The 115,343-nt window shown below is 67.9% G+C and carries 101 protein-coding genes, 1 tRNA gene and 2 pseudogenes (2 of these 104 cut by a window edge); 57 read left to right on the top strand and 47 right to left on the bottom strand.

All coding sequences use genetic code 11. The features are described from left to right. Positions 1-38, top strand: the 3' portion of a protein-coding gene (locus GNX95_RS42370; RefSeq protein ID WP_222853328.1) for a class I SAM-dependent methyltransferase. The gene continues 463 nt to the left of window position 1, outside the view; 38 of the gene's 501 nt are visible here — the last part of the coding sequence; its start codon lies off the left edge, out of view; it ends in the stop codon at positions 36-38. Between the two features lie 79 nt (positions 39-117). Further along, positions 118-924, top strand: coding sequence for a maleylpyruvate isomerase family mycothiol-dependent enzyme (locus tag GNX95_RS01590; protein ID WP_222853327.1), 807 nt, complete (start codon positions 118-120; stop codon positions 922-924). Positions 925-949: 25 nt separating this feature from the next. On the opposite strand, the gene GNX95_RS01585 is transcribed toward GNX95_RS01590, so the two are convergent. After that, positions 950-1,249 (bottom strand): SH3 domain-containing protein, encoded by a 300-nt coding sequence (locus tag GNX95_RS01585; protein ID WP_222853326.1) that lies wholly within the window; start codon positions 1,247-1,249, stop codon positions 950-952. A 626-nt stretch (positions 1,250-1,875) separates the two neighbouring features. Between GNX95_RS01585 and GNX95_RS01580 the strand changes: the two genes are divergently transcribed. Beyond that, a complete protein-coding gene (locus GNX95_RS01580) occupies positions 1,876-2,790 on the top strand; it encodes a bacteriocin fulvocin C-related protein (protein WP_163505214.1) in 915 nt (304 codons plus the stop codon). A 135-nt stretch (positions 2,791-2,925) separates the two neighbouring features. Here GNX95_RS01580 and GNX95_RS01575 read toward each other — a convergent pair whose 3' ends face one another. Together GNX95_RS01575 and GNX95_RS44140 are read right to left on the bottom strand one after the other, a co-directional pair. Then, positions 2,926-3,135, bottom strand: coding sequence for a hypothetical protein (locus tag GNX95_RS01575; protein WP_163505212.1), 210 nt, complete (start codon positions 3,133-3,135; stop codon positions 2,926-2,928). 43 nt (positions 3,136-3,178) lie between these two features. Next, positions 3,179-3,322 (bottom strand): ALQxL family class IV lanthipeptide, encoded by a 144-nt coding sequence (locus GNX95_RS44140; protein ID WP_222853325.1) that lies wholly within the window; start codon positions 3,320-3,322, stop codon positions 3,179-3,181. A 343-nt stretch (positions 3,323-3,665) separates the two neighbouring features. On the opposite strand from GNX95_RS44140, the gene GNX95_RS01570 reads away from it, so the two are divergent. From GNX95_RS01570 to GNX95_RS01535, 8 genes are read left to right on the top strand one after another with little or no spacing between them, the layout of a single operon-like run. Continuing rightward, positions 3,666-4,832, top strand: a complete 1,167-nt coding sequence (locus GNX95_RS01570; RefSeq protein ID WP_163505210.1) for a BtaA family protein — start codon at positions 3,666-3,668, stop codon at positions 4,830-4,832. Between the two features lie 21 nt (positions 4,833-4,853). After that, positions 4,854-5,567, top strand: coding sequence for a class I SAM-dependent methyltransferase (locus GNX95_RS01565; RefSeq protein WP_163505208.1), 714 nt, complete (start codon positions 4,854-4,856; stop codon positions 5,565-5,567). A 5-nt stretch (positions 5,568-5,572) separates the two neighbouring features. Further along, the gene (locus GNX95_RS01560; protein ID WP_246281610.1) at positions 5,573-6,862 is read left to right on the top strand and encodes an AMP-binding protein; all 1,290 of its coding nucleotides are present in this window, start codon (positions 5,573-5,575) and stop codon (positions 6,860-6,862) included. Next, complete coding sequence (locus GNX95_RS01555; protein ID WP_163505204.1) at positions 6,859-8,130, top strand: cytochrome P450 family protein; 1,272 nt, start codon at positions 6,859-6,861, stop codon at positions 8,128-8,130. The genes GNX95_RS01560 and GNX95_RS01555 overlap by 4 nt, the downstream gene beginning before the upstream one ends. A gap of 9 nt (positions 8,131-8,139) precedes the next feature. Beyond that, complete coding sequence (locus GNX95_RS01550) at positions 8,140-9,615, top strand: AMP-binding protein (protein WP_163505201.1); 1,476 nt, start codon at positions 8,140-8,142, stop codon at positions 9,613-9,615. Then, on the top strand, positions 9,612-10,658 hold the full coding sequence (locus tag GNX95_RS01545) for a MupA/Atu3671 family FMN-dependent luciferase-like monooxygenase (protein ID WP_163505199.1): 1,047 nt from the start codon (positions 9,612-9,614) through the stop codon (positions 10,656-10,658). The genes GNX95_RS01550 and GNX95_RS01545 overlap by 4 nt, the downstream gene beginning before the upstream one ends. Then, positions 10,655-11,683 carry an ABC transporter ATP-binding protein gene (locus GNX95_RS01540; RefSeq protein WP_163505197.1) on the top strand — a complete coding sequence of 343 codons (1,029 nt, stop codon included), beginning with the start codon at positions 10,655-10,657 and terminating at the stop codon, positions 11,681-11,683. Before GNX95_RS01545 ends, GNX95_RS01540 begins: the two co-directional genes overlap by 4 nt. Continuing rightward, complete coding sequence (locus GNX95_RS01535; RefSeq protein WP_163505194.1) at positions 11,680-12,498, top strand: ABC transporter permease; 819 nt, start codon at positions 11,680-11,682, stop codon at positions 12,496-12,498. Before GNX95_RS01540 ends, GNX95_RS01535 begins: the two co-directional genes overlap by 4 nt. On the opposite strand, the gene GNX95_RS01530 is transcribed toward GNX95_RS01535, so the two are convergent. Next, positions 12,495-13,631: an alpha-hydroxy acid oxidase gene (locus tag GNX95_RS01530; protein ID WP_163505193.1), complete on the bottom strand. Its 1,137-nt coding sequence runs from the start codon at positions 13,629-13,631 to the stop codon at positions 12,495-12,497. The two genes, GNX95_RS01535 and GNX95_RS01530, sit on opposite strands and share 4 nt — an antisense overlap. Before the next feature lie 85 nt (positions 13,632-13,716). On the opposite strand from GNX95_RS01530, the gene GNX95_RS01525 reads away from it, so the two are divergent. From GNX95_RS01525 to GNX95_RS01475, 11 genes are all read left to right on the top strand, one after another. Beyond that, positions 13,717-14,589 (top strand): mycofactocin-coupled SDR family oxidoreductase, encoded by an 873-nt coding sequence (locus tag GNX95_RS01525; RefSeq protein ID WP_425483886.1) that lies wholly within the window; start codon positions 13,717-13,719, stop codon positions 14,587-14,589. Further along, positions 14,586-15,746 (top strand): cytochrome P450, encoded by a 1,161-nt coding sequence (locus GNX95_RS01520; RefSeq protein ID WP_163505190.1) that lies wholly within the window; start codon positions 14,586-14,588, stop codon positions 15,744-15,746. Before GNX95_RS01525 ends, GNX95_RS01520 begins: the two co-directional genes overlap by 4 nt. 142 nt (positions 15,747-15,888) lie before the next feature. Continuing rightward, a complete protein-coding gene (locus tag GNX95_RS01515; RefSeq protein ID WP_163505188.1) occupies positions 15,889-17,196 on the top strand; it encodes a YcaO-like family protein in 1,308 nt (435 codons plus the stop codon). Between the two features lie 20 nt (positions 17,197-17,216). Continuing rightward, a complete protein-coding gene (locus GNX95_RS01510) occupies positions 17,217-17,849 on the top strand; it encodes a TOMM precursor leader peptide-binding protein (protein WP_163505186.1) in 633 nt (210 codons plus the stop codon). Continuing rightward, positions 17,846-19,912 (top strand): hypothetical protein, encoded by a 2,067-nt coding sequence (locus GNX95_RS01505; protein ID WP_163505184.1) that lies wholly within the window; start codon positions 17,846-17,848, stop codon positions 19,910-19,912. The genes GNX95_RS01510 and GNX95_RS01505 overlap by 4 nt, the downstream gene beginning before the upstream one ends. Further along, positions 19,909-21,363, top strand: a complete 1,455-nt coding sequence (locus GNX95_RS01500; RefSeq protein WP_163505182.1) for a SagB family peptide dehydrogenase — start codon at positions 19,909-19,911, stop codon at positions 21,361-21,363. Before GNX95_RS01505 ends, GNX95_RS01500 begins: the two co-directional genes overlap by 4 nt. Further along, complete coding sequence (locus GNX95_RS01495) at positions 21,350-22,816, top strand: AMP-binding protein (protein WP_163505181.1); 1,467 nt, start codon at positions 21,350-21,352, stop codon at positions 22,814-22,816. The genes GNX95_RS01500 and GNX95_RS01495 overlap by 14 nt, the downstream gene beginning before the upstream one ends. Then, positions 22,813-23,916: a serine hydrolase domain-containing protein gene (locus tag GNX95_RS01490; RefSeq protein ID WP_163505178.1), complete on the top strand. Its 1,104-nt coding sequence runs from the start codon at positions 22,813-22,815 to the stop codon at positions 23,914-23,916. The genes GNX95_RS01495 and GNX95_RS01490 overlap by 4 nt, the downstream gene beginning before the upstream one ends. Beyond that, on the top strand, positions 23,913-25,097 hold the full coding sequence (locus GNX95_RS01485) for a coproporphyrinogen-III oxidase family protein (RefSeq protein WP_163505176.1): 1,185 nt from the start codon (positions 23,913-23,915) through the stop codon (positions 25,095-25,097). The genes GNX95_RS01490 and GNX95_RS01485 overlap by 4 nt, the downstream gene beginning before the upstream one ends. Before the next feature lie 2 nt (positions 25,098-25,099). Next, entirely contained in the window at positions 25,100-27,565 is a 2,466-nt protein-coding gene (locus GNX95_RS01480) for a lantibiotic dehydratase (RefSeq protein WP_163505175.1), read from the top strand. Continuing rightward, a complete protein-coding gene (locus tag GNX95_RS01475) occupies positions 27,558-28,334 on the top strand; it encodes a thiopeptide-type bacteriocin biosynthesis protein (RefSeq protein WP_163505173.1) in 777 nt (258 codons plus the stop codon). The genes GNX95_RS01480 and GNX95_RS01475 overlap by 8 nt, the downstream gene beginning before the upstream one ends. A 52-nt stretch (positions 28,335-28,386) precedes the next feature. Here GNX95_RS01475 and GNX95_RS01470 read toward each other — a convergent pair whose 3' ends face one another. Next, positions 28,387-28,665, bottom strand: a complete 279-nt coding sequence (locus tag GNX95_RS01470; RefSeq protein WP_163505171.1) for a hypothetical protein — start codon at positions 28,663-28,665, stop codon at positions 28,387-28,389. A gap of 150 nt (positions 28,666-28,815) precedes the next feature. On the opposite strand from GNX95_RS01470, the gene GNX95_RS01465 reads away from it, so the two are divergent. Then, positions 28,816-30,195, top strand: a complete 1,380-nt coding sequence (locus GNX95_RS01465; protein ID WP_163505169.1) for a serine hydrolase domain-containing protein — start codon at positions 28,816-28,818, stop codon at positions 30,193-30,195. A gap of 134 nt (positions 30,196-30,329) precedes the next feature. Continuing rightward, complete coding sequence (locus GNX95_RS01460) at positions 30,330-33,263, top strand: AfsR/SARP family transcriptional regulator (protein ID WP_163505167.1); 2,934 nt, start codon at positions 30,330-30,332, stop codon at positions 33,261-33,263. A gap of 22 nt (positions 33,264-33,285) precedes the next feature. Here the strand turns inward: GNX95_RS01460 and GNX95_RS01455 are convergent, their stop codons facing one another. Both GNX95_RS01455 and GNX95_RS01450 read right to left on the bottom strand, forming a co-directional pair. Continuing rightward, a complete protein-coding gene (locus GNX95_RS01455) occupies positions 33,286-33,828 on the bottom strand; it encodes a phosphopantetheine-binding protein (protein WP_163505165.1) in 543 nt (180 codons plus the stop codon). Further along, positions 33,825-34,619 carry an AfsR/SARP family transcriptional regulator gene (locus GNX95_RS01450; RefSeq protein WP_163505163.1) on the bottom strand — a complete coding sequence of 265 codons (795 nt, stop codon included), beginning with the start codon at positions 34,617-34,619 and terminating at the stop codon, positions 33,825-33,827. Before GNX95_RS01450 ends, GNX95_RS01455 begins: the two co-directional genes overlap by 4 nt. A gap of 312 nt (positions 34,620-34,931) precedes the next feature. Between GNX95_RS01450 and lanL the strand changes: the two genes are divergently transcribed. The 5 genes from lanL to GNX95_RS42355 all read left to right on the top strand — a co-directional run bounded on the left by lanL (position 34,932) and on the right by GNX95_RS42355 (position 40,624). Continuing rightward, positions 34,932-37,679: a class IV lanthionine synthetase LanL gene (gene lanL / locus GNX95_RS01445; protein ID WP_163505161.1), complete on the top strand. Its 2,748-nt coding sequence runs from the start codon at positions 34,932-34,934 to the stop codon at positions 37,677-37,679. Between the two features lie 90 nt (positions 37,680-37,769). Next, a complete protein-coding gene (locus tag GNX95_RS01440; protein WP_222853324.1) occupies positions 37,770-39,224 on the top strand; it encodes an IS701 family transposase in 1,455 nt (484 codons plus the stop codon). A 236-nt stretch (positions 39,225-39,460) separates the two neighbouring features. Then, on the top strand, positions 39,461-39,862 hold the full coding sequence (locus GNX95_RS01435) for a hypothetical protein (RefSeq protein ID WP_163505159.1): 402 nt from the start codon (positions 39,461-39,463) through the stop codon (positions 39,860-39,862). 292 nt (positions 39,863-40,154) lie between these two features. Beyond that, positions 40,155-40,277, top strand: a complete 123-nt coding sequence (locus GNX95_RS42360; RefSeq protein WP_222853677.1) for a peptide deformylase — start codon at positions 40,155-40,157, stop codon at positions 40,275-40,277. Continuing rightward, positions 40,241-40,624 (top strand): peptide deformylase, encoded by a 384-nt coding sequence (locus GNX95_RS42355; protein WP_222853323.1) that lies wholly within the window; start codon positions 40,241-40,243, stop codon positions 40,622-40,624. The genes GNX95_RS42360 and GNX95_RS42355 overlap by 37 nt, the downstream gene beginning before the upstream one ends. Before the next feature lie 106 nt (positions 40,625-40,730). On the opposite strand, the gene GNX95_RS01425 is transcribed toward GNX95_RS42355, so the two are convergent. Continuing rightward, positions 40,731-41,174 (bottom strand): BMP family ABC transporter substrate-binding protein, encoded by a 444-nt coding sequence (locus GNX95_RS01425; protein WP_163505157.1) that lies wholly within the window; start codon positions 41,172-41,174, stop codon positions 40,731-40,733. 496 nt (positions 41,175-41,670) lie between these two features. Between GNX95_RS01425 and GNX95_RS43715 the strand changes: the two genes are divergently transcribed. The 6 genes and pseudogenes from GNX95_RS43715 to GNX95_RS42930 form a co-directional block, all read left to right on the top strand. Continuing rightward, positions 41,671-51,993, top strand: a complete 10,323-nt coding sequence (locus GNX95_RS43715; RefSeq protein ID WP_163505155.1) for a LamG-like jellyroll fold domain-containing protein — start codon at positions 41,671-41,673, stop codon at positions 51,991-51,993. A 16-nt stretch (positions 51,994-52,009) separates the two neighbouring features. Further along, a complete protein-coding gene (locus GNX95_RS01415) occupies positions 52,010-52,351 on the top strand; it encodes a hypothetical protein (RefSeq protein WP_163505154.1) in 342 nt (113 codons plus the stop codon). Between the two features lie 242 nt (positions 52,352-52,593). Beyond that, positions 52,594-53,175, top strand: a complete 582-nt coding sequence (locus GNX95_RS01410; protein WP_163505153.1) for an SMI1/KNR4 family protein — start codon at positions 52,594-52,596, stop codon at positions 53,173-53,175. A gap of 65 nt (positions 53,176-53,240) precedes the next feature. Next, complete coding sequence (locus tag GNX95_RS44135) at positions 53,241-53,630, top strand: scabin-related ADP-ribosyltransferase (RefSeq protein ID WP_163505152.1); 390 nt, start codon at positions 53,241-53,243, stop codon at positions 53,628-53,630. Further along, positions 53,600-54,022 carry a hypothetical protein gene (locus tag GNX95_RS01400; protein ID WP_163504679.1) on the top strand — a complete coding sequence of 141 codons (423 nt, stop codon included), beginning with the start codon at positions 53,600-53,602 and terminating at the stop codon, positions 54,020-54,022. The genes GNX95_RS44135 and GNX95_RS01400 overlap by 31 nt, the downstream gene beginning before the upstream one ends. A 339-nt stretch (positions 54,023-54,361) precedes the next feature. Continuing rightward, positions 54,362-55,418 (top strand): annotated as a pseudogene (locus GNX95_RS42930) (IS3 family transposase); the annotation flags it as partial. Positions 55,419-55,616: 198 nt separating this feature from the next. Here the strand turns inward: GNX95_RS42930 and GNX95_RS01385 are convergent. From GNX95_RS01385 to GNX95_RS01335, 11 genes are all read right to left on the bottom strand, one after another. Continuing rightward, a complete protein-coding gene (locus GNX95_RS01385) occupies positions 55,617-56,483 on the bottom strand; it encodes an alpha/beta fold hydrolase (RefSeq protein WP_163505149.1) in 867 nt (288 codons plus the stop codon). Positions 56,484-56,643: 160 nt separating this feature from the next. Beyond that, positions 56,644-56,811 carry a hypothetical protein gene (locus GNX95_RS01380; protein ID WP_163505148.1) on the bottom strand — a complete coding sequence of 56 codons (168 nt, stop codon included), beginning with the start codon at positions 56,809-56,811 and terminating at the stop codon, positions 56,644-56,646. A gap of 1,102 nt (positions 56,812-57,913) precedes the next feature. After that, entirely contained in the window at positions 57,914-58,882 is a 969-nt protein-coding gene (locus GNX95_RS01375) for a tyrosine-type recombinase/integrase (protein ID WP_163505147.1), read from the bottom strand. Between the two features lie 116 nt (positions 58,883-58,998). After that, positions 58,999-59,072: transfer RNA gene (locus GNX95_RS01370), tRNA-Pro, on the bottom strand. A 96-nt stretch (positions 59,073-59,168) separates the two neighbouring features. Further along, entirely contained in the window at positions 59,169-60,557 is a 1,389-nt protein-coding gene (gene der, locus GNX95_RS01365; protein WP_163505145.1) for a ribosome biogenesis GTPase Der, read from the bottom strand. After that, positions 60,554-61,228 (bottom strand): lysophospholipid acyltransferase family protein, encoded by a 675-nt coding sequence (locus GNX95_RS01360; RefSeq protein WP_163505143.1) that lies wholly within the window; start codon positions 61,226-61,228, stop codon positions 60,554-60,556. Before GNX95_RS01360 ends, der begins: the two co-directional genes overlap by 4 nt. Continuing rightward, positions 61,225-61,920, bottom strand: a complete 696-nt coding sequence (gene cmk / locus GNX95_RS01355) for a (d)CMP kinase (protein ID WP_246281480.1) — start codon at positions 61,918-61,920, stop codon at positions 61,225-61,227. The genes GNX95_RS01360 and cmk overlap by 4 nt, the downstream gene beginning before the upstream one ends. A gap of 50 nt (positions 61,921-61,970) precedes the next feature. After that, complete coding sequence (gene aroH / locus GNX95_RS01350; RefSeq protein WP_163505139.1) at positions 61,971-62,333, bottom strand: chorismate mutase; 363 nt, start codon at positions 62,331-62,333, stop codon at positions 61,971-61,973. 32 nt (positions 62,334-62,365) lie between these two features. Beyond that, the gene (locus GNX95_RS01345) at positions 62,366-63,127 is read right to left on the bottom strand and encodes a pseudouridine synthase (protein ID WP_246281479.1); all 762 of its coding nucleotides are present in this window, start codon (positions 63,125-63,127) and stop codon (positions 62,366-62,368) included. Beyond that, positions 63,105-63,791, bottom strand: a complete 687-nt coding sequence (gene scpB, locus GNX95_RS01340) for an SMC-Scp complex subunit ScpB (RefSeq protein ID WP_246281478.1) — start codon at positions 63,789-63,791, stop codon at positions 63,105-63,107. The genes GNX95_RS01345 and scpB overlap by 23 nt, the downstream gene beginning before the upstream one ends. After that, positions 63,788-64,675: a segregation and condensation protein A gene (locus GNX95_RS01335; RefSeq protein ID WP_163505137.1), complete on the bottom strand. Its 888-nt coding sequence runs from the start codon at positions 64,673-64,675 to the stop codon at positions 63,788-63,790. Before GNX95_RS01335 ends, scpB begins: the two co-directional genes overlap by 4 nt. A 185-nt stretch (positions 64,676-64,860) precedes the next feature. Here GNX95_RS01335 and GNX95_RS01330 point away from each other — a divergent pair, with 185 nt between their 5' ends. Beyond that, complete coding sequence (locus GNX95_RS01330) at positions 64,861-65,505, top strand: lysophospholipid acyltransferase family protein (protein ID WP_163507764.1); 645 nt, start codon at positions 64,861-64,863, stop codon at positions 65,503-65,505. Between the two features lie 4 nt (positions 65,506-65,509). Here GNX95_RS01330 and GNX95_RS01325 read toward each other — a convergent pair whose 3' ends face one another. The 3 genes from GNX95_RS01325 to GNX95_RS01315 form a co-directional block, all read right to left on the bottom strand. Beyond that, positions 65,510-65,872, bottom strand: a complete 363-nt coding sequence (locus GNX95_RS01325; protein ID WP_163505135.1) for a hypothetical protein — start codon at positions 65,870-65,872, stop codon at positions 65,510-65,512. Further along, positions 65,869-66,801 (bottom strand): ParA family protein, encoded by a 933-nt coding sequence (locus GNX95_RS01320; RefSeq protein WP_163505133.1) that lies wholly within the window; start codon positions 66,799-66,801, stop codon positions 65,869-65,871. The genes GNX95_RS01325 and GNX95_RS01320 overlap by 4 nt, the downstream gene beginning before the upstream one ends. Positions 66,802-66,988: 187 nt before the next feature. Further along, positions 66,989-67,942 carry a site-specific tyrosine recombinase XerD gene (locus tag GNX95_RS01315; RefSeq protein WP_246281477.1) on the bottom strand — a complete coding sequence of 318 codons (954 nt, stop codon included), beginning with the start codon at positions 67,940-67,942 and terminating at the stop codon, positions 66,989-66,991. Positions 67,943-68,063: 121 nt separating this feature from the next. Between GNX95_RS01315 and GNX95_RS01310 the strand changes: the two genes are divergently transcribed. Then, positions 68,064-69,692, top strand: coding sequence for a tannase/feruloyl esterase family alpha/beta hydrolase (locus tag GNX95_RS01310; RefSeq protein WP_163505131.1), 1,629 nt, complete (start codon positions 68,064-68,066; stop codon positions 69,690-69,692). A 432-nt stretch (positions 69,693-70,124) separates the two neighbouring features. Here the strand turns inward: GNX95_RS01310 and GNX95_RS01305 are convergent, their stop codons facing one another. After that, complete coding sequence (locus tag GNX95_RS01305; protein ID WP_163505129.1) at positions 70,125-73,178, bottom strand: AfsR/SARP family transcriptional regulator; 3,054 nt, start codon at positions 73,176-73,178, stop codon at positions 70,125-70,127. Between the two features lie 363 nt (positions 73,179-73,541). Between GNX95_RS01305 and GNX95_RS01300 the strand changes: the two genes are divergently transcribed. From GNX95_RS01300 to GNX95_RS01285, 4 genes are all read left to right on the top strand, one after another. After that, on the top strand, positions 73,542-74,006 hold the full coding sequence (locus GNX95_RS01300; protein ID WP_163505127.1) for an RICIN domain-containing protein: 465 nt from the start codon (positions 73,542-73,544) through the stop codon (positions 74,004-74,006). 137 nt (positions 74,007-74,143) lie between these two features. Then, positions 74,144-74,608 (top strand): RICIN domain-containing protein, encoded by a 465-nt coding sequence (locus GNX95_RS01295; RefSeq protein WP_163505125.1) that lies wholly within the window; start codon positions 74,144-74,146, stop codon positions 74,606-74,608. Positions 74,609-74,680: 72 nt separating this feature from the next. Beyond that, the gene (locus GNX95_RS01290) at positions 74,681-75,208 is read left to right on the top strand and encodes an RICIN domain-containing protein (protein WP_163505123.1); all 528 of its coding nucleotides are present in this window, start codon (positions 74,681-74,683) and stop codon (positions 75,206-75,208) included. Positions 75,209-75,237: 29 nt separating this feature from the next. After that, on the top strand, positions 75,238-76,224 hold the full coding sequence (locus GNX95_RS01285; protein ID WP_163505121.1) for a hypothetical protein: 987 nt from the start codon (positions 75,238-75,240) through the stop codon (positions 76,222-76,224). On the opposite strand, the gene GNX95_RS01280 is transcribed toward GNX95_RS01285, so the two are convergent. Beyond that, positions 76,221-77,048, bottom strand: coding sequence for an MBL fold metallo-hydrolase (locus GNX95_RS01280; protein WP_163505119.1), 828 nt, complete (start codon positions 77,046-77,048; stop codon positions 76,221-76,223). The two genes, GNX95_RS01285 and GNX95_RS01280, sit on opposite strands and share 4 nt — an antisense overlap. Before the next feature lie 64 nt (positions 77,049-77,112). Continuing rightward, on the bottom strand, positions 77,113-77,982 hold the full coding sequence (locus GNX95_RS01275; RefSeq protein ID WP_343034746.1) for a LysR family transcriptional regulator: 870 nt from the start codon (positions 77,980-77,982) through the stop codon (positions 77,113-77,115). A 94-nt stretch (positions 77,983-78,076) separates the two neighbouring features. On the opposite strand from GNX95_RS01275, the gene GNX95_RS44130 reads away from it, so the two are divergent. Continuing rightward, positions 78,077-78,319, top strand: coding sequence for a type II toxin-antitoxin system HicA family toxin (locus tag GNX95_RS44130; RefSeq protein WP_222853603.1), 243 nt, complete (start codon positions 78,077-78,079; stop codon positions 78,317-78,319). 2 nt (positions 78,320-78,321) lie between these two features. Then, positions 78,322-78,630 carry a type II toxin-antitoxin system HicB family antitoxin gene (locus GNX95_RS01265; RefSeq protein WP_163505117.1) on the top strand — a complete coding sequence of 103 codons (309 nt, stop codon included), beginning with the start codon at positions 78,322-78,324 and terminating at the stop codon, positions 78,628-78,630. Here GNX95_RS01265 and GNX95_RS01260 read toward each other — a convergent pair. From GNX95_RS01260 to GNX95_RS01235, 6 genes are all read right to left on the bottom strand, one after another. Further along, on the bottom strand, positions 78,578-79,180 hold the full coding sequence (locus tag GNX95_RS01260) for an NUDIX domain-containing protein (RefSeq protein WP_246281476.1): 603 nt from the start codon (positions 79,178-79,180) through the stop codon (positions 78,578-78,580). The two genes, GNX95_RS01265 and GNX95_RS01260, sit on opposite strands and share 53 nt — an antisense overlap. A gap of 1 nt (position 79,181) precedes the next feature. Further along, complete coding sequence (gene pyrG / locus GNX95_RS01255; protein ID WP_222853322.1) at positions 79,182-80,948, bottom strand: CTP synthase; 1,767 nt, start codon at positions 80,946-80,948, stop codon at positions 79,182-79,184. A 134-nt stretch (positions 80,949-81,082) separates the two neighbouring features. Further along, entirely contained in the window at positions 81,083-81,994 is a 912-nt protein-coding gene (locus GNX95_RS01250) for a copper transporter (protein ID WP_163505098.1), read from the bottom strand. Next, positions 81,991-83,169, bottom strand: coding sequence for a putative cytokinetic ring protein SteA (gene steA, locus GNX95_RS01245; protein WP_163505097.1), 1,179 nt, complete (start codon positions 83,167-83,169; stop codon positions 81,991-81,993). Before steA ends, GNX95_RS01250 begins: the two co-directional genes overlap by 4 nt. 669 nt (positions 83,170-83,838) lie before the next feature. Then, on the bottom strand, positions 83,839-85,641 hold the full coding sequence (gene recN, locus GNX95_RS01240; RefSeq protein WP_163505095.1) for a DNA repair protein RecN: 1,803 nt from the start codon (positions 85,639-85,641) through the stop codon (positions 83,839-83,841). Positions 85,642-85,727: 86 nt separating this feature from the next. Then, positions 85,728-86,369: a TetR/AcrR family transcriptional regulator gene (locus tag GNX95_RS01235; protein ID WP_163505092.1), complete on the bottom strand. Its 642-nt coding sequence runs from the start codon at positions 86,367-86,369 to the stop codon at positions 85,728-85,730. Between the two features lie 70 nt (positions 86,370-86,439). Between GNX95_RS01235 and GNX95_RS01230 the strand changes: the two genes are divergently transcribed. Next, positions 86,440-87,873, top strand: a complete 1,434-nt coding sequence (locus GNX95_RS01230) for an FAD-dependent monooxygenase (RefSeq protein ID WP_163505090.1) — start codon at positions 86,440-86,442, stop codon at positions 87,871-87,873. A gap of 156 nt (positions 87,874-88,029) precedes the next feature. On the opposite strand, the gene GNX95_RS01225 is transcribed toward GNX95_RS01230, so the two are convergent. Continuing rightward, entirely contained in the window at positions 88,030-88,803 is a 774-nt protein-coding gene (locus GNX95_RS01225) for an isocitrate lyase/PEP mutase family protein (protein ID WP_163505089.1), read from the bottom strand. A 108-nt stretch (positions 88,804-88,911) separates the two neighbouring features. Between GNX95_RS01225 and GNX95_RS01220 the strand changes: the two genes are divergently transcribed. Further along, entirely contained in the window at positions 88,912-90,366 is a 1,455-nt protein-coding gene (locus GNX95_RS01220; RefSeq protein ID WP_163507750.1) for a DNA-3-methyladenine glycosylase 2 family protein, read from the top strand. A 9-nt stretch (positions 90,367-90,375) separates the two neighbouring features. Next, positions 90,376-90,867, top strand: a complete 492-nt coding sequence (locus tag GNX95_RS01215; protein WP_163505087.1) for a methylated-DNA--[protein]-cysteine S-methyltransferase — start codon at positions 90,376-90,378, stop codon at positions 90,865-90,867. 15 nt (positions 90,868-90,882) lie between these two features. On the opposite strand, the gene GNX95_RS01210 is transcribed toward GNX95_RS01215, so the two are convergent. The 4 genes from GNX95_RS01210 to GNX95_RS01195 all read right to left on the bottom strand — a co-directional run bounded on the left by GNX95_RS01210 (position 90,883) and on the right by GNX95_RS01195 (position 93,762). Beyond that, entirely contained in the window at positions 90,883-91,767 is an 885-nt protein-coding gene (locus GNX95_RS01210; RefSeq protein WP_163505085.1) for an NAD kinase, read from the bottom strand. Beyond that, positions 91,764-92,543, bottom strand: coding sequence for a TlyA family RNA methyltransferase (locus GNX95_RS01205; protein WP_246281475.1), 780 nt, complete (start codon positions 92,541-92,543; stop codon positions 91,764-91,766). The genes GNX95_RS01210 and GNX95_RS01205 overlap by 4 nt, the downstream gene beginning before the upstream one ends. Next, complete coding sequence (locus GNX95_RS42925) at positions 92,543-92,761, bottom strand: hypothetical protein (protein ID WP_246281648.1); 219 nt, start codon at positions 92,759-92,761, stop codon at positions 92,543-92,545. Before GNX95_RS42925 ends, GNX95_RS01205 begins: the two co-directional genes overlap by 1 nt. A 413-nt stretch (positions 92,762-93,174) precedes the next feature. Continuing rightward, the gene (locus GNX95_RS01195; protein WP_163505079.1) at positions 93,175-93,762 is read right to left on the bottom strand and encodes a hypothetical protein; all 588 of its coding nucleotides are present in this window, start codon (positions 93,760-93,762) and stop codon (positions 93,175-93,177) included. A 132-nt stretch (positions 93,763-93,894) separates the two neighbouring features. On the opposite strand from GNX95_RS01195, the gene GNX95_RS01190 reads away from it, so the two are divergent. The 3 genes from GNX95_RS01190 to GNX95_RS01180 are packed head-to-tail and all read left to right on the top strand — an operon-like array spanning position 93,895 to position 94,871. Further along, a complete protein-coding gene (locus tag GNX95_RS01190) occupies positions 93,895-94,233 on the top strand; it encodes an SCP2 sterol-binding domain-containing protein (protein ID WP_163505077.1) in 339 nt (112 codons plus the stop codon). A 55-nt stretch (positions 94,234-94,288) separates the two neighbouring features. Next, positions 94,289-94,516 (top strand): hypothetical protein, encoded by a 228-nt coding sequence (locus GNX95_RS01185; RefSeq protein ID WP_163505075.1) that lies wholly within the window; start codon positions 94,289-94,291, stop codon positions 94,514-94,516. Between the two features lie 7 nt (positions 94,517-94,523). Continuing rightward, the gene (locus GNX95_RS01180) at positions 94,524-94,871 is read left to right on the top strand and encodes a type II toxin-antitoxin system PemK/MazF family toxin (protein ID WP_163505073.1); all 348 of its coding nucleotides are present in this window, start codon (positions 94,524-94,526) and stop codon (positions 94,869-94,871) included. Between the two features lie 210 nt (positions 94,872-95,081). On the opposite strand, the gene rpe is transcribed toward GNX95_RS01180, so the two are convergent. Next, complete coding sequence (gene rpe, locus GNX95_RS01175; protein WP_163505071.1) at positions 95,082-95,744, bottom strand: ribulose-phosphate 3-epimerase; 663 nt, start codon at positions 95,742-95,744, stop codon at positions 95,082-95,084. A 99-nt stretch (positions 95,745-95,843) separates the two neighbouring features. Here rpe and GNX95_RS01170 point away from each other — a divergent pair, with 99 nt between their 5' ends. Then, on the top strand, positions 95,844-97,262 hold the full coding sequence (locus GNX95_RS01170) for an APC family permease (protein WP_163505069.1): 1,419 nt from the start codon (positions 95,844-95,846) through the stop codon (positions 97,260-97,262). Further along, on the top strand, positions 97,259-98,860 hold the full coding sequence (locus GNX95_RS01165; RefSeq protein ID WP_163505067.1) for an amidohydrolase: 1,602 nt from the start codon (positions 97,259-97,261) through the stop codon (positions 98,858-98,860). The genes GNX95_RS01170 and GNX95_RS01165 overlap by 4 nt, the downstream gene beginning before the upstream one ends. Before the next feature lie 7 nt (positions 98,861-98,867). Here the strand turns inward: GNX95_RS01165 and GNX95_RS01160 are convergent, their stop codons facing one another. From GNX95_RS01160 to GNX95_RS01140, 5 genes are all read right to left on the bottom strand, one after another. Then, complete coding sequence (locus tag GNX95_RS01160; protein ID WP_163505065.1) at positions 98,868-101,252, bottom strand: ATP-binding cassette domain-containing protein; 2,385 nt, start codon at positions 101,250-101,252, stop codon at positions 98,868-98,870. Between the two features lie 70 nt (positions 101,253-101,322). Continuing rightward, positions 101,323-101,736 carry a VOC family protein gene (locus GNX95_RS01155; protein WP_163505063.1) on the bottom strand — a complete coding sequence of 138 codons (414 nt, stop codon included), beginning with the start codon at positions 101,734-101,736 and terminating at the stop codon, positions 101,323-101,325. 5 nt (positions 101,737-101,741) lie between these two features. Beyond that, entirely contained in the window at positions 101,742-102,191 is a 450-nt protein-coding gene (locus GNX95_RS01150) for a helix-turn-helix transcriptional regulator (RefSeq protein WP_163505061.1), read from the bottom strand. Positions 102,192-102,449: 258 nt separating this feature from the next. Further along, complete coding sequence (locus GNX95_RS01145; RefSeq protein ID WP_163505059.1) at positions 102,450-103,034, bottom strand: hypothetical protein; 585 nt, start codon at positions 103,032-103,034, stop codon at positions 102,450-102,452. Positions 103,035-103,216: 182 nt separating this feature from the next. Beyond that, positions 103,217-103,633 carry a hypothetical protein gene (locus GNX95_RS01140; protein ID WP_163505057.1) on the bottom strand — a complete coding sequence of 139 codons (417 nt, stop codon included), beginning with the start codon at positions 103,631-103,633 and terminating at the stop codon, positions 103,217-103,219. 136 nt (positions 103,634-103,769) lie between these two features. Between GNX95_RS01140 and GNX95_RS01135 the strand changes: the two genes are divergently transcribed. The 3 genes from GNX95_RS01135 (at position 103,770) to GNX95_RS01125 (ending at position 106,418) form a co-directional block, all read left to right on the top strand. Beyond that, positions 103,770-104,597: a TIGR03560 family F420-dependent LLM class oxidoreductase gene (locus GNX95_RS01135; RefSeq protein ID WP_163505055.1), complete on the top strand. Its 828-nt coding sequence runs from the start codon at positions 103,770-103,772 to the stop codon at positions 104,595-104,597. Continuing rightward, positions 104,597-105,541 (top strand): zinc-dependent alcohol dehydrogenase, encoded by a 945-nt coding sequence (locus GNX95_RS01130; protein ID WP_163505053.1) that lies wholly within the window; start codon positions 104,597-104,599, stop codon positions 105,539-105,541. The genes GNX95_RS01135 and GNX95_RS01130 overlap by 1 nt, the downstream gene beginning before the upstream one ends. Positions 105,542-105,737: 196 nt before the next feature. Next, positions 105,738-106,418: a YceI family protein gene (locus tag GNX95_RS01125; protein ID WP_163505051.1), complete on the top strand. Its 681-nt coding sequence runs from the start codon at positions 105,738-105,740 to the stop codon at positions 106,416-106,418. Here GNX95_RS01125 and GNX95_RS01120 read toward each other — a convergent pair. The 3 genes from GNX95_RS01120 to def all read right to left on the bottom strand — a co-directional run bounded on the left by GNX95_RS01120 (position 106,408) and on the right by def (position 109,398). Further along, positions 106,408-107,823 carry an RsmB/NOP family class I SAM-dependent RNA methyltransferase gene (locus GNX95_RS01120; RefSeq protein WP_163505049.1) on the bottom strand — a complete coding sequence of 472 codons (1,416 nt, stop codon included), beginning with the start codon at positions 107,821-107,823 and terminating at the stop codon, positions 106,408-106,410. The two genes, GNX95_RS01125 and GNX95_RS01120, sit on opposite strands and share 11 nt — an antisense overlap. Beyond that, on the bottom strand, positions 107,820-108,746 hold the full coding sequence (fmt, locus tag GNX95_RS01115; RefSeq protein ID WP_163505046.1) for a methionyl-tRNA formyltransferase: 927 nt from the start codon (positions 108,744-108,746) through the stop codon (positions 107,820-107,822). The genes GNX95_RS01120 and fmt overlap by 4 nt, the downstream gene beginning before the upstream one ends. Before the next feature lie 97 nt (positions 108,747-108,843). Continuing rightward, on the bottom strand, positions 108,844-109,398 hold the full coding sequence (def, locus tag GNX95_RS01110; RefSeq protein WP_163505044.1) for a peptide deformylase: 555 nt from the start codon (positions 109,396-109,398) through the stop codon (positions 108,844-108,846). A gap of 309 nt (positions 109,399-109,707) precedes the next feature. Here def and GNX95_RS01105 point away from each other — a divergent pair, with 309 nt between their 5' ends. Continuing rightward, positions 109,708-110,661, top strand: coding sequence for an acyltransferase domain-containing protein (locus GNX95_RS01105; RefSeq protein ID WP_163505042.1), 954 nt, complete (start codon positions 109,708-109,710; stop codon positions 110,659-110,661). A gap of 13 nt (positions 110,662-110,674) precedes the next feature. Here the strand turns inward: GNX95_RS01105 and GNX95_RS42920 are convergent. Beyond that, positions 110,675-111,106, bottom strand: a pseudogene (locus GNX95_RS42920) (integrase core domain-containing protein); the annotation flags it as partial. A 94-nt stretch (positions 111,107-111,200) separates the two neighbouring features. On the opposite strand from GNX95_RS42920, the gene GNX95_RS01095 reads away from it, so the two are divergent. Next, positions 111,201-111,368 carry a hypothetical protein gene (locus tag GNX95_RS01095; RefSeq protein WP_163505040.1) on the top strand — a complete coding sequence of 56 codons (168 nt, stop codon included), beginning with the start codon at positions 111,201-111,203 and terminating at the stop codon, positions 111,366-111,368. Between the two features lie 588 nt (positions 111,369-111,956). On the opposite strand, the gene GNX95_RS01090 is transcribed toward GNX95_RS01095, so the two are convergent. Then, positions 111,957-113,879 (bottom strand): primosomal protein N', encoded by a 1,923-nt coding sequence (locus GNX95_RS01090; RefSeq protein WP_281356912.1) that lies wholly within the window; start codon positions 113,877-113,879, stop codon positions 111,957-111,959. A gap of 376 nt (positions 113,880-114,255) precedes the next feature. On the opposite strand from GNX95_RS01090, the gene GNX95_RS01085 reads away from it, so the two are divergent. Further along, on the top strand, positions 114,256-115,343 hold the beginning of the coding sequence (locus GNX95_RS01085; protein WP_163505038.1) for an AfsR/SARP family transcriptional regulator. Its footprint extends 1,678 nt past the window's final position; only the first 1,088 of its 2,766 coding nucleotides appear in the window; it begins with the start codon at positions 114,256-114,258; its stop codon lies off the right edge, out of view.

The following is a 115,343-nucleotide window of genomic DNA, read 5'->3' as shown; positions in this document are numbered from 1 at the left end:
GCACGTCAACGAATCCGACGGCCCGTTCGCGCGCATGATGCGTCTGGTCGGCGCGGACCGACCGCAGAGCGCGAGGCCTGGGAAGACGAGGTCGGCGGATTCGATCTTTCCTTCGAAATGACGCACCCGGACGCCGCGACTTTCTTCGACGCGTACGTCCGGTGGGTCCGCTGCGCGCGCTGGCGCGGGACAAGGGTGAAGCCTATGTGGAGCGGCTGCGCGCCGACTTTCTCCGCGACGCACCTGCCGGCTCCTGGAGCCACCGGCCGCGCGCCCGGCTCGTCACCGCCGGAACCGACCGTGTCTGACCTGGCGGCCGAGCGCCGCAGCCTGGGTGCGTTTCTGCGCGACCTGTCCGCCGACGAATGGGAGGCTCACTCGCTGTGTGAGGGATGGACCGTACGCGATGTCGTCGCCCACCTCACCACGACGACACGCACCGGAACCCTCGCCATGGTCGCCGGCATGCTTCGCGCGCGTGGCGACTTCCACCGGATGACGCGCGACCGCGCGCGGCGTGTGGCCCGCGCGTACGACCCGACGACACTGATCGACCGACTGGAAGAGACGGCCGACTCGGATCGCCGGATGCCAGGCAGCGCGGCGATGGACCCACTGCTCGACATCCTCGTCCACGGCCAGGACATCGCGCGTCCGCTCGGCCGGCACCGGCCCATGCCAGCCGCTCCGGCGCGCGCCGCGCTCGCCTTCGCCGCCGACAACCCGTTCTATGACGCACCAGCGCGCTTCGCCGGGTTGACGCTCGTCGCCACCGACGGCGACTGGACCCGCCCGGACGGACCGGACGAGGTGCGCGGCAACACGGCAGACCTGCTCCTGGTGGCAACCGGACGCACGGCCGGCCTCCAAGCACTCAGCGGCCCCGGCGTCGCCGCACTCACCCGACGGCTCACCCGACCTTGACGCTGTCCCACCGCCGGCCCAGTGGTCAGCAGTCCAGGTATTGGGTGTAGATCCACACGTCGGACCGGCCACCCCACAGGTTGCCCAAGCTCCAGCCGCCGGCCGCCTCAAGCCGCCCGTCGAAACCCTGGCCACGGTTGACCTGGCCGTACGACGGATACTGCGTGCCGGGGCCGGAGCGATAGTTGACGTTGTTGGTGTTGACAAAACAGGTGAACGCGGCCGCCTTCGCCGGCGCCGGGGCGGCGGAGACACCCGTCGCCGCGGTGCCGACGGCGGCCGCCGCGACGCCTACGACGGTGGCCGTACGAATCAGCGTGCTCATGAACATGAATGTCGTCCTTTCGACTCAGCTGCTGCAGTAGGGCGCGTAAATCCAGACACCCTTGCGGCCGCCCCACAGGTCGCCGTAAAGCCAGTTGTCCGAATACCGAAGGTGTAGAAACCCTGGCCCCGGTTGACCTGACCGTAGGATGGATATTGCGTGCCCGGGCCGGACCGGTAATTGACATTGTTGGTATTGATGAAGCAGTTTGTGCCGATGTCATCGACCGACCGGTGTGTTCCAGCGGCGGGCTGCGTCGCGGCCCCGGCCGGCGCGGTCCACAGACCGAAGCTGACCAACCCGGCGACGGCCGTCGTGGCGGCGGCGCGCAGCATCGTACGTACAACGGGACGCATCTCGCCCCTTTCCCAGAGTCGCATTGTTCTTGGCGGACATCCCACCGAAAGCGACGCTACCGACCGGCCCTGTCATCTTGCTGTCAACGCGCTTTCGGGCCGGCGCGGTGTGGCAGTGGGGTGAGCGCGCCTTATTCCGGTGGCTCAGAACTGAGTGACGACACCAGCGCGGCCAACAATCTCGGCAGACAGTCGGGTGACAGCCGGGTGACAGCCTGACGTGTTTCGATAAGGCGGTTTCAGCGGCAAAACCGACGAAAGGATGCGGTCATGACGGAGTGGATTCTCGCGTACGACGACGACTGCGGGATGTGCACCGAGGTCTCCATACGGGTACGCGAGGCAGCTGGCTCCCGGCTGACGTTGGCCGGCCTCACCGACCGTCGCATCGGCGAACTGCGGCAACGCGCGCTGGGTGACTCGGCCGTCTGGGCTCCGACCCTGCTCGCGGTCGACGGCGAGCACGTTCGCGCCTGGACCGGTCGCGCGCTGGCGCGCCGGCTGGCCCTTCGACTCGGGCCGGTGCGCTCGGCCCGAGTGCTACGCAGCCTGGCCGGCGCCGCCGCCGTACGTGTGCCGGATCGTCGCCGGTTCCTCCGGCTGGCACCGCTTGCCGCGGTCGGAGCCTTCGCCCTCAGCGGTGGCCTGGCGACTCCCGCGGCAGCCGCACAGCAGTCGGCGCGGGCCAAGGCGCGGGCGTGGGTCGCGGCCAACCGCGCCAACCTGCCGACCAGCTACGACGAGGTGACCGCCTATCCGATGGCCCATCGGCAGGCGATTTTCTCAGCGCTGGCACCACAAACGCGGCGGCAGCTGTGGGCGGAGCAGCTCGCTCGCTACGAGGCCGCGCACCGCGAGCTGGACGCGGCACAACGCGCCGTACTCGCCGAGGCTAAACGCGCGTTGTCGATCGCCTTCGACGACCGGCTCAGCCAACGCGACCACGCCACCTTGGACCGGTTGCGCACCAACGCCATCGCCGCGTACGGCGACGACGGCGCGCACGCGCTCGTGGGCAGGCTCGGCGCGCCCGAGCAGGCGACGATCCTCGACGACTGCACCTGCTCGACCGCCTCGAACTGGTGTGGCGGGACGCTCTATTGCGACCAGTACTGCCCACCCACCGGGATCGGCTGCGGCACGATGATGACCTATCCGTGCGACGGGAAATGCATCCAGTTCTAACCGATTCTCCTTGACAGCACGACTACGCCGTACGTTCGGCGGGCTCGGCCGTCGCCGTCCGCGGCCTGGGTCGTCATCTCGATCAGCGCCATTTCGCCGAGTGATACTGAGAATCGCGACGATTTCTCAGTATGTTCACGGGCTGTCGCTCCCCCGCGGCCTGGACGGGAGTTTTCGTTTCAGCCATTCGCGATACTGCTTGTCGAACTCGGCACGAGGTGTGAGGACGATCTGGTCGTGGCGCCGGCCGAGCATGTCGGTGAGATGGCTCTCGCCGACCTTCCACACACCGCGCGAAACTGTGATCGAGGACAGTGAGCCACCGGATGACCCGGGCGTCCGCATGTGCGGCAACACAGGTGACCGCGGCGGACGCACGGCCCGAGGTTCAGGTGGAAATCATCGACGTGTTACAGCCCGGGACGGTAAAAGTCATACAGCACAGCGAATTCTCCCACAGGCCATCGCTCTCGGTTGCCGGAAGCTCCTGGAGTGCGTCCACAGCAGTCTGTACGGGCGTTTCGGTGTCCATAACGTCGCCTTCCTTCCACGGTAACCGCGCTGATTCGGCAGGAGCGGGCAAACGGCAAGGTCGAATCAACACCATGAACTCGACCAAGTCAACAACTACTTTGGCGCTCTATGAGATTGGTGGATGTACGGCCGTGCCGGCTCCAGGCCCCCGCTCGACCGTTTCTCGAACGGGGACGCTAGCAGCTCGGGCGGACAGCGATTTTGGAAGCGATTTGAAAGCGATCAGTGCTATCCATGCGGGTGAAGGTCGGCGATCACACGTGCGGTGAAGCGTCGAGGTGCGATTCCACTCCCCTACCGGACGGCGATCGAGGCAGCAACGAATGCTAATGCCCGCGGGCGTGCTTGACCGGCTCGGCAGACGCGGGCTGGTTTACAACACGTGCTGGGAGGACCCGGCACTGGATCGCGTCGCGCTGGAGTTCACCTCCGACGACCACGCCCTCGTCATCACCAGCGCTGGCTGCAACAGCCTGGACTATCTGCTTGCCGGAGCCGGCCGGGTCACCGCCGTGGACGTCAACCCGGCCCAGAACGCGTTGCTGCAACTCAAAGTCGCCGGCATCCACCAGCTGGACTACGAGTCGTTCTTCGAGATGTTCGGCTGTGGCCGGTCACCGAACGCCGTCGCCCTGTACCACGATCTTATGCGACGCGCCCTGCCTGAATACGCCCGTCGGTTCTGGGACCGCAACATCCGCCTTTTCGCCGGACGGCGGCCGCGGCGAAGCTTTTTCTACCGCGGAGGTACGGGCAGCATCGCCTGGCTGATCGCTCGAATCGTCCGGCACGACCGTATGTTGCGCTCCGGGCTCGAACAGATCATCGCGGCGCCGGACCTCACCGTCCAGCGGTTGGTGTACGAGGAGAAGGTCCGTGATCGGTTGCTGAGTGCGCCCTTGCGTGCCTTGCTTTCCCAGCAGGGGACCTTAGCGCTGGTCGGCGTGCCGCAAACCCAACGACAGCAGGTCGTGCGTACGCATGGGAGCGTACTGACGGCATTCACCCGGGCGACCGAAGCCGTACTCACCCGGATGTCGTTCGCATCCAACTACTTCTGGCGACTCTACCTCGAAGGCTCCTATCGCACGGACTGCTGTCCGGAATTCCTCAAGCGGGTGAACTTCGCGCGGTTGAAGGCCGGACTCATCGATCGCCTTCATGTCACCACCGGCACGCTCACCGCCTGTCTGCGGCGAGCCACGCCCATGGTTTCGAAGATCTCCCTGCTTGACCACATGGACTGGATGGCATGGCACGACCGCTCCGCGCTGGCCGAGGAGTGGACAGCCTTGCTGGCGGCCGCGCCGGGCGCGCGCGTCATCTTCCGCAGCGCGGCGCCGAACGCGGACTTTCTCCAGCATCTCCGGGTGGACTGGCGGGGCCGTCCCGTCGAGCTGGGCGACGTGCTGCGTTACGACCAAGAGACGGCCAGCGCGCTGCACGTCCGAGATCGCGTACACACCTACGGCAGTTTTCACATCGCCCAGTTGCCCGGGGAGTGCTGAGCTGTGGGGCTGGTCGCTGACATGCACGTTCTGGCCCGGCTCGTCCGCCCGCCGCGAGCCACTGCCGATCACGCGGCCTGGCTCGACGCTTTCTACGATCGCCAGGCCGCCGACTACGATGATTTCCGGCGCCGGCTGCTGCCCGGTCGTGAGGAAATGATGCGCGGCCTCAACGTCGCGGACGGCGGGCGGCTGCTGGACATGGGAGGCGGAACCGGCGCGTCGCTGACCTTTATCGCCGACCGGCTGCCCCGTCTCGACTCGGTTACCGTGGTGGATCTGTGCGAGCCCCTGCTACGCGTCGCCCGGCAGCGGATCGACGACAACGGCTGGAAAACTGTGCGTACGGAGCGTGCGGACCTCACCACCTACCTGCCGCCGGCCGGCCCGCCGGACGCGATTACTTTCTGCTATTCGCTGACGATGGTGCCCAATTGGTTCCAGGCGATCGACCACGCCTGGTCGCTCCTGCCACCGGGCGGCCTGATCGGCGCCGTCGATTTCCACGTGTCCCGCAAGCGGCCCGAGGACGGCCTGCGCCGGCATTCCCGCCTGCAGCGATTTCTCTGGCCGTTCTGGTTCAGCTGGGACAACGTCTTTGTCTCCGCCGACCACCTGCCCTATCTGCGGCATCGGTTCGAACAGATCCGGTTGGTGGAGCGGGTGACCCGCCTGCCATACCTGCCCGGCTCCGCGGTTCCCTACTACGTCTTCATCGGCCGGAAGAGCAGTTGATCGTCGTGACCACGGACACGGCTCGGCCGGCGGGGTTGTCGCTGTCGCCGGCGGACGCGCGACAATCGTACGGGGATCTGATCCTGCGGGCTCTCTCCGGCAATCCCGATCGCGCGGCATTCGCGCAGGACGGCCGAATTCTTTCCTATCGAGCAGCCAAGGATGTCGTCCTGCGGACAGCTGCGGCACTCGCCGAGCGCGGCATCGGGAACGGCACGCCGGTCGGGATGCTCGGCCCGAACCGGGCCGAACTCTGGCTGGCGCAGGCCGCCGCGTGGATCCGTGGCGCGCGCACCACTGGACTTCACCCGGCAAACCCGGTGGACACCTTGCTGTGGTTCGTACGCGATGCCGGCTTGAGGGTGCTGATCGTCGACCCGCTATTCGCCCGGATCGGCGCGATCCTGCTGGAACGATCAGAAACGCTGCGGTCGGTACTCACGCTGGGACCCGCTTCGGCCGGCGATGATTTGCTTTCCCTGTCGGAAAACGCGTCGCCGGATCCGGCCGCACGCGCGAACGTGACCGCAGAGGACGTCGCCTGGCTGCATTACACCGGAGGCACGACCGGGGCCCCCAAAGGTGTGTTGACGTCGCATCGCGCGATGGTCTTCGCGCAGACCGCGACCGCGCCCTACGCCATTCCCGAGCAACCGCGTCATCTCGCGGTCGCGTCCATCGTGCTTGGCGGGAGTACGGCGGTGCTGCCCGTGTTGCTTCGTGGAGGAACGATTTTCCTGCAGCGCTACTTCCATCCCGACACATGGCTGCGCGCCATCCAACACGACCGTATTTCCTTCGCTGTCCTCACCCCGGAGATGATCGGCGCGATACTTGATCGGGCGGATCCGGAATCGTACGACCTGACGTCGCTTCGAACGATCGTCTACGGTGCCGCGCCCATCCGCCCTGAGCGCATCCGGGAGGCGATACGCCGCATCGGTCCGGTGTTCACCCAGATCTACGGGCAGACCGAGCACATGTCGCCGATCTCGCACCTCACAAGAAAAGAACACGATCCCGTACGCCGTCCGCATCTTCTGGCGTCCTGCGGCCGGATCGTCGACGGAGTCGAATCACGGATCGTTGGCGAGGACGGTTCCGACGTCAGCGGCGACGAGGTCGGAGAGATCTGGATCCGTTCGCCGGCAGCGATGTCCGGTTACTGGAATCGGTGCGTCGATCCGGGAGGCACTGACATTCTTCGGACCGGGGACCTGGCGCGCCGGGACGACGACGGCTATCTCTATCTGGTCGGTCGACGCCGTGATCGCTGGGAGGTCGGCACAAGATGACCGGTGTGGAACCGGCGGATCCGGTCCTGGTGGACACCGTCGATTTGGCGAGCGAAAAACTCGCCGGCGATCCGTTCGGGGAATATTCACGAATTCGGGAGCGCCCCGGGCTCACCCGCGGCGTGCTGCCCGGCCTGGCACCACTGTGGCTCGTAACCCGCCACGAGCACGTGTCGCTGGTCATGAGCGATCCGCGGTTTGTCAACGACGTCCGCAACATACCGGGCAACGACGGCCCCAGCATGCTCGAGCTGATCCGCCGGGCCAGTGGCACGCCGGCGGAGTATCTCAAGTTTCTGGGTCCGAACCTGTCCGATGTCGACGGTGCCGACCACGCGAGGCTGCGCAAGCATGTCTCGCGAGCACTCACCGCGCGTACGGTCCTGCGTCTGCAGCCACGCATCGAAGAAATCACCGGGAATCTCCTCGACGCTTTGCCTGGCAGTGCGCAGGACGGCGTGGTCGACCTGCTGGCCCATTTCGCCTATCCACTGCCGATCACGGTCATCTGCGAACTGATCGGTATCCCGGAATCCGACTGGCCGGCCATGCGCAGGTGGGCAGCGATCCTCGCCACCGGACGGGAGATGGGCGACGCCGTACGCGGCGCGGTCGACTATCTCCAGGAGCTGATCGCCCGGCGCCGCCGCCGGCCGGCAGACGACTTCGTCTCCGGCCTCAGCCATTCCAGCGGCCACAGCGACGAACTCGGCGGCGACGAGATCGTGATGCTCATTCTCACCATGATCGTCGCCGGCCACGAAACCACCGCGCACCTCATCGCGAACGGAACGGCCGCACTGCTGACCCATCCCGAGCAGTTGGCCGCGCTTCGTCGCGATCCGGGACTGCTGCCCAACGCGGTGAACGAGCTGATGCGCTGGTGCGGCCCCACGCTGTCCGCATTCATGCGCTATGCCACCGAGGATGTCCGTCTCGGCGACACTCTCGTACGGAAAGGCGAGGCCGTGATGCCGGTCCTGGTCGGCGCCAACTACGACCCGCGCGCCTTCGACCGCCCCCACCAGCTCGACGTCACCCGCGAGCCGGGCCATGGCCGGGCCACTCAGTTGGGGTTCGGGCACGGTCCCCACTATTGCCCGGGCGCCGGGCTTGCCCGGCACGAAGCCGAAATCGCGGTCGGATCGCTGTTGCGCCGCTATCCCGAGGTCGCTCTGGCGGTGCCGCCAGCGGACCTGCGGCGTGGCCCGGTCCGCGGCGCCTGGCAGCTGGCGAAGCTGCCGGTCACCCTGGGCCCGGCGAGGTAGTTGGACCCGATGCTGGACTTTCTCGCCCTCGCCTCACCGCCACCGCAGACCGTGGCGGTGATCGACCCGACCAGCGGCGAATGCGTGACCTACTCGCAGCTGCGTCGGCGGATCGCCGTTCTGCAGGAGCTTTTCGACGGTCCAGACAAGCTCCTCGTCGTCGTCGAGGCGGCACGGTCGATCTCGGGAATCGCCTGCTATCTGGCCACACTCGGGGCAGGGCACACGGTCCTGCCGCTGGACGGTGCCACCGAACGGGAATGGCAGACCGTACTCGGCCAGTTTCGTCCCGACCTGGTGCTGCATTCCGGTGGCGCCGCGCCGACGGCCGCGGTGGATGCGGCCGGATACCGGCCCGCGGGAGCGGTCGACGGTATCCGGGTGGCTCGTTCGCACCGAGGAATCCAGTCGCCGCGAATCCATCCCGAACTGGCCGCGCTGCTACGCACCTCCGGGTCACTGGGGACCGCGAGAACGGTACGTCTGTCCTACCGAGCGCTGCGGTCCAACGCTCTCGCGATCGTCGCGGCGCTCGGCATGACGGCCGCGGACCGGGGCATGACCTCACTGCCCCTTGGTTACAGTTTTGGCCTTTCCATTGTCAATTCGCATTTCGCGGTTGGCGGCAGCATCGCCGTGACAAGCCGGAGTCCGACCGGCGAGGAGTTCTGGTGGCAGGTCGAGCACGCGGCCGGCAGCTGCGTTGGCGCGGTTCCGCTGACTCTGCGAAATCTTCGTTCCAGGAAATGGACGGCGAGTGGGTCGGCGGCCCTCCGGATGCTCCTGCATGCCGGCGGCCCGCTCGATCGCCACACCAGGGAGTATTTCCACCAGACGATGCGAAACGCCGGTGCGGAGTTCGTGTCGATGTACGGCCAGACCGAGGCGACCGCCCGCATCACCTGTCTGCGCGCGGAAGCCGCGGCAGGACGGCTTGATTCGGTCGGCCAGGTCATTCCCGGCGGAGTGTTGACGATCGAGAACGACGCCGGTGAGCGGCTCCCGGACGGGACGGTCGGCGGCGTCGTCTACCGGGGACCGAACGTCATGCTGGGATACGCCTGGGAGCGTACGGACCTCGCGGCCGGTGACGAGCTCCGTGGGGTGTTGCGCACCGGCGATGTCGGCTGTCTTCGAGACGGCATGCTGTATCTCGCTGGCCGGGCCGACCGGCAGCACAAGATCTGCGGCCGCCGCGTCAATCTCGACGAGATCGAGGCCGAACTGCACGATCACGGCTTCACGGTGGCGGTCGAAAGCCGTGACGACGTCGTCATCGCCGTGGTGACGACCAAGGCAGGCGCGCTGCGGTCCGCGTGCTCGGGGCTGGAGCACCGGTTCGGGCTGCCTTCCGGGGTGTTCCGCATCATCGAGGTGGACCGGATTCCGATGACGGAGAACGGCAAGACCGATCGGCCGGCGGTGACCGCATTACTGGGATCGCGGTGGAAACCGGCGGTCTCGCCAGACCGGGTGGTCAGATGAGGTTCAGCCTGCTCTACTTCGCCAACCGCGACGCCGCCGGCGCCGCCGAGCAGTACGACCTGCTGCTGGAATCGGCCCGGATCGCGGACCGCAACGGCTTCGAGGCGCTCTGGGTGCCGGAGCGGCATTTTCACGCCTTCGGCGGCGCTTATCCGAACCCGGCGGTGGCCGCCGCGGCGGTCGCGGCGGTGACCTCGCGGATCCGGATCAGGGCGGGGAGCGTGGTTCTGCCGCTCAACGATGTCCTCCGGGTCACCGAAGACTGGGCCGTCGTCGACAACATCTCGGGTGGGCGCGTCGATCTCGCGTTCGCCGCGGGCTGGAACGCCAACGATTTCGTGTTGGCTCCGGCGGCGTTCGCCCGCCGGCGCACACTGCTGCCGGACATGATCGCGGAATTCACCGGACTGTGGCGGGGCGAACATCTCTCACGAGTGAACGGAAAGGGCGACCAGGTCGAGGTCACGGTGTTTCCCCGACCGGTGCAGCGGTTGCCGGGCATCTGGCTGACCGCGAGTTCGTCGATCCGGACCTTCCGCCGCGCCGGTTCGTCTGGTGCCAACGTACTCACCGCCATGCTGTTCATGTCGCTGGATGAGCTGGGCACGAAAATCGCGGCCTACCGGCAGGCTCGCGAGGACAGCGGCCTGGACCCGTACGGCGGCACGGTCACGCTGATGCTGCACACGCACGTCGGGCCGACCACCACGCACGTGCGCGAGACCGTACGGCCGGCCTTCCTGGAATACCTGCGGTCGTCCACCACGCTCTGGGGCCAGGAAATGCGCCGTGTCAGGGCAGCCGCGGACGCGGATCCACTGACGCTGCTCGAGTTCGCTTTCGACCGCTACTTCCGGCGGGCCGCCCTGTTCGGCTCGGTCGAACGGTGCCGGGAGTTCGTCGGCCGGCTGGAACGGACCGGGGTCGACGAGGTCGCCTGCCTGATCGATTTCGGTCTTTCCAGGCAGGAAACCGTCAACGGGCTCGGGCCGCTGTCCGAGCTGGTCGGCGACCGGCGACTGGCGGGGACGGTCGACACATGACCGTGGTCGCCGAACCGGCTGGACATCCGTCGCCCCTCGCCCACCCGCACCGACGGCAGGCCGTTGAGGTCGTGGCGCTGGTCAAGCGATATCCGAGGCAATCGGTCAACGCCGTCGACGGCCTGTCCTTTTCGGTACGTGAAGCGGAGGTCTTCGGCTTGCTCGGACCGAACGGAGCCGGAAAGACCACCACGATCGGGGTCCTCACCACGCGTGTCGTCGCCACGTCCGGCACGGTACGGGTCGCTGGCGCGGACGTACGCGCGGATCCGATGCGCGCCAGGGCGCGGCTGGCCGTCGTGTCGCAGCGGCCAAACCTCGACCTGGCCCTGACTGCGCGGCAAAATCTCACCTTCCACGCCAGCTATCACGGCATCGGCCGGTCCGAACGCAACCGGCGCGCCGACCAGCTGCTCGAGCAGTTCGGGTTGGCCGGGCGAGGCCGCGACCGGGTCGACACCTTCTCCGGTGGACAGTCTCAGCGGCTGATGATCGCCCGTGCACTCATGCATTCACCCGAGGTGCTGTTTCTGGACGAGCCGACGGCTGGACTGGACCCGCAGGCACGGCTGTTCGTCTGGGACCGCGTACGCGAACTGCGCGCCGCCGGCGTGACCGTCCTGTTGACCACGCATGACATGGACGAGGCGTCCGAGCTGGCCGACCGCGTCGGCATCATGGACAACGGAAGGCTGCTGGCGATGGACGATCCTGCGGTCCTGACCCGTTCGCTGCCCGGCAGCGCGACCATCGAGCTGGGCGTACGACCCAGCACCGACGAGCCGGCCGACGGACTGGTCGCGGCTCTGTCCACTGTGGACGGTGTGGAAAGGGTCGAGCGGCTGGCCGATCCGGACGACACACTCTGGCGCCTACGCCTTTACGCCAACAGCGATCCGTCCCGGCTGCTGGCTCCGCTCGCGACCCGACTGCAATCCCGCTCGGCGGCGATCCTGGACGTGCGACTGGGCGAGGCCAGCCTCGAGGACGTCTTCGTCGCGTTGACCGGACGAGGGCTGCGATGACCGCGGTCGCGACGAAGGGGGACAGGCAGACCACAAGCGTGCTCACTGCCGCCGTACGCGCATTCCTCGCGCTGTTGTGGCGAGACGTTTTCGTGGATGGCCGGCAATGGGCCGCGTTCGCCGCGCAGGTGATCCTGCAGCCGCTTTTCCTGCTTTTCGTCTTCGGCAAGGTGCTCGGCGACCTCGGCTACACCGATGCGGGCTACGGGCGGCTGCTGATGCCGGGAATCGTGACGCTGACCGCGTTCATGACAGCCTTGCAGTCGACCGCGTTTCCCCTTGTCATTGACTTCTCGTGGGCGAGGGAGATCGAAGACCGGCTGCTCGCTCCACTGCCGATGTCCGCCGTGGCAACAGAGAAAGTGCTGTTCTCCACCCTGCGCTCGCTGGTCGCCGCGGCGACCATCTTTCCGGTCGGCTGGTTGATGTTGGGGTTCGTCCCGTGGACGGTCGAGGGCACGATCCTGGTCGCGGTGATGCTCGTACTCTCCGCGGTCACCGGCTCCGTCGTGGGCCTGACACTTGGCACATTGGTGCCTCCGGCCAAGATCAACGTCATCTTCGGCCTGGTGATGGTGCCGTTGATGTTCACCGGATCCACCCAGTACCCGTGGCCCGAGCTGTCCCGCCTGCCATGGTTTCAGGTCGTCGCTGCCGGCAACCCGTTGACGTACGCGAGCGAGGGCATGCGCGCCGCGCTGTCGCCTGACGTGCCACACATTCCGGTGTGGGTTTCGGTGCTGGCACTGGTCGGCTTCATCGCGCTGTTCACAGTCACCGGCGTTCTCGGCTTTCGCCGTCGGGCACTGGACTAGTAGGCCGTCCCATGACGACACTCGCCGGCCGGCAGGCGCAGCAGCTCAGCGGTGAGATCCCGTACGGTCGGCGCACCGACCAGAGCCATGGCGACGCGGAGTTCGTGGCGGAGCAGGTCCAGAACCGCGCGGACACCGTCGGCGCCGGCCGTCGCGAGCCCCCACAGATAGGGACGCCCGATGCCGACAGCGGTGGCTCCGAGCATCAACGCCTTGGCCACGTCGACGCCTCTGCGCACGCCGCCGTCGACCAGCACCGGCACCTGCCCGTTCACCGCCGCGACCACCGGAGCGAGAGCGTCGATCGACGCGACCGTGGTGTCCAGATGGCGGCCGCCGTGATTCGACACGATGATCCCGGCCGCCCCGGCGTCGACGGCCCGTCGCGCGTCGTCCGCTCGTATGACACCTTTGACCAGCATCGGTCCGTCGATCGCCGCGGCCAGTTCGCGCACCGTATCCCACGTCACCGAGGGACTGACGTACGGGCTGTACACGTCCGTCGGATCGAAGTTGTCCAGACAGGGGCGGGGAATATTCGGCGGCCGCCAGGTCGTCGGCACCGACAGGCCACTGCGCCGCTGCCGATCCGACACGCTGCGCGCCGGAGCGTCCATGGTCAGGACGACTGCCTTCGCGCCGGCCCACAGCGCGGCCGCCGCGATTTCGGCCGTCCGGTCGAGGTCGCGTTGCGCGTACAGCTGGAACCACGTGGGTGCTCCGGCCAGCGGGATGATCTCCGCGACCGGATGCAGCGACATGATGCTGACGACCCACAGTGCCCGCGCCGCGGCGGCACCCTCGGCGGTCGCCACCTCCCCGTCCGGATGGCAGAGTCGATGTCCGGCCGTGGGAGCCAGGAAAATCGGCGAGTCGACGACCGAGCCGAGAATCTCCACCCGGGTGTCCAGGTTGGCGACGTCGACACCGATCCGCGGCAGCAGCTGGTAATCGGAATATCGAGAAGTGTTCCAGGCGGCGGTGTGCTCGTCTCCCGCCGCTCCGTCGACGTAGTCGGCCGCGCGCGGTCGCAGTTCTTCGAAGGCCTGCCGAAAGTCGGCCAGGCTGGCAGGTTTTGCTGGCGGGCCAGGCAGTTTTCCAACCGAGTCCGGTCCAGCCGACACAGTGGACATACGAGGCTCCGTGATCAGGCGGGCTGCGAGCAGCGTAACCGATCGACACGGCGACCACCGCCGCGTCGCACGAACGAGGACGGGAATTGCTGAATTGACCGGCAGAGTACGAGGAAAAATCGCTTTCGTGACCGGAGCGGCACGCGGGCAGGGTCGTGCGGCGGCGGTCGCCCTCGCGTACGAAGGGGCCGACGTCATCGCCGTCGACATCGCCGGCAGCCTCCCGACCACCTCCTATCCCGGGGCCACCCCCGCGGAGCTCCGGGAAACCGGCCGGCTCGTGGAAAAAACCGGCCGTCGCGCGGTGACCGCCGAGGTCGACGTCCGGGACTGTGACGCGCTGGCCGCCGCCCTGGCGGACGCGGTGGCCAGGCTGGGTGGTCTGGACGTCGTTGTCGCCAACGCCGGAATACTCGGCCCGTCCCGGCCGAGTTGGCAGCTGACCGAAGCGGAATGGCAGCACACGGTCGACATCAACCTGACCGGTGTGTGGCATACGGCGAAGGTCGCGATACCGCATCTCATCGACACCGGGCGGGGTGGTTCGGTGATTCTCACCGGCTCCACCGCGGCTTTGCGCGGAATGCCGGGGGTGGCCAACTACGTTGCCGCAAAACACGGTGTGGTCGGGTTGGCTCGGACGATGGCCAACGAGCTGGCCGCGCACCGGATTCGGGTGAACGCCGTACATCCCACCAATGTCCGTACGCCGATGGTCGACAACCCCGAACGCGCGCGGCTCTACCGTCCGGACGCTGACGAACCGGCCGGCACCGATGTCCATGAAGCCATGGCGTCGCTGAACCTGCTGCCCGTTCCGTGGATCGACGTCGAGGACGTGGCGAACGCGGTGCTGTACCTGGCCTCCGACGAGTCGCGGTATGTCACCGGGGTCGATCTGCCGATCGACGCGGGCATGAGCCAGAAATACTTCGGCGGGGGGTCGATGTCGCGATGACCGAGACGACAGGGCTGCCGGTGCACGTCCGGCGAACGAGTTTCGACCTCGATCCGGCGGTTGTCCGGCTGCGCGCCGAGCGACCGGTCAGCAGGGTGCGACTGCCGCTGGGCGAGGCCTGGCTGATCACTCGGTACGACGAGGTGCGGGAGGTGCTCCGCGATGCGGCCCGATTCAGCAACGGCGGTGAACCGCCCGTCGCCGGCCGGTCCAGCGGCGAGGGCGACGCGGCCGGTTCCCTGCTCGCGTACGACCTGCGGCGGGTGCTGACCGCGGAGTTCACCGTCCGCCGGATGCGGCGACTGCGGCCGCAGGTCGAGCGAATCGTGGCCGGCAACCTGGACCTGATGGAAACGGCCGAGCCGCCGGTGGACCTGATGGGGCTGTTCGGGCTGCCGGTGGCCTCGTCGGTGATCTGCGAGCTGCTCGGCGTGCCGCCCGAGGATCGGGAGGATTTCCAGCGGCAGAGCCACCGGCTGCTGGATCCCTCGATCGACCTTGACCTCAGATCGGCCACCGGCGTGCGGATCGACACGTACCTGGCGACGCTGGTCGCCCGGCTCCGCCAGAACCCGGGCGGCGGCCTGCTCGGGGTGCTGGTCCGCAAGCACGGCAGCCGGCTCGGCGACCGCGAGCTGGTCGGCATCGGGAACCTGCTGCTGATCGCCGGTCAGGAAACCACCGCGAACATGCTCGGGCTGGGGACGTTGGCTCTCCTGCGGCATCCCGACCAGCTCGCTCTGATGCGCGACAATGACCAAGCCGTCGAGCCGGCGGTGGAGGAGCTGCTGCGTTTCCTGTCGATAGTGCACTCGATACAGCCGAGGGTGGCGACCATGGACACCGTCGTCGGCGGCCAACCGATCGCGGCCGGCGACATCCTGGTCTGTTCGCTGCCTGCGGCCAACCGCGATCCGAACCTGGGCGACGGCATGGACGAGCTGGACCTCACCCGGCCTGCCGTCCCGCACCTGGCCTTCGGGCACGGCATCCACCACTGTCTCGGCGCGCCGCTGGCGCGGCTGGCGATGCGGACCGCGTTCCCGGCACTGCTGCGCCGGTTTCCGAAGCTGCGACTGGCGATGCCCTTCGACCAGGTTCGGTTCCACGCGTTGTTCCTCGTACATGGGATCAAGGAGCTGCCGGTCACCTGGTGACGGATCTTCGCGACTTTCCAAGGACAGCAAGACACTGCGCTCATTCTGAAGGCGTTTTGAAAGCGCGACGTTCTATCGTCGCAACCGAGTCGGAAGGCGAAACCGGCCGCCAGCGTCGAGTCGTGTCATCGGAGGCCGCCGAATGGGGATTGATACCGCGCGGTTGTACGCGGCCGCCAATCCTTTCGGCGTCATCGGCCCGATCAACGCGCAAACCACCGATGCGTGGCTGCCGCCAAACTGTCACGTGTACGGCGCGATGTCCGGCAGCACCCTGCCCGTCCTGCCGTACCCGGCCGGACGCCACCGGTCGTGGACCGACTACAACGCGCCCGGCACCGGGCGTTCCGTCGACGACCCGGACCGGGCCAAGCTGTTGGCCGCCATGGAGGCGCTTGAGCGCTATTGCTCGATGGTTCACGACCCGCGCTCGTGGCGGTTGGGCTCCGGACGGAAATGGGGAGATCGCGCCTTGGATCTCACCCGAGTGCCTCGCTGCTCGGCCGCCGAGCTGCGACATCCGGCCTGCCCGATCCGAACGCCCGACCCGGACGCCGACATCCGGTGGGTCAGCGCTCTGCGGCTGGACACGCAGTCCGAGGTCCTGGTGCCGGCCGTCATGGTCCACCTCGGCGTCGATCTGATTCCGGGTGAGAACTTCTGGCTGCCGATCTCCACCGGTTGCGCGGCGCACGAATCCATTCCGGCGGCGACCGTCAACGCGATCTGCGAGGTCATCGAGCGGGACGCGATCGCACTCACCTGGCTGCAGCGACTCAGCCTCCCGCCGCTGGAGGACAGTTGTCTGTCCGCGGCCACGACCGAGCTCGTGCATTGGTGCCAAACCCGCGGAATCACCACGTATCTGTTCGACGCGACCACCGATCTGCACGTTCCCACCGTGTATTGCCTGCAGACCGCCAGCCATGACCAGCGGGCCGCGCAGTTGGTCGGATGCTCGACGGATTTCGAGGTCTCGGCCGCCGCACACCGTGCCGTACTGGAGGCGATGGCCGCACGCAGTGCGGTTCACCATCACACCTCGCCCCGCCGGTACGCCGACTACACAGACATCATGGACGGCGCGGCGCTGCTCGCACGGCGGGCCCGCCGGCCAGCGTTTCGCTTTCTCCTCGACGGCGTACGGGATCGGGCGCCGAGCCGGCCGGTTTCGCCCGCCGCGGACACCGTGGCACAGCGATACCGGTTCCTGGTCGACACGTTGTCGTCGAAAAACATGCCCGCGTACGGTGTGGATCTTTCCACCCGGGAGGCCACCGCTCTGGGGATTTCCGTGGTACGCGTGGTCATTCCCGATCTCCAGCCGCTGTCGCTGACGCCGCTCGCGCAGTATCGCGCGCATCCGCGGCTTTTCACCGCTCCCCCGGCGATGGGCTTTCCGGCACGGAGCATGAGCGAGTTGAATCCATGGCCACAACCAGTCGCCTGACGGCCGGCGGATCCGGCGCGATGATCCGGATCGTCGCCGACGGCGGATTCGGGGCGGCGACGGCAAAAGAACTGACCGCGCTGCTCGGACCGGAAGCGACCGCCGTGACGGCCAGCTGGCACGAGCCGGGTCCTGACGTGTTGCGTGGCGCGGCCTTCGCGTTCTTCTGTTCCTGGCGCGATGTTCCGGCCGATCTCGACGCATTCGCCGCGCTCGCCGGCGACGCCTGCCCCTGGCTTCCGATCGTGCATTCCCACCCGTACGTCCGAATCGGGCCGCTGGCGGCCCCCGGCGGCGCCCCCTGTCAGCGCTGTTATCAAGTGCGTCTCGCGCAACACGGGCATCTGCGCGATGCCGGCCAGGCGGAACTGATCGAACTGCTGAGCTCACGTCCGGATCTCGGCATCGACGGCTTTCCACCGCACATTCCCCTGCTCGCCGCGGGCATCGGGCTGGGAATCATGACGAGATCGGCGGCCGCCGACGAGGTCACGCTGGTCAACACGGCGACCGACGTCGTACGCCACTGGAAGGTCGTTCCCGTCCACGGCTGTGCGGACTGCCATCACTCCGGGCCAGCGAATACGCGCGAACGCGTACGGGGCCTGCGTGCCGCTCTCGCGGATTCGCCGGTAGAAGCGGGGAAACCGTGACCGCGGCTCCGGTTTTTCCCCGGCTCAGAAGCGGTCTGGTCGCGGTCCAGACCGCGGACGGCATGGTCATCGAAGGCGGCCCGCGCAGTCAGCGCCTGGCCGGCGGCTTCGCGAACCGCGTACTGCCCCGGCTGCTGCCATTGCTGGACGGAAGCCGGCGGCTCGACGACGTGGCGGCCGTGCTGCCGGCGCGGCTAGAGCAGGTGGCCACGGCGATCCGGGTGTTGGCCGAACGCGGAATCGTCGAGGTGACCGCCGAACAGGTCCGGCCGGCCAACCAGACACCGTTGCACGCCTTCCTCGACCGGACGACGCCGCCGGATCACCGGGATCTGATCATCCGACGACTCGCGGCGGCACGCGTGCTCGTATGCGGACCGCACGGGCCGACATCACAGCTCATTCGGTGTCTGACCGACTCCGGAGTCGGCACGATCGAGCGGGACACCGCACCGCGGGGCGCCGCGGACCTCGCAATCGTCGTAACGACAGCTCCATCCGATGCGGCCGTATCCAGCGGCACCGCCACACCGACGCTGCGACTTCAGGTCGGTCCCGGCGCGGTGACGGTGAGTCCACTTCTCGGCGTACCAGGTGGACGCTGCCCCACCTGCTACGACGATCGGCCCCCTGGGGGTGCCGACCCGACGCCGGCGGACGTCGCCATCGGGCTCGGCCTGCTCGCCGGCGCCGCACTGAAATACCTTGGCGGCTACGGAAATCCGTGGGTGTGGCGCGGCACGATCACGATCCGACACGGGCGGATCGAGGAACAGTTGGCCGGCCGTGACCCCGCCTGCCTGGCGTGTGGCGACCCGCGCCTGTCGTTGGACGAGGATGCCCTGGCGCACTGGCGCTACGAGGAGTCCGTCGAGATACCTGTCCGCGGCGGCGATCCCGGCCCGATGCGCGTCGGCGAGGCCGGAAACGGCGACACGGCGAGACGCTATCTCGCACATCGCCGGCTGCCGGTGTCCCGACCGCACCGGGCCGGCCCGTCCACCTGGACCGACGACCTCGTCTGGTTGCTGGACAGGACCTTCGGCTCGTCGCGAAACCGGCGGACGGTGATCGGTGGCACCGGGCTGGTGCATCCGTACGTGCTCACCGACCCCGGCTCTCACGGGTGGTCCCGCTGCTATTTCGACAGCGTGCGCCGCGAACTGATCGAGCTCGCCGGCCCGCCGCCGACGGACTCGCGACACACCACCGGTTCCGTCAGGCTGCTTCTGGTCAGCGACAAAGCGGCGATCACCCGCCGGCTCGGGGTGCTCGGGCAGCGGCTGGCCCATCACGACGCGGGCACGCGCGCGGTGGAGGTGTCGCGTCTGGCCCACCGGCTGGGGTGGACCGCGCAGCTGTCAGGCGAGGGACCGGACCCGGCGACGTACGGGTCGCTGGAGCTCGATCCCGACCGGAACCTGATAGTGGCGACCATACGGCTCTGCCCGCCCGGCGCGTCGGACCGTACGCGGGCGGCCGCCGCCCGGTGGGACCGGCGCCACCGGGCCACTGGCTCGCACGGCTACCGATTCGGTCCTGACGAGGTGCCCGACACGCTGGTCGCCGACGTTCTACGCACCAGCCGGATCGCGGACCGCGAGCTCTTTCCCTCGGCCGCGCCGGCGGTGTCGACGCTGGTGTACGCCCGTCGGGTGTCCGGACTGCCGACCGGGATCTACCGCGTCGGCGACGAAGACGAGGCAGCCCTCCGGCCATGGCGAGGCGGACAGTGGCGTTTCAGCGGTGTCGAGTCCTGGCTGGCGGCCCGGCGGCTCGACCCGGCCGCCCTGGTGCTCTGCTCGGCGGACGTACCGGCGGTGCTCGGTCGCCAAGGTGCGGCCGGCTATTCGGCGACGTTGGCCGCAGCCGCGGCCGCCGGCAGCCTCGTACGCTGGGCCGCCGCCGCGGCCGGGCTGCGGGCCGGACTGTTCGCCCGGCTGCCGGCGAGCCTGCCGGGCGAGATGGCCGGCGATCCGACCGAGCGGTTGCGCGTACTCGCCGGTGTCGGGCTCGGCCGTCCGGCCGGTCCGGCCGGCCCGGATGAGGCGGTGTTGTGGTGAACGTGGGCGTCCGCTCGGCATTTCGGCTGACCGCCGTTGACCAGGCGGCTTTCCAGCAGATCGGCCCCGATGTGCTGGAGATCCGGCTGACGGACCGGCGGATGCGGCTCAAGCGGCTCGACAAGGGTGTGCTTTGCGCGTTGGCCGGTCTGGCCGCCGGACCCGCCGATCGGGACCGGCTCCGTGAGTACGCCCGGTCGGTGGATCCGGCAGCCGACCTGCGCCGGCTCGACCAGGAACTTGCCCGGTTGGCCAGCCGGTCGGCGCTGGAGCTGAGCTGCGTGGCCAACGGGCAGCCGGTCCTGCGCGCAGTGGCGACCAGCCGGCTGGCGGCGTTCGACCTGAACCCGGCGAAGGCCGGCCAGCTGCGGCTGTCCCGGCTCAGCGTCGCGTCGGTCCGGGAGGACGTGTTGGTCGTCGAGGCGCTCGCGGCCTACACCCGGGTCTGCTTCCTGGATCCCGCCCTTGGCGGGCTGCTCACCGCCTTGGCCACCGCGCGCGACCTGCCCGGCATCCAGGCGGCGCTGCCTGGCCACGACCCCGAGCTGATCGAGGCGGCCGTCACTTTCCTGCTCGGCACCGGCGCGATTGTCGCGGTCGATCAGAGCGGTGACAGCGGCGAGTCGCGGCACCGTCAACGGGAACTGCCGGATGTGGCGCTGCACGCTCGCAGCCGGCAGGGCCTGTCCGACCAGCGTGTCGGTGGCACCTTCCGGTTCGCCGGTGAACTGGACCCGGCCCCGGCCCTGCGAGCGCGACCGGACGGACCCGGATTCGCGCTGCCGAAACCCGACCTGGACCGGCTCCGCAGGACCGACCGCTCACTGACCGACGTACAGGAGTCACGGCGGTCGATCCGCCAGTACGGTCCGGATCCGATCACGCTGGCCCAACTGGGCGAGTTCCTGTACCGGGTCGCCCGGTGCCGCACGGTTCACCCCGTCGACGAGTCGATCGGCCTGTACTACGAGGTCAGCGACCGCCCTTACCCCAGCGGCGGCGGCGCGTACGACCTGGAGCTCTACCTCACCCTCCCCTCGTGTCCGGGCCTGCCGCCGGGCATGTATCACTACGCGCCGGACGAACACCTGTTGACACTGGTCTGCGACCGGCCGGAGGTGCTGGGCAGGATGCTCCGCGACGCCTCGACGGCCACCGGCGGACAGCAGGAGCCACCGGTACTGATCACTCTCGCATCCCGGTTCGCACGCCTCAGCTGGAAATACGAGGGCCTCGCGTACGCCACCGCGCTGAAGAACGTCGGTGTGCTTTACCACGCCATGTACCTGGCCGCGACCGCGATGCGGCTTGCGCCGTGCGCGCTGGGCACCGGCGACGCCGCCACGTTCAGCGAGGCGACCGGATGCGATCCGCTGGTCGAGTCGTCCGTGGGCGAGTTCGCCCTCGGCAGCCGTGCCAGCGACGGCGGCGAGCGCGATGTCCGCGATTGACACACGGATCCGGGAACGGGCGCTGAACTCACCAGACACCCCGGCGCTGGTAATACGTTCAGCCGCCGACGACGCCGTGTGGACGTGGCGCGAGCTGGCGGCGGCGACCGGCCACCGCGCGGCCGCGCTGTCGGAGGTCGCCGGTGACGCACCGGTCGCGGCGACGATGGCCACCGACAACAACGCGGAGTTGGTGCTCGAGCTGATCGCGGCGTTGCGTACGGACCTGCCGCTGGGACTGCATTCCCGGCGCGCCCCGGCCGCCGAGCAGGACGCCTTCCGGTCGGCCTTACGGCGGCGGGGCATTCAGACCCTCGCCTGGACAGATGGGCGGTGGCTCAGCGACCACCCGCCGCCAAGGACCGCCACGCGGATTCCATCGCAGAGCGTGTTGCTCGCAACCGGCGGGAGTTCGGGGATGCCGAAAATCGTGGTGGACAACCGAATGCGCGACGTGGCACGCCGCCCTCGCCCGGCCAGAGCCAGCACCGCGACGAACTGGCGGCCGCGACAGCACCAACTGGTGCTGGGTCCGCTGCATCACACGGCGGCCCTCACCTTCTTCGTCGAAGGCCTCACCGACGGCAACCTCCTGCTGCTGCAGCGCGACTTCGACCCCGGTGACACCCTGCGGTTGGTCGACGAATGGCGGGTCCGCTGGTTGCAGGCGACGCCGTACCATCTGCGTCGGCTGGCCGCGTCACTGCGCCGGTCGCCCTACGACCTCGGCAGCGTCCGCGGGCTGCTCCACCTCGGCGCTCCCTGCCCTGACGACCTCAAGCGATTCTGGCTGCGTCAGCTCGAACCGGGTTACGTGTTCGAAATGTACGGAGCGACCGAGGGCGTCGGCTTCACACTGGTCGACGGACGGGAATGGTTGCGGCGACCGGGAACGGTCGGCACGGGATTCTTCACCCAGATCCGCATCTACGACGACGCCGGCCGCCGGCTCCGGCCGCATGTCGACGGTCTGGTCCACCTCCGGTCGGCCACCGCCGGCCGGGCCGTCTATCTCGACGCCCGGCATCAGGTCACCGGGACGCCGGACGGTTTCGTCGGTCTCGGCGATCGCGGCCATCTCGACGACGAACGGTATCTGTTCCTGCGGCCACGGCAGATCGCCCACATCCAGGTGGGCGACCTGACCGTTTACCCCGCCGAAGTGGAGTCGGTGCTGACCGCGCACCCCGCGGTCGCCGACGCCGCCGTCCTCGGCGTTCCCGACGACCGGCTCGGCGAGAAACTGGTCGCCCTGATCGTGCCGGTCACCGGTCCCGTCGATCCGTTGCTGTTGCGCCGGTACGCCCGGCAAGCGCTGGCCCGGCACAAGGTGCCACGGCAGTTTCGGTTCGTCAGCAACCTGCCGTACAACGACAACGGCAAGCTCGACCGGCCGCGAGTCGCCGACCTGTGCGCCGCCGGCGAAGGACACGCCGCGGAGGTGTCGCCATGACGGGGCAGCCGGCGGCGCTCGCCGGTACGCGGACCTTGTTGGAAAGCTGGGCCGAGGCCGGCTCGAGTCTGGGCGCCCAGGTGGCCGTCTACCAGGCCGGAACACCGATCGCCGACTTCGCGACCGGCCAAAGCGCACCCGGCGGTCGGGCGAGCACGGCGGATGTGGGCCGGCTGTACTGCGCGGCGAAACCACTCACCGCCTGCTGTGTCGCCCGCGCGGTCGACCTGGGACTGTGCGCGGTGGACGACGCCGTGGGTAAGTATCTGCCGGCATTCGACCGCGGGCGTCGGCAGAGCGTGACCCTGCGCGGGCTCATGAGTCACACCAGCGGCCTTCCTGACCTCATGCACGCCGACCCGTACGGTCACCAGGCCGGATGGGTGCTCGCGGCCGCCTCCGAACTCGAGTTTCCGGACCGTTTCTGGTATCGCAAGCCGCATTACAACAACACCAGCGCCTGGTACGTGCTGGCGGCAGTCGTCGAAAGACTCTACGACCAACCGCTCGACGACGTCGTACGCGAGCAGGTCGGCAAACCACTGGGACTTTCCGATCTCGCCTTCACTCAGGACGAGCGGAACCATTTCGCCGACTGCTACCAGTTTCGCGGCAACGCGGTCATCGCCCTGCCTGGACCCGACCATCACCAACTCTTCCGCGACGTCAATCCCGCACACGGCGGATTCGGCAGCGCACGTTCGCTCGGCGCTCTCTTTGTCGAGTTGAACCGATGCGTACGCGGGGCCGGCGACCTGATCAGCACACCGGTCGCGCGCGAGTTCGTCCGGCGGCAGGCCGACGTCGAAATTCCCGGCGGTCACGGCGATCATCCGTACGGGCTGGGCTTTTTCCTCGACGTCGGCAGATCCTGGGTCGGCGGCGGCTGGGCCGAGCGCAGTTTCGGTCACCACGGATTCGTCGGCCGGCAGGCCGTGGTCGGCGCCTTCGCCGACCCCGACGCCGACGTCGTGCTGTCGATACGACTGTTCAGCGCCGGACCGCGCAACAACTGGATGTTTCATCGAATCGGTCAGGAGGTCTGGTCGGATCTCGGCCTTTCCGCCAACCACGACAGAGAACGGGCGGCTTCAACGTGAAAGATCTCCTGCTCTACGTCCACGTCCCGTTCTGCCCGTCCAAATGTCATTTCTGTGCCTGGGTCAAATCCGTGCCCGTCCGTGACCTGCGTCTGGACGAGTCGGACGGGCCGCGCCGCGCCTACGTCGACGCCGTGTGCGACCAGATCCGTACGGCCGCGCCGAAGTTGAACCAGGCCGGCTACCGGCCGAAGCTGATGTACTGGGGCGGCGGCACACCGAGCGCGCTGACGGTGCGCGAGTTCACCCGGATCATGGACACGTTGCGGGAGTCGTTCGACCTGTCGGCGCTGACCGAAGTCACCACCGAGTCCAGTCCGGACACCCTGACCGAGGAAAAACTCGCCGCGTACAAGGCTGCCGGTTTCACCCGTGTCAGCATCGGCGTGCAGAGTTTCGACCCCGACCGGTTGCGCCGGGTCGCACGATCCCACACCCCCGATGACGCTCGTACGGCCCCGCGGCTGGCCAGCGCGGCCGGTTTCCAGGAGATCAACGTCGATCTGATGTGCGGAATGCCGGACGAGTCGCTCGACGAGATCGAGCGGTCCGTCGTGACGGCCACCGAACTGCCGATCACTCACGTGTCCCTCTATCCGTACGCGCCGGCGTCCGGCACCGTCACCTACCGCCAGTTGGAAAAGGGATGGGGGACGATCGATCGCAAGGAACGCAAACGCGCCTACCAGTTGGGGCGGACCATTCTCCAGGACCGGGGTTTCCCGGAATATTCGATGAGCTACTTCGGCAGGACTCCGTGCGAGGTCGACCTGGCGTACTACCGCCTGACCATGGACTGGATCGGCTTCGGGCCGGGAGCGAGCTCGATCGTCGACAGGAAATTCGCGCTCATGCACGAGCAACTGGCGAGCTATGTCGCCGATCCGAACCAACCGCGGGTCGCGTCGCCGGCATCCGCGGAAAGCCTCAGCAGCACCTTCCTGTTCGAAGGACTCGGCACCTTCTCCGGGGTGAGCGCGGCGCGGTGGCAGGAGCGACTGGGTTACTCGCTCGACTGGGTTCTCGACCACAGCATCCAGTACGGACTGATCCAGTACCTCACCAGGTTCGGTGGCCTGATCAGGGACGAGGTCGGCATCAGGCTGCCACGGGAACGGATCGCCCCGATGCTCATCGATCTGACCGGCCGGCTCACCCCGGCCGCCGGGTGGTCCGGCTGACCGTGGCAGGCGAGCAGACCCCGCATCCGTCGCGCACGGAATCGCCGCTGGCCGCAGCCGATCTGCGCCTGGCGCCGGTCGCGTTGCACCGGGTGTGCGGGATTCCGGTGTCCGCCCTGGACGAGCTCTCGGCACCTCGCACGCTGGACCTGATCCGGCGGGCGAACCAGAACGCCGACGTGGCCGCCGCACGAGCGGCCGAGTTGTCGGCACGGCTGCACACCTGCGTACGGCACGCCGGCGACGATCGCGACCTCCGTCGTGCCCTGCTGGCGATCCGGCGTGCCGTGCATCGTGGGGCCTGGACCGACCGCCACCGAGCGGCCGCCGAGAGCGTACGGGCCAAGCTCGACCCGCGAACCGAAACCGGGCTGCGGTCATGGATCGATGCCACGGAGAGCAAAAGCCGCCATCTCGACGCGGCGGAAACGGCCATCATGGCGGAGCTGCGGGCCGCCGCGCAGGCGATGACGACCCGGCTTCGCGATCCCGAAAACCTGCGCGGGTTGGCCCTGGCGAGCCCCGACTTCGGCCGTGCTCTGCTGGGCGGCCCCGAGGTCGGCGACGGTCGCGTGGCATCGCGATTCGCGCGTACGGCGACGTCGTACTTCACCCGCATCGCGACCAGGACCGTCCCCTTCTCCACCTTCGTCACCGTCGGGCTCACCGCGGTGGGCCCGACGTTCCTGCCGCGGCAGACAGGCGAACGATCCGTCGTCACCTCCACGCGGACGCTGGCCGTGGCACTACTGATCGCCTGCACCCGCCACCCGGACACCGCGAGACTCCTTGAGGTGGTCAGAAATCGCGGGCTGCGGTGCGTGAACGGGCGTTGGGTCGCCGTCTTGCCGGTGTACGTGCCGCTCGCCGACGGTGCCGGCTTCCGCTATGACGAGTTGACCGACTGTGACTCCTACCGTGGGACAATCGCTTGCCTGCCTGAACATCCCACGCCATTACCGGAACTGGTCGCCACCTCCGGTCCCGGCGTGACCGAGTCGACGGCCCGGCGGCTGGTGGAGGTGGGCCTGCTGCAGCCGCGTACGCCGTGGGCGCTCGACGCCCCGCGGCCCCTGGGCGCGTTCGCCGAACGGGTCCGCACGACCATCGACACACCTTCGGCGACGCCGCCGACCGGGCTCGCGGACGCGCTGGAAACGCTTGCTGCGAGCGAAAACAGCGTCGCGTATGGCGACGCGGCCAGCCGGATCGCCGCGATCGGGTCCGCACGGCACGTCGCGCGGGAGGCGTTCGCCGTGCTCGGCCAGCCGGCCCCCCGTTGGCTCGACTCCGCGCCGCTGTTCCACGAAGCGGTGGCGACGAGCCGACCAGCGCTTCGGCGGCTTCCCGAGCCGGTGCGGGCCGATCTGCTCGATGTGGCCGCGCGGACAGTTCCACAGTTGCGCTGGAGCGTCGTCTATGACGAGTTGGCGCGGTTTTTCGTGGCGCACTACGGCACCGGCGGGTCCTGCTCGGACATTCTGGAATTCCTTTATTCGTTCGATCCGGGCACCTCGTTCTCCGGCGATCCCGACCGCTGCGTCGCCGACTCCGAGCGTGCGCGGCTGCCCCCGGCGGCGGTAGCGGTGTTTTTCCAACTCGCGGCGGCCGGAGAGGACGATCTCGCGGCGGCTAATTATCGGCTGGTCGTCAACGCCGTCCATCCCGGCGAGCTCGGTTTCCTCACGCGGTGGGCCCATGTGCCGGCGTTGCGTACCGGTTTGTCCGCGGCGATCCGGGAGTGGACAGCGGCGCTGCACCCCGGCAGCCGGGTCTACCAGTTTTGCGCCTACCCCGACTTCGTCGAGTTGCAGCGGCCGGCGCGGACAGCGCTGCCCCTCCTGCGCTGGCCCACCGATCTCCCTGCCTTCGGCGACAACGGAATCGAGTTGTCCCGCCTTACGTTGAACCACGATCCACGGTCCGGGATGCTGCGCATCTACGATTCGGACGGATCACCGGTCTCGCTTTGCTACACCGGCACGGTTCCCAGCGGTCTGCTGACCGGGCCAATCCGGTTGCTCAGCATTCTGGCGAATCCGTGGCGACCACCCGCCGGTGGTCTCGTCGAACAGCTCGGCCCGGCCGGCCATTCGCCCCGGGTGACCTGCCAGCGCATCGTATGGGCCCGGGCTCGTTGGGTCTTCTCCGCCGCCGATGTTCCCGCGTACACGCCGGGCGCACCACTCGTTCCGTTCCTCACCTCGATCGATCGGTGGCGACGCGCCGCCGGCCTGCCGGACCAGGTGTTCGTCAAGCGCACTCGCGGCAGCCGCCCGGTCGGAAAACCACGCTGGGTCGGTTTCCATCACCCGCACACGATCGTCACCGGCTTCCGGAACCTACTGGCGGAAGCCACCCACCTCGCCGTCACCGAGGCGCTGCCCGCCACCGGTCAGCACTGGGCGCGTAACGGTGCCGGCGAACCAGTGGCAACCGAGTTTGTCGCACTGGCAAGCCATGGTTGACGGTCCCGCGGTCGCCGACTGGCTCGCCTATCGCATTCCGGTGGCGTCCCCACCGGACATCGCCGCCCTGCTCCACGAGGTCGTACGGCCCAGCATTGGGCAGATCAGCGCCGAGATTCCCGATTTCCGCTGGTTCTTCCTGCGCTATTTCGATCCCGCTGGGCTGCATCTTCGGTTGCGCCTCCGCGTACCGGTCGGCGTACTAACCGAGGTCGACGCGTTGATGGAGGGAGCGCTCAACGGCGGCCCGGCGGCGCGACTCGGCTGGGTGCGGCGGCTCTACGCTCCGGAGACCGGCAAATTCGGTGCCGGGCCGGCGCTGGACGGCGCGGAGCGCCTTTTCCAGCTGAGCAGCGAAACCGCTTTGCTGTGCGCCACCCCTGACCGGCGCGGCGACCGAATAGCTCAGGCCGCGGCCGTAACGAGCCTGTTGGCCGACGACCTTCCCGAGCCCGCCCGACGCAGGTTTCTCGGAGTCTGCGCAAATTCAGCAAAGACCGAGGCGGCCGTCGAGCCGGACCTGCGAGGGCGCGCCATGAGACTGGACGATCGGCGCCGCGGAGTCCTCGCCGAAGCGGACCTCGGGCGAACACTGTCGGCGTTCGCCCTGGCTTTCCGCCAGTTCCTCGGATCGGCCGCCCGTACGCTCGCTCCCATCAGCGATGACGACCTGCGGTTTCACCACATTCATCTGACCAACAACAGATTGGGGGTGTTTCCCGCGGAGGAAGCGGCGATAGCGAGACTGCTGCTGGCGCTGGGCTCGTGAGTGTCCGGCCGGATGTGCGCCGACCGGACACCCGCGAATGGTGACAACGCTGCTACTCGCTCTTTTCCGTTCCCGGCGTGGCGAAGGTGAAGCACTTGCCGAAGCAGGACTGACAAGTGCTGGAGAAGGTGCCGCCACAGGTTCTGCCTAGTTCCGAGTCGTTGTGACAGCTGACGGGAAACAGGTCGATGTCCTCCTCGAAATAGGGATCGACACCGACGCGGTCATCGACGGATTCCACCGTGAGGTCGATCGAGTCGACGATGGGGGTGGTGGCAAGAGCCATGTCCTCAACTGCCTTTCGGTTTTCGGACCAACGGCGGACATCCACGGTTGCGCGGCTACTCCGACGCCCGTGTCAACTCCTCACATTAGGACTCGGCGCTTTCAGAACGCCTTCAAAATCGTTCCGTCCGACCTCAGGCTCACGGCTTTGCCGCGTACCGACCGTCCGGCGCCATCGGCGGGATATCCTGCCGGCGTGGGAACCGCGTTGCGATCGGCTGCTGCCCAACTCATCACCAATTTGACAGCGACCAGCGCGATCCCCGCCGTGTGCGTGACCGCGTTCGACCGCGAGGGAGAGATTTTCACCTTCTGCCACGGGCCGCGCGACATCGACTGCCCGCGGACGCCGCTCGACCCGTACACCCGGTTCCGAACGTACTCACTGACCAAGATGTTCACCGCGACCGTCATTCTCCGGCTCGTCGATGACGGACGGATACGTCTGGATCAGCCGATCAGCTCGTTCCTACCGTCCGGCGCGCCGGACGCCCTCCGAGCGGCGACCGTGCGACAACTGCTCGGCCACATGTCCGGACTGGTCCGCGACACCGGCGCGACCGCGATCGGTCGCGATCTGGCCGACTATGTCACTATGGCGGCGATCCACACGCCCTCCATCGCCCCGCCCGGGATCATCTACGCGTACAGCGACGCGGGGTTCGCATTGCTGGGACATCTCGTCGAACAGGTCACCGGAACGGAATTTTCCCGCGCCGTGAACGAATGGCTGTTCGAACCGCTGGGCATGCGATCATCGTGCTTCGACAACGGTGGTGATCCGGCGTCCGTCAGCGCGGAGCACGCGATGTCCCGAGACGGCGTGATGATGTCGATCGCGCCGAGAAAACCGGCACCGGGTGAGAGACCGGCCAACGGCGCGTTCTCCTCATGCCACGACATCGCCAGATTCGGCATGGCGCATCTGCGTGGACGACTGCCGCTGAAGTCCTCGCAGCGGCTGGTCTCGGCGGGGCTGCTGAGCGACATGAGCAACCGAGGCGCGGATATCGGCCTCGACGTGGACTTCCACTACGGACTGGGCGCCTACGTCGGCCCACGCTTCGGCGAAGACCTTGGTTACGGCAACCTCGGTCATGGACTCGGGTGCTGGAGCCGGCTCGTCCTGTTGCCGCGGTCCGGACTCGGCCTGGCGTGGTTCGACAATCTGGCCGGCTCGCTCGAGCTGAACTGGCGCCGCGAGGAAACAATCCAACAGATACTGGCGGTGGCGGGAGCCGAGCGCCCAAGCTGGGAGTGCCTGCCCGACCCCACTCGGGTGCCGCCGGAACAGGCGGTGGGCTCCTATCGGCGGCTGACCGGGCGACCGCTGCTCGTCCAGCTACGCGATGATCGCCTCCGCATTGGCAACGACGCTGTCACCGTCCCCCTGCGTTGGCACCACGGCTCGACATATGTGGCTGCCGCCGACGCCGACCGTGCTGCCGCGTCCCTCGTACCGACCTGGACGCCGTCAGCACTCACCAGCCCATGCACCGTACGGTTCGTCCCGTCGGAGACAGCGACGGTGAACTACCTGTCGGTCAATGGCGTACCCTTCCGGCGAAATCTTTGACCTTCCACGCGCCGGCCACGGTTGCGGACATCAGCGCTCCGGCCCGCGATGCCCGCCGTGTTTGGGCGATCACAGTCGCGGCCGATGACCAGAACCGGCAACGACAAAGTCCGGCGTGACGGAAAATCGCCGCGGTGCTGTGGGACGATGGCGGTGTGACTATCGGCGACCAGGGCGCCGGACAGCCTGACCGCGCATCCGAACAGCCACGCCGCACCGACCAGACCGTCGGCCTACGCCTTCTCGGCGCCTTCGAAATAGCGGTAAACGGCCGGCCACTGATCGTCCGTGGCCGTCAGCGTACGGCCTTGGCCGTGCTGGCGGTGAACGCCAATCGCGCGGTGCCCGTACGCACCCTCGCCGGACATCTGTGGCCGGACCAGGACCGCAAGGACAGCCGCAACGGTGTGCAATGGCTGGTCACCCAGTTGCGGCGGCGGGTCGGCGCGGATCTCATCGAAACAACGCCCAACGGATATCGCCTGCGTGCGGACGCGACCACGCTGGACATCCTGCGGTTCCGTGACCTGCTGACCGAGGCGCAAAGCGCGCGGGAAGCGGCGGATCCGGGAGCCGAGCGCCGGTCACTTCAGTCGGCCCTGCGCCTCTGGCGCGGTGAACCGTTTCACGACTGCGGGTCACCGATGTTGGCGAAGACCGCCGCACCCGCGCTCGTCGAAGCCTGGCTGGACGCGCTGGAGCGCCGAATCGATCTCGATCTTTCCGACGGCCGCCACGGTCAGGTCATCGACGAGCTGTACGAGCTCGTCGGTCGCTACCCGCTTCGGGAAACGCTATGGGAGCGCCTGATGCTGGCGCTGCACTTCTGCGGGCGGCGCAGTGATGCACTGGCCGCATTCCGGACCGCGGACGCCATATCCCGGGACAAGCTCGGTCTCGACGTCAATCAGCGGCTCGCCGACCTGCATCAGGCGATCCTGACCAACGATCCTTCCCTGGGCCGGCCGACCAACTCGACGCCCGCGAGCGGCGACGCGCGGGAACCGGATGCTCCGCACGTACCACGGCAGCTGCCTGCCGCCAGTGCGACGTTTGTCGGCCGCACCGAGGCTCTCGCGGCTCTGGACTCTCTCATTGCCGAGCAGCCCACAACCGGATCGACCGAGACGACAGCGGCACGTCGGGTAGGCGTCGTCGCGATCGATGGCACGGGTGGCGTCGGAAAGACCGCGTTGGCACTGCACTGGGCGCATCGTGTCAAGGCGGCGTTCCCGGATGGCCAGATCTTCGTTAATCTGCGCGGATACGGCGCGGGCGAGCCGCTGGAACCACTCGACGCGCTGGACATGATGCTGCGATCCCTGGAAGTGCCGGAGAACCAAATTCCGGTCGATCCCGATGGCCGGGCCGCCCGGCTGCGTAGTGAGCTGGCCGATCGGCGCATGTTGGTCGTCCTGGACAACGTTCGCGACAGCGGCCAGGTCGAACCGCTGCTCCCCGGCGCGAACTCGCTGGTCATCGTCACGAGCCGGCGACAGCTCGGCGAGCTGGCGGTCCGCGTCGGCGCTCGACGGATTTCCTTGGACCTGCTGCCCTCCTCCGAAGCGTTGACTCTCTTTTCGACCGTAGCCGGAGAAACGCGAGTGAAGGCGGAGCCGGCCGCCGCCGCCGCGATCGTCACACTGTGCGCCCGGCTGCCACTCGCGGTCAGGCTGGCGGCCGAATACGCCGCACGGCATCCGGACTGGTCACTTGTGGACCTGCGCGCGTCGTTGTCGCAGACCCACGACCGCCTCGAAAACCTGTCCGTCGAAGCAGACCAGGGAACGAACCTGCACGCGGTCTTCGGTTGGTCCTACGCCGCACTGGACACCGAAGCCGCAGCCATGTTCGACGCGCTGGGGCTGCATCCTGGCAGCGACATCAGCCTCGGCGCCGCAGCCAGCCTCGGCGGGTTTTCGCTGGCCGACGCGCGGGCCAGACTCGTCAAACTGATGAGTGCGAGCCTGGTCGAACAACGACGATCCGGCCGGTTCGAAATGCATGACCTGCTGCACGAGTACGCCGCCGGCAAGGCCATGCCGCCGGCGGTCGATCGGTCGGCCGCGATCGGCCGCCTTTTCAGCTGGTATGTGCACACGGCCGTCAATGCCCGTGACAGGTTGACCAATGTCGACCACGGCCTGGCCATTCCGGCACGCGTGGACGATCGTGTTTATCCAGAAAATTTCGACACCGACGAGGCCGCCATCGACTGGTTCGGCACCGAACGCAAGACGATAGTCGCGTTGGTTCAGTCGCCCCGCACTAGTGGCGAACACCGCAGTGCGGTCATTCTTTTCCTCTTCAGCTGGAACTACTTCTACCAGCGCGCGTACTGGAACGACCTTCGGTTGCTGGGAGAATCAGCGCTGCGGTCCGCCCGTATGGTGGCTGACAAATTCCTGGAGGCGAAATGCCTCAACGCGCTGAACACGTCCTATCTGAAACTCGGAGCTCCGGACAGGGCGATCGAGGTCAGCCTGCGTGCACTGGCGCTGTTCAAGGAGGTCGGATCGACACACGGCCAGATGCTGTCCTTGATGAACCTGGGCGCCACCTACGTCGACGCCAAGCAGTTCGGCGCGGCAGAGGAGGTCCTGAACGAGGCGCTGTCGTTCGGCGACGACGTCGACCAGCACCTGCACGGCATGATCCTGCTCAATCTGGCCGAAGCTCAGTTGGGGCTTCGCGACCTCGCGGCTGCTCTCGACTGCGCGAAAGCGGCGACGGAGCTATTTCGCAAACTCGACAACCGGTCGGCCACCGCGTACGCAATGGACGCCCTGGCGATGGTCCACGCCGCCACCGACAATCATTCCGCGGCCATTCGGACCTTCCGCGATGCGGTCAATATCGCCGACGAAACCGAAACGAGCGCTTTGCGGGTGTCCACCAGGGTCAAGCTCGGCAAGCAGTTGGCAGCTGCCGGCGACCTCACCCAGGCCGTCGCGACCTGGCGGGAGGCAGAGAAAATCTGCCTCGACCGCGCGGACGGAACCGCTGACGCCATATCCAGCCTCATCGTGGCGGCCGAGCAGCACGGAGAGAATGCCGAATACAAATGAGAAAAGGTTAACCTCCTCGTCATCAGTTGCGCCAACCCGAGCTGTTCGTCCTGGTCCGCGCGATCACCGCGGCCATCTCGCGAAAAGACTCGGTTTCGAACAATTGACTCGGGTCCATCTCCACGCCCAGTCGCTCGGAAAGAATGCCCACGATCTCCACCGCCATCAACGAGTCCCCGCCGATGCTGACCAAGTCGTCGGTCATGCTCACGCGGACCGACGGAATGAGCTCGTGGAGCACCGCCGCGAGAATTTTCTCGGTCTCGGTGACTGGCGCCTCGTACGGGAAGACGAACGCTCCGTCTGCCACCAACGCGCGAGCAGCGGCCTCATCGACGGCACCGTGGTCATGGCGCGGAATCGCATCGACGATCGCGACCACCAGATCATCGCCGGTGCTCTCGCCGGCCCTCATCACCAGGTCGCGCAGCACCGGACCGGGGCGGTAGCCCTGCCGGACCAGCACGACAGTCACCACGTCGCTCTGCTCGTCGGCAAGCGTCGCGGCATCCCGAATATGCGGAATCTGTAACAACCGACTGCACAAGGTTTCCACCGGGATCATCGAATCCGGTCTCCGTTCGGCTGGGAATTGCGAAGAAGCTCAGGCGCGTATTGCCGGACACGCTCGGCCTGAAGGATCCGCCGGTACACCGACTGGAGTTCGCCTGAGGGATCGCAACCGAGTTCGTCGGCGAGGCGACCGCGGACGTAGTCGTATGCCTTCAGTGCCTCGGCGGGCCGGCCGGTGAGGTCGAGCGCGGTGATGAGCCGCACCCAGAGCGGCTCACGATGCGGAAACCGCGCGATCATGTCCTGGAGATCGGCGACGATAGTGGCGTAGTTTCCTTCCTCGAGATCGAGATCCACCCGCCGCTCGAAAGCAGCCAGGTATTTCTCCGCCAACCCCGGGCCAGCCTCATTTCTCAGCCGCAGCGAGCCGGTGTCGACCAGCGGCTCGCCTCGCCAGAGTGCGAGTGCTTCGTCCAGCATGGGCCGCTCCAACGACCGGCCGGCGGTTTTCGCCTCCATGACAAGAGACTGGAAACGAACCGCGTCCACCGAAAGCGGATCCACGTCCAGCAGGTAACCGTGCGGCTCCGTGCGAATGACGGTGGAGTCGATACAAGCACGCAACCGGTTCACCAGGCTCTGCAGGCTTGCCCGCGGCCGGATCGGCGGCTGCTCGTCCCACACCAGTTCTGTGAGTGTCATGATCGGCACCACCCGCTGGGCGGAAAGTGCGAGCGAGGTCAGAAGGGCACGTAACCGCTTGCCAGACATCGGCAACGGACGGTCATCAACACTCAGTTCGAACGGACCAAGTACGCTAATCACCAACTGACGCGCAGCCATTCTCCGTACTCCCAGGTGAGCTGCCTACCACTGGATCGTAAGGGCGGTGCGGTGGAACGTAGCAGAAATGTTTAACGCTCAACAGACTGCCCGCGGCGGAGCTTTCCAACGGCACAGGCATCACCTTCGCGCGACGTGACCGGCCAGGTGTTCTGGACTGGAAACTACAGCCAAACCAATGCGAAACCACAGCGAGACCACAGTGGATTCCCTCCGATCATGGCGCTTCGCGCAACGCATTCCTCCGTGCGGGCCGGCGTGTTATCGTCGGCGCTCTCCACCAACAACGCGGGTGCGTGAGAGGTGTCTTCCTTGGCAGCGGACAACCGACCCGACGACGGCGCGGATCTGACGAAACTGTTTCTGCCAATCTTGGAGCGGGTCAGCGAGGTCGACCGGTGGGCGATGCGGACGGAGCGGTTCTGGTGCTATGTCCAGCCGCCCGGTCACTGCCCGCGGCTTCAGGGCTGGAAGCTTCACGTCAGCGCGACACTGACATCCGCGCCGGCCGTGCTGCGGCAAGCAACCGAAGTCCTTCTCAGCCACCGCGCTGCTTTCAAGTTCGCAAAAGGACTGGAGCAGGTCGCCCAACTCAACTCGACGCGATACCAACGCGGCGGCAGCGGAAAGGTCATCACCGTCTATCCGGACGACGACGACCATTTTCGGTTACTGGCCGAAGAATTGCACAAGGCCACGCACGGACTGGCCGGCCCTGCCATTCTCTCTGATCGGCGATACCGACCCGACAGTCTGGTCCACTACCGCTACGGCGGGTTTACCGACCAGCTCACCAGGTTGGACATCGACGGCTCGTACGTCCCGATGGTCGTCGCCCCGGACGGGACCTGGATCGAGGACCGGCGAGAGCCGTGGTTTAGCGCTCCGAGCTGGGCGCCGCATCCGCTGCCACACGCCACCGCTCCGGTCGATCCGCCACGACCGCGGGGAAACCCTGTCCTGATCGGCGGGCGATTCCTCGTCGCGGAGGCGATCCGGCATTCCAACCGCGGCGGCGTCTATCGTGCCCTCGACCAGGACACCGGCAAACGCACCATTCTCAAGGAGGCGCGGCCGAACGTCGCGACGACCGTCGAAGGCGACGACGCACAGACCATGCTCCGCGCCGAGGCACAGATGCTCGACGAGCTCGCGCCGTTGGGTCTCGTGCCACGCAACGTTGCGTTCTTCGAGCACGGCGGCCACGCTTTCCTGGCAGAGGAGGAGATCCCCGGCACGTCCCTACGGCATTTCGTGCAGGAGAGATGCCGACTCGACTCCTCCCGCCGTCCAGCGCCATCGGAAGTTGTCGCGACCGCGCGCAAGCTGGTGGATCTTCTCATCGCGGTCCACAACGAGGGGCTCGTGTTGCGCGATCTCAACCCCGGCAACATCATCGTGACTCCGGACGGCGACCTCCGACTGGTCGACCTGGAGTTCGCGGCCCGGCCCGGCGAACCGGTGATCGCGGTCCGTACCGCCGGATACACCGCACCCGAACAACTGGCCGCCGAGCGGTACGGTCCGGCGCCGGAGCGGACGGCGGATCTCTACAGTCTCGGTGCCACCATCCTGTACGTTTCCACCGGAATGACGCCGGTGCTGGCCGCGGACGACCCGCCGGTCCGACGACTGGGCGACCGGCTGGCGTCGCTCGTCCGGCTCGCCGCCCGCGACAACCCCACCCTGGGGCGGCTGTCCCCGCTCGTTGTCGGCCTGACCGCCGATGATCCAGATTCCCGCTGGAGCCTCGACCGCGCCGCGGTGTTCCTGCGGTTTCCCGGCACAAGTGAAGGCGTTCGACAATCCGGGAAACCCGAACGGCTCGATCCGGACGTTCAGGAGAACTTCTTACGCGACATCCTGGCGTACACGGTCGAGCAGATGGCCTCCGACGACCAGGCACCGTGGCCGGCGGCCACAGCGGACACGCGAACTGGCGACCACTGCAATGTCCACGCCGGCGCGGGAGGAACGATCGCGGTGCTCAGCCGGGCCGTCCAGGTGTACGGCGACGCGAAACTGCGGCACGGCCTCGCCGTAGCGGCACGCTGGCTGGACGCCGCACTTTGGCGAGAACCGCGGGTGTTGCCAGGCCTCTTCTTCGGACGCTCGGGAGCGGCGTGGGCGCTCTACGATGCCGCTCGCACACTGGAGGATGACGAACTGACTGGCAGCGCGATAGCGTACGCCAAGAGGATTCCTCTGCGCTGGCCGAATCCCGACGTCACCCACGGCACCGCCGGCGCCGGCATCGCCCAGCTCGCGCTGTGGCGGGCGACCGGAGACAACGAGTTCCGTGACCGCGCCCAATACTGCGCGCAGTCGGTGTTGCAGGCCCGAGTCAGCGACGGGGACGGTTGGCTGTGGCCGATCCCGGAAGACTTCCCATCCCAGTTGGCCGGCACGGTGCACTACGGCTTCGCACACGGTACTGCCGGCATCGCAACCTTCTTGCTCGCCGCCGGAACTGCGCTCGACAACCGAGAACTCGTCGACGTCGCACTGGGATGCGGGAAGCTGCTGTGCGCCAATGCTGACCGACTCCAGGATCTCGCCGTTTGGCCGGTCGGCCCGCCTGGCATCGGCAAGGGAAGCCACCAGGAACTCAGGACAAGCTGGTGGTGCAGCGGTTCCGGCGGCGTCGGAGCGTTTCTGGTCCGGCTCTGGCAAGCCACTGGCGACCGGCGTTTTCTGGAGGTGGCCGAACTCGCGGCGACGGCCGCCCGGCGCGACCGATGGTTCCTCAGCCCGATCCACTGCCACGGCAACGCCGGCAACGGCGAACTGCTGCTGGACCTGGCCGCGGCGGCACCACGGCCGGACCCGTACTTGACCGGCGCCGCCGAAATCGCGGCGTGCATCCACAGTCGCGCCGTACGCCGAAGCGGACGGATGGTCGTGCCGAACGAGTTCATGCAGGAGATGACCTTCAGCTACGGTCTCGGCCTCGCCGGCGTCGCTGGATTCCTATTACGGCTGTGCCATGGCGGCCCCCGCTGGTTCATGCCTGACGACCAAGCCCGGCTGGCATTCGGTCAGCAAACACGGCGAACCTAGGTACGGCAGCCGCACTTAGCGGTCTTGGCCGGTGAGCGCGTCGGCGTGTCGTGTTGATCATGGGGGCAGCCGCCTCGAGATCATCAGTTTGTGAGAAAAGAGATCGGTGAGGCGGCTGCTGTTGCCATCGTAGAGGGTGAGTTGGCGGGGTCGAATTTGGCCAGGTTGCATGGCTTGTTGCGGCCGTGTTTTAGCCGGGTGGAGCCGTTTGTGCAGGCGGGGAAGTATGTCGCGGCGTTGATGACCGATCTGCCGCGCAAGAACGGGTGGACGGTTGCCGAGCATGCCGGTGACGCGACGCCCGACCGGATGCAGCGGCTGCTGAATCACGCGGTGTGGGATCACGCGGTGTGGGATCACGCGGTGTGGGATCACGCGGTGTGGGATCACGCGGTGTGGGATCACGCGGTGTGGGATCACGCGGTGTGGGATCACGAGGCCGCTATCGCGGCGATCCGTGGGTTGGTCACCGAGGTGTTGGGGAACCGGCCGCTGCGGGTGGCGGCGGTGGATGAGTCTGGGCAGCAGAAGCAGGGCCGGGCGACGGCCGGGGTGCAACGCCAGTACATGGGCTGCGCCGGTCGGGTCGCCAACGGTGTGAACACTGTTTATTGCTCGTATGCGACCGATTCCGGGCATGCCCTGGTTGGTGCCAAGATCTACGTTCCGGTGAACCAGCTGAATGATCCAGATCGCCGTGCCGCGCTGGGAATCGGCGACGATGTCGTATTTCGGACCAAGTGGCAGTTGGCCACGGATATTTTCGTCGATATGGTCGCCGAGGGCACGATGCCGCCGTGGTGTGCCGCTGACGAAGTTTACGGGCGGGCTGGTGATTTTCGGGCTTTTCTTGAGGGCAACGGCACCGGATACGTCGTCCGGGTTGGGTGTGCTTTCCAGGTTGACGTGGCGTCAGGGCCGCCGATACGGGCTGATGACCTGGTGAGGCGTTTCCTGCTGCCGGAATCGTGGCAGATCTGCTCGGTGGCCGGCTCCAAAGGCGAACGCGCGTATGCCTGGGCCTGGGTCGGCACCGCCAGCCCACGTCATTTTCTATTGATACGCCAGCACCTGGACACCGGTGAGCTGGCCTACCACTACTGCTACGTCCCACCAGGCGAGCCGATCCAGTTCATGACCCTGGTACGGGTGGCGTGCCTGCGGTGGCCGGTCGAGGAAGATTTCGAGTTCGGCAAAGACCAATTCGGGCTCGACCAATCCCAGGTCCGCCTGTATACCGCGCTATTCCGCCACATCGTGCTGACCATGGCTGCTCTGGCCGTCTGTGCGATTACCGCCACGCAGGCCAAAACCCGCGCGTCGGCGCCCGTCCTGCCCCACACACCGGACGACCAGCCGCCGCCTGACATTGGCATGATCGCCCTGACCATCGCCGAGATCAAACGCCTATTCGCCCTGGTCACCCGCCAGATCTGGCCCGACACCCACCACCTGCACTGGAACCTATGGAGACGACGCCACCAAACCCGTGCACGATGGTTCCACCACCGAACCCGACTCCGCAGACAACACCAGCCGGCGTAACAAGATCAAAGTGCGGCTGCCGTATAGTCCCGGATCTGTGCCAACCTCGGCAATGCGGCTCCAGCGCGGAGGTGCCGGCGTGTATAGCTGACGTCATGGCAAATTCGTCGCAGAGAGGTCGACCGTCGGCCAGGAGGCGTACGGCGCACCTAGACGACTTTGTCGGCGACCGATCGGCCGGTCGGCACTCGAGGCTGCTGTGTTGGCTTTCCGTCGCGATCAGCAGCACGCTCATCGTGCTGATCGTCAGCGTCATAGGTTACGGTTTTTCGCACCAGGACTCGAAGATCGGCAGCGGCTACGTCGCACCAGGCGGTCGCCTGCTGTTGTCCCCCGACGACCCGCAGGCCACCTGCGTCATCACGGCGCCGGGACGACGCAGCGAAACGGTGACGCTGACGCGCTCGTCGGCGAAGCGACTGGTGCGCCTCTGGGACGGTCAGGCGGTGTCTCCGCCGGCCGGCGCACGCATCAGCTGCGCCGGTGACGTCATCGTCATCGCCGGGCCGGTGACCTGGCTGGCGCCACTCGGTCAGTGCGGGATCCTGATCGTGCCACTGCTCATCTGGGACGCCGTGGCGGCGACGCTGCTCGTACGCCGCCGCACACCTCCGTCTGGGGCCTTCAAACGTCCATGACGGCCGAGGCGATGCCGTTCCAGACAGCGATCGACCGTCACGACAATGATGGGCGGCACATTTTCGCCTGGTCCACCGACGACCCACCGCTCAACGCTCGCTACCAGCTGGAATGGAACTTTCGAAACACCACCAAGACGGCGGAGCACATCACGATTCCGAGCGAGAAGATGCGGGCCGTCGGCATTGTCCAAGACGGCGACCCAATTCTTCGCCGACAAGCCGGCCCTTCAGACTCCCCGAAGAGAGCCAAGACGCTCTGCGCGTCATCTCCGAACTTCAGTCTGCCGCGATGCGCGTCGCCCGCGTCCACACCTGGGGCAAAGGGATGGGCATCGCCGCGCCGCAGATCGGCATCGAACGCGCCGCCGCCATCGTATGCCCCCTGGCAGCACCGACAGCCTGGTTCTCCTGAACCCCACGATCATCGACAGCAGTGTCGAGACCGACGAACAGTACGAAGGATGCATGAGCTTTTTCGACGTACGCTGCCGAATACCGCGGCCACTCACCATCCACGTCGAGCACTTCGACCTCGACGGCACACCACGAGTCACCGTGTTCGACCACGGCATGGCACGCCTGGTCTCACACGAAATCGTCCACCTCAAGGGCATCCTCTGCTGCGACCTGCTGCCACCCGGACGCCAACCGACGCCGGTCGACCAATGCCGAGGAACCGGCAGCAACTGGCAGTACGGCTGGACCGGCTCTGACGGCTCTGACAACGACCACGATTCGCGACGAAACGCCCCCGTCTGAGGCCTGACGGTGGCGCCTCCATGCCTGATGTGGCCCGACCCAGTTGGACGGCTCGACCGACGGGTCGAGCCGTCTACACACGGCGGTGGCTCTGCCGGCGTCGAGGTCAGGCGTCGTGCCTTTGGATTGCCTGCTGCAGCACGGCCTGGAGTTGAGCGTTGTTAGCGGCGCTGACGCTGACGAGATTGTGTTGCTGTGGCTGGTCTTTGTCGATGACGATGAAGGTGATGGTGGGGTAGCGATGTGCGTTGCCCGCGGTGGCCGCGACAGGCCCGGTGCCGGTGGCGACGATGACGGCGCATTGTCGTTGGGTGAGGGTGTTGAGGTAGGGAACGGCGTTTTGCGTGGTTGATGGCCCGTTGATGGGCAGGTATTGGATCTTGGCACGGCTACGCAGGGACGCCTTCTGCATTTCCGACCAGGCGGTCGCGGCGCTGGTTCCGGGGGCGGTGCCGGTGGCGTCGGTGAGCAGGCATGCGGTGGTGGCGGTGTATTGCCGTGCGCGGGTCGGGCTGGAGCGCAGCGACAATGTGAGGGAAACAGCGACCACGACCGCGACTGTAGTGACCGTGATCACGGCCAAAATAGCGCGTCTGGACAGCCGTACACCACCGATACGCATGTATGGATCTCATTTCCCCGTGAGAGCGCGGTTCCCGGATCGGTCCGAGGGCCGCTCAAGCGTAGCTGCCGAACCACCAACCAACAATCTACATTCATTAAATGTATTGCTAAGTTTTCTTGGTGACCAGTTCTGGCGCGTCTTGGGTGTTTGAGGCCGCGGGACCTCAGCTGTTTTCTCGATTTCTGGGGGAACTTCTTGACGGCGCGTGGTGTGGCGGTTAAGGATTTTGCGGTTGCCTTGGCGTGTGTTGCCCGCCGGTCGGCGACTTTGCGCTTTGGTTTTCTTGGCATTCGGTATGAACGGGGAACGAGGGACGATGTCGGCTCGGCTGCGTGGATTCGGCGTGCATTCCGGTGTCTGGAGGCGTCGAGGGGGCGGACTTCCTCGAGAAAAGGGACGACTGGTGCGTCGCGGCGCACTGATGTTGATTCTGACGTTTCTGGTGACATTTTCCTGGGAGCCGGCGACGGCGTTCGCCGGTCCGGTGTTCCAGCTCCCCGATCTGTCTGCGGCACTGCATTTCCTGGCGGGCGATCCGTCGGCGAAATGGGGTCCGGTGCCGGTGCAGCCGACTGGTACGGCGGCGGGTAAAGCGCATCTGGTTCCCGCGTCGGCAACGAAAGCCGCCGGCGGCAACGGTCGCCGGCCGGGCAGGGGCAGGGGCGAATTGCCGGCGTACGCGAGGCCGGGCAAGCCGACACCGTCCGGGCCGAGTGGAAAGGCGTCGGCTCGGTTCGATGCGAAAACCAGCCAGCGAGTGGCGGCGAAGTCGACCGCAACCTCGACATATTTTCAGAACGCGGACGGCTCCTACACCCGCCGGTTGAGCCAGACCCCGGTGAACTACCGAGACAGTTCGGGTACGTGGCAACCGATCGACACCAGCCTGACCGCGGCCGGTGGCCGTTGGCGGGAGAAAGCCAACGCGATCAGTGTTGATCTTGCCTCGACGGCAACGGATCCAGGCCTGGCGCGGATCGGCCTGAACGGGAAGGGTCTGTCCTACGGCCTGCGGGGCGCGGCGTCGGTGAGGCCGCAGGTGTCAGGTTCGACGGCGACGTACCTGAACGTGCTGCCGGACACGGACCTGCAATTGCACCCGGTCGCCTCGGGGTTGAAGGAGTCCGTTGTTCTGCACGCGGCCACGGCAGCCAGTTCGTGGGTGTTTCCGCTTCATCTGGATGGTCTGACCGCCTCCCAACGCCCGGACGGCTCGATTGTGCTGAACGATTCCTCCGGGAAAGCGATGGGTCGGTTGGTCACGCCGTACGCGTTCGACTCGAAAGTCGATCCGCATTCGGGTGACCCGGCCACGACACATGCGGTGACTTCGCGGCTGACGACGACCGCGGACGGGCAGCAGGCCATCGAGGTCAGTCTTGACCGGAGCTGGTTGACCGACACCAAACGGGTGTTCCCGGTCACCGTGGACCCGTCCTACAACATGTCCTTCTCGGGTGCGGAGTCGACGTACGCCGACACCGACACCCCGGCCGTCGACCATTCGGATGAATTGGTGGTGAAGGTCGGGTCGTTCAACGCTGGTTCTGCCAACCCGTACAAGGCGAACTCGTTCGTCCGCTTCTACACCGGTGACCTGACCGGTTCGCAGGTGAGCGTGTCCTCAGCGACGTTGCACGTGTTCGACACGTGGGCCTATGACTGCAATCCGCACCCGTTCTCGATCGCGCAGGTCACGCAGGCCTGGAACGGCGGTACGGCTGGGGCGTATCCGGGTCCCAGTGTCGGCGGGGCGGTGGGCGGCGCGACGCCGACGGTGCCGCACGCGTGCGCGAATACCGCCGCCGACCGGACGGTCGGTGACTGGGTGGCGGCACCGGTGTCGGCGGGCGTGATCACCGCTTGGGCGGCCAGCGGTGAGCCGGACAACGGGTTGTCGTTGTACGCGTCGACGACGGACAAGACGGCGTGGAAGCAGTTTGACTCTGTCAATTCGGATTTCCCGCCGTATCTGGAGATCACCTACACCGGCACGTTGAACCCGCAGGTCTTCTCCTGGTCGCCGCCGACTGGGTCGTCGGTGACGACGCTGACGCCGGCGCTGGCGGCCACCGGCGAGGTGTCACCCGCGCTGGGTGTCAACCCGAAGTTCCGGTTCCAGGTCTTTAACTCCAACAGCACGTTGATCGCCGACTCGAACGTGCTGACCACCAACCGATGGGCGGTCCCGGCCGGCAAGCTCGCCTGGGGACAGACCTATTACTGGCAGGCGCAAACCTTCGACGGGACGCGATATTCCGCGCCCGGGATCTGGCAGACATTCACCGTCCAGGTGCCACAGCCGCTGGTCACGTCCGCGTTGGCGCAGAACCAGGGCGGGCGCGGATACAGCCCGAACAATGGGAACTACACGACCTCCGCGACCGACGCGCAGGTGACCAGTGTCGGCCCGGAGTTGGCGGTACGCCGCGACTACAACTCACGCGATCCACGTCTGTCCGGCGCGTTCGGCGGCGCCTGGTCCAGTGTCTTCGACGCCAGAGCGGTTGAGCAGCACGATGCCACGAACGCGTTGGCCAGCGTCGACGTGACCTACCCGGAAGGGTCGACGGTCGGGTTCGGCAGGAACGGCGACGGGACGTTTTCGCCACCGTCGGGGCGGTTCGCCACCTTCACCGCGATAACTGGCGGCGGGTACAAGCTCATCGACAAGGACAACACGGCCTACACCTTCACCCAGGCCCTCGGTGGCGGAGCGTACGGCCTTACCTCGATCGCCGACGCGAACAACCGCACCGTGACCTATGCCTGGTCTGGCGGACACGTGGCGACCGCGACCTCGACCGCCTCCGGGCGCGCGCTGCACCTGGCCTGGACGACCCCAGCAGGCGCGTCCAACCCGCACGTCTCGACCGTGACCACCGACCCGACCACCGCCGGCGACAATTCGACCATCCAGACCTGGGCATACAGCTATTCCGGTGACCAGCTGACCCAGGTGTGCTCTCCGGTCGACACGAACGGCTGCACCCGGTACGGCTATCAAACAGCCTCCCAATACCACAATCAGGTCCTGGACATCGGGGCACAGTCGTTCTGGCCGTTGGCCGAGACCTCCGGTACGACCGCGGCCAGTGCGGTGGTTGCCAACGAGGGCAACGACAACGGCACCTACAACAACGTCACCCTGGGCCAGCCCGGCCCGCTGGCCGGCGGATCGGCGACAGCCGCGTCGTTCAACGGCACATCCTCCTACGTCGAATTGCCCAACCAACACCTCTACACCACACCAGCGCTTTCGGTGTCGTTGTGGTTCAAGACAGCAAAGCCACTCGGGGTGCTGTTCTCCGCCTCCGACCAGCTGATCACCAACACAGCCACCGCAGGCAACTTCGCGCCCGCCCTCTACATCGGCAACGACGGCAAGCTGATCGGACGTTTCTGGGAAGGCCTGTCCAACACCGCGATCACCACCCCCACCGCCGTCACGGACAACAACTGGCACCACGTCGTACTGACCGGATCCCTGACCGCGCAGACACTGTGGCTGGACAACACCCAGATCGGCAGCACCGCCGGCCTCGACCCGCAAAGCGGCAGTGGCGTCACACCGCACTTCCTCAAACACAGCTACATCGGCGCCGGATACCTGGGCGGCACCTGGCCCGACCAACCGCACCAGGACGACGGAAAATACGGCGCCTACTACTTCAACGGATCGATCGCCGACGTCGGCCTCTACGCGCAAACGCTGAGCCCACAAATCATCACCGGGCTCTACCAGACGGGCCTGAACCCCGTCTCCCTGCTGACCTCCATCACTCGCCCGTCGGGAAACACCGACGCGAGCGTGTCGTACGACCCGGTGACCGCGACGGTGACGTCGGTGACCGACGACAAGGGTGGGACGTGGAAGATCGCGCCGCCGGTGGTGACGGGGTCGAGCAATGTGTACCGGTCGGCGGTGCTGGGATCCTCACCGGCCACCTATCACCGACTCGGCGAGGCCGCCGGCGGGTCGACCGCCGTCGACGAGCTGAATTCCGGCGACGCGTCCTATCACAATGTGACGTTGGGTGGCGCTGGCCCGTTCTCGGACAAGACCGCCGCAGGTTTCGACGGCACGTCCTCGTTCGTGCAGCTGCCGGCAACGGACAATGTGCAGACCGGGCCGGGGTCGGTGGAATTGTGGTTCCGGATGGCCACCAACAGTACGGCCGGTGGCGTCCTGTTCGACGAACAATCCCTTGACATCACGACCATCACCACGGCGCAGGGCAATTATGTGCCGGCGATGTACGTCGGCACCGACGGGAAGCTGTACGGGAAATTCTGGGACACCAACCACACCTCGGGTGGGATGGTGTCACCGACCCGGGTGAATGACGGATTGTGGCACCACGCCGCGTTGGCCGCCGCCGCCAACGGACAGGTGCTGTATCTGGACGGGCAGAAAATCGGCGCCACGACCGCGGCATTGGTGGCGTCCCCGAGCAATTTCGTGTATGTCGGCGCCGGCGCGTCCGGTTTCACCTGGCCGAACCACCCAACCAACACGCTGGGCTGGTTCCCGGGCTCCATTTCCGATGTCGCGTTCTACCGGACGCAGGTGTCCAGCCAGGAGATCTCCAACCACTATTCCGCCGGCCGGCATTCCGGTGGCCCGTCTCCGGTGCAGACGGTGACGGTGACCGACCCGGGCGGGCGGCCGCAGATCTCCCAGTACGACATCGCCAATGGGATGCGGCTGATCGCCGAGTCCGACGGCACCGGCCGCACCACCACCTACGGGTATGACACCGGCGGGTTCGCGCACACCATCACCGACCCGAACGGGAATGTCACCATCCTCGGCCACGACGTACGCGGCAACGAGGTTTCCCACACGACCTGCCAAAACCAGGCCGCGCAGGTGTGTTCGACGACGTACACGACACATCTTCCGGACAACACCAGCAGCAAACTCACCCCGAGCCCGACCAACGACCTGCAGGCCACCGTCCGCGACGGCCGGTCGGCCAGCGCCACCGACAACACCTACCTCACCTCCTACGGGTACGACGCGGCCGGCAACCGCACCACCGTGACCACCCCACCGGTGGACGGCTACCCGAGCGGCCGTACGACAACGATCTCCTACACCGACGGCACCACGGTCGCCGCCGCGGACAGCGGGTTCGCACCGGCGGGGCTGCCGTACAAGACCGTGTCACCGGCGGGCGCGACGACGTTGGTGTCCTATTTCCACAACGGGGACATCGCCTCGGTCACCGACCCGGCCGGCATGGTCACCTCCTTCACCTACGACGGCCTGGGGCGGATGCTGACCAAGAAGGAGGTCTCCGACACCTACCCCGCCGGTCTGGTCACCGCGTACGCCTACAACGGGATCGGGCAGGTGGTGACCCAGGACGACCCGCCGACCACCAACCGGGTCACCGGCGCGATCCACTCACCGCGGATCACCACCGTCTACGCCCCGGACGGGCAGATGGCGTCGCAGACCACCGCCGACCGCACCGGCGGCGACGCGCCCCGCACCGTACAGGCCACCTACGACGACCACGGCCAGGTGCGCACCAACGTCGACGCGCTGAACAAAACGACCACGTTCGGATACGACCTTTACGGCCACAAAACGTCCGAGACCGACCCCAACGGCGTCACCACCGCCTACACCTACGACGCGGCCGGGCGGCTGCTGACCCAGGTGCTGAAAGGGTTCACCGGCGACCCGAACAATCCCTCCCCGGCGGCCGATCTGGTCGAGTCCTCCCGCGCGTACGACCCGGCCGGGCAGCTGGCGTCGGTGACCGACGCGATGGGCAACAGCACGAACTACACCTACACCGACAACGGCCTGGTCGCCACCATCACCAAACGCGACCCCACCGGCACGAAATCGTTCGTACTGCAGGCAAACACCTACGACGCGGCCGGCAACCCGATCCGGCAGGTCACCAACAACGGCGCCACCACCGCCGCCTCCGTCCTGGACGCCGCCGACCGCGTCACCTCCACCACGGTCGACCCGACCGGCGTCAACCGGACCACCACGATCACCTACGACCCGGACGACCGCCCGCTCAAGAGCGTCGTCCAAGGCGACCCCGTCACCCCACCGGCATCACCCACCACCGGTCCGACAATCACCCGGGCAGCCACTCATGCCGCGGCCGGTACGGCGCCGCGCAGCCTGGTTCCGGGGATTTCCACCACGATGACCTACGACCCGCTGGGGCGGGTCACCAGCCGCGCGGTCGCCGACGATCAGGGTCACTCCTCGAAGGTCAGCTGGACGCTGGATCGGCGCGGGCTGCCCACGACAATGACCGACGCGGACAACAACGTCACCAGCTACGCCTACGACGAAGCTGGCCGGCTCACCACCACCACCGCGCCAACGGTGAACGTCGAAACAGGCGGCGCCGCCGCGACACCAGCGCACCCGGTCACCACCACCGGATACGACACCTTCGGTGGCCCCACCGAGAACGAGGACCCCAACGGCAACGTCACCACCACCGCCTACGACGCCGACGGGCAGAAAGCGTCCGTCACCCAGCCGTCCTACACCCCACCGGGCTCGGACAGCCCGATCACGCCGGTCGCGCGGTGGACCTACGACGATGCCGGCAACATCCTGACCGCCACCGACCCGCTCAACCACATCACGCGCTACGGCTACGACCAGATCGGCGACACCACCAGCATCACCGACCCCCGCGGCGGCATCAGCCGGACCAGCTTCGACACCAACGGGCAGGCGTTGCAAACCACCTCCCCCGGCGGAGCCGTGAAATCGGCGACCTATGACTACCTCGGCCGCCAAGTCACCGCCACCGTCCTGGAGCGCTACCCCACCCCCGCCACCCTCACCTCCACCTCCTCCTACGAGGCGTCGGCGACCAACCCCGGTGGAGCGTTCCTGGCCTCCACCACCACCCCCGCCGGTGCGCGCACCAGCTACGGCTACAACGCCGTCGGTGAAACGATCTCCACCACCGACCCCTCCGGCGCCACCACCCACGCCGAATACGACGGTTTCGGCCGCACCATCGCCACCACCCTGGCCGACGGCCGATCCACCCGCACCAGCTACGACCACCTCGGCGACCCGCTGCAAGTGCAGCAACTCGACACCGACAACACGGTGCTGACCACCACCTCAGCGACCTACAACGGCAGCGGCCACCTCACCTCCACCACCGACGCCCGCGGGCACACCTCACAATTCACCATCGACCCCAGCGGCCTGGTCACCCAAGAAATCCAACCCGTCGACGCGAACACCTCGATCACGACAACGTTCGGATACGACGCGGCCGGGCACCGCACCCGGTTCACCGACGGGCGCGGCAACTCCTGGCTCTACACCTACAACTCCCTGAACCTGCCCGCGTCCACCATCGAACCAGCGACCACCACCTACACCAGCGCCGCCGACCGGACCACCACCACCAGCTACGACGCCAACGGCCGGGTCACCAGACGCGTCGCACCCGGCGGCGTCAGCGTCGCCGGCAGCTACGACGACAACGGCAACCTCACCGGACAAACCGGCAACCGCGCCGAAGCCGTCACCGCCGACCGCTCCTTCACCTACGACCCCGACGGGCGGATGCTCACCGCCAACACCGCCGCCGCCGGAGACCAAGGCCCCACCGGCCCCGCCGTACCCGCCACCAACACCACCTTCACCTACAACGACCGCGGCGACCTGCTCACCGCCACCGGCACCGGCGGCGCCAGCTCCTTCACCTACAACACCGACGGACTCCTCACCACCCGCACCGACGCCGCCGGCACCGCCACCTACGGCTACGACAACGCCGACCGCGTCTCGGCCATCACCGACCCCATCACCGGCACCCAACTGTCCATCGCCTACAACACCCTCTCCCAACCCGCCACCATCCACTACGGACAGACCGGTGACGTACGCACCTTCGGCTACGACCACCTGCACCGCCTCGCCACCGACACCCTCACCACCAGCACCTCCGCCGCCTCCGCCACTGTCGCGTCCATTTCCTACGGATACGACGAAAACGGGAACCTGACCAGCAAAAACACCACCGGATTCGGCGCCGCGGGCACAACCGCGAACAACACCTACACCTACGACGACGCGAACCGGCTCACCTCCTGGAACAACGGCACCACCACCACGCCGTACGAATACGACGCCTCCGGCAACCGCACCCGCGTCGGCGCGAACGTCTACACCTACAACGCCCGCGACGAACTCACCAGCGACGGCAACATCAGCTACACCTACAGCGCCCGCGGAACCCTCACCAAACAAACCAACTCAGCCGGCACGGCCACCTCCACCACCGACGCGTACGGACAACAAGCCACCCAAGGCGTCATCGGCGGCACCACCCAGACCTACCTCTCCGACGCCCTCGGCCGCGTCGTGCACAGCCAAGCCACCGACGGCACCACCCGCACCTTCGCCTTCAGCGGCGCCGGCAACGACCTCGCCTCCGACGGTGCCCACACCTACAGCCGCGGCCCCGACGGATCACTGCTGGCCATCGGGACCCCCACCACACCCCACAACCCCACCAGCAGCAGCCGCGTCGTCGGCGCGCGCGCACCAGACAACAACGCCTCCGGAAGCAGCGGCGGCGTCCTCGCCTTCACCGACGCCCACGACGACGTCGTCGGCAACTTCACCGCCGACTCCGCCGCCCTGACCGGAAACAGCGTCTACGACCCACTCGGGAACATCACCGCCAGCACTGGCATGGCCGGCAACCTCGGATTCCAATCCGGCTGGACCGACACGACCACCGGCAAAGTCAACATGGCCACCCGCTGGTACAACCCCGCCACCGGATCCTTCATGAACAAGGACTCCGTCGCCCTCAACCCCGTACCCCAATCGGTATCGGCCAACCCGTTCGCCTACGTCAACGACAACCCACTCGCCGGCAACGACCCCACCGGCCAATGCTCCTGGTGGGACCTGGTATGCGGCGCCAAAGCCGTCGTCTCCACCGGCGTACACCTCTACAACCGATACGTCGCACCCGTCGTCAACTACGTCTACAACAACTACATCAAGCCCGCCGCCAACTTCCTCTACAACCACCTCGTACGCCCCATCGTCAACTACGCCGTACACACCTACAACTCCGTCTCCCACTTCATCAACGACGCCTACAACCAAGCCAAAAGAGCCGCCGCCCGCGCCAAACAACTCGCGCTGGAAGCCGCCGCCCGCGTCAAACGAATAGCCATCGAGACCTACCAACGCGCACGAGCGCAGGCCGCCAAAGCCGCGACCGTACTCGCCCACGCCGCCCAAACCGTCGGCACCTTCATCAAAGCCCACGCCGCCACCATCGCCTCCGTCGTCGCTTCCACCGTCGTCTTCGCCGGCTGCGAAGCAGTCCTCGGCGCCATGACCGGCGGCGTCGGCGCCATCCCCGGCGCGATCCTGTGCGGCGGCATCTCCGGCGCCGTCGGCGGCCTGGTCGAACAAGGCGTCAACTGCATGCAAGGCCAAAAAGGCGGCTGCAGCGGCGCAGCATTCGGCAAAGCCGCACTCATGGGCGGCCTCACCGGCGCCATCGGCGGCGTCGCCGGCGCACTCGGCGGCAAACTCGCCTCCGCCGTCCTGGGCAAAGTCCTGCCCAAACTCGTCACCGAAGTCGTCGGCGGAGCCGCCGGAGGCGCCGCCGGCGGAGCAACCACCAGCGCCGTCTCCTACGGCATGGGCTGTCGCGAATCCGCCGCCGGCTGCACCTGGTCAGGCCTCGGCCACGCCGCCCTCTCCGGCGCCGAAACCGGAGCCGCCTTCGGCGCCGCCGGAGCCGCCGGATCCCGCCTCGGCCAAGCCTTCCGCACCTTCCGCACCACCCGCAACGCACCCAAAGAATCCACACCAGCACCCACCACCGAACCCGCACCACCAGAGTCCGCACCCAACAAGCCTGCGCGATCCGAGGAATCGACCGGCTGTCCGCACAGCTTCGTCGCCAGCACTCCAGTCCTGATGGCCAACGGCTCAACCAAGCCCATCGCCGACATCAAAGCCGGCGACAAAATCACCAACGCCGTACCCGGCAGCTCGAAAACCCAGACCCACACCGTCGGCCACGTCATCATCACCACAACCGACCACGACTTCGTCAACCTCACCATCGCCACCCTCGACAACACCGGCCACCCCGCCGCAGTCGCCACCATCACCACCACCGCACACCACCCCTTCTACGACACCACCCACAACGCCTTCATCGACGCCGCCCAACTCCACGAAGGCGACCACCTCCAAACCACCACCAACACAGCTGTCGTCCTGGCCGTAAACAGGCACCACGGCACTGCAACCACCTACGACCTCACCATCCCCGACCTCCACACCTACTACGTCCTCGTGGGGTCGGCAGCGGCTCTCGTCCACAACTGCGACGACCCACGTGTCTTTGAAAACACCATTCCGAGCGATCGTCCTGGATTCGCGAAGACGTTCACACCAAAGACGCTTCAACGCAGGTCAGGCAAGTTCGGGTACGTCGTCAAACAAGACGGGCAGCTACTCCTTGGCCGTCTTACGGACGGGCATGTTAGTATCGCCGGCGGCGACGCCGTTATGGCCGCCGGTGAGGTACATCTACGAAGTGGTCGAATTCTTGAAATCAACAACGCATCCGGACATTACAGACCGTACGGCCAGTATCAGCAGAGTGCTGCAGAATCAGCTTTCCGAGATGCCGGGTGGGAGGTGACCAATCAATATGTCGAACGGTGGCCAGGAGCGGAGTGAGACCTGCCATCATATAATGGACAAGATCGATTTCATTTTGCGCGTGGCTCCAATCGCGGACGGCGTTGACGAGATCGAGCCCCTCCTTAGCGACCTCCTCGACCACCTCATCGCGAGCCCCTTCTGTCGACCACAGTTAGCGGTCAAATTCGAAAAGATATTAGATGATCTACCCGTCGGGGCAGTCGAGATTCTCACATATTGCCTTCACACTCTCCGATGGGCAGAGATTCTTGCGTATACTGAAATGGTTTTGGATGCCGAAGTCGACATGACAAGACGCCAATTATATAAAGGCATCTTAGACGCCTTTAATGATGCCTGGCTGGATAAGCGCCTTTACATTCGTTATAGCTAGATCTGCCATCATCGCCGAATTTTCCAAGCTGACACAGCGGCCCACGGCAACGCTCTCCAGCTCGACGCAATGGCACCTGACGACATCACAAAAGACCATCCGCCAGATACCTGGATTGCCCTCCATGACTCGACTTCAGCCGAATTCGCGCCGACTATGATCTCGACCGAATGAGCTGATCACGAAGGGCTCGTCGAAGATCCGGCGAGGGACGTTCTCTTCCATGGAAGGAATCCGTCCTGATGTCAGAGCTGGTCGAGTTCGGCGACTTTGCCCAGGTAGAGGTGCTGCTCCGTGCCGGTATCAAGCTCAAGTTTGAGCTCCTCGCATTAGCCAACGGTTTCTATGCCTTCGAGTCCGCCCTCCACGTATTCCCATCCGGGCTTGGTGGTGACCACATCAACATCGAGACCTGGAACGGCCCGGACCTGTGGCGTGGCCTCTTCCAAGGAATGGCTGATCACATTCTTTTCTTCGCCGAAGACATATTCGGTGAGCAATTTGGAATCAAAAACAACAAGATTTGCTCATTCAATCCAGAAACCGGCGAGACGGAGGAAATCGCGTCCTCATTGGAGGAATGGGCCGAATCCATCCTTGCTGACTACAACATGATGACAGGGTACTCACTTGGCAGCGAGTGGCAACGAGTGAACGGCTCGTTGCCTTTCAATCAAAGACTCCTCCCGAAAATTCCATTCATTCTCAACGGGATTACTCAGTCGAAAACCTCCACGCAGTGGACGCAGTGGAAGGCATGCGATTCCGCAGTTCAATCGCGACACAGATCCGCAACCTTCCTGACGGCAGCAGAATCAGGCTAGAGGTGACTGACTGACCGGTCGAACTTCCCGGGCATGACCTGCCCGCTCAGCCAGCCCACGTCGCCATGCACCACTCAACGTCGCCAGCACACCAGGCCTCTGCGGGGACACCCACCATCCTTGTCCACACGAGGGGGCCAGACGAGATCTTTGAGAAGGGGTTCGAGCCCTGGGGCAACGACATGGATCTGATGGGTCATGCGACGGGCGAAAATTACGCCACCAGCGGCTATGTCTCAACATCTTTGGATCGAACGGTCGCGGAAGGTTTCGGGCCCAATGTGTATGCGATCCGGACCGGCAAGGGCGTCGAGGTGAATCGAGTGCTCGGTAGCAAGTCTCCATTCCCACGTGAGGCTGAGATCGCGGTACCGGGCGGTGTTCGTCCGGGTTGCATTTTAGGCTGTACGCTGCCATCAGGCAGATGGATTCCGAATCCGGGGTATGGGAGATGACGTTCGAGAAGGCCCGCGTGCCGGTTAGGGGTTCGTCACTTTTTCACGACGCGCAGCTGATGTTTTCCGTCGCTCCACCGTGGCAGCTGGAGGTCTGGCTTGACGACGGCACGGTAGTGGCTGCGCAGGAGAACGACTTGTTTGAATGCCTTGTGGTCGTCCGGCGACAACTAGAGCTACGAGGAATATCACTGTGTTGTGAAGGCGCTCGGAGTGACGTATTCCCGTCAGGGATGGCGCGTCAGATGGGCGGCGGCCGAAAGGCGTACCGGCACTTTGCCGCCGGCGAGCAGCGTCCACAACTCGTCGACATCTTCGCATCGACCGATTGTTCCAAAATTTGCAGAGTCGACGAGCAGCTTGAGTCTGTGAGGAAGCTTCGCCATGGCTGAGCCGCGCAAACCGAAACCACAACTCGTGGAAGAAGCTCGACGTGTGCCGGGCGGCTGGGTTTATGAGATAGACGGTGATTTTCAGCCCGACCAGCGGGTTCCCCCAGAGGCAATCATCGGCGCGTGGAAGGTCGATGAGAATGGCATGTTGACAGGCGAGTACCGGCCCAACCCACGCCACGTAGGGTAACGGTTTGCTGCGGTGCCGGTGGGTGGCGTCGACATGCATTCACCGAAAGTGACGCTCGTGTGCGTTGGCGAACCTGGGTGTTTGTGTGGGTTGTCGTTGAACCCGCCCCGGGTTTCGTGCACATCTCCCAAGGTGGGGAGGATGGCGCGATGCCGAGGTTTGATGGTGAGACGCGGGCGAAGGCGGTTCGTCTGGTTCGTGATCATGTGGATGACTATGGGTCGGAGTGGGCTGCGATGAAGGCGGTGTCGGCTCGGCTGGGGATGAGTACGGAGACGTTGCGTAAGTGGGTTCGTCAGCCTGAGGTGGACGCGGGTCTGGCGGCGGGTGTGCCGACCGAGTCGGCGCAGCAGATCCGTGATTTGAAGCGGAAGTGCGCGGAGCTGGAGCGCACGGTCGAGGTGTTGAAGGCGGCGTCGGCTTTCTTTGCGCGGGAGTGCGACCCGATGTACCGCTGATCTCCGGGTTTATCGACGAGCACCGGCAGGAGTTCGGGGTCGTACCGATCACACGCGCGCTTGCTGCGCTGGGCGTGCCGATCGCCCCGCGTACCTACTGGGCGTATGTGGCCCGGGCGCCGTCGAAACGGGCGTTGTGGGACACCACGATCACCGAGTTGCTGTCCGGCTACTACCAACCGGACCAGCCGGACCAGCCGGACCAGCCGGACCAGCCGGACCAGGCTGGGCACCGGCCGCCGGAGGCGCTGTATGGGAGTCTGAAGATGTGGGCTCATCTGCACCGCCAGGGGGTGCCGGTGGCGCGTTGCACGGTGGAGCGGTTGATGCGCGAGAACGGCTGGCGGGGTGTCACCCGAGGCCGCCGGATCCGTAACACGGTCGCCGATCCGGCCGCGACGCGCGCCCCGGACCTGGTCAAACGGTGCTTCACCACGGACCGGCCGGACGCGCTGTGGGTGGCCGACTTCACCTACGTGCCGATGGAGGGCGGCTGGTTCAGCCACACCGCGTTCGCCATCGACGCGTTCGCCGGACTGATCGTGGCTGGGAGTGCGCGACCACCAAGCACGTCCGGTTCGTCCAGTCCGCGATCCGCCAAGCTGCCGCCTACCGGCGCCGTCAGGGCCGGCCGCTGCCTGGGGACACCGTCCACCACTCCGACGCCGGTAGCCAGTACACCGCCGTACGGTTCGGCGAGACCCTCGATGGCTGTGTCAACGCAAGCCGGCCCCAGGGTGACGGGGTTATCCGGCCCCACTTGCGGCGGTGATCAGGAGCCGGTTCGGGATTGTGGCGACTGCCGGGCGGTAGGGTGTCGTGGTGCGGCGGGTGTGTTTGTTGATGGACGGCCGCAACTGCGGTGATCAAGTCGTCGAGCTGTTCGCCGGCGTCGCACAATCCGTCGGCGGCGTACTGGCCGGCACCTTCGGCCGCCGCCGATCTTTTATCGCGTACGACTCAAGTAAACACTGATGGCTTCGGCAATCTGCTGCGGTTGCTCGGCCGGAACCATGTGTTCGGAGTCGGCGTCCTCGAAACGACCGCCGACACTTTCCACGTATTGCCGCTGATGTTCGCGGGTCTGCGCGTGATCGCGCGCTCGGCGTTTGCTGGCCCGGGCCGCCGAAATCAGCACGACCTGGCATGCCGGCGGTTCCGGCGGCCGGCGCCGGAAATCGGAGACACCTTTCGCGAGTGCCGCCAGTTCGTGGCGCATCTGGGTGATTCCGGCCGGCGCGAAATCCTCGGCCAGCATCGTCTCAAAAGTAGCGCGTGGAAACACGTGCCGATACGGTCGGGCCGCGAGCTTGACCAGCCAGCGAAGATGGCTCAGTGGCTGCTGAATGCGCAGCGCGCCGTCGATTTTCTTCGCGGCAGGACCATAATCGTCGTACTGCGGAGCGGTTTCCACGGTCGGGTCGACCAGAACGAGCCCGGTCAGCCGGCCGGACAGCTTCTCGGCCGCACGCCGCGCGACCAGCCCACCCATGCTGTGCGCGACCAGGACAAGCCGGCCGGAGACGACGGTTTCCACCAGTTCGACCAGCGTGGCGGCCATCTCGTCGATGTCCTGCGGCCGCGGCGGCCGGCCGCTGCGTCCCCGACCGGCGCGGTCGTACGTGACCGTGTGCGCGCCGGCCCGCAGCAACGGCGTGACCAGATCCCACATCGCGCGGCCGGCACCCATCCCGGACTCGAAGACCACCCAGTCATCGCCGTTTCCGGACTCCTCCAGGTAAATCTCGGTTCCGCGCAGCGCGACGTGACGGCCCGGCACGCCTCGCATCTCGTTGACATCATCACGACTCATTATGGTGTCATGATGACATCATCATGGCACTATCGGCAAGTAGGCTGGCTTGTCGGTACGGTCGACGGCTGCGACGAACTGTCGCATCTCGCGCATCGCCCTGATATGTCGCGGACAGGCCCCCCAGGTGACGGGGTTATCCGGCCCCACTTTTGGGTGATCAGAAGTTGGCGTTGAGGTCTTGCTCACGGAGGGTGGAGCTGAGCCGGCGGAGGTCGATGCGTAGGTGGTCGGCGTCGTAGCTGGCGTCGTATCCGTTGCGATCGAGGTAGGCGATGAGTGAGATGTCGAGGGTGTTGAAGTCGATGGTGATCCAGTCGGTGAGCATGTCGAGCAGGTCGGCGAGTTCTGCTGTCGTCTGTGCGCGGAGGTGTGGGAAGGGCCAGCGTGAAATGCACGCTGGCCCTTCCTGGTGTCCGCTATGCAGGCGAGGCCCTGGACGTGGTACGCGGCGGTGGTACGTATCTGGTCTCTGAGTGCGCGAGCGGTTCGTGCGCCGATATGGAGGCCAGAGCGCAGGGTGTCGGCTGATGCCGGCCGTTGATGGCGGTTCCAGTGTTCGCGATCGAGTTGGATTGCGCGTGTAAGCAACTCGGCGTCCATGACGAGGCCATCGCGGTTGCCGGCGCACCCTTTGTTGGGCGCCGCATGTCCCTCGTCACGGTCCGCGACAACCGTTGGCACGGGAGTCGGAGTTCGGACGTCCGGCAGGTTCCCAGTCCTGTCGCGGCTCATGGACGGCGCGTCGCATAGCTCCGGCTTGCAGGGTGTGGCCGGCAGCCCGGGGCCTCGCTCCCCGGGAGTCCACTTCCCCGTCACTGTTTGGTTGGTTGGCACGGTCGGCGACGCGGCCGGCGATGCGGTCGGCGATGCGGTTCTGGGTACGACCTTGGACGGGTCGGCGTGCTCTGATGGAGCCGCGGTGTGGATCGCGTACAGGGTCTGGAGTAGGCCAGGTCCGACTTCGGGCCATCCGATGAGAAGGAGCGGTCCGACCGCGTCGAAGGCGGCAGTGCCGTAGTGACCGGCCAGGATCGGGTCGGTCACGTTGAGCGCCAAGGTCACGACACAGGAGCACGTGAGCAGTACGCGTACGGGCCGTCGTTGGGCTCGGGGTGGCGCGGTGGACAGCAAGGTAGCGGCTGGCCATCAGCAGGCCCAGCACGGACAGGTCCACCGCGGGTGCTACCAGAGGCGCGATCAACGGATGGACCCCCAGCCGCTCCCCCAACGCCCACAGGTTGCCGAAACCGAAGACGAAGGTCAGACTCACCACCACCCCGGCGATGAGGGTGACGCGCTGGGGAGTCCGATCCTGGACTGGCGCCGGATGCCTGGTCTCGCGCGGTCCGGACTCAGGCGGGGCTGGAGATGAGTGCGGATTGTCCAGGTCGAGCCAAGGTGTGGCAGACGAGTGTGTAGGGCGATCGTCAGACACGTTCGCCCACTCCCATGCGTGCGTGGATTTGTTGGGCGCGTTCGGCGGCGGCGCTGGCGCCGTAATGGCGGGCCATTTCCTCCGATGTCCAGCCCATCAGCAGCATCAAGTCGCCGGTGTCGCCGCCGCCCAGTTTCCATTCGTGGGCGAAGTTGTGTCGCCACCGGTGGGCGTGAACGCCGGTGACGTTGGCCGCGAGGTGCCGCTTGCCGCGGCTGGCCAGCCACAGGTGCGAGAGGTCTGCGCCGACGCACTGGGCACGGGCGCGCAGGTAGCGGCTAAGCGCCCGGGCGGTCTTGGGACCGAACCGTACCCTGCGCTGTTTACCGCCTTTGCCGTGCAGCATGGCGGTCTCGGTGGACATGTCCAGGTCATCCACGCCGAGGTTGGCGACCTCCGACAGCCTCGCTCCAGTGTTGTAGTAGAGCCGAATGATCGCCTCATCGCGCAACTGAATGAAACGCTTCTCCCCGTTCGTGGAACTCGTGGAGCTCTGGGAGCTCTGGGAAATCCGGTGCGTTTTGCAGGTGTCCAGCACCTTGGCGGTATCCGCGTCGCCGATCACCGGCACCAGTTTCTTGTCCACCCGCGGCTGGCGCACCCGCCGCATCGGTGACGCGTCGATGTCGCCCTCGTCGAGTTCCAGCCACTTGAAGAACTGCTGCAGCGCCTTGTGCTTGTTCAGCGCGGTGGAGGCGGAGCGGGTCTGGATCATCCACGCCTGGAACGCCTCGACGTGCGCCCGGCTGACCAGCGTCGGGTCCGCCGCCGCGGCGTCGGCGTCCGGGTCCGGCGAGTACTCCTCCAAGTACCGCGCGAGTTGGGCCGCGGCGAGCAGGTAGTTATACCGGGTGGTCTCCGGATGGTTCCCGGACCGCAGGGTCCGGTCCCAGTCCCGCAGATAACTACTCCACGTAGTCGACAGGCCGGCGGTGAGCCTGTCCAAGTCCAGTAGCGGCATCTCCTAACTTCCCGAGTCAAGGGGTCTACCAGCGGCATGCTCAACCCGGGAAGATCAACTACGCGTACGAAAAAGGGGTTTCCGCATACTCTGACCTGCGGAAACCCCTTGCACCGTCGGGACGACAGGATTTGAACCTGCGACCCCTTGACCCCCAGTCAAGTGCGCTACCAAGCTGCGCCACGTCCCGGTGCCCAACCGTCCAGAGAGTCTATCGCAGCGGCGTACGTCCACCGGCGGCACCGTCACCCTTGTGCTGCCGCCACCGACCGGCGACGCTGAAGGCCTACTTCTTGCGGGAGCGCTTCTCGCGTACGCGCACCGACACACCGACGGGGCTGCCGGCGAAGCCGAAGTCCTCGCGCAGCCGCCGCTCGATGAAGCGGCGATAGCCGGCCTCCAGGAAGCCGGTCGTGAAGATGACGAACCGCGGCGGCCGGGTGCCGGCCTGCGTCGCGAACAGCACCTTCGGCTGCTTGCCGCCGCGCACCGGTGGCGGTGTCGCGGCGACCAGCTCGGACAGCCAGGAGTTGAGCCGGCCGGTCGGTACGCGCTGTTCCCAGCCTTCCAGCGCGGTGTGCAGCTGCGGCGCCAGCTTCTCGACGGCGCGGCCGGTGAGCGCGGAGATGTTGACCCGCAGGGCCCAGCGGATCCGCCGCAGCTCCCAGTCGATCTCCTTCTCCAACCGCAGCCGGCGGTCCTCGTCGAGCAGGTCCCACTTGTTGAAGGCGAGTACGCACGCGCGGCCGGCCTCGATGACCATGGTGATGATCCGCTGGTCCTGCTCGCTGATCGGCTCGGTGGCGTCGAGCAGCACGACGGCGACCTCGGCGGCTTCCAGCGCGGAGGCCGTACGCAGGCTCGCGTAGTACTCGGTGCCGGTCGCGTGCGACACGCGGCGGCGCAGGCCGGCGGTGTCGACGAAGCGCCATTGCTCGCCGCCGAGCTCGACCAGGCTGTCGACCGGGTCGACGGTCGTGCCGGCCACCGAGTCGACCACCGAGCGGGTCTCGCCGGTCAGCCGGTTGAGCAGGCTCGACTTGCCGACGTTCGGCCGGCCGACCAGCGCGACCCGGCGCGGGCCGCCGGCGGTGTCCCGCTCCGGCGGCGCCTCCGGCAACGCCTCCAGTACGGCGTCGAGCAGGTCGCCGGAGCCGCGGCCGTGCAGAGCGGACACCACGTACGGCTGGCCGAGACCGAGCGACCACAGCTCGCTCGCGTCCGCCTCGAACCGCTCGTCGTCGACCTTGTTGGCGATCAGCAGCACCGGCTTGCCGGAGCGCTGCAACACGCGCGCGACCGCGACGTCGGTGTCGATCGCACCGACGCGCGCGTCCACCACCAGGGCGACCGCGTCGGCGGTCTGCGCGGCGATCTCGGCCTGTGCGGCGATCTGCGCGGCACGGCCGGTGGCGTCCGGTTCCCAGCCGCCGGTGTCGACCACGGTGAACCGCCGGCCGTTCCACAGCGCGTCGTAGGCGACCCGGTCGCGGGTCACCCCCGGCTTGTCCTCGACCACCGCCTCGCGGCGGCCGATGATGCGGTTGACCAGCGTCGACTTGCCGACGTTGGGTCGTCCGACGACGGCCAGTACGGGTTGTGGCGCGACCTCGTCGATCCAGCCGGGCTCGTCGGCCGGCAGATCGGACAGGTCGGCCGGCTCGATCTCTGTCATGGCTGTTCCTGCAGCTCCTGTGCTGTTTCGAGATGCGTGATGAGGGCTCGGCGGATCGTCTCGGACACCTCGGCGACCCGATGCCGCGTCGCGGCGGCCGGACCGTCGACCGGTTGGAGCGGCTCGCCGAAGAACACGGTCACCGGCCGACGTGGCTTGGGCAGCTTGGCGTCCACCGGCCAGGCTTCCTGCGTGCCGGCGATGGCGACCGGCACGATCGGTACGCCGGACCGCAGCGCCAGCCAGGCGACCCCTCGTTCGAACTCGGCGAACCCGCCGCCCTGCCGGGCCCGGCCGCCTTCCGGGAAGATGCCGACCACCTGGCCGGACTGCAACGCGGTGAGCGCGGTCAGCAGGGCCGTACGGTCAGCCGTGCCGCGGCGCACCGGCACCTGGCCGAGCTGGCGCAGGGCCCAGCCGAAGACGCCGTCGAACATCTCCGCCTTGACCAGAAACGTCACCGGCCGCGGCGACACGCCGAAGAGCACCGGGCCGTCCAGGAACGACGTATGGTTGGCAGCCAGCAGCACGCCGCCGCTGGCCGGCACGTTCTCGTCGCCGGCCACCCGCAGCCGCAGGTAGCCCGGCAGGATCGCCTTGCGGCCGACCGTACGCACGGCGGCGACGAACCGCGGATGCTCGACCCCGGCTCCGTCCGCCTCCACCCTCATCGTCTGACCGGTCCGTACACCCGGAGATGCACCTCACGCAGCAGCCGGTCGACGACCTCGTCGATGCCCAGCTCGGTGCTGTCCAGGACGAGGACGCCGTGGTCGGCGGCGTCCAGGAAGCTGGTCGTACGCGCGTCGCGCTCGTCGCGGCGGCGCATCGCGCGCTGCTGCTCGGCGGCGCTGGTGCCGGTCTCGCTCCCCCGCCGCGCGGCACGAGCCGCGGCACTCGCGGTCAGCAGCACGCGTACGTCGGCGTCCGGCGCGACCACCGTGGTGATGTCGCGGCCCTCGATGACGATGCCGCCGTCGGCGGCCAGCTCGCGCTGCTGGGCGATCAGCACCGACCGTACGCCCGGAATGGCGCTGACCTCGCTGACCGCCGCGGTGACCCGCTCGGTGCGGATCTCCCGGCCGACCGGCTCGCCGTTGAGGTTGATGCCCGGCTCGGCCGGGTCGGTGCCGATGTCCAGCTTGGTGTCGGCCAGCACGCGCAGCACGCCGACCGCGTCGGACGGGTCGACCTCGGCGCGGAGAACGGCCAGCGTGACGGCGCGGTACATCGCGCCGGTGTCCAGATAGCGGGCGTGCAGCGCGGCGGCCAGCCGGCGCGAGACGGTGGATTTGCCGGAGCCTGAAGGACCGTCCACCGCGACTACTCCGGTGAACGGCGTGAAACCATCCGGTGTCGGCACGTCCCCATTGTGCCTGTCCGCCGGGTGAACCGACATTACATACGTCTCATTCATTGCGGCAGGTCCCGCCGCAGAGCGGCGGCGCCGCGCAGATAGACGTGGTGCATCTGCGCACGCGGCTTCTCCGACTCGATGTGCGCCATCAGCCGAAGCACGCGCGGCATCGAGCCCGGCACCGGGATCTCGGTCGTACACAGCAACGGCACGTCGTTGAAACCCAGCTGGCGCGCCGCGTATGCCGGAAACTCCGCGTCCAGGTCGTGGGTCGCGGTGAAGATCACGCTGATCAGGTCGTCGGTGGTCAGGTTGTTGCGGTCCATCACCGCGTTGATCAGCTCGGTCGTGCCGTCCAGGATCTGCTGCCGCTCGTTCGCATCGACCTGGATGGCACCGCGTACGGCCCGCACCGCCACCGAATCCCCCCTCGCTCGCCCTTGCGATCAGCTTAGAGATCGACAACCTTGTAAAGGTCGGCGACCTCGTGCGAGGTGAGGCGGCGCACGGTGCCGGGACGCTGGTGGCCGAGCCTGATCGGACCGAACCGCGTGCGGACCAGCCGGCTGACCGGATGGCCGACCTCGGCGAGCAGGCGTTTCACGATGTGCTTGCGGCCCTCGTGCAGCACCAGCTCCAGCACCGCGCGCTGGCCGAGCGTGTCGCTGATCCGCACCTTGTGGACCTTGACCGGGCCGTCCTCCAGCTCCACGCCGGCCAACAGGCGGCGCAGCACGGCCGGCTTGACCGGACCGGGGACCTCGGCCATGTAGGTCTTGTCCACCTCGTACGACGGATGGGTCAGCCGGTGCGCAAGCTCGCCGTCGTTCATCATCAGCAGCAGGCCCTCGCTGTCGACGTCCAGGCGGCCGACGTGGAACAGCCGCTCGGAGCGCTCGGCGACGTAGTCGTACACGGTAGGCCGTGCCCTACCAAATTTGCTCTGCTCGTCGGACATGGTGGAGAGCACGCCGCGCGGCTTGTTGAGCGCGAGGTGGACGACCTTGTCGTCGAGCATCACCCGCTTGCCGTCGACGTGGATGACGGCCGTACGCGGGTCGACGCGCGTACCGAGCCGGCTGACGACCTTGCCGTCGACCTTCACCCGGCCGTCGGCGATCAGCTCCTCGCAGGCGCGGCGTGAGCCGACACCGGCGCCGGCGAGCACCTTCTGCAGGCGTTCACCCTCATCAGGCAGTTGCGGAGTCGGCACCCAACACCTCGTCGAGATCGGCCATGTCCGGCAGCAGCGGCGCCAGCGGCGGCAGCTCGGCCAGACTGTTCAGGCCCAGTTTTTCCAGGAAGAGCGGGGTGGTGACGTACAGGTGAGCACCGGTCTCCGGCTCCTCACCGTTCTCCTCGACCAACCCGCGCGCCACCAGCGTACGCATGACGCTGTCGACGCCGACACCGCGGATGGCCGAGATCTTGGACCGGGTCACCGGCTGCTTGTACGCGACCACCGCCAGCGTCTCCAGCGACGCCTGCGTGAGCCTGGCCTGCTGGCCGTCGGAGACGAAGCGCTCCACGTACGGCGCGAACTCCTCGCGCGTGTAGAGCCGCCAGCCGCCGGCGGCGCGGCGCAGGTCGAAGCCGCGGCCCTCGTCGGTGTATTCGGCCGCCAGCTCGGCCAGCGCGGTGGCGACCTCCTCGGTCGGATGTTCGACGATCTGCGCCAGGGTCAGCTCGGTGACCGGCTCGTCGACGACCAGCAGCACGGCCTCCAGCGCCGGCTTGAGCGGCAGGCCCGGCGCCGAGACCATGACCTCCTCGGCTGACTCCTCGCCTTCCTCCGTCGCGTTTTCGACCTCGGCGCTCTCCGCCGTGTCCGGCGCGGCGTCGCCCTCGGAAGGGTGGTGGTCGGCAGGCTGACTCACGTGTGCTGTTCCTCCGGTTCGGACGTGCTGTCCTGCGGTTTCTCCTCGGCGGGCGTGCCGGCGTACTCGTCAACCTGTACGTCCACGTCGCCGTCGCCGGCGGTCCACCGTACGTTGAGCTCGCCGAGCGCCTGCACCTGCTCGAACGCCACCGCGCCTTCGCGATAGAGCTCCAACAGCGCGAGGAACCGCGCGATGACCTCCAGCGTGGTCTCGCAGTCGGCACACAGCGCGCGGAAGGTGGAGTTGCCGTGCCGGCGCAGCCGGTCGGACACGATGGCGGCGTGCTCTCGTACGCTCACGCGCACGGCGTGGATGTGCTCGGTCGACACCGTCGGCCGTGGCTTGGGGCTCAGCGCCTTCGCGGCCAGCAGCGCCAGCTGGTCGGCGCCGATCGCCAGCAGCACCTCCGGCATCATCTCGGCGAACCGCGGCTCCAGCCGTACGGCCCGGCCCCACCGCTTCTGCGCCGCCGCCTCGAGCTGAGCGAAGTGCGCGGCGACCTCCTTGTAGGCCTTGTATTGCAGCAGCCGCGCGAAAAGCAGGTCGCGCGCCTCCAGCAGCGCGAGATCCTCCTCGTCCTCAACGTCGGCGGCCGGCAGCAGCCGCGCGGCCTTCAGGTCGAGCAGCGTCGCCGCGATCACCAGGAACTCGGTGGCCTCCTCCAGCTGCCAGGCCTCGCCGAGCGCGCGGATGTGCGCGATGAACTCGTCGGTCACCTTCGACAGCGCCACCTCGGTGACGTCGAGCTGGTGCTTGCCGATCAGCTGCAGCAGCAGGTCGAAGGGGCCGGTGAAGTTCTCCAGATGCACCTGGAAACCCGGCGCCTCGGCAGAGCTCACCGGTTCTTCGGCGAGCTCGGCGGGAGGCGTGCTGCTGGACATCCCTACGACGGTAGCGCAGCGCGTACGAACCGCGGGTGAGCAGACCGCCACTTTCGTCACTTCCGCCGACACGCGGACCTTACTTGGCGGTACGGTCGTACTGCCGCCGCAACCTGTCCTGGGAGGATCCGCTGCGCGCCACCGATCTCGTGTTCCCGGCGCTTCGCTACAGCCTGGGTGTCTCGATGCACGCCGCGTTCCGGCCGCGCGTCGAGGGCCGGGAGAACATCCCCACCTCCGGGGCCGCCATCATCGCCAGCAACCACCTGGCCTTCCTCGACTCGTTCTTCCTGCCGCTGGTCGCGCCGCGGCCGATCCACTTCCTGGCCAAGATGGAATACTTCACCGGCACCGGCCTCAAAGGCCGCGCGATGGCCGGATTTTTCACCGGTGTCGGCGCGATCGGCGTCGATCGCGCCGGCGGACGCGCCGCGGTGGCAGCGCTCAACGCCGGCCTGGACGTACTGAAATCCGGCGAACTTTTCGGCATCTATCCGGAAGGCACCCGGTCGCCGGACGGCCGGCTCTACAAAGGACGGACCGGCGTCGCGCACCTGGCGCTGCAGACCGGCGCGCCGGTCATCCCGGCGTGCGTCATCGACACCAACAAGGTGCAGCCCGACCGCGACAAGCCGCTGCGGATCAGGCCGGTACGGGTGACGATCCGGTTCGGCGAGCCGCTGGACTTCAAGAAATACGCCGACATGCCCAACAACCGACACGTCGTACGCGCGGTCACCGACGAGGTGGTCGACGCCATCCGGCAGCTGTCCGGCCAGGAGTACGTCGACCGCTACGCCAGCCAGCCGGCCCCGCTCCAGAAACGCTGATCTTTTAGGCGTCGTCGTCCAGCAGGCGCTGGACGAGCGGCGAGTTGGCGCCGTATTCGTCCAGCGAGGTCAGCGCCAGCGCGATCGCCTGCCGTACGATCCGGCCGCGGTCGACCGCCAGGCCGTGCTCACGCCGCAGCGTCAACCGCGCCGACTCCAGCGACAGCAGCTCCTCGGCCGACACGTAGACGGTGATCTTCTCGTCGTGCCGCTGCCGGCCGCTGCCCTTGCGGGCCTGCCGGCGGTTGGGCAGGGTCGCCACGTTGTCCGGCTGCTTGTCCGGCTGCACGGCCTCGGCGGCCGCCGCCCCGTGCTGCGTACTCCGGAATAACTCCGCCGCTCCGGGCAGGTGGGTCCGCCGGCTCATCGCGCGATCACCTCGCGCGCGAGCGCGCGATAGGCCTTGGCGCCGGCCGAGTTCGGCGCGAACGAGGTGATCGGCTCGCCGGCCACCGTGGTCTCCGGGAACCGCACTGTTCTCGAGATCACTGTGTCGTACACCTTCTCTCCAAAAGCTTCGACGACGCGACCCAGCACCTGGCGCGCGTGCACCGTGCGAGCGTCGTACATAGTGGCCAGAATCCCGTCCAGCTCCAGCTGGGGGTTGAGCCGGTCCTTCACCTTCTCGATGGTGTCGATGAGCAGCGCGACACCGCGCAGGCTGAAGAACTCGCACTCCAGGGGTACGACGACGCCGTGCGCCGCCGTCAGGGCGTTGATGGTGAGCAGGCCGAGCGACGGCTGGCAGTCGATCAGGATGTAGTCGTAGTCCTCGACGGCCGTACGCAGCACGCGCGCGAGCGTCATTTCGCGGGCGACCTCACCGACCAGCTGCACCTCGCCGGCGGACAGGTCGATGTTGCTGGGGACCAGGTCGAGGCTGTCGACGTTCGTCTTGATCTTGACGTCGTTGACGCCGATCTCGCGCTGCATCAGCAGGTTGTAGACGGTGAGCTCCAGCTCGTGCGTGCTCACGCCGAGACCCACCGACAGCGCACCCTGCGGGTCGAAGTCCACCAGCAGGACGCGCCGGCCGTACTCGGCCAGGGCCGCGCCGAGGTTGATGGTCGTCGTGGTCTTGCCGACGCCGCCCTTCTGGTTGCACATCGCGATGATCCGCGCCGGACCGTGCCGGACCAGCGGTGGCGGGTCGGGGATCAGCCGCACCGGCCGGCCGGTCGGCCCGACCTTGGGGCCGCGCCCGGACGGCGCCGGCACCTCCTCCTCGTCCGAGTCATCCGGTCGCTGCGGAGGCTCGAACCCGATGGAGGGGTCGGAGATAGCTTGTCTCGACATGGACCCGCCGTCCTTCTCCAGACGCGTCGACTGTGGCGGCCACCGCGGCGAGAACTCGGGGAAGTCTGCGGCGACATGTCGACTCTAAGGCCGCCGGGGCCGCCGGCCCGGGATGGGTGGCGGCGTGTCGGCAACCGCTTTCGAACATGTGGACGGATAATCGGACTTGCGGTCGAAAAGGCCCTAATTATCCCGATAAGTCGCGGGCGCGGGGATGCGAAGTGGCGTACACCTCACGCAGCCGCTCGACGGTGATCAGCGTGTAGACCTGTGTGGTCGTCACCGACGCGTGGCCCAGCAGTTCCTGCACGACCCGTACGTCCGCACCGCCGTCGAGCAGGTGCGTCGCGAACGAGTGTCGCAACGTGTGCGGCGAGACCGCGACCTCCAGCTTTGCCTTCTCCGCGGCCGCGCGCAGGATCGACCAGGCACTCTGCCGCGACAGCGGACCGCCACGACCGTTGAGAAACAGCCGCGGGGTGCCGCGGCCGGCCTGTGCCAGCGCCGGCCGCGCGCGTACGAGATAGTCGTCGATCGCACGCAGCGCGTACGACCCCACCGGCACGATTCGCGTCTTGCCGCCTTTGCCGTGCAGCACCACCGAGCCGACCGTGCCACCGTCGCCGTCCGGCTCGACCGCGAGGTCGTCGACGTCCAGCCCCACCGCCTCGGAGATCCGCGCGCCGGTGCCATAGAGCACCTCCAGCAGCGCCCGGTCGCGGATCGACCGTGCGGTGTCGCCGCTGCCCGCGGCGGCCAGCAGCCGCTCCACGTCCTCCAGCGGGATCGCCTTCGGCAGCCGGCGCGGCGGAGCCGGCGGATGTACGTCGCGTGCCGGGTCGTCGCGTGTGACGCCCTCGCGATGCGCGAACCGGTGCAGGCCACGCACCGCGATGACCGCCCGCGCCGCCGACGCCTGCGACAGCGGCGGATGGTCGTCGTCGCCTTCTCGCAGGCTGGCCAGGAAGTCGCTGACGTGCGCGCCGCTGACCTCGGTCAACGACGTGACACCGGCGTGGTCCAGAGCGGTCAGATAGCGGGCCAGGTCGCGCCGGTACGAGCTGAGCGTGTTGGCCGCCAGGCCGCGCTCGACCGCCAGGTGGTCGAGGTAACCACGTACGGCCCGCTCCGCCTCCGACACCGGGATGCACTCCTTCAGACTTGGCCGGCAGCATAGCGACGGCCGCCGGTACTCAAGAAAAGTGTCAGCCGCCAGGCATATGGTGTGAGCCGGTCCATCCACTCGGCGCGGGGAGGCAACGGTGCGGATCTGGCGGCAGGTGTTGGCGGTGACTGTCGGGGCGCTGACCGTCGCCGCGCTCGGCGTGGCGAGCCCGTTACCAGCGGCGGCCAGCGGAAAGGCGCTGCCGGTGGTGCCGGCGAAGGTCACCTGCGCGGCGATGAAAAACGTCGACTTCAGCAGGATTCCCGGCGCGCCGACCAGGATCTCGGCGGCCGTCGTGGCCAACCGGGGTTACGAGTTCTGCGATGTCAAAGGCGTGATCGCGCCGAAGATCAACTTCGAGATCCAGCTGCCGACCACGACCTGGACGCAGCGCTATCTGCAGGCCGGCTGCGGCGGTTTCTGCGGCTCGGTCGGCATCGGCGTCGCAGCCGCCGACGGTTGCGCGCCGCTCAACAACGGCGAGTTCGTGACCGCCAGCGACGACACCGGCCACACCGGTGCCACCGGCACCGACGGCCGCTGGGCCAAGGACGATCCGCTGGCGCGCATCGACTTCGGCTTCCGCTCCGAGCACGTGATGTCGGTGGTGGCCAAGCGTGTCATCAAGGCCTTCTATGGTCAGCCGCCGGCGTACTCGTACTTCGACAGCTGCTCCAACGGCGGCCGGCAGGCGCTGATGGAGGCGCAGCGCTTCCCCACCGACTTCGACGGCATCATCGCCGGCGCGCCGGCCAACATCTGGGCTCCGCTGGTCGGCCAGGCGGCGCCATACGTCGCACTGGCCAACCGTGACGCCGCCGGCAAGCCGATCATCGGCCTGGACAAGCTCGCGCCGCTGCACAAGGCGGTGCTGGCCGCCTGCGACGCGTACGACGGACTGGTCGACGGCCAGATCAGCGACCCGCGCAGCTGCCATTTCGACCCGGCCACGGTCGCGTGTCCGGCCGGCGTCGACAAGCCGACCTGCCTGACGCCGGCGCAGGTCGACACCGTCCGCAAATTCTACGGCGGCGTACGCGACCGGCACGGCGTACGGCTCTATCCCGGCGCGCTGGAGCCGGGCTCGGAGCTGGCCTGGGCCGCCTGGGAGATCCCGGTGCCCGGCGTCGATCCGCCGCTGGCCTACCAGTTCGGCGAAAACTACCTGAAATACATGGCCTACCCGAAGAACCCGCCGGATTCCTTCACGCTCAACGACACCAGCTTCGACGCGCGCACGTTCAACGCGCAGCGGCTGATGGATCGGGTCTATGGTGCGGAAAACCCGGACCTGTCGGCCTTCCGCAACGCCGGCGGCAAGCTGATCCTGTGGCACGGCTGGGCCGACACCGCGATCCCGCCGCGCGGCACACTGGCCTATCGACAGGCGATGGAGGACCGGATGGGTAGCTATGACGCCGTCCAGAAGTTCTCCCGGCTGTTCATGTTGCCGCAGGTCGCGCACTGCGGCGGCGGCGACGCACCGGACGCGGTCGACCTGCTCGACCCGATGCTGGCCTGGGTCGAGACCGGCGTGGCGCCATCGCAGATCACCGCGACGCTTCGCAACGGCTCGACGGTCGTACGCACGCGGCCGATCTACAACTATCCGGTCGCCGCGCAATACAACGGCACCGGCGACATCAACGACGCGGCCAACTTCCACCCCGTGCCACCAAAGAAACGGCCAAACGACCACATCGCCTGGATGGGTTCCTTCCACTAGATGGTCTATTCCAAGGGCTGGGGTAGCTTGCGTTCCTGACTTGGTGCCCGATAGTTGGACGCCGTCGCGGTCGAGGAAAGCTCGAACCAGGGTCAACGAACAAGCCAACCCACATGAGTCACAACAGCATTGCCCGCCTCAACAGTCGCACCAGTCACAGCGAGCGGCGGTCAGGTGGGAGTGAAGGCCGTTTTTCTTGCGTCCAGCGCTAGTAAATCGGCCTTCGCGCCAACCATGAACACCGCAAGACGGGCATTTAGCGTTACAGGTCCTTATTGGTCCCACATGGTGGTTTGTCTCGCCACCTGCCAGGATGCCACGGCCTGTCCGAGTTGATCATGGGACTGTCACGCACTTGACGTACGCGAAACAACACACGCCCTCCTGACGACCCGGCGGGTGCAACCCTTGGAATAGATCATCTGGTGTCCACTAGGACGTGCGGACGTGGGCGCTGGCGACCTTGTCGTCGCCGAGCCGGATTGCCAGCTCACGCGCTTCAGCGGCGTCCACCGTCTGGAAAAGGCGGTGGGCTCGGCGCCAGGCCGCCCGCGCGCCGGACGCATCTCCGCGGTCGGCGGCGAGATCACCGAGTGCGGTGATCGTCCTCGCCTGTTGGAAAGGCAGGTCGAGCCGTTCGTAGAGATGCAGCGCCTGACCGAAGTACGCCGCCGCGGCATCGCGCCGTCCATCCTGATGAGCGATCCGGCCGAGACCATCCATGGCCGCGGCTGTGCCGCCACTCTCGTCAGCTTGCGGGAGGACCGTCAGAGACCGAGCGATCAGGGCCGACGCCAGGTCGACGTCGCCTCGCTGTGCGAGAAAGGCCGCGCGTACGCGTAGTGCCAAAGCCTCGTCCCGCGGGCAGGCTGATGCTCTGAAGAGCTCACCAGCCCGAGACAGCGCGGCTTCGGCCGCGGCGGGCTCGTCCTGCGCGTCATAAAGCACGCCGAGGCTGAACAACACACAAGCCTGTCCGTACTGGATGCTCAGCCTCCGAAAGATCCCCAACGCACGTTCGAGATATGCCAGTGCGTCGCCGAGCTGTCCCATGTGTCGACAGGCAATACCGAGGCCCTGCAGTGTAAAAGCCTCGCCACTGGTGTCGGCGCACTGGCTGAAGACGGATCGCGCCTCGGTCAACCGGATCACCGCGTCGTCATCGCGGCCCCGGAACAGTTGCACGGTGCCGAGGCCGAGGTCGGCGTACGCGAGCCCACGGGTCTCGCCGATCGCGATGAAGATCCGCCGCGCCTCACCGAAATGTGCGTACGCGTCGCGGAAACGCTCGCGATAGAACGCCAACGCACCCAGTCCCTGGTGCAGGATCGCCTGACTGCGATCCGCCGCGGCCCGGCGGGCCGCGGCCAGGGCCAGCTCATGGGTGTGCCGCCACAGGTCGTAATGGCCGTGCAGGTCGAACAGCGTCGCCAGCACGCTCGCCGTCTCCCCTGCCAGTGTCGTCATGTCCAGCGCCAGTGCCTGCTCGACCACGCCGACCAGTGCGTCCCGCTCCGCCTCCAGCCACGCCACCGGATCGGCCAGCAGCCGACTGAGTCTGCCCGCGTCCACCCGCGGGTCGTATGCGCTCGTCACCCGGACCTTGAGGAATCGGCTCGGCAGGCTCTGTTCCGCTCGCGAGGCCAGGGCCAGCCAGGCTTCGAACACTCGCCGCAGCGCCGCGATCCGGTCCGCCGGCGTGTCACATTCGACCGCGCGTTCGCGTGCGAACACCCGCAGCAGGTCGTGAAAACGATAGCGGCTCTGCCCTGCCTGATCGACGCCACAGGTCTCCAGCAGGTGCACGTCGGCGAGGCTGTCGACGATCTCCTCCGCTTCCGGCACCGGAACGTCCAGTAGCGCAGCGGCGACCCAGCCGGGAAAGTCCGGCACGTCGATCAGCCCGAGCAGGCGGAACGCTCGCCGTTGGGCCTCGTCGAGAGCTTCGTAACTCCAGGTGAAACTGGCCCGTGCGTCCAGATCGTCGATGCGCAGCTCGTTGAGCCGGTCGTCCTCCCTCGCCAGGCGTTCGGCCAGCCGACCCACGGTCCAATGGGCCCGACGTGCCAGCCGGGACGCGGCGATGCGCAGCGCCAGCGGCAGGTTGCCGCAATAGCCGGCCAGCGCTCGCGCCGCGTCCGCCTCCGCGGCCACCCGCGCAGGACCGGCGATCGACGCCAGCAGCAGCACGGCATGGTCGGCGTCCAGCACGTCGAGGTTCACCGTGTGCGCATCGGCCATTTCGACCAGCTCGACCCTGCTCGTGATGAGCACGGCCGACCGGGCCGAGCCGGGCAACAGCGGCCGGACCTGCGCCATGCTCACGGCGTCGTCCAGCACGATCAGCACTTTCCGCGCGGCCAGCTCGGATCGGTACATCGCCGCACGGGCATCCAGGTTCTCCGGGACCGCGTCCGGGTGGACCGCCAGGCTGGTGAGGAACTCGGCGAGGACGGTCGAGGACTCCCGCGGTGTCGACCCCGCGCCACCCAGCCTGACGTACAACTGCCCGCCGTCGAAGTGGTCGGTCAGCTCGCGGGCCAGCCGTACGGCCAGTGCCGTCTTTCCGACTCCGGCCTTGCCGACGATCGCCACCACCGCGCCGGACTTCGGCTGCCGTCGCGTCAGCAGACGCCGCAACTGTGCCGCTTCTGCCTCCCGACCGGTGAAATGTTCGACGTCGGGTGGCAGCTGCATTGGCCGCGCCGGACCGCGCGTGTCGTCCGGACGGCTGCCTGACCTCCTCCCGGAAAGGATCTCCTGATGGAGTTTCTGGATCTGGTCGCACGGCTCGACGCCGAGTTCGGCAGCGAGTACGCGCCGCAGCGCGCGATAGGTCTCCAAAGCCCCAGCGCCGCTCCCGGCCCGGTGCTGCGCGAGCATCAGCCGCCACCACAGACCTTCACGCAACGGCAGCTGCCGTACGAGCGCACCCAGTTCGGTGATGAGGTCGCCGTACTGACCGGTGGCAAGCCGAGCGTCGGCGTAGTCCTCACGCGCCACCGCGGTCATTTCCTCCAGCCCCGCCGCCTCGTCCTCCAGCCATCCGGCCAGTGGCACGTCCTCCAGCGGACGGCCGCGCCAGAGCGACCATGCCTGTCGCCAACGGGACACCGCCGCCGCGGCATCACCCGAGAGCAGGGCCGCCCGTGCCTGGTTGGCCTGGAGCTGGAAGACCTGGCTGTCCAGTTCGCCGGGCTCGACGAGCAACTGATAGGCGCCGCTGGCGGTGACCAGCCGACCGGACAGGCCGATGTCGGCGAGAGCGGTCCGCAGCCTGTTCACGTACGTGTGCACGTTGGCGACGGCCGAAGCCGGGGGTCGCGCACCCCAGATGGCGTCGATGATGGCGGCGATGCTCACCGGCTGTTCGGCGCGTACGAGCAACGCGGCGAGCAGCGCGCGCTGCCTGGAACCGGTCAGCTTCAACGTCTGGCCGGCGTTCGTGACCCACGATGTTCCCAGAATCCGGAACATCGTCGTCATGGAGCTGCCGTGTCCGTACGACCGTCATCGGTCAAAGCCCGGCCGGCCGAAAACACAAAAATCACGGGAGGTGGCCCCTTCGGCTCCAGCTCTCGCGCCTTCACACAGCGCCGAGTCACCCGCCCGGGACGAGACTTTAGCAGTATTTCCCGGATCTCAGTATCCCCGTACGATGATCCGGCAATTGGCGCAAACGCGCGCGTAGCACCACTTGTAGGTGCGGTGTAGGACGGCCCGATAAATTGCCTCCCGGCCACGGCAACCCCCGATGATTTCGTCACTGGAGGGGATCAATCCATGCCATTCAGGAGTGCATTGCGTCGGCTCGCCGCAGCGGGTGCGGCTGTCGCGATCGCCGGAGCGATGCTGGTGATCGCCGCACCAGCGGGTGCGGCGACCGCGACCGGAGCACAGCCGGCAGCGGCCTCGGCCACGTCGATCTACTACGTCAAGAACGCGAATACCGGACGCTGCCTCACCGCCAACCAGTTGGTCAATCAGTTCGACTCCGTCTTCACCAACGACTGTGTCGGCGCGGCCTCGCAAAGGTGGCGCATCGTCGGCGGCCAGTTCCAGAGCCAGGGAATCACCCAGTACTGCTTGAGCGCCGGCGACGACTCCAGCATCTACACCGAGCCTTGCTTCGGCCGCTCCTACTATCCCGACCTCGTCCCGTTCCAGCGGTGGCTGGTCGATGCCACCGAAAAGAAATGGATAAAGAACCAACAGCTTGGGTTCTGCGTGCATTCCGGCGGTGGTGCGGTCGAGTACGTTATCGCGCGAACGTGCGGGAGTGACGCCTCCCGCTGGATTTTCGCCGCGGCCTGATCCAGCCGAGGCGGTGGGCCGACCGACGAGAACCCGCCGCCATTCGACAACGACACGAAACCAGGTCAACCATGAACGCTGTGGAAAGAATCCGGCGACTCGCCGGAGCGGGTGCCGCTGTCGCGGTCGCCGGAGCAATGCTGGCCACCGCCGCACCAGCGGATGCGGCAACCGTCACCGGAGCACAGCCGGCGGCAACCTCGGCCACGTCGATCTACTACGTCAAGAACGCGAACACTGGACGCTGCCTCACCACCAACCAGTTGATCAACCAGTACAACTCCGTCTTCACCAACGACTGCGTCAACGCGGCCTCACAAAGATGGCGCATCGTCGGCGGTCAGTTCCAGACCCAAGGAAGCACCCGGTACTGCTTGGGCGGCACCCTCGATCTGACCATCCGCACCGGGCCCTGCTTCGGCCCCGACTACTACCTCGAACTCGAACCGACGCAGCGGTGGCTGGTCGACTCCACCGAAAAGAAATGGGTGAAAAACCAGGCACTTGGATTCTGCCTGAATTCCAGCGGTGCCGCGATGGAGTACGTCACCTCGCGGACGTGCGGGAGTGACGCCTCCCGCTGGATCTTCGTCGCGGCCTGATCCAGCCGAGGCGGTGGGCCGGCCGACAAGGCCGCCGCCGCCGACCAACAACGACACGAAGTCAGGTCGAAGATGAATGGTCTGAAAGGAAACCGGCGGCTCGCCGCAGCGGGTGCGACCCTCATGCTCGCGGCGGCGATGCTGGTCACCGCCGCACCGGCGGGTGCGACAACGGTCGCCGGAGCACAGCCGGCGGCAACGACCGCCACGTCGATCTTCTACGTCAAGAACGCGAACAGCGGCCGCTGCCTCACCTCCGACCAGTTGACCGCCTATTACAACTCCGTCTACACGGCCAACTGCGTCAACGCCGGCTCACAGAGATGGCGTATCGTCGGCGGCCAGTTCCAGACCCAGGGAGGCACCGGGTATTGCCTCGACACGGACAACGTGGAGATCTTCACCTGGGCCTGCTTCGGCCCGGACTACTACCCGGGGTCCGTGCCGTACCAGCGGTGGCTGGTCGACTCCACCGAGAAGAAATGGGTGAAGAACCAGGCAATGCAGTTCTGCATGCATTCCTTTGGCGGCGCTGGTGAGTACGTCGTGCCGAGGACCTGCGGGAACACGGCTTCTCGCTGGATTTTCGTAGCAGCCTGATCCAGCTCCTGACAGGGAGGCGGTTCGACATGAATGGCGCGAGAAAACTGGCCGTGGCTGCCATGATCGCCGCCGCGTCGCTGACCGGATTCTCCGCTCCCGCGGCGGCCGCTTCCGGAGACTTCGGACCTGTGTCGATCACCGGTGTGCCACCCGCTTCACAGAAAATGCAGAAGATCCAACAACTCGGCGTCATAACGGCGAACCTGCCGGCCGGAAAGATCGCTTACGTCTACTCGTCGCTGACCGCGTCTCAGTCGGCCGATGTCAATCTGGTCGACAACGAGATCCGCTGCTCCGGTGCGGGAGAGAAAAACGTCGTTCTCGGTGAAAACCTCGACCCGGCGAGCAGTGCGCAGCCTGGCCGCGCCACCATCACGATCGTCAACCGTTTTCTGCTGAAGGCGACCTCGTCCGGCACGCTGACCTGCCGGCTGTCCGTACGGACCAGTTCGCTGTCCAACAACACGTCCTCGTTCACCGTGAGCGGAACCCTGCGGTTCGCGTCCTTGGACGTGGCACCGGACGCGGCCGGGGCGCCGCTGCAGGTATCGCTGCCTGTAGGCAACATCGTGGTCGACAAGACGGTCAATACGCTGCTTGTGGACCGGACCATGGGATCGGGCCATTCCAAGGTCGCGGTCATCGCGGATGTCCAGTACATGTCCTGTTATCCGACCGCATGCCCGTCCTCAGGCTCGATATCCACAGCCCGCTTCACGTTGATCGCCAAGCAGATGAATGGAAACACCGTGTGCGCCTCCGCGCCACCCGCCACCACCGAGGTCGCCGTTTCCCGGCAGACACACCACAAAACCGTGCCTCTCTACACGACGATCACCCTCGCTCCGGGCTGCGATCGTCTCTATGCGTACGTCCAGGCCGTCTACGTCTCGGATTATGTCGGTGCCATCCAGGGAGAGGCGGACGGTCTGACCGACGTAACGGGTTCACCCGGCCCAGGAGTGCCGGTGCACAACTCGACGATGACGCATTTGTTCGCCGTCCCGAGTTAGACCAGCGAGGTGGAGTGCGGGCCGGTGACGGTGAACTCCCGGGTTGGTGCGGCCAGCTCCACCGAGTCACCGAAGATCTCCACGGCCTCGGCGCGGCGAGCGGCCAGCCAGGCCGGGTCGGCGGTCGGAAAGTGAGTGAGGACAAGCAAGCGCGCGCCGGCCTCTCGCGCGGCACGCGCCGCGTCAGCCGCGGACAGGTGTCCGTGCGGACCGTCGTCGGTGCTTTCCAGGCTGGCCTCGCTCAGAAACAGGTCGACGTTTTCGGCCAGCCGCACCAGTCCGTCGGTCACGCCGGTGTCTCCGGTGTACGCGACGGCATGTGTACGGTCGTCGATGCGGACACCACAGTCAGCAGCGGCGTGCCGCAGCTCGTGGAACTCCAGCCCGCAGTCGCCGACGGTGACCGTCGACCCCGGCTCGTACTCGCGCAGGTCGAAGGCCAACTCGAAAGCCCGGTTGAGATCCGGCATGGTCTGGATCGGAAAAAGCTCCGCAAGGCCGCGGAAAATGGCGGTCGCGCCGGCCGGCACGAAGACCGGCACCTTGTCCAGGACCGGAGGTGGTGCCTTCTTCGGCGGATACGGCAGCTGCCGCGCCAGCAGGGTTTTGGCTAGCGGCAACAGGTCGTAGCAGTGGTCGAGGTGAACATGACTGACGAAAATCGCGGTTAGATCACCGACGTCACCAGCGGCCGACAATGCCGTCGCGATGCCCGGACCGCAGTCCAGCAGGATCCGGTTGTGCGCCGTATGGAGGAGATAACCCGAGCTCGGTTGGCCGTCGGCCGGCATTCCGGCGCGACATCCCAGGACCTCCAGTCGCATGCCACCACGATGCCCTGGCGGCACGTCGGCCGGCAACGGTCAAAATGCGATCGCGCGATCGGTCCTATCGATCGCGTACGCAGTCCAGGAAAAGCCGGACGGCGCGATCGGAGTTTTCCCGCCACACCGCGTAAACATCCAGGGTCGGCACCGGATCGGTGAGCTGGACCGCGGTCAGGTTGCCGCCAACACCGGTCTCGGCGCGTACGGCAGAGGCAAACGCCACCAACATCTCGGTGGCGACCACGATCTCGGTCGCGGCCGGATCGTCGACCCGGTCCAGCGGACTCAGCTCGACGCCGGCCGCAACGATCGCGTCGTACATCGCCGGGCTCTGCTCACGCCGGAAGATCACGCAACGATGGGCGGCCAGCTCGGCGCAGCGGATCTCCTCGCGGCCGGCCAGCGGATGCCGCTCCCCCACCAGTGCCACCACCGGCACGGTCAGCACGTGCTCATGGCACACGCCCGGCACGGTCGGCCGACCGTACACGAACGCCAGATCCAACCGGCCGCTGGTCAGGTCCGACAGCTGCGGTCCGGTACGCCCCTCGCGCAACGTCGTCCGGATCCGTGGCCAGCGCTCGTGCAGGCGTGCCATCGCCGGCATGAGTACGCGCTGGCCGGCCGGGTAGTTGAAGCCGATCCGCAGATGTCCGGCATCGCCGGCCGCCGCCGCCCGCGCCACCTCGACGGCGCGGGCGCGAGCCGCCAGCAGCCGCATCGCCTCCCCGCGAAACGCCTCGCCGGCTTCGGACAGCGCCACGCGATGGGACGTGCGCTCCACCAGCCGTACGCCGACCGCGCGCTCCAGCTTGCTGAGCTGCTCACTCAACGACGACTGCGCGACCCGCAGCCGCGCCGCCGCCCTGCCGAAGTGCAGCTCGTCGGCGATCGCCAGAAACGCCTCGAGATGCCGAAACTCCACCGCCATTCCCCCACCCCACACCACCCCGGTGAACGCCGCGCAAACACGACCAGCGCATTTCTGTCAGTCCCCATCCCTAGCGTTCGGACATGGATAGAACATACGTTCGACCGGGATTTCGCCTCCACGCACGGCAGGAGGTGCCAGGCCAACGACAGTCCGTGAGACGATCAGGCGCGTCGAGGCCGACGGTTGGGTTCTGATCGGTGTGACCGGCAGCCATCGGCACTACAAGCATCCAGTGAAGCCAGGCCGAGTCACCATTGCCGGCAAGCCGAGTACGGACTTGTCGGTGGGGACCGAGCGCAGCATCCCTAGGCAGGCAGGACTCCGCAGGAGGTAGTGGTGAGCTCTACGTTCGCGATCATCGTCGATCGCGGCGAGACCGGCAGCTTTGGCGCTTGGTGCCCCGATCTTCCTGGCTGCGTCGCGGCTGCCGAGACTCAGGAGGAGTGCCTGGAGTTGATGTACGAGGCGATCGAGATCCACCTCGCCGGCATGCGCGAGGATGGTGAGCCGATTCCGCATCCGGCCACCGTCGCCGCGACGACCTTCCACCATCGCAGCCTGACGTCGAGACCCGGTCGGCTCACCGATCGGCTCAGTGGCCGGGTCGGTCAGTCCAGTCCGCGGTGGCTGGCCGCAGGCCGGTGAAGCCGTTGTCGCGCGCGCGAGCGGCCGCCAGCACGCCGACGCAGGCGGCGGCGTTGCGGATCTGGCCGGCGAAGACCCACGAGACGGCCTCGTCCAGTGGTACGCGCCGCACGCTCATCAGCGCTTCCTCGCCCACGCGGTCAAACGTCTCGTCGGTCGGAGAGAGGTCGCGCGCGAGGTAGATCCGGATCGCCTCGTCGCTGCAGCCGGGCGTGGTGAGCAGGTCGGTCAGCACGTCCCACCGGCCGGCCTTCAGGTCCGCCTCCTCGGCCAGCTCGCGGGCGGCCGTGGCGTGGCCGGCCTCGCCGTGGACGTCGAGCAGGCCGGCCGGCAGCTCCCACAGTTCCTGGCGGACCGGGTGGCGATATTGCCGCACCAGCACGATCCGGCCTTCATCGTCGAGCGCGGCGACGCCGACCGCGCCGATGTGCACCATGTAGTCGCGGCGGCTGGTCTGCCCGCCGGGCATCACCACGTCGTCGCTGACGATCCGCATGATCGGACTGCGAAACTGCTCCGTGCTCGACGTGACCGCGAAAACGTCCGGCACGTCAGCTCACCGAGCCGGCGTGCGTGTGGTTGCGGTTGCGACGCTTGGAATCGGCCGGTGGGTCAGGCAGTGCGGCCGGGGTCGCATCGGGGATCTCGACCGGCAGCCGCGCCGCTTCGGCGTACGCGACGGCCGCGGCGACGAAGGCGCGAAACAGCGGATGCGACCGGGTCGGCCGCGACTTGAACTCCGGATGTGCTTGCGTACCAACGAAAAACGGGTGTACGTCGCGGGACAGCTCGGCAAACTCGACCAGCCGGCCGTCCGGTGACAGGCCGGAGAAGACCAGGCCGGCGGCCGACAGCCGGTCGCGGTAGTCGTTGTTGACCTCGTAGCGGTGCCGGTGCCGCTCGGACACCGAGGTGGTGCCGTACGCGTCGGCGGTGATGCTGTCCGGCACGAGCGTCGCCGGATACGCACCGAGGCGCATCGTGCCGCCCATGTCACGCTCTCCGGCGACGACGTCCTCCTGGTCGGCCATTGTGGCGATCACCGGATGCGCGGCGGACGGGTCGAACTCGGCGGAGTTGGCGCCGTCCAGGCCAGCCAGCCCGCGCGCCACCTCGATCACCATGCACTGCAGGCCGAGGCACAGGCCGAGCACCGGGATGTTGGCGCGCCGGGCGTGTGCGATCGCGCCGATCTTGCCCTCGATGCCGCGTACGCCGAAGCCACCGGGGATCAGCACGCCGTCGACGCCGGACAGCGCGGTGGCCGCACCGGACGCGGTCTGGCAGGCATCGGAGACGACCCACCGGATGTCCACTCGCGCGTGGTTGGCGAAACCGCCGGCGCGCAGCGCCTCGGTGACCGAGAGGTAGGCGTCTGGCAGGTCGACGTACTTGCCGACCAGCGCCACCGTGACCGTCTGCTTCGGCTTGTGGACCCGCTGCAGCAGGTCGTCCCAGCGGGTCCAGTCGACGTCGCGGAACGGCAGGCCGAGCCGGCGCACCACGTACGCGTCGAGGCCTTCGGAGTGCAGCACCTTGGGGATGTCGTAGATGCTCGGCGCGTCCGGTGCGGCGACCACGCCGTCGGCGTCGACGTCGCACATCAGCGAGATCTTGCGCTTGAGCGAGTCGGGGATCTCCCGGTCCGAGCGACAGACGATCGCGTCTGGCTGGATGCCGATGCTGCGCAGCGCGGCCACCGAATGCTGCGTCGGCTTGGTCTTCAGCTCGCCGCTGGGCGCCAAATATGGCACCAGGGACACGTGCAGGAAGAAGCAGTTGTCCCGGCCGACCTCGTGGCGCACCTGCCGGATCGACTCCAGGAACGGCAGCGACTCGATGTCGCCGACCGTGCCGCCGACCTCGGTGATCACCACGTCCGGCGCCGGCTCGGTGTCGGCCATGGTGCGTACGCGCCGCTTGATCTCGTCGGTGATGTGCGGGATGACCTGCACGGTGTCCCCGAGGTATTCGCCGCGCCGCTCCTTGGCGATCACCTGGCTGTAGACCTGGCCGGTCGTGACGTTGGCCGAGCCGTGCAGGTTGGTGTCCAGGAAGCGCTCGTAATGACCGACGTCCAGGTCGGTCTCCGCGCCGTCCTCGGTGACGAACACCTCGCCGTGCTGGAACGGGTTCATCGTGCCGGGGTCGACGTTCAGATAGGGGTCGAGCTTCTGCATCACGACCCGAAGACCGCGTGCGGTCAGAAGGTTGCCAAGACTGGAGGCGGTGAGGCCCTTGCCGAGGGACGACGCCACGCCACCGGTGACGAAAACATGCTTTGTCGTCTGATCTTTTGTCCAGGAGGACAGGGCCACGTGAGGCTCCCCGTGATCGAGGGCGGGCCCCTTGACCCGCACGTCCACGGGAGTTCACCGTAACATCCGCGGCCCCCTCGATGCTCGTCAGCGTGCGCGGCGCCACCCGCGTGTCGCATTTGTCGTCACGATTTTCACGCCGGCAGCGGCGCCGTCGCTCCCTTGGCCGTGCCGTAGTGACCGGCCTTGCCGCCGAACTGCTGGGCCACCGCCAGCGCGGTCGCGACCTGGCTGTCGGCGCTCTCGACGCCGTCCACAGTGGACAGCGTGGCGGCCAGAGCCTTGTCGGCGCGTACGGCCGCGAGCACGTTGCCGTCGCCGCTGGCGGTCGTGCCGGCCAGCACCGCGGCGCCGAAGGACGCGCGGAACTGCCTCGCCATGGTCAGCATCGCCGCGTTTTTCTTGCCGGCGTCCTGGTCGGCGTACGGCTCGCCGGTGACGATCACCACCGCCTGGCCCGGTTTGACCGCGGTCGGGTCGGCGGCGGTCACCATCTTGAGCTGGCCGAAGCCAGCGAGGATGGCCGTCCGGCTGGCGTCGTCGACTTTCTCCTTGCCATCGGCGAAAACTCGCGCGATCAGCGCGGACGCGGTCTCGACGCCGTTGGAGTTGTTGGGCAGTCCGCGTACGGTCAGCGGCAGCAGCCGCTGCGCCAGGTCGATCTCGTCGTTGTTGCGGGTCGGGTCGAAGAACGCGTCGGTGAACGCCAGCTCGCCGCTGACCTGGGCACCGGCCGCGGCGAGCATCTTCTCGATGCCTTCGCGCGCCGACGTGGAGACTCCTGGCGCGCTCACCACCAGCACGCTGCGGTTGGCCAGCTTGTTGGCCAGCAGCGACGGCGCGACCTGCCGCACGAAACTGTCCCGGCTGCGGGCCTGCCGCTGCAGGTCGTCGACCTGGGACCGCAGGCTGGTGTTGCTCTGCCGCAGGTTGCTCCCCTGCGCGCCGCCGCTGCCGCTCAGCGCGAAGCCGCCGACCAGCAGGCCGGCCGCGACCGCGAGCATGACCGACAGCACGGACACGATGTGAAAGCGGAAATTGATCACGAGATCAGCCTCTGCAGCGCGAAAACGGCGGCCTCCCACTGCTCGGCGAGCAGTTGCACGAGCCCCTGTCCGGCGGTCGCCGCGAACACCGCGCCGGCCATCGCCAGCACGGTGAGGACGACCAACAACACCAGCGCGCGCGAGGAAACCGTCGGCCGGTAGAGCCGCTGCACGGCCTTGGCGTCGACCAGCTTGTTGCTCACCCGCAGCCGGGTCAGGAAGCTGGAGGCCATCGCCGACCGGCCCCGGTCGAAGAACTCGATCAGGCTGGAGTGTGTGCCGACGGTGACGATCATCGACGCGCCGCATTCGTCGGCCAGCAACAGCGCCATGTCCTCGCTGGTCGCGGCGGCCGGGAAGGTGACCGACTCGGCGTTGAAGTCCTGCGCGCGTTTGAGTCCCGGCGCGCGGCCGTCCGGATAGGCCTGCACGACCACCTCGGCGCCGGCGCGCAGCGTCTCGTCGCTGACCTCGGCGACGTCGCCGACGATCAGGTCGGGCACGTAACCGGCCTCCACCAGCGCGTCGGCACCGGCGTCGACGCCGATCAGCACCGGCTTGGCCTCGCGGATGTAAGCGCCGAGCGCGGCCAGGTCCTCGCGGTAGCTGTAGCCGCGTACGACCACCAGGCACGGCCGGCCGTCGATGCTCGTCCGCACCCGCGGGATGCCGACGCCGTCGAGCAGCAACTCCTGCTCGGAACGCAGGAACTCGGTGGCGTTGGCGGCGAAGGCGTCCAGCTGGACGGTGAGGCCGTCCCTGGCCCGCACCATCGCGGCGGCGACCGTCTCGGCGTCCTGCACCTTGCCGCTGGCCACCACGTCGTCGCCGAGCCAGACCTTCTCACCGTCGACCCGTACGGCCTGGCCGTCGCGCAGCTGCTCGAAGACCTCCGGGCCGACCTCGTCGATCAGCGGGATGCCGGCGTTGACGATGACCTGCGGCCCCAGGTTGGGATAGCGGCCGGAGATGCTCGGCGCCGCGTTGACCACCGCGAACACGCCGGCCGCGACGATCTGCTCGGCGGCCATCTGGTCGAGGTCGACGTGGTCGATGAAGGCGATGTCGCCACGGGACAGCCGCGGCGTGAGCCGCTTGGTCCGCCGGTCGAGCCGGGCGATGCCGGTGATCCCGGACTGGTGGCCACGATTGCGCCGCAGGGTGGCCATCCGCATCGACACCCCTCCTTCCGCCGCTTCTTTGCTGCCGGTTGCTGGCCATCATGACACCGGGATCAGTCATTTCAGTCGTACGACACCCGCTTTCACGTCAGCCACAGATGTCGTGTCTCGCGCACGGCATTCCTTTGTGACACGCGGATCGCTGTCGTAAACCTGGCAAATCAGGCACCGTCGGTCCTTCGATGCCGTTGAGAAGGCGACACTCGCCGAGCGCCGGACTATCCGCGGCGCTCACCGAATGCCGGACTATCGGCGGCGCTCGGCGAAGGCCGCAAGTTACGCGGCACTCGACGACCAACGTCGCCAAAAACGCGGCACTCAACGAACGCCGTTGTTTGCGCGGCACTCGGCGAACGCCGTTGTTTGCGCGGCACTCGGCGAACGCCGTTGTTTGCGCGGCACTCGGCGAACGCCGGACTTTCGGCGGCCCTCACCGAACGCCGCACTCCTGACGGCGCTCGGGGGCCAATGTCGCCAGAAACGCGGCGCTCGACGAGCGGCGTTGCTTACGCGGCACTCGGCGAACGCCGCGACTTAGGCGGCACTCGGCGAACGCCACGACTTAGGCGGCACTCGGCGAACGCCACACTTTGTGCGGCGAGAGGCAGCGAGAGGCGAGAGGTTGCGGGGTCTGCGGCCGGACTCCGACAGGCGGTGAAGACGCTATTTCTTCGTACGCTTGCGGCGGGGTTGTTTGAAGCCGGCGTCCTTGGTGGCTTGCGCCTTCTCCAGCAGCTCGGTGGCGTGCGCCATGCCGAGCATGCTGTCCTCCATGCCGGCCAGCATCCGGGCCAACTCGCGCGCGCGGCCCTCGTCGTCGAGCCAGCGTACGGACGACGTGGTCACCGAGCCGCCGGAGTCCTTGTCCACCATCAGGTGCCGGTCGGCGAACGCGGCCACCTGCGGCAGGTGCGTCACCACCAGCACCTGGTGCGAACGCGCCAGCCGCGCCAGCCGCGCACCGACCTCGACCGCGGCTTTGCCGCCGACACCGGCGTCCACCTCGTCGAAGACCAGCGTCGCGGTGCTGCCGCCGCCGGCGAGCACGACTTCGACGGCCAGCATCACCCGGGACAGCTCACCACCGGAGGCGCCTTTCTGCAGCGGCAGCGGCGGCGAGCCGGGATGCGGCTGCAGGCAGATTTCGATCTCGTCGATGCCGTCCGGACCGACCGCGACCTCGCGATCGTCCACCACGATCGACGGCCCGTCCGCGCGTGCGTCGACCGTCCACACGTTGGCGGTCACCCGCGCGTGCGGCATCGCCAGGCCACCGAGCTCGGTCGTGACGGCCGACCCGAACTCGTCGGCGACCGCGACCCGCGCGGCGGACAGCCGCACCGCGTTGTCGGTGACCTCCAGCCGCAACTTTTCCACTTCCGCGGCCAAAGCGGCGAGCGCTTCGTCGGAGGAGTCGAGCCCCTCCAGCTTCAGCCGGGCCTGCTCGGCCCACTCCGGCAGCTCGTCCGGCCCGTTGACATAGCGGCGCGCGACGGTGGCCAGCCGCGCGCGGCGCTCCTGGATCCAGTCCAGCCGCGCCGGGTCGCCTTCGATGCCGTCGGCGTACGCCGACAGGTCAGTGCTGAGCTCGCCGACCAGCGCGGCCAGCTCGTCGGTGCGCGTCGCCAGCGCCGCCAGCTCCGGATCGTCGCCGGCGGCCGCGGCCAGCGCGCGGCGAGCCGCGTCGAGCAGGCTGGTCACGTCGACCGCGTCCAGCGTCGCCGCGGTCGGATCGCCGGCCAGCGCCTGGTGGGCGGTCAACGCGGCGGTACGCAGCGCGTCGGCGTGCTCGAGGCGCTGCGCCTCGGTCTTCAGCTCCGCGTCCTCGCCGGGCTGCGGGTCCAGCTGCTCGACCGCGGCCAACCCGATCCGCAGGTATTCGGCCTGCTCGGCCAGCTCACCGGCACGCGCGGTGCGGTCGGCGAGGTCGGCGGCAGCCTCGCGCCAGCGCCGGAAGGCGTCGCGGTGCGCCTCCAGCAACTCGCTGATCTCGGCGCCACCGTAGGAGTCCAGCGCGGCACGCTGCTCGGCCGGCCGCAGCAGCCGCACCTGGTCCATCTGGCCGTGCACGGTGACCGCCAGCTCGCCGATGTCGGAGAGCACCGCGGCCGGCACCGACCGGCCCCCCAGGTGCGCGCGCGACCGACCTTCCGGCGACACCGACCGGGACAGTACGAGCGAGCCGTCGTCGTCGGCCTCGCCGCCGGCCTCCTCGGCGCGCGCGAGGATGCGCTTGCCAAACTTGGTCCGCTTGTTGAGGCTCAGCCGGCCCTCCACCAGCGCGCGCTCGGCGCCGGTGCGGACTCGGCCGGCGTCGGCCCGGCCGCCGAAGAGCAGGTCGAGAGCGGTCACGACCATCGTCTTGCCGGCACCGGTCTCGCCGGTCACCACGGTCAGGCCGTCGGACAGGTGCAGCTCGGCGTCGTCGATCACGCCGAGCCCGCTGATCCGCACTTCCTCCAGCACGCAGCCGACATTAGCGGCTGCCTCTCACATTTCCGCGACCATCCCCGCCGCCACGCCAGACCGCCACTGTCCGTACGCCTGTACGACTACCCGCAGTAGTCTCCGAGTCCGTCCCGCAGCAGCGCGTACGCGGCGTCCAACGCGGCGACCGCCTCCGGATAGATCTCCTCGGTCGTCCGACCGGCGTCGACCTGCCGCCAGTTCTCCGCCGACAACAGCCCCGAAATGGTCAGGATCTGACTGGCGACCAGCGTCGCGGTCAGCGGATGCGGACCCGGACCGACGGCCTCCACCAGCGCGTCGCGGAGCAGCTCTCGTCCGTTCACCGAGTACGCGAGCAGGCCGTTGGCCAGGCTCTCGGTCGTGTAGAGCAGCCGATGGAAGGCGACGACGCGTGGCGCGTCGCTGATGCCGGTCACCGGATCGCGGTCGTCGAGCAGCTCGCGTTGGCGGCGGTGCAGCGCGTCCAGCGGCGACTCGCCGGGCGCTCGCTCGCGGACCGCACGCGCCGGCTCGTCGCGGTGGTCGTCGATCCGGTCGAGGACCAGCTCCTCCTTGCTGCGGAAGTACTTGAACAGGGTCGGCTTGGACACCTCGGCGGCCGCGGCCACGTCGGCGACCGACACCGCGTCGTATCCACGGCGAAGAAACAGCTCGATCGCGGCGTCCGAGATGGCCTGCCGCGTGCGCAGCTTCTTGCGCTCACGCAGGCCGAGGTCAGAGGTCATGCCGAGATCCTAGCGCGACCTGGACAAAAACTTTCTTGCGTTAATTTCTTAACTGAGTTAACTTCGATGCATGGATGTCATCGTGGTTGGGGCCGGACCGACCGGCCTGATGCTGGCGCGCGAGCTGCGGCTCGCCGGTGTGCGTGCGACCGTGCTGGAGAAATCGGCGACGCGGTCGATCCAGTCGAAGGCCGGCGGCCTGCACAGCCGTACGGCCGAGGTGTTCCGGATGCGCGGGTTGCTGGAGGAGACGGCGGCCCGGGCCCAGGAGCGCGAACAGACCGGTGGCCATTTCGCCGCGTTGCCGGTGCCGCTGGACTTCGCCGCTCTGGACACGCGGAGTCCGTACGTCGTGGCGACGACGCAGGGCGATGTCGAGGACATCCTGGAGCGGGGTCTCGCGGTCGAGCGTGAGCGGGAGGTCGTCGGCATCTCGCAGGACGCCGATCGGGTGCGCGTGCGGGTCGTCGGACCGGAGGGGCCGTACGAGCTGACCGCCAGCTATCTGGTGGCCTGCGACGGCGGTCACAGCACCGTCCGCAAGCTGCTCGAGGTGCCGTTCCCCGGACGTGCCGGGCAGTCGTCGATGGTGCTCGCGGACGTGCTGGTGGACGGCGACGGCGTGCCGACTGTTCGTGACCATTTTTCGCGGCACGTAAAGCATTCGACTCAGCGCGCGGCGATCCTGAGCCCGCTGCCCGGCGGCTTCCACCGGCTGATGTTCGGCGGGCCGGAACAGCGGGGGAAGACACGCACCGACGAGGTGACCGCCGACGAGGTCCGCGCTGTGCTGGCCGACGTGTACGGACCGGACGTGCGGCTGCGGAGCGTACGCGCGGCGTCGCGATTCAGCGACGCGTCGCGGCAGGTCGAGTCGTATCGCGTCGGCCAGGTGTTCCTGGCCGGCGACGCGGCGCACGTCCACCTGCCGACCGGCGGCCAGGGCATGAACCTCGGCCTGCAGGACGCGTTCAACCTCGGCTGGAAGCTCGCGGCGGCGGTGCGCGGCGACGTCGACCTGCTCGACACCTACCACGCCGAGCGCCATCCGGTCGGCGCGCGCGTACTGCTCAACACACGTGCGCAGGGCTCGATCATGGACTTCCGCGACCTGAACACCGCCGCGATGCGGACTCTGCTGACCGAATGGCTGGCGGTGCCGGAGCTCAACCGGAAGGTCGCGGCGATGATCTCCGGCCTCGACATTCGCTATGACCTCGGCAGTGACCATCCGCTGGTCGGCGCGCGGATGCCTGACCGGCTGCTGGAGACCGCCGACGGCTCCGAGTGGTTCAGCTCGCTCGCGGTCGACGGTCGCGGTGTGCTGATCGACTTCGGCGGACGTACGCACGACGGCTGGGGTGATCGCGTGCGCCTGGTCAACGCGAAACCCCACGAGGACTTCGATGCGGCCGCCGTGCTCGTACGTCCCGATGGTCATGTCGCCTGGCTCGGCGACGACCCGACGGCCGCGCTCACCCACTGGTTCGGCGCGGCGCGCTGAGCGCGTACGAACTGTCGGTCGTGGCTGGAAGGCTTGTTTTCGGGGGGCCCAAATACTGCTGCCCCCGAACAATCGGGTCCCGATTGCGACGCCCGCTGATTTTGGGCCCCCGATAAACAGAGTCCTCGCCTGGACCGACATTCTCGGCGGGCAGGGTCAGCGGCCGAGGAGCGTGTTCAGGCCGCCGTAGTCGAAGGCGGCGGCGGTCATCGTCCCCCCGCCCAGCAGTTCGCGAGCGCTGTCGAAAGCGACCTGGTACGCGGCCTGGGAGATCGCCGAGCCAGCGCTGACACGCGCGACACCGACACCGGCAAGCGCGTCCACCGAAGGCGCACCGGGACCGACCATGACGTTCACCGGCACGGAAATCTCCTCGACGAACCGCTTGATCACGTCAAGATCCGCGACGCCAGGAACGAAAATGCCGTCGACGCCGGCCTCCACGTACGCACGCGCGCGAATCAGCGTCTCCTCAAAGGCGTTGTCGACACCACGCAAATACGTGTCGATGCGCGCGTTCACGAAGACGCCGGCGCTCGCGGCGGCGGAATAGCGCGCCACCTGCTCGGCCACCGGACGCAGGCCGCCGGCCACACCGTCCTCGATGTTGACGCCGACCGCGCCGGCATCCGCGACGAGCTTGACGGTGTCGGCGACGCCGGAAGCCGAGTCGGCGAAGCCGGCCTCGATGTCAGCCGTCACCGGTACGGAAACGGCCTCCGCGACTCGCGACACGAGCGCGATGGCCGCCTCGCGCGTAAGGAAGTTGCCATCGGCGGCACCGAGGCTCCAGGCGACACCGGCACTGGTCGTGGCGATCGCCGCGGCGCCGGCCGACTCGATGACGCGCGCGCTGGCGGCATCCCAGCAGTTCGGCAGGACGAGCGGCTGGCCGTTGCGGTGGAGTGAGCGAAAGAAGTCAACTGTCATGCCGCAACTTCACCAGCTCGTACGCGCGAAGTCTGGCCATATTCGGACCACACCGTGATGTCGTTTTTCCGCCAGCCAGCGCCGCCGCCGCGGGCGATGCTGGAGAGCATGTTCCAGGACCGTGAGCGATGCGTACGAGCCGTGCAGTCCAAAGACGCGCGGTTCGACGGCTGGTTCTTCACGGCCGTGCTGACCACCCGCATCTATTGCCGGCCGAGTTGTCCGGTCGTACCGCCAAAAGTCGAGAACATGCGGTTCTATCCGAGCGCCGCGGCGGCGCAGCAGGCCGGCTTCCGCGCCTGCAAGCGCTGCCGGCCGGACGCCAGTCCCGGCTCACCGCAGTGGAACGAACGCGCCGACCTGGTGGCGCGCGCGATGCGGCTGATCGCCGACGGAGTCATCGACCGCGACGGCGTGCCAGGACTGGCGAGCCGGCTGGGTTACAGCGTCCGGCAGGTGCAGCGGCAGGTGTACGCGGAGCTCGGCGCCGGACCGCTGGCGATCGCGCGAGCGCAACGCGCACAGACCGCGCGCACGCTGATCGAGACCAGCACACTGCCGATGAGCGACGTGGCGTTCGCGGCCGGGTTCGCGAGCGTACGCGCGTTCAACGACACGGTCCGCGAGATCTTCGCGCTGACACCGACCGAGCTGCGCACCCGCGCGCATCGCCAAACGACACAGGGAAACATCTCACTGCGACTGCCGTTCCGCGCGCCGCTGTGTCCGGACAATCTCTTCGGCCACCTGGTCGCCACCGCGGTGCCTGGCGTCGAGGAATGGCGCGACGGTGCATACCGGCGGACGCTCCGGCTGCCGCATGGCCACGGCATCGTCGCGCTGCGGCCGACGCCGGACCACATCGCCTGCCAGCTCGAGCTGGCCGACCTTCGCGACCTGTCGACGGCGATCGCGCGCTGCCGGCGGCTGCTCGACCTCGACGCCGATCCGATCGCGGTCGACGACCAGCTGCGGCACGATCCGGCGCTGCAGCCGCTGGTCGACAAGGACCCCGGCCGCCGCGTGCCGCGTACGGTCGACGCTGGCGAGTTCGCGATCCGCGCGGTGCTCGGCCAGCAGGTGTCGACGGCCGCGGCGCGTACCCACACGGCTCGGCTGGTCACCGCCTGCGGCGAGCCGATCGACGACGCCGCCGGTGGCCTCACGCACCTCTTCCCCACGCCGGAAAGCCTCGCCGGCGCGACGCCGGTCGGCATGCCGCAAAGCCGCCGCGACACCATCACCGGCCTCGCTCGCGCGCTGGCCGGTGGACAGGTCGACCTCGGCACCGGCACCGACTGGGACGACGCGCGTGCCCAGCTGGCCGCACTACCTGGCATCGGACCGTGGACGGTCGAGACGATCGCCATGCGCGGACTCGGCGACCCCGACGCGTTCACCCCGACCGACCTCGGCGTACGGCTCGCCGCCGGCCAGGCCGGCCTGCCGACCACACCGGCCGCGCTGACGCGCGCGGCGACCGCCTGGCGGCCGTGGCGCGCGTACGCGGTGCAATATCTGTGGGCCACCAGCGACCATCCGATCAACCATCTCCCGGCGTAAGGACACGACGTGCATCGCGTACACACCACGATCGACAGTCCGGTCGGTCCGCTGACCCTGGTCGCCGTCGACGGCCAGCTCAGCGGCCTGTTCATGGACCAGCAGCGGCACCGTCCGCCGGAGGAGTTCTTCGGCGAGCCGGACGACACGCCCTTCGGTGAGGTGAAGCAGCAGCTCACCGAGTATTTCAACCGTGAGCGTACGGACTTCGACCTGCCGTTGGCGATGGCCGGCACCGACTTCCAGCGCACCGTGTGGACCGCGCTGCGGGAGATCCCGTACGGCGAAACCTGGTCGTATGGAGAGCTCGCCGAGCACATCGGCCGTCCGACCGCGTCGCGCGCGGTCGGCCTGGCAAACGGCAAGAATCCGATCAGCATCATCGTGCCCTGCCACCGGGTGATCGGCTCCGGCGGATCGCTCACCGGCTATGGCGGCGGCATCGAGCGCAAGCGCTACCTGCTCGACTTCGAGCGCGACCAGGCCGCCACGCTCGTCTAGCCGCGGGCCAAATGGTCAGTCGGGACGGCGCCAGCCGTCGATCGGCAGCGCGAACTTGGCGACCAGCCGCTCGGTGAACGACCGCTGCTCCAGCCGTACGACCCGCACCGGCGTCGCCGACCGGCGGACCTCGACACGGTCGCCGGTCCGCAGCTCGAAGCTGCGCCGGCCGTCGCAGCACAGGATGGCCACACCGCGGCTGTTCGGCAGCACGTCCACGGTCAGCACCGAGGTCGGCGCGGCCACCAATGGCCGGTTGAACAACGCGTGTGCGCTTATCGGCGCCAGCAGCAGCGCTTCGACGTCCGGCGACACCACCGGACCGCCGGCGGAGAAGGCGTACGCGGTGGAGCCGGTCGGCGTCGCGAGCACGACACCGTCGCAGCCCCAGCGCGAGAGCGGGTGGCGGTCGACGCTGACGAGTACGTCGAGCATCCGCTCACGCTCGGCCTTCTCGACGCTCGCCTCGTTGAGGGCCCAGTCGTCCACGACGACCTCTCCGCCGCGTACGACCGTCACGTCGATCGTCAGCCGTTCGTCGACGTTGTAACGACCGGCGACGACCGCGCTGACCGCGTCGTCGAGGTCGTGCAGCTCTGCCTCGGCGAGGAAGCCGACGTGGCCGAGGTTGACGCCGAGCAGTGGCACGCCGCCGGGCCGCGCCAGCTCGGCGGCGCGCAGCAACGTGCCGTCGCCACCGAGCGCGAAGACGATCTCGCTGTCGCCGGCGGCCTGTGGCCCGTAGTCGACCTCGTCGGCCTTGACGTGCAGCTCACCGGCCTCGTCGGTGAGGACGCGCACCTCGAAGCCGGCGTCGACCAGCTGGCCGACCACCTGCTTGGCGCAGACCAGGTTTTCCGGTCGCCCGGTGTGCGCGACCAGCAACGCCTGTCTTGTCAAGGTGCCTCCGCCACGGCCGCGACCTGCTCCGGATCAGGGTCGGGAGCGCCGCGTCGCAACCACAGGAAGAACTCGACGTTTCCCGACGGACCCGGCAGCGGACTGCGCAGCACGCCACTGGTGCCCCATCCCATCGTCGCAGCCGATTCGGCGATTGCCAGTACGACTTCCGTCCGTAACCGCGGATCGCGCACCACGCCGCCCGATCCCAGCCGCTCCCTGCCAACCTCGAACTGCGGCTTGACCATCGGCAGGATGTCGCCGCCGGCGCGCGTACACGCGGCCAGGGCAGGCAAAACGAGCTTGAGCGAGATGAACGACAGGTCGGCGACGGTGAGGTCCACCTGGCCGCCGATCTGGTCGGGCGTCAGGTCGCGGACGTTCGTACGCTCAAGCGTCCGTACGCGCGGATCGTCACGGAGACTGTCGACCAGTTGGCCATAGCCGACGTCGACGCCGACCACCTCGGCGGCGCCGGCGCGCAGCAACACGTCGGTGAATCCGCCCGTACTCGCACCCGCGTCCAGGCAACGGCGTCCAGCGACCTCGACATCGAACGCCGTGAGCGCGCCGGCCAGCTTGTGCGCGCCGCGCGATGCGTAGGCCGGTCCGTCGCTGCGTACGACGACCTCGGCGTCGTCGGCGACCTTGGCCGCCGGCTTGGCCGCTGTGCGACCGTCGACGCTGACCGCGCCGCTGGCGACCAGCGCCGCGGCCTGCTCGCGGGAACGTGCGAGGCCGCGGCGGACCAGCGCCACGTCGAGGCGCAGCGCCACTAGCCCTGGTCGATGGTGGAGAGCGCGTCCTGCAACGACTTGTGGACCGCGTCGTAGCGCGTGATGTGCTCGCCGATCGGCAGGTGCTCGATGCCGTCCAGCTGGCGTACGGACTGCTCCAGCCGGATCACCGGCTCGGGCCGGTCGTCGACCGGCGCCGGCTCGCATGGTGCCGACTCGACGTGCGTGACCGGCGCCTCGTACGGCTCAGCAACCACAGGCTCAGCAACCACAGGCTCAGCAACCACAGGCTCAGCAACCACAGGCTCAGCAACCACAGGCTCAGCAACCACAGGCTCAGCGTCGACAGGCTCAGCGTCGACAGGCTCAGCGTCGACAGGCTCAGCGTCGACAGGCTCGACATCCGCGATCGGCGCCTCGTACGCCTCGGCGACCGCTGACTCGGCGACCGCTGGCTCGGCGGCGTCCTCCGCCGCGGGCTCTACGCCGTACGCGTGCTGCTCCGGCTCATGACCCGGCGGCGGTCCCGGCTTCGGCGCCGGCTGGGGCTCAGGTTGCCGCGGCTCAGGCTGAGGGTCGGACGGCTGTGGCGGCCGGTATCCAGGCGCCGGCACCGGTGGCTGTCCCGGCCGGTAGCCCGGCGGCGGACCCGGCTTCGGGATCGGCGTACTCACGAGGTCGCCCCATCGGCCGGCGGGGTCGCCGGCGGGGTCGCCGGCGGGGTCGCCGGCGCCGCGGCCTTCTTGGCAGCGGTCTGCGCCGGCGTCCGCTTCGCCGGAGTCTTCGTGGCGGCCTTTGCCGCGGTCTTGGCGGCCGTTTTGGCCGGCGCCTTGGCCGCGGTCTTGGCTGGAGCCTTCGCAGGTGCCTTGGCGGCCTTCTTCGCCGGTGCGGTCCTGGCCGGGGCGGCCGCGGCCTTGACGGCGGACTCGGCGGTGCTCTCTGCCTCGGCGATCCGGGTCTTGGCCTCGGCCAGTTGCCGCTCCAGGTCGCGTACGCGCGTCGTCAGCGTCTCGACCTCCTCGGCGGTGGCCAGGCCGACGAGGCCGAGCGCGCGGTCGACCTCCAGCCGGACGATCTTCTGGACGGCCTCGCGGTTGGCGGAGCTGGTCGAGAGCAGGTCCTCGGTCAGCGACTGGATCTGCTCGACGGTCGCGCCGCCGCGCTTGGCCAGCTTTTTCGCCGCGGCCTTGGCCTTCTTCTTCGACACGTCCGTCAACCCGGTCGCCATCGCCAGGTAGTTCCTAAGAGCGTCCGGCATAGCCGTCCCCCTTGTCGTTTCTCTCGTCGGCGGCAGCCGGCTCCCACGAGTAACTGTCGCCTTTGTGCCAGTCCTGCCACGCTACCGGGTGAGCAGGTTTTCCACTCGCCGTGGTGCGGTAGCGTGCCGATCATGGCGACCATCGAGGAGTGCCGCCAGGCCCTGGACGGGCTGGCACAGCGGCTGGCCGGAGCCGACGCGGCGACGCGCAAGAAGGCGTCGCTGGACCGCAAGCTGGCCTGCCGGATCACCGACCTGCCGGCGACCTTCGTCGGCCGGCTGCACGACGGCCAGCTCACCGACATCGAGCGCGACGACGACGGCAGCGGACAGATCACCCTCAGCGTCTCCAGTGACGATCTGGTGGCGTTGGTCGGCGGCACGTTGAAATTTTCCAGCGCGTTCGCCACCGGCCGGGTGAAGATCGACGCCAGCATTTTCGATCTTGTCAAACTTCGTTCCATGCTGTAGAAATTGGCACTTCTGAGCGCGTACCGGTGGCGTTGTGACTGGTACGCTCCTTGTCATGGCGACCACCGAGAAGCTCACCGTGAGCGTGCAGAAACAGATCGCCATGCACGCGCGCAAAGCCGCGGAACGCCGCGGCGAGTCGCTGTCGGCGCTGACCGACCGCGCGCTCCGGGCTTATCTGGTCTCCGAGGCCGTGCACGACTCTCCATCCACCGACGAAGCATGGCTCGACGCCGCGGAACAAGCGATGATCGAACGCGCGGGTGAGCAGCCCGAGGTCTAACACGAATATGGCACGGCATCGTTCGGGACCGGCGGTCCCGGAAACCAGCGTCCTGCTCCGCGGCGAGATCTGGCGGGTCGTCGTACTCAACCAGGTCGAGCGGCTCGTCGTCGTGGTCGGACACCAGCAACTCACCGCCGCACGCGAGGACGCCCTGGTCGTCGACTTCGACCAGGCACCGGTCCCCCGGACCTCGCTGCTCGAAGTGCCGGTCGATGACCCGGTGGCCGGCGTCGTACGCGCGATGACCGTCGCACCACTGCGCAAACGCTGGTTCGCCGAACGGATCGGCCGGATGGGCGAGGAGACGATGGAACAGATCGACATCGCCCTCCGCGCCGCCCTCGACCTCTGACCCTTCTTGCACGGGCCGAAACTGTCACACCCACCCGCCAATCTGGGCCCCCACCCAGATCGGGTGGGGGGTGGGTCCGCGGGGAACTTACCTAAGTATTGAAGTTGATCTTGGTCGCGCGGCGCGTGTCCGATTGGCACCTGCGCCGACATCATCGCAGGTCAGGCCACATCCGACGACGCAATCGGAATCCGATTGCGTCGTCGGCGGTCAGGGGGTGGCCAGGGCGCGCAGGCGGCGTACGGCCTCGGCCGGGTCGTCGGCGCCGTAGACGGCCGACCCCGCGACGAAGGTGTCGGCGCCGGCCTCCGCCGCGGCCTCGATGGTGTCGGTGTTGATGCCGCCGTCGACCTCCAGCCGGATCGACAGGTCGTCGGCGTCGATGGCCCGGCGGATCGTCCGCACCTTGGCCAGCAGCTCCGGGATGAACGCCTGCCCACCGAAACCGGCCTTGATCGTCATGATCAGCACGGTGTCGAAGTTGCGCAGCAGCGACAGGTACGGCTCGACCGGCGTGTCCCGGTCGATCGCGAGTCCCGCCAGGCTGCCGGCGGCCCGCAGGTCCTTGGCGATGGCGACCGGATTGTCGGTCGTCTCGGCGTGGAACGAGACGTTGACCGCGCCGGCCTCCGCATAGCCGACCGCCCACCGGTCCGGATTTTCGATCATCAGGTGGCAGTCGAGCGGGATGTCGGTGGCCGCCTTGAGGCTCTTCACCACCGGCAGGCCGAGCGTGAGGTTGGGCACGTAGTGGTTGTCCATCACGTCGACGTGCAACCAGTCCGAGCCGTGCGCCGCGGCGGCCTCGTCGGCGAGCCGCGCGAAGTCGGCGGACAGGATGCTGGGGGCCACGTACGTCTGCTGCTTAGCCATGATGACGCTCAGCATACGATCCGCGCGAATCCGTCGAACGAAGTGTTCCGGACAACGGAATCCCTTGTCTTGACCCGCTTTTTCTGCCAAAGTCGCGGCATGCCGGAGCTCAGACGCGTTGTCGGGATCGCCGACGGCATCGGCCTCTCGATCTCCAGCATGGCGCCGACCTTCACCATCGGGGTCGGTCTCGGCGTCACCGCCGCGATCGTCGGGCCGGCCATGCCGGGCATTTGGATCCTGGCGATCCTGCCGATGCTCGGCATCGCGGCCGGCCTGGCGCGGCTCAACGCGCGCGACGCCAACCTCGGCAGCGTCTACCACTGGGCCGGCGTCCACCTCAGTCCGTGGCTCGGCTTCGTGTCCGCCTGGATCACCGTCTCCGGCTCGATCCTGCTGTTGTCGTACACGATCCGCGTCACCGGCGACAGCACGCTGCAGACCCTCGCCTCCGCCGGTGTCGTCCCCGACCAGCTCGTGGCCAATGTGCCGGTGAGTACGGTGATCGGCGTCCTGTGGCTGGCCTTGCTGTGCTTTTTCGCCGTACGCGGCGTCGACCTCGCGGCACGCTTCCAGACCGTGCTGATCATCGTCGACGTGATCGCCGTCGTCGGCATCTGCGGCCTGGCACTGCTGCATGGCGGCGGTGAGACGTTTTCGTTGTCGTGGTTCAATCCGTTCGCCATCTCGGTCGGCGCGATCGTGCACGGTGTCGTCATTACGATCTATCTCTACTGGGGTTGGGACAATTCCCTACGTCTCAACGAAGAGAGCCGGCGCACGTCGTCGGCCGGTCGCGCGGCGATCTGGTCGCTCGCGCTGATCCTGGTCGTCTTTTTGTTCGCGCAGATCGGATTCCAGCGCGCGACGACGATCCCCGAGCTGGTCCAGCACGGCGCGACCGGCCTGACGTTCGTCGCCGGCCGGGTCGCCGGCCGTCCCGGTGAGTTCGTCGCCGCGCTCGCGTTGCTGATCTCGGTGCTCGCGATCGCGCAGGCCATCCTGCTCGCGACCAGCCGGCAGACCCTCGGCATGTCCCGCGACCAGGTGCTCGGCATGGTCTGGGGCCGCATCCATCCGCGTTGGGGCACACCGGCCGTCGGTACGCTGCTGGTCGGCGGCATCGCGACGGTGATCTGCGTGCTGAGCGCGGCGCTGGGCAACCTCAGCCAGATCATCACCGCGTTCGTGACCGCCATCGGCATGCCGGTCTGTCTCTATTACGCGATCGCCGGCCTGGCCGTCGTCGCCGCCTTCCGTCGCGAACGCGGTTCGCTCACCGACCAGCTGGTCGTACGCTGGCTCCCGTTGCTGTCGGCGATCGTCCTTTTCGCGATGGCGGTTTATCTGTTCGTGTACAACTGGATCACGGCCGATGGCTTCGCTTTCACGGCAACCAACACGCGCTTCCAGGACGTCGTGGCGCTGGTGGTGCTTGCCGGCGGCATCCCGATCGCGTTGGCGCGCCGCCGCGTCGCATATTTCCGCCGCACACCAGCACTGGAGGACGCCGCTTGACCGCCGACCTGGTCATCACCGGAGCCGCCATCTACGGCACGCCGGCCACTGCGATAGCCATCCGAGCCGGTCGCATCGCCGCGCTCGGCGACGCGGCTTTGGCAATGACAGGACCGAAGACCGAGCGGCTCGAGTTGCCAGGCCGGCTGGTCGTGCCGGGTTTCCAGGACGCTCACGTGCACACGCCGTACGCGGGCCGCGACCTGCTTCGGGTCTGTCTCAACGAGCTGGACGGCAAGGACGCTTATCTCGCGGCGATTTCCGCGTACGCGCAGGCACATCCGGACGAGGAGTGGATCACCGGCGGCGGCTGGTCGATGGAGCATTTCCCCGGCGGCGTTCCGTCCAAGGTGGACCTGGACCGGATCGTGCCGGACCGTCCGGTGTTCCTGTTCAACCGCGACGTGCACGGCGCCTGGGTCAACTCGGCGGCGCTGCGGATCGCCGGCATCACCGCACAAACGCCGGATCCGTCCGACGGACGCATCGAGCGCGACGCCGCCGGTGAGCCGGTCGGCATGCTGCAGGAAGGCGCCGCGTACACCTTTCGCGACCGTTGGCTGCCGGCACTTTCCCGGCAGGACTGGGAAGCCGCGATCCTGCGGGGTCAGCAGTTCCTGCACCGGCTCGGCATCACCGGCTGGCAGGATGCCTGGGTCACGCCGGAAACCCTTGCGGCATACCGATCGCTGGACGACGCCGGCAAGCTGACGGCGCGCGTGGCGGGTGCGCTGTGGTGGGAGCGGCACGCCGGCCTGGAGCAGATTCCGGCCTTCGTCGAGCAGGCGTCCTGGGGATCCGGCGGCAACATTTCGGTGCGTACGGTCAAGATCATGGCCGACGGCGTGCTGGAAAACTACACCGGCGCGGTCCTTGAGCCCTATCACGACGGCTGCGGCGGGCGTACGGACAACGTCGGACTGTCCTATGTGGACTCCGACACGCTGGCAGCGGCGGTCACCGAGCTCGACCGGATCGGCTTCGGCGTCCACATGCACGCCATCGGCGACCGCGCGGCGCGCGACTGCCTGGACGCCGTCGCGGCCGCCCGGAAAGCCAACGGAGACAGCGAAAACCGGCACCACATCGCGCACATCCAGATGATCGACCCGGCCGACGTTCCCCGTTTCGCCCAGCTCGGCGTGACCGCCAACATGCAGGCGTACTGGGCGCAGCGCGACGACCAGATGGAGGAGCTGACCCGGCCCTACCTCGGCGCCGAGCGGACCGACCGGATGTATCCCTTCGCCGACCTGAAAAACGCCGGTGCGCGGCTGGCCGCCGGCAGTGACTGGCCGGTGTCGACGCCGGATCCGCTGGCGCAGATCGAGGTGGCCGCGCGGCGGATCAGTCCGCTGCGACGCGACGACCAGCCGTTCCTGCCGGAGCAGGCCGTGTCCGTACGCGACAGCCTCGACGCCTTCACCAAGGGCTCGGCCTTCGTCAGCTATGACGACGAGGCCGGCGAGATCGCCGTCGGCAAGCGCGCCGACCTGGCCGTACTCGACCGGGACATCCTGGCCATCCCCGATGCCAAGGTGGCCGACGCGTCCGTCGAGCTCACCATCGCCGCCGGCCACGTCGTCCACACGCGCTAGTGCCGACTCAGGCGCCGACGTACGCGGCGAGGTGTTCGCCGGTGAGCGTCGAGCGCTTGGCGACCAGCTCCGCCGGCGTGCCTTCGAAGACGATCCTGCCGCCGTCGTGGCCGGCGCCGGGACCGAGGTCGATGATCCAGTCGGCGTGCGCCATGACCGCCTGGTGGTGCTCGATCACGATCACCGACTTGCCGCCGTCGACCAGCCGGTCGAGCAGACCGAGCAACTGCTCCACGTCGGCCAGGTGCAGGCCGGTGGTCGGCTCGTCGAGTACGTAGATCTCGCCCTTCTCGGCCATCTGCGCCGCCAGCTTCAGCCGCTGCCGCTCGCCGCCGGACAGCGTGGTCAGCGGCTGGCCGAGGGTCAGATAGCCGAGCCCCACGTCGGCGAGCCGGTCGAGGATCCTGTGCGCCGCCGGCGTACGCGCTTCGCCTTCGGCCTGGAAAAACTCCTCGGCCTCGGCGACCGACATCTCCAGCACCTCGGCGATGTTGCGGCCGCCGAGTGTGTATTTGAGCACCGCCGACTGGAACCGCTTGCCTTCGCACTCCTCGCAGGTGGTGGCGACGGTCTCCATGATCCCCAGCTCGGTGTAGATCACGCCGGCGCCGTTGCAGGACGGACAGGCGCCTTCGGAGTTGGCGCTGAACAGCGCCGGCTTGACACCGTTGACCTTCGCGAACGCCTTGCGGATCGGCTCGAGCAGCCCGGTGTAGGTGGCCGGATTGCTCCGCCGCGAGCCACGGATCGCGCCCTGGTCGATGACGACGACACCGTCGCGGTCGGCCACCGAGCCGTTGATCAGCGAGCTCTTGCCGGAGCCGGCGACGCCGGTGAGGACGGTCAGCACGCCGAGCGGGATGTCGACGGCGACGTTGCGCAGGTTGTTGGTCTTGGCGCCACGCACCTCCAGCGCGCCGGAGGGCGTACGCACCGAGTCCTTCACCGACGCGCGGTCGTCCAGGTGCTTGCCGGTCAGCGTGTCACTGCCGCGCAGGCCCTCGACCGTGCCCTCGAACACCACTTCCCCACCGCCGGAGCCGGCGCCGGGTCCGAGGTCCACGACGTGGTCGGCGATCGCGATCGCCTCCGGCTTGTGCTCCACCACGAGTACGGTGTTGCCCTTGTCGCGCAGCTGCAGCAACAGCTGGTTCATCCGCTCGATGTCGTGCGGATGCAGGCCGATCGTCGGCTCGTCGAAGACGTACGTCACATCGGTGAGCGACGAGCCGAGGTGGCGGATCATCTTCGTACGCTGTGCCTCGCCGCCGGACAACGTGCCGGCCGGCCGGTCCAGCGACAGGTAGCCGAGGCCGATCTCGGCGAACGAATCGAGCAGGTGCTGCAGGTTGGCCAACAGCGGCGCCACCGATGGCTCCTTGATGCCGCGCACCCAGTCGGCGAGGTCGCTGATCTGCATCGCACACACGTCACCGATGTGCTTGCCTTTGATCTTCGACGAGCGCGCTTCCGGGCTCAGCCGCGTACCACCGCAGTCCGGACACGTGGTGAAGGTGATGGCACGCTCCACGAACGCGCGGATGTGCGGCTGCATCGCCTCAACGTCCTTGGACAGGAACGACTTCTGGATCTGCGGGATGAGCCCCTGGTAGGTCAGGTTGATGCCCTCGACCTTGATCTTGGTCGCCTCGCGATAGAGCAGGTCGTGCATCTCGCGCTTGTTGAACCGCCGGATCGGCTTGTCCGGGTCGAAGTAGCCGGAGCCGCGGAAGATCCGGCCATACCAGCCCTCCATGCTGTAGCCGGGGATGGTCAGCGCGCCCTCGTTGAGCGACTTGCTGTCGTCGAAGAGCGCGGTCAGGTCGAAGTCGGTCACCGACCCGACGCCTTCGCAGCGCGGGCACATGCCGCCGAGCCGGTGGAAGGTCGCCTTCTCGGCCTTGGTCTTACCGCCGCGCTCGACGGTGATCGCGCCGCTGGCGGTCACCGACGGCACGTTGAAGGAGTACGCGTTCGGCGGGCCGATGTGCGGCTTGCCGAGCCGGCTGAACAGGATGCGCAGCATCGCGTTGGCGTCGGTGGCGGTGCCGACGGTCGACCGCGAGTTGGCCCCCATCCGCTCCTGGTCGACGATGATCGCCGTGGTCAGGCCGTCGAGCACGTCGACCTCCGGCCGCGCCAGCGTCGGCATGAACCCCTGCACGAAGGTGCTGTAGGTCTCGTTGATCATCCGCTGCGACTCGGCGGCGATGGTGTCGAACACCAGCGAGCTCTTTCCCGAGCCGGACACGCCGGTGAAGACGGTCAGCCGGCGTTTGGGCAGCTCGACGCTGACGTCCTTGAGGTTGTTCACCCGCGCGCCTTGTACGCGGATGCGGTCGTGGCTGTCGGCGACGTGCGGTGCCGGCGCCGGCCGCTTGGCCCTGGTCAAATCGGTGTCTCCATCTGCTGAGCGGCGAGGCGAGGCCCGGTCGGCCCCGCCTCACGACTGCCGTACGAGTTCAGCGCACCTCGAAGATGCGGATCATGTTGCCGGACGGGTCGCGGAACGCGCAGTCGCGTACGCCCCACGGCTGGTCGGTCGGCTCCTGCACGACGTCGGCGTTGTCGGCCTGCTGCAGCTTCTCGAACGTCGAGTCGAGGTCCTTGGTGGCGAGGTTGATGCTGGCGAAGGTGCCTTTGGCCATCATCTCGGTGATGGTCTTGCGCTCCTCCTCGGTGATGCCGGGGTCGACGGCCGGCGGGTGCAGCACGATGGCGGTGTCCGGCTGGCCGGGCGGGCCGACGGTGAGCCAGTGCATCCCGTTGTACTCGACGTCGTTGCGGACCTCGAAACCGAGCGTGTCACGGTAGAAGGCCAGCGCCTCCTGAGCGTCGTTGTGCGGCAGAAACGACTGGTGAATGGTGATGTCCATGCCGGTCACGCTAGCTGCGACGCCGATACGCGCGCTTCTCGATTCCTGATCGGTCTGGTCACCTGTTTGGCCACGCATGGCGACATCCCCTCCGTCGCGTTCGTCGCGTCGCGCCGATATTGGCTCGGTGGTACGCCGACCAGCTCGGTGAAGCGCGTGCTGAAGGTCCCCAGCGACGAACAGCCGACCGTGAAGCACACGTCGGTGACGCTCATGTCGCCGCGGCGCAGCAGCGCCATCGCGCGCTCGATGCGGCGGGTCATCAGGTAGGAGTACGGCGACTCGCCGTAGGCCGCGCGGAACTCGCGGCTCAGGTGTCCGGCGGACATGTGGACGCCGCGCGCGAGCGCCTCGACGTTGAGCGGCTGCGCGTACTCACGGTCGATACGGTCGCGTACGCGGCGCAGCTGCGCCAGGTCACGCAGCCGTTGCTGATCGGTGGATCTGCTGGTCACAGCCCGATGGTGCCACAACCTAGAACCGTACGGTCTCCAGCAGCGCACACAGCACGAAGCAGCTGCCGAGCAGGCTCAGGTTGACCGCGAAGACGTGCAGCGTCTGGCGCGCGTAACGAGACACCGGGACCTCTTCCCGGGTGGCGCGTGGACCAGACCGCTCTGTCCGCCAGGGCTCACCCTGCGCTTGGACGGACGTTGGCCTGCCCTCATGATGTCAACCACGCGGCCGGAACGACAGCGGTGGACCGCGTACGGTCAGCCGCGCTGGTCGTAGATCTTCACGCGCAGCGTGCCGTCGTCGTCGACCTGCGCGACGATCGTCTCGCGGTTGTCACCGCGGCTGAACTGCACGATCACCTGGGTCGCCGACTGGCGGCCGGCGCCGACGTCGTAGCCGTCGTCGGGCGACACGCCGGTCACATCGAGTTGTCCCGGCATGTAGCGGAAGGTCACCCGCCCGTGGCGCGCCTCGACGGTGCGGTAACTCGGCTGCGGATTCTGCTGCGGAGGCGGCTGCGTCGACGGCGGAGGCTGCGTACGCGGGTGCGACGGCGCCGGCCGCGTCGGTGGCGCCGCCGAGGTCGGCGGAGGCTGGCTGGTCGTGGCCGAGGTCGGCGGCGCGCTCGTACCACCACCGGCTGGACCGACCGCACGGCCACTGTCGGCTCCGTCGACCGGCGCGGTCGGTGGCAGCGAGGTCGGAATCGGTCCGCTGGTCTGCGTGATGGTGATGGTGGAGTTGGTCGAGGCGAGGACGCTCGGGATGCCGTACCAGATCACCAGGTTGACCAGCACTCCGGCGCCCGCGATCGTGCCGCCGAGCAGGACGCGCCGGCGCACCTGAGCCGAGCCCAAAAACGGCCGTTTATGCCGAAATCTCGGCAGATCGGAGGGTCGCTCGCCGGCGTCGTCTGGCGGCAGAGCCGAGCCAGGCACGTGGCGAACCCCCATTTCCGAGACCTACTGAGCTATCGCTGATCCACCGCCGATACGTTAGCCATCGCGGCCAACACGGCGGTCGCTCAGTCGTACCAGGCGTGAATGCCGTGCGCGCCGGCCGGGATCTGGTATGGCTCGGTAGTCTCCTCCAGCTCCGTCACCAGGTGCCATTCGTCCGGCACAAATCGTTCCGGAAACCATTTCTGGACCGTCGACAGGTCGGCCGTGGTGAAGATCCAGATCGAGTCCGACGACGGCCAGCCGTCCGGATCCTCCAGATCCTTCACCTCGATACGCACGTCGATCACGTCGTCACGCCGCGCGATCGATGACAACAACTCGGCGAACTCCGCCGGCGCCGGCGGAGCCGGCAGGTTGTAGCCGATCGACGCCGGATCGTCGTTGCCGTCGAAAAACTCGGCCAGCGTGACCAGTGGCCGCGGCCGGTCGACGTCGTTGATGTCGCCGATCCGGTCGAGCAGCCGTTGCCGTGGGTTCATCGCCGTTTCCCCGTCCTTTCACCAATGTGAACGTCATTGTGCCGGTTCCGGACCGGGGGATCCGGAGATTTCGCAAGTACGCCTGAACAGGCGTAGGTTTCGTGGCGGAAGATCGATGCCTTCGAGGAGGAGTGCGGTGCGCTTCGCGATCAAGACCCGGCCGGAACACACGACATGGGAACGCATCCGTGACGTGTGGGTCGCCGCCGACGACTACGAGATCTTCGAATCTGCCTGGAACTGGGACCATTTTTATCCGCTCTCCGGCGATCCGGCCGGCCGCAACCTGGAGGCATGGAGCATGCTGGCCGCGCTCGGCCAGGCGACCAGCCGGATCCGGATCGGCTGCCAGGTGAGCGGCATGATCTATCGGCATCCGGCGCTGTTGGCCAACATCGCGGCGACCGTCGACATCATTTCCGGCGGCCGCCTCGAGCTCGGCGTCGGCGCCGGCTGGAACCAGCAGGAGTGCGACGCGTACGGCATCGAGCTGCCGCCGCTGAAGGAGCGCTTCGACCGGTTCGACGAAGGCGTCCAGGCGATTATCGCCTTGCTGACCGAGGAAACGGCGAATTTCGACGGGCAGTACGTCAAGCTCACCAACGCCTTCTGCAACCCGAAAGCCGTCCAGAAGCCGCATCCGCCGATCGTGATCGGCGGCAAGGGCCCCAACCGTACGCTTCGCGCGGTGGCGAAATGGGCGCAGGAGTGGAACTGCATCGCCGAGTCGCCGGAACAATGGCGTGAACTCAAGGAAGTTCTGCTCACCCGGTGCGCGGAGGTCGGCCGCGACCCGGCCGAGATCACCTGCTCGACCAATGTCCGCATCGAGGGCGACAACATCGACGACGCGGTGCGGACGGCGAGGGCGTACGGCGAGGCCGGCGTGGACCTGGTCGTGATGAACCTGCCGCTGGACTGCGAGCCGGACATCCTGGAGCCATTGGCGAAAGCGCTGCGCTGATGTGGGCCTGGCGGCAGCCGGCGCCGTACGAGTTCGAACGCGTGGACGTGCCTGAGCCGGATCCGGCGGATCTCGGTGCGGGCGCGGTCCTCGCGCGGTTTCGCGCCGGCGCGATCTGCGGCAGCGACCTGCCGCCGTTCACCGGCGTGCACAACCTGGAGTTTCCGCAGACCGGCATGCTCGGCGCACCGCTGCACGAGTTCGTCGGCGACGTGGTTTTCTCCGCCTCGCCACGGATCCAGGTCGGCGACCGGGTGGTCGGCACCGCCTGGCCGACCGCGCTGATGGAGATCGTCACCTCCGGCGACGACCGTTTGCACGTGCTGTCACCGAAACTCGACGACGTGCACGCCACGAGCGCACAGCCGCTGTGCTGTGTGCTCTGCGCGGTCCAGCGGTTGGGAGACGTACGCGGAAAGCGCGTCGCCGTGCTGGGTCTGGGGCCGATCGGCGTGTTGTTCGCCACGATCCTGCACGGCCGCGGCGCGTACGTCGTCGGCGTCGACCGCGTCGACCGGCGTGACGTGGCGGAGATTTTCGGCATCGACGAGCCGGTGCGGGCACATATCCGCCAGTGGACCGCTGGCCTGTCCGATGTGGACAGACCGGATGTGGTCATCGACGCCGTCGGCCATTCGCACGACATTCTGCGGGACTGCGTGGACGCCGTACGACCGCACGGTGAGATTTTCGTTTTCGGTCTGCCGGAAGAGGACTACGTCCTGCCGATGCGCCGGTTCTTCCGCAAGAACCTCACCCTGAAAGCCGGTGTGACCTGGGACTGGCCACGCCATCTCGCCGCCGCCGAGGCATTCCTGGTGGCCCGGCCGGAGCTGACCGCCGCCTATGTCACCGACATATTCCGGCTCGAGGACATACGTGACGCATTTCTCACCGCACTGCGTCCAGCCGCCGGCCGCCTGAAAATCGGTCTGGTTCCCTGAGATTCGACTCAGCCATTACTGAGAATGGCGTGAGAATGCCATGACACGAATCTCATTCATTTCGCCGAACGACTGATCGGCGACCTCCGTATTCACAGTCAGAGCTGTCTTGCTGTGAGCCAGGTCCCGCGACTAGCAGGTACGCGAATTCACTGGCACAGTTATTTGAAGCTTCAACTAACGGAGGAAGAGCCGCATGAACATCAGGAAGCACTGGCTGGCCTGGCTGATCGGGGTCGTCGTCGCGGCCGTCGTTCTCGTCGTCGGCGTGCCGTTCGCATATGTCAACTTCGTCGAAGGAAACCAACCGGCCGCTCTGACGCTGGAGTCCACGCCGTCCTCGACCGGCGCGGCGACCTCGGTCGACGGCGCGTGGAAAGTGGCGTCCGGCTCCCAGGCCGGCTATCGCGTACACGAGACGCTCGCCGGCCAGAGCGTCACGGCTGTCGGCCGCGGCACCGGTGTCACCGGCAACCTGGTGATCGCCGGTACGAATGTCAGCAGTGCCACTTTCACGGTCGACATGACGAAAATCAGGAGCGACCAGGACCAGCGCGACCAGCGTTTCCTCGGCATTGTCGACACGGCACAGTTTCCGACCGCGACTTTCACCATCACCAAACCGATCGCGCTCGGCTCGATCCCGGCGGCCGGCCAGACGGTCAGCACCACCGCCACGGGCAACCTGACCGTTCACGGTGTCACCAAGCGGGTTTCGGTGCCGATCAAGGCAAACGTCAGCGGCAACACGATCCAGGTGCAAGGCAACATCACGGTCACCTTCGCCGACTACGGCGTGCAGGCGCCGAACATCGCCAACTTCGTCAAGGTCGACCCGTCCGGCCAGATCGAGTTTCTGCTGAAGCTCACGAAGTAGGTTTTCGCAGCAACGCAAGGAACATCGCGTCGGTCCCCTGCCGATGCGGCCACAGCTGGACGGTCGGGCCGTCGCCCAGGCCCGGCAGGTCCGGAAAAAGCGGACGGGCGTCGACCAGCTCGGCGCTCGTCCGCCGCACCAGGTCGGCGACCTGCACGCGGGTTTCCGCCAGATGCGGCGAACAAACGACGTATGCCAGCACGCCGCCTGGCCGTACGGCACGAAAAGCGGCCAGTGCGAGCTCGCGTTGCAAGCGTACGAGCGGATTGACGTCGGACGGCTGCCGGCGCCAGCGAGCCTCCGGCCGGCGGCGCAACGCGCCCAGTCCCGTACAGGGAGCGTCGACCAGGACCCGGTCGAACGCCGCCTCCGGAAGGTCCGGATGCTCGCCAACCGATCGGCCGTCGGCGTGGACGACGGTGACCGGCAGGCCGGCGGTCGTACGCGCGACCAGGTCGGCTCGGTGCTCGGATTGTTCCACCGCCACAACGGATGCGCCGCGCTCGGCGGCCACGGCACCGAGCAGGCCCGCCTTCCCGCCGGGACCGGCACACAGGTCGAGCCACCGCCGGTCCGCGCCGGCGAGCTCGAGATTTGCCAGCGCGAGAGCGCAAAGCTGGCTGCCTTCGTCCTGCACGGCGGCACGGTTGTCGGAAACGGCGGCGATCGCAGCCGGATCACCACCGTCCAGATACACCGCGTACGGCGAAAAACGGCCGGCCTGACCACCGGTCGCGGCAACCAGCCCGTCGCGCGAGATCCGACCCGGCCGCGCCACCAGATGGGTCGCGGTCGGCGCGCCATCAGCGGCCAGCGCCGCCGCGGTCTCGGTCAGGTCGCTCGGTTTTTCGCTGAGCGCATCGGCAAAAGCGCGGACGATCCACTCCGGGTGCGAGTGCGCGATCGACAGCTGTCCGACCGGGTCGTCCGGCGCCACCTCGGCGAGCCAGCCATCGAGATCGCGCTCGGCGACCCGCCGCAGCACGGCGTTGACGAACTTCGCCGGACCGTCGGTGACCGCCACCCGCGCCACCTCGACGGTCGCCGCGACACCGGCGTGCGCCGGCACGCGCATGTGGAGCAGTTGGTACGCGCCGAGCCGCAGCAACTCCAGCACGCGCGGATCGACCTGTTGGATCGGCCGTGAGCTGCACGTGGCGAGGACGGCGTCCAGCTGGCCGCGAGCACGCAGGGTGCCGTAAGCCAGCTCGGTCGCGAAAGCCGCGTCACGGCCGGTGATCCGCCGGTCGGCGAGCATGCCGGGCAGCACGAGGTTGGCGTACGCGCCGCGGGCCGTCACCGCGACCAGCGTGTCGAAAGCCGCGCGCCGAGCGGCGTCGGGCTGCGGCCGCCGGTAGGGCCGGGTCGCTTTCTTGGCCGGCTTGAAACGACCGTGGCCGGTCATGATCCGAGGATCTCGCCGCCGGCCAACCGCAGGCCGCGGGCCCAGTCGGCGGCCGGCATCGCGCGCTTGCCTTCGGCCTGCACCTCGCCGAGCCGCACCGGCGTCGTGCCGGTGCCGGCGAGCACGTACTTTTTCGCCACCGCCAGCTCACCAGGCGCCAGCTCGCCCTCCGCCTCCAGGGTGGCCGGCCCCAGCTTGAGCCGGTGGCCGTCGAGGGTCGTCCACGCGCCAGGCGCCGGCGTGCACGCGCGGATGCGACGGTCGACCGCGCGCGCCGGCTCGTCCCACCGTACGTGCGCGTCTTCGACCGTGACCTTCGGCGCGACCGTCACACCGTCAGCCGGCTGCGGCACCGCGACGGCGGTGCCTGCCTCGATGGCGTCGAGCACCGCGACCAGCAGCTTCGCGCCTGACTCGGCCAGCCGGGCGAGCAGGTCGCCGGAGGTGTCGTGCGGTCCGATCGGCTCGGTGACGGTGCCGAACACCGGGCCGGTGTCCAGCGACTCCTCGATGGTGAACACGCTCGCGCCGGTGATGTCGTCGCCATGCAGCAGCGCGTGCTGCACCGGCGCCGCGCCACGCCAGGCCGGCAGCACCGAGAAGTGCAGGTTGAGCCAGCCGTGCTTGGGGATGTCGAGCGCGCTGCGCGGGATCAGCGCGCCGTACGCGACGACCGGGATGCAGTCAGGAGCGATCGCCCGCAGCCGGTCCTGAAACTCGGGCTCGCGCGGACGCCGCGGCGTGAGCACCTCGATGCCGTGCTCGTCCGCGTACGCGGCGACCGGCGACCGGTGCGCGTGCCGGCCACGGCCGGCCGGCGCGTCCGGGCGGGTGATGACCCCGACCAGATCGTGCGAAGACGCGTGAATGGCCCGCAGCGCAGGCAAAGCGGGCTCCGGCGTACCAGCGAAACAGAGTTTCATTGCTCGACTCCGGAACCGCTCCGCGCCTTGGTCGGATGCGACCGCTGCGCTCGCCGCATCCGCTCGATGCTCACGAACCCGTCGCCTTCGCGGGGCTTCAGCGGATCGTCCCATGCAACTCGGCGGGGCTGATCTTGACCACCGGCGCCGGCCCGCCCTGCGCGAACCACTCCGACTCGCGGATCGCCTTCATGGCCGCGCGTTTGGTCTCGGCGTCGAGCCGGTCGACGAACAGCACGCCGTCGAGGTGGTCGGTCTCGTGCTGCAAGCAGCGCGCCATCAGGCCGGTGCCGACGATCTGCAGCGGGTCGCCGTATTCGTTGAAGCCCTTGGCGATCACGTTCTGCCGGCGCTTGGTGTCGAAGTAGAGCCCAGGGATGGACAGGCACCCTTCCGGACCGTCCTGCTCCTCCTCGTCCGGGAAATCGAGCACCGGGTTGACGATGTGGCCCTCGACGTCGTCGACGTCGAAGGTGAAGACCCGCAAACCGACGCCGAGCTGTGGCGCGGCCAGGCCGGCGCCGCTCTTCTCGCGCATGCTGTCGAGCAGGTCGGCGACCAGCCGGCGGAGCTCCTTGTCGAAGGTCTGCACCGGATCGGCCGGCGTACGCAGCACCGGGTCGCCGAACAGGCGGATCGGCTGGACAGTCACGCGGTTCTCCAGGATCGAGGACAGTCCGACAAGTTTATGTCGGCGGTGCGCCTGTCCGGCACACGGGCGGCCGCGCCTCTACGCCACCGCCCGCTCTGTGCCCCGGCGATACACCATTCCTCACTCCCTCGCTCGACGACCCGCGATTTCCCGTCCAGCGATGCCACCAGGGTAGCGTAAATTGCCACCACTGTGACCCGGTTCGCAAGAAGAAAACCAACAATTCTGTCACTGGAGAATTATTTGCCGACTGTGACAAATGTCGGCCTGGCAGGATGGACCTGCCATCGAAACCGCCGAGGAGGTCAGGTGCCGGATCCGCGAAACGCCTTGGGTTTTCCGCCGGAGGCCAACGATTGGCTGGACAGCCTGGAGAAGCTGCCGCCAACCGTCGTCGACCTTCCGGACCTGGCGACCGCCGACCAGCGGCTGCGCGATCTCGGCGTACGCGACGACGACCTCGCCGACATCCTCGCCGCGCGACCGGCCGCGGCCGAGCTGCTGTGGCTGCACGAGCGCTGCCATGCGCAGTTGGTCGACGGCATCGACGGCGGTCCGGGAATGCTGCCATGGCAGGCGCTGCCGGAGTCGTACGGCGCGACCGGCCGCTTCTTCTACGTCTGGGTTTTCCTTTCCGCGGTGCCGGAGATCCGCCGCTGGCATGCCGAGAAAGGTGTCACCGAGGACGAGTCGCGGGAGATCCTGGCCGATGTCGGCCGGCAGATCGCCGTACACCGGCGGATCTTCGGCGGCACCAGCGGTCTGCACACGCACCGGTGGCTGACGCTGCATTTCCGCGGCCTGATCTTCTCCTTCGGCCGGCTGCAGTTCGAGCGGCAACGGTCGTGGATCGCGGTGCCGGACGAGTTCGAGGTCGGCGACCGCGTGCTGAGCGTGCACATCCCGGAGAGCGGTCCGATGACGCCGGCCGCCTGCGACGCGTCGTTCGCCGCCGCGAAAGCCTTCTACGAGCGCGTCTTTCCGGAGGAGAAATACGCACACGCGGTGTGCCTGTCGTGGCTGATGGACACGCAGCTCGCCGACGCGCTGCCGGCGGAGTCCAACATCGTACGATTCCAACGTCGGTTCACCGGCACCGGACACCGCCGCGACGGCGACGACGCCGTACTCGAATTCATCTTCCGTTATCAGGGGAAAGACCTCGACAGCCTGCCGCAGGACACGGCGTTGCAACGCGCGATCGTGTCGCACCTGCGTGCCGGCAACCACTGGTACGCCGTCACCGCCTGGTGCAGCCTCTAGGTGTACCCGGCCATCAGGTTGGTAGCAGTCGGCTGATGGGTGGTTGTCCTCCGAGTGCGCTGTGGTGGCGTTCAGTGTTGTAGTGCTGGAGCCATGGTGCAAGTGCGGCTGCGCGCTGGTTGTTGGTGGTGAATGCCTGCCGGTAGGCCCATTCGGTGGCCAGGGTCTGGGTTCAGGCGTTCGACTTTGCCGTTTGCCAGGGGCAGTGGGGTTTGATGAACTTCTGCGTGATGTTGTGGGCGGCGCAGACTTCGCGTAACGACCATCGGTAGGCCCAGGCGTTGTCGGTCATGATCCGTTCGATCCTGGTGATGCCGTAGGCAGCGAAGTAGTCGATCGCGCGTTGCAGGAACGCGGCGCATGTCGGGCCCTTTTCGTCGGGCAGGATCTCGCTGTAGGCAAGCCGGGAATGGTCCTCGATCAGGGAGTGGACGTAGTCGTAGCCGAGTTTGGTCTTCTTCTGTGCGCTGGTTTCCCGCCGTGTGGCATCGGCACCCGGCGACCCCCGCGGTATTCAGCAGCGCCGCGCGGACGCTCTGGTGGACATCGTGGTCCGCGGCGGCATCGGCCCCATGCCAGGGCTGTCCGAGGATCTGGCCGACCGGCTCAACGACACGATCGGCGACAAGCTCCGCGACACCCGTCACCGACCCACCCAACCCGCCGACCGACCCGCCGACCGAGTCGCCGACGGAGTCGGCTGCTGAGCAGCGGCCGGAACCACCGGCCGCGCCGTAACCCGATGCGTGTGACGAGATGTGCGGCCAGCTCTGCGACGGTGAGCGCCGGTTCACCGCCGAGGAGGACACCCGCCGCGTCGAAGGTCCACCGCCAGCGCGTACGGGCCGGCTGCCGTCGGGTTTCTGCGGCAGCCGTTGCCGTGTATCGACATCCGCGTCCTGGTCCTACGCCACCCGCCCACCACCACTAGGCGGCGTGAAGCCGCCCACCGAAAACCGGCCACCACCACACAAGCAGCCCGGCTACCCCGAAGAGCCGCCGTTCTGAGGGGCGAGCTCAACATCCAACCGCGGATGCGAGCTGAGCCTCAAACGGCAGCGTCGCGGTCGCATTCGATGCCGGCCAAGACCCGTGCCAAGCATCGCGAGGGTCCTGATCTGCTCGGCCCCCAGGTTCGGTGTTTCAGCCCGCACGGTGTGGCGGATCTCGCGTCGGCACCAGTACCTTCGTGAGTGCGACCCCATCACGGGTGATGGCATCCGGTCGTCGAAGCAGACCGCTCACCGCTACGAACGTGATCGCCCGGGCGGGCTGGTCCACCTGGCCGGATAGATCTAAAGCAGCTCGGTCGGATCGATCTGGACGCGGACCGGGTCGGGGGCCTTACGCGCGCTTCGCACGCCGGCGGCCTGTCGGAGCGCGTCGGCCAGCGCCGGTCCCTGGCCGCGGCGGACGCGTACGAGCGTGCGCTCGGTGTCGTCGTCCTCGGACGCCGGCACCGGGCCGAGGGTCTCGGCGCCTTCCGGCAGCCGAGCGGTCTGCAGCAGGTCGGCGACCGCGTCGGCGCGGCCGGTGAGCGAGGCCATCCGTACGGCCGGTGGGAAACCGAGCGCGGTGCGGTCGGCCAGCTCGGCGGCGGCGTGCCAACCGGGGTCCCAGCGCAGCAGCGCCTGCACGACCGGGATCGTGCCGTCGGCATGTACGACGACCGTGCCGGTCGAGCGTACGAGCGCCGCGGCGTTGGCCCAGCGCCGCAAAGTCTCCTCGGCGGCTCGCAGGTCGGCGCGGGTGAGCAGGGCCCAGCTGTCCAGCAGCAGCGCGGCGCCGTAGCCGCCGTCGGCGACCGGCTCCGCACCAGGCGTGGCGATGACCAGGGCCGCGTCGTGCGGCACCCGCGCGATGACTCCGTCGCGGCCTGAGGTGCGTACGGCCGTGCCGGCGAAGGCGCGGCCAAGCTCCTCGGCCGTCCGCCTGGCGCCGATGACCGCCGCGCGCAGCCGCCGCGACGAACACTCCGGACACGTCCAGTCGCCGGCCAGCCGTCCGCACCACCGGCAACTGGGGACGGCATGGCCGCTCGACAATGCCAGCGGTCCGGCGCAGGCCGAGCAGCGAGCCGGCGCCCGGCACCGCTCGCAGGCCATGGACGGCAGATATCCCCGGCGCGGCACCTGTACGAGCACCGGCGCGCCGTCGGCCAGCGCCTTGCGCGCCGCCTGCCAGGCGACCGTCGGCAGCCGCGCGGCCACCGCCGCCGCGTCGCGCTCCATGTCACGCTCGTCGCCGACCGGCACGACCCGTGGCGTCGCGGCGCGTACGGTCGCCCGCGATCCGGCCAACTCGTGAGCCCAGCCGGACTCGAGCAACAGCTGCGCTTCGGCTGTGCGGCCGTACGCGCCGACCAGCACCGCGGCGCCTGAGTGTTGCGCTCTGGTGAGCAGCACCTGGCGCGCGTGCGGATAGGGCGCGCGCGGCTCGTTGTGCAGGTCGTCGCCGTCGTCCCAGATCGCCAGCAGGCCGACGTTGTGCACCGGGGCGAAGGCCGCCGCGCGCGTGCCAGCCACCACCGGCACGTGGCCGCGACTGGCGCGCAACCAGCGCCGATAGCGGCTTTCCGGACCGAGCGCGGCGGACAGGCTGACGTGCCGGTCGGGGCCGAGCGCGCTGGTCAGCGCCGCGTCGAGGCGGTCGAGGTCGCGCTGGTCCGGCACCACCAGCACCGCGCCGCGGCCGGACCGTACGCACGCCGCCGCGGCCTCGGCGAGCCGTGCCGGCCAGTCGTCGCCGGCCAACGCACCCCACACCGCACGCGGCGCGCGACCGTCGGCCAGCGCGCCGAGATACTGCGCGCCGGTCTCGTATCTGGACCAGCCGGCCGGATCCGGCTCCGGCACCTCCCCGGTCGCCGGCTCGGTCCGCACCGCCTCCGCGCGCGCGTGCCGCGGCGGAATGGCCAGCCGCAACACGTCCGCCAGCGTGCCCGCGTAGCGGTCGGCCACCTGTCTCGCGACGGCCGCGATCTCGCTGCTCAACACCGCCTCGGCGGACACCGCACGCTGCAGAAATGCCAGCTTGCCGGGGTGCTCGCTCTGCTCGGCGCGGGCCAGCACGTATCCGTCCACCAACTGGCCGGCGAACCGTACGCGCACCCGCGACCCCGGCACGACCGACTCGTCGCACTCGGCCGGCACCAGATAGTCGAACGGCCGGTCGAGGTGTGCCAGCGACATGTCCACGGCGACCCTGGCGACCGGCAACGCCGCCGCCGGCTGCTGGCCACCCCCCGGCTTGCGCTTGCGGGCCGGCCGCGGCGCGAGTCCGCTCAGCGCCAGCTGGCCGTCCCCCTCAGTCACAACTCAGGTCTACCAGAGCACCCCGACCATCCGGCCGGGGCCGCGTCCGCGCGGCCGGCGAACAGTCGCCGAAAAGGACAAGAGTCACACAATCCGGCCCGACCGCACTCCGGCGCCGGAGTAGACCAATTCCGCGTCACATCGCACCGGCCTGCGACAACGTCCTGGTCGTACGGCAAAGTGGTCTCTACGATTTCGGGTCGAAGCTTAAAACAGGTTTAAGGGACGACCTACACTTGCGGTCCAGCGGATCGAGAGGCAGGCCTTGATCAGCGAGACCATGGCGTTCAACGTCCTGGGGCCGTTCGAAGCGATCGTCGACGCGAGCCCCACGGACGTGCGGGGACGGCAGCGAGCTGTGCTCGCCGCCCTCGTGCTGTCCGCCAACCGTACGGTGTCCTACCAGGCGCTCACCGACTACGCGTGGCCGGAGCCGCCGTCCACCCGTAACAGCTTGCAAACCGTCGTCGCCAGGCTGCGCCGCCAGCTGGGCAACGAGCGGATCGTCACGGTCGGCCCCGGCTATCTGTTGCGGATCGACCCCGCGGCGGTCGACGCGCTGCGGTTTCGCGAGTTGGTGCACGCCGCGCGCACGGCCGGCGACCCGGACGTCGAGCTCGACCTGCTGCGCCAGGCGCTCGCGTTGTGGCGCGGCGACCCGCTGGCCGACGTGCCGTCCGAGCGGCTGCGGCACGAGGCGGGGCGCGAGCTGACCGAGGAGCTGCTGTCGGCGCTGGAGCGGCGGCTGGACATCGATCTGGAGGCCGGCCGTCACCGCGAGGTGCTTGGTGAGCTGCGCAGTCTCACCGCCGCACATCCGCTGCGTGAGGCGTTGTGGCAGCGGCTGATGCTGGCGCTGCACCGCTGTGGCCGGCGCGCCGACGCGCTGGAGGCCTACCGTACGGCCGCCGCCGCGATCCGCGACCAGCTCGGCCTCGACCCCGGCCGCCACCTCGGCGACCTGCACCAGGCGATCCTGGAGGACCGCAGCTCGCTGCTCGCCCCGCCGGCCGCGACGATCGTACGTCCGCCGCGGCAGCTTCCGCCGGACGTCACCGGATTCACCGGCCGAGAGGACCAGCTCGCCCGCCTCGACGCACTGATCGGTCCCTCCTCCGCGGTGGTGATCGCGGCCATTGACGGCGCCGCCGGCAGCGGCAAGACCGCGCTGGCGGTGCACTGGGCCCACCGGGTCAGTGACCTGTTCCCAGACGGCCAGCTCTATGTCAACCTGCGCGGTTTCGGTCCCGGTACGCCGGTCGAACCGGCCGACGCGCTGGAGACCGCGCTCCGGTCGCTGAACGTGCCGGTCGACAACATCCCCGCCGACATCGACGCGCGCGCCGCCGTCTTCCGCAGCGAGCTGGC

The organism is Fodinicola acaciae, assembly GCF_010993745.1.
In the GTDB taxonomy this organism is placed as follows: domain Bacteria; phylum Actinomycetota; class Actinomycetes; order Mycobacteriales; family HKI-0501; genus Fodinicola; species Fodinicola acaciae.
The sequence above is the reverse complement of the archived record's forward strand: the minus strand, read 5'-3'. Positions and strand labels throughout refer to the sequence as shown.

Excerpts from the sequence above, each read along its gene's own strand:
- GNX95_RS01225 (WP_163505089.1), bottom strand. The coding sequence starts at position 88,803 with ATGACAGTTGACTTCTTTCGCTCACTCCACCGCAACGGCCAGCCGCTC.
- GNX95_RS01275 (WP_343034746.1), bottom strand. The coding sequence starts at position 77,982 with ATGGCGGTGGAGTTTCGGCATCTCGAGGCGTTTCTGGCGATCGCCGAC.
- GNX95_RS01230 (WP_163505090.1), top strand. The coding sequence starts at position 86,440 with ATGGATGTCATCGTGGTTGGGGCCGGACCGACCGGCCTGATGCTGGCG.
- GNX95_RS01515 (WP_163505188.1), top strand. The coding sequence starts at position 15,889 with ATGGGGATTGATACCGCGCGGTTGTACGCGGCCGCCAATCCTTTCGGC.
- GNX95_RS01130 (WP_163505053.1), top strand. The coding sequence starts at position 104,597 with ATGTGGGCCTGGCGGCAGCCGGCGCCGTACGAGTTCGAACGCGTGGAC.
- GNX95_RS01170 (WP_163505069.1), top strand. The coding sequence starts at position 95,844 with ATGCCGGAGCTCAGACGCGTTGTCGGGATCGCCGACGGCATCGGCCTC.
- GNX95_RS01545 (WP_163505199.1), top strand. The coding sequence starts at position 9,612 with ATGAGGTTCAGCCTGCTCTACTTCGCCAACCGCGACGCCGCCGGCGCC.
- GNX95_RS01410 (WP_163505153.1), top strand. The coding sequence starts at position 52,594 with ATGTCAGAGCTGGTCGAGTTCGGCGACTTTGCCCAGGTAGAGGTGCTG.
- GNX95_RS01555 (WP_163505204.1), top strand. The coding sequence starts at position 6,859 with ATGACCGGTGTGGAACCGGCGGATCCGGTCCTGGTGGACACCGTCGAT.
- GNX95_RS01360 (WP_163505143.1), bottom strand. The coding sequence starts at position 61,228 with ATGAGGGTGGAGGCGGACGGAGCCGGGGTCGAGCATCCGCGGTTCGTC.
- GNX95_RS01300 (WP_163505127.1), top strand. The coding sequence starts at position 73,542 with ATGCTGGTGATCGCCGCACCAGCGGGTGCGGCGACCGCGACCGGAGCA.
- GNX95_RS01140 (WP_163505057.1), bottom strand. The coding sequence starts at position 103,633 with ATGAACCCACGGCAACGGCTGCTCGACCGGATCGGCGACATCAACGAC.
- GNX95_RS01530 (WP_163505193.1), bottom strand. The coding sequence starts at position 13,631 with ATGTCCACTGTGTCGGCTGGACCGGACTCGGTTGGAAAACTGCCTGGC.
- GNX95_RS01565 (WP_163505208.1), top strand. The coding sequence starts at position 4,854 with ATGCACGTTCTGGCCCGGCTCGTCCGCCCGCCGCGAGCCACTGCCGAT.
- GNX95_RS01195 (WP_163505079.1), bottom strand. The coding sequence starts at position 93,762 with ATGCCGGACGCTCTTAGGAACTACCTGGCGATGGCGACCGGGTTGACG.
- GNX95_RS01580 (WP_163505214.1), top strand. The coding sequence starts at position 1,876 with ATGACGGAGTGGATTCTCGCGTACGACGACGACTGCGGGATGTGCACC.
- GNX95_RS01450 (WP_163505163.1), bottom strand. The coding sequence starts at position 34,619 with ATGGCTGCGCGTCAGTTGGTGATTAGCGTACTTGGTCCGTTCGAACTG.
- GNX95_RS01490 (WP_163505178.1), top strand. The coding sequence starts at position 22,813 with ATGACGGGGCAGCCGGCGGCGCTCGCCGGTACGCGGACCTTGTTGGAA.
- GNX95_RS01535 (WP_163505194.1), top strand. The coding sequence starts at position 11,680 with ATGACCGCGGTCGCGACGAAGGGGGACAGGCAGACCACAAGCGTGCTC.
- der (WP_163505145.1), bottom strand. The coding sequence starts at position 60,557 with ATGACAGAGATCGAGCCGGCCGACCTGTCCGATCTGCCGGCCGACGAG.
- GNX95_RS01295 (WP_163505125.1), top strand. The coding sequence starts at position 74,144 with ATGCTGGCCACCGCCGCACCAGCGGATGCGGCAACCGTCACCGGAGCA.
- GNX95_RS01120 (WP_163505049.1), bottom strand. The coding sequence starts at position 107,823 with ATGACCGGCCACGGTCGTTTCAAGCCGGCCAAGAAAGCGACCCGGCCC.
- GNX95_RS01190 (WP_163505077.1), top strand. The coding sequence starts at position 93,895 with ATGGCGACCATCGAGGAGTGCCGCCAGGCCCTGGACGGGCTGGCACAG.
- GNX95_RS01330 (WP_163507764.1), top strand. The coding sequence starts at position 64,861 with ATGCACGCCGCGTTCCGGCCGCGCGTCGAGGGCCGGGAGAACATCCCC.
- GNX95_RS01325 (WP_163505135.1), bottom strand. The coding sequence starts at position 65,872 with ATGAGCCGGCGGACCCACCTGCCCGGAGCGGCGGAGTTATTCCGGAGT.
- GNX95_RS01590 (WP_222853327.1), top strand. The coding sequence starts at position 118 with ATGACGCACCCGGACGCCGCGACTTTCTTCGACGCGTACGTCCGGTGG.
- GNX95_RS01155 (WP_163505063.1), bottom strand. The coding sequence starts at position 101,736 with ATGGACATCACCATTCACCAGTCGTTTCTGCCGCACAACGACGCTCAG.
- GNX95_RS01575 (WP_163505212.1), bottom strand. The coding sequence starts at position 3,135 with ATGCGGACGCCCGGGTCATCCGGTGGCTCACTGTCCTCGATCACAGTT.
- GNX95_RS01320 (WP_163505133.1), bottom strand. The coding sequence starts at position 66,801 with ATGTCGAGACAAGCTATCTCCGACCCCTCCATCGGGTTCGAGCCTCCG.
- GNX95_RS01550 (WP_163505201.1), top strand. The coding sequence starts at position 8,140 with ATGCTGGACTTTCTCGCCCTCGCCTCACCGCCACCGCAGACCGTGGCG.
- GNX95_RS01455 (WP_163505165.1), bottom strand. The coding sequence starts at position 33,828 with ATGATCCCGGTGGAAACCTTGTGCAGTCGGTTGTTACAGATTCCGCAT.
- GNX95_RS42360 (WP_222853677.1), top strand. The coding sequence starts at position 40,155 with ATGCGCGTCGCCCGCGTCCACACCTGGGGCAAAGGGATGGGCATCGCC.
- GNX95_RS01290 (WP_163505123.1), top strand. The coding sequence starts at position 74,681 with ATGAATGGTCTGAAAGGAAACCGGCGGCTCGCCGCAGCGGGTGCGACC.
- GNX95_RS01305 (WP_163505129.1), bottom strand. The coding sequence starts at position 73,178 with ATGACGACGATGTTCCGGATTCTGGGAACATCGTGGGTCACGAACGCC.
- GNX95_RS01280 (WP_163505119.1), bottom strand. The coding sequence starts at position 77,048 with ATGCGACTGGAGGTCCTGGGATGTCGCGCCGGAATGCCGGCCGACGGC.
- fmt (WP_163505046.1), bottom strand. The coding sequence starts at position 108,746 with ATGAAACTCTGTTTCGCTGGTACGCCGGAGCCCGCTTTGCCTGCGCTG.
- rpe (WP_163505071.1), bottom strand. The coding sequence starts at position 95,744 with ATGGCTAAGCAGCAGACGTACGTGGCCCCCAGCATCCTGTCCGCCGAC.
- GNX95_RS01220 (WP_163507750.1), top strand. The coding sequence starts at position 88,912 with ATGTTCCAGGACCGTGAGCGATGCGTACGAGCCGTGCAGTCCAAAGAC.
- GNX95_RS01400 (WP_163504679.1), top strand. The coding sequence starts at position 53,600 with ATGGATTCCGAATCCGGGGTATGGGAGATGACGTTCGAGAAGGCCCGC.
- GNX95_RS01495 (WP_163505181.1), top strand. The coding sequence starts at position 21,350 with ATGTCCGCGATTGACACACGGATCCGGGAACGGGCGCTGAACTCACCA.
- GNX95_RS01415 (WP_163505154.1), top strand. The coding sequence starts at position 52,010 with ATGGACAAGATCGATTTCATTTTGCGCGTGGCTCCAATCGCGGACGGC.
- GNX95_RS01520 (WP_163505190.1), top strand. The coding sequence starts at position 14,586 with ATGACCGAGACGACAGGGCTGCCGGTGCACGTCCGGCGAACGAGTTTC.
- GNX95_RS01385 (WP_163505149.1), bottom strand. The coding sequence starts at position 56,483 with ATGAGTCGTGATGATGTCAACGAGATGCGAGGCGTGCCGGGCCGTCAC.
- GNX95_RS01125 (WP_163505051.1), top strand. The coding sequence starts at position 105,738 with ATGAACATCAGGAAGCACTGGCTGGCCTGGCTGATCGGGGTCGTCGTC.
- GNX95_RS43715 (WP_163505155.1), top strand. The coding sequence starts at position 41,671 with ATGTTGATTCTGACGTTTCTGGTGACATTTTCCTGGGAGCCGGCGACG.
- GNX95_RS01380 (WP_163505148.1), bottom strand. The coding sequence starts at position 56,811 with ATGCTCACCGACTGGATCACCATCGACTTCAACACCCTCGACATCTCA.
- GNX95_RS01585 (WP_222853326.1), bottom strand. The coding sequence starts at position 1,249 with ATGAGCACGCTGATTCGTACGGCCACCGTCGTAGGCGTCGCGGCGGCC.
- GNX95_RS44135 (WP_163505152.1), top strand. The coding sequence starts at position 53,241 with ATGCACCACTCAACGTCGCCAGCACACCAGGCCTCTGCGGGGACACCC.
- GNX95_RS01285 (WP_163505121.1), top strand. The coding sequence starts at position 75,238 with ATGAATGGCGCGAGAAAACTGGCCGTGGCTGCCATGATCGCCGCCGCG.
- GNX95_RS01185 (WP_163505075.1), top strand. The coding sequence starts at position 94,289 with ATGGCGACCACCGAGAAGCTCACCGTGAGCGTGCAGAAACAGATCGCC.
- GNX95_RS01335 (WP_163505137.1), bottom strand. The coding sequence starts at position 64,675 with ATGTCCAGCAGCACGCCTCCCGCCGAGCTCGCCGAAGAACCGGTGAGC.
- GNX95_RS01540 (WP_163505197.1), top strand. The coding sequence starts at position 10,655 with ATGACCGTGGTCGCCGAACCGGCTGGACATCCGTCGCCCCTCGCCCAC.
- GNX95_RS01235 (WP_163505092.1), bottom strand. The coding sequence starts at position 86,369 with ATGACCTCTGACCTCGGCCTGCGTGAGCGCAAGAAGCTGCGCACGCGG.
- GNX95_RS01510 (WP_163505186.1), top strand. The coding sequence starts at position 17,217 with ATGATCCGGATCGTCGCCGACGGCGGATTCGGGGCGGCGACGGCAAAA.
- GNX95_RS42355 (WP_222853323.1), top strand. The coding sequence starts at position 40,241 with ATGCCCCCTGGCAGCACCGACAGCCTGGTTCTCCTGAACCCCACGATC.
- GNX95_RS44140 (WP_222853325.1), bottom strand. The coding sequence starts at position 3,322 with ATGGACACCGAAACGCCCGTACAGACTGCTGTGGACGCACTCCAGGAG.
- GNX95_RS01375 (WP_163505147.1), bottom strand. The coding sequence starts at position 58,882 with ATGCCGCTACTGGACTTGGACAGGCTCACCGCCGGCCTGTCGACTACG.
- GNX95_RS01475 (WP_163505173.1), top strand. The coding sequence starts at position 27,558 with ATGGTTGACGGTCCCGCGGTCGCCGACTGGCTCGCCTATCGCATTCCG.
- steA (WP_163505097.1), bottom strand. The coding sequence starts at position 83,169 with ATGCGGATGGCCACCCTGCGGCGCAATCGTGGCCACCAGTCCGGGATC.
- GNX95_RS01180 (WP_163505073.1), top strand. The coding sequence starts at position 94,524 with ATGGCACGGCATCGTTCGGGACCGGCGGTCCCGGAAACCAGCGTCCTG.